This is a genomic window from Arthrobacter sp. Leaf69, from assembly GCF_001422645.1.
Taxonomy (GTDB): Bacteria; Actinomycetota; Actinomycetes; order Actinomycetales; family Micrococcaceae; genus Arthrobacter.
The window spans coordinates 741,554-855,005 of the sequence record NZ_LMLR01000001.1; the positions used below are offsets into that span (position 1 = coordinate 741,554).

Consider the following 113,452-nt stretch of genomic DNA (forward strand, 5'->3'; position numbering starts at 1 on the left):
TCTCGGTACACGATCTGGGCAATGCCGCCACGGAGCTGCTCCGCGACTATCCGTTGTGGTTTCCGGCCAAGGACCTCTCTCCGGGGAGCATTGCCTCAGCCCTGCAGGAATGTGCCGACGCGCTGGCTCATCCGGACAGCGCCGTGTGGGATGCCGCCTGGGAATACGGCCAGAAGTTTGCCCGCAGCGCCATCTTGGCACCCGTCATTTCGGATCTGCGCGACCTCGTGGGCCACCCGGTCCAGAGGCCGCTGGCGGAAGAAAAGAGTAACCCCTAGCCATGAAACCAACCGGAAATCTCCGCCTGGGCATCGTTGTAGGCCGCAGCTCGCACCCTCAGGCCACGCTGGACAACCTCTGGAGCCGTGCCCTGGAGTCCGTTGAACCAGCGGACCGTCAGCTGAGCGTCACCGCCGCCTACGTTGCCGGCGCCGGTCCGGCCTTGGTGCCGTCCGCCCCCGGACTGGAACTGGTGCCCGTGGTGCCGGCCGGGCCGGGACGTCTCGCGGCAGTCCTCGATGCCCTGTCCCGCAAAGGTGGTCCGCTCGGGATCGCGGGGAGGCTGGCAAGGGACAACTGGGAATCCCGTCAGCTGGCCAAGGCCATAGCGCGCAGCGCCGGGCTGCAGACGGCGCTGCTCGGAGCCGATGTGGTCGTCGCCGCCGACGTCGCCGCCAACCGGGCCGTCTGGCAGCTCAGGCGCCGCACGGCCGCCCCGCTCGTACACGGCCCGATTGCCATGATGCACGCCCTGCGCCGGATAGCGGAACGCTGAGCCGCCCCAGTCAAACGTGCCGTCTGTGGAATACTTGATGGGTGAGTCGCACTTGGATAGTCATACCTATGTACAACGAGGCCTCCGTCGTTGGCGGGGTGATCGACGGACTCCGGAAGGAATTTCCGCACGTCGTGTGCGTCGATGACGGAAGCAGCGACGGTTCGCAGGAAGTGGCCAGGCAGGCCGGCGCGGTAGTTGTCCAACACCCGGTCAACCTGGGCCAGGGCGCTGCGCTCCAGACAGGGTTCGAGTATGCGCTGCAGGATCCCGAACTCGACTGCATCGTAACGTTCGACGCCGACGGGCAGCACCGGGTTGAGGACGCCAAGGCCATGGCCGACCGCGTGCGGACCGGCGAAGCCGACCTCGTACTCGGCTCACGGTTCCTCGACGGCCGCACGAAACTTTCCCCGGCGAAGCGGCTGGTGCTGCGGACCGCTGCGGTCCAGTCCCGCATGGCCACCGGAATGGCGCTTACTGACGCGCACAACGGGCTGCGCGCCATCGGGCCCGATGTGGCCCGCAAGATCCACCTCACCCAGAACAGGATGGCGCACGCCTCCGAGTTGATCCACCAGGTGTCCGAGATCAGCCCTCGGTGGGTGGAACACCCCGTTGAGATCATCTACACCGATTACTCAAAGGCAAAAGGCCAGTCCTTGCTGAACTCCGTCAACATCATCGCTGACCTCCTGTTTAGGTGAGAAATTGCAAATCATCGTCCAAATAGTTCTCGTCCTTGCCGTCATCGTCGTCTCCCTGGCGCTTATGCGGGGCGGTTCAAATGCCCGGCACCTGGCTATCCGCCGGATCATGCTGGTGATTTTCGCGGTTGTGGCCGCCCTGTCGATTTTCTTTCCGGAGCTACTCACCATGCTCGCCCGGTCCCTCGGAATCGGCCGCGGAACCGATCTGGTCCTTTACGGACTCGTCGTCAGCTTCATGGTCTTTATGGCCACGACCTACCAGCGCTTCCGGCACATGGAGACAACGCTGACGCAGCTTTCCCGGCGGATCGCTATCGACGAGACCCCGCGTCCCTGGCTCAAGGATGCGCCGGCGACGCCGTCGACCGTGTTCTCGGAACGAGTGCAGGAAACTGAATGACGGACCTCGGGACGCGTTCGGACAAACAAGAGGCCATCGCCGCCTCGCGTGACTACTCCCTCGACATCCTGAGAATTCTGAGCATTTGTGGCGTCGTCGCGATCCACCTCTTTGGGTACGTCCTAGGGCACTCCGCGCCCCAGTCACGCAACTGGTGGCTGGCGGCCGGGTTGGACATCCCCTTCATCTGGGTCGTCCCGGTCTTCGTGATGATCTCCGGCGCCCTCCTGCTGGCGCCCCGGAACACGGCCCTGGAGCCCCGGTCTTTCTACCGGAAACGCGCGGTAAGGCTGCTGCCCGCCCTGATCGTGTGGCATTTGGTCTATCTGATCGGCGTCCGGGGGCTCATGCGCGGCGAAGACCTATCGCCGGCCAGGGTGGTCCAGCTGCTCCTCGACGGCTCCGTCTTCACCCAGCTGTATTTCCTCTGGCTGATTCTCGGCCTTTATGCGGTCGCTCCACTTATCTCGGCTTTCCTGCAGGACGGGGGACCGCGACGTGCCCAGGCCCTCGCGGCCTTCCTGCTGGCTGCCACGGCGCTGGTGTATATGGTGCCCGGAATTGCCGCGTCACTGGGCTTCGCCCGGCCGATCAGCCTGAACATCTTCACCCACTGGCTGCCCTACGTCGGCTACTTCGTGGCTGGCCGCGCGCTGCGGGACGTCAGGCTGAGGGGCCGGTCGCTGTTCGTGGCCCTCCTGGCGGTCGCCGGCCTGGCGGCGCTGTGTCTGTGGCAGTACGGACACCGGGGACAAGCGGGCGTGCTGAACGCGGTGGCGCCCGTCAGCTACGTCTCGCTGACCGTGATGTTGCTTGCCGTGGCCGTGTTTCTGTCCGCCACGTCCAGCTTCAGCCGGCTCACGCCGGGACGGGTGACCGGGCGGATGCTGATCACCCTCTCCAGCGCTTCCTTTGGAGTGTTCCTGGTCCATCTGCTGATCTTCGAGATCATCAGGCTGAACGTGCCCGCAGTCTACGACGGAAGGTCGATCGTGGCGGGCTTCGCCAGCTACGCGGTGACGCTGGCCTTGAGCTTCGCCGTAGCCGTCCTTGCCTCCCGCATTCGCTTCGTGCGGAGTATTTTCTAGCCGCAGGCTTCGGCGCCCCGGTGCTCGTGAGGAGCGGCCGGACGTGAGGGGCGGCCTCCCGGTCTGGAATGATGGAGGCATGACAGCCTTGCCCCGACTTCTCATCATTTCGTTCTCACCGATCCGGTCTGACCCCCGCGTGCTCAAGCAGGTGGCGCTCTTCCGCGGGAAGTACCACCTCATCACGTGCGGCTACGGTGCTGCACCGGAAGGCGCCGACGAACATTTTGCGTTGTCGGCGGATGCGGTCGGGTGGCCCTCGGACAGGATCGGACTGCTCGGGCGCCTGTACCGGCGCGCCTACGAAAAGATGTCCGCGGTCCAGCAGGCGCGGCAGCTGCTCGCGGGACTGTCCGTCGACGTCGTGCTCGCCAACGACCTGAACACGCTGCCGGTGGCGGTGGACCTGAAGCCGAAGTACGGGGTGCATTCCGACCTCCACGAGTTTGCGCCGAAGGAAAAGGACGACGACCTCAAGTGGCGCCTGTTCGTGGCACCGTTCATGCGGTGGCTTTGCCGAACCTACCTGCCCCAGGCCCGCTCGCTCACCACCGTGGCTCCCGGCATCGCGGCGCAGTACACCTCAGATTTTGGAGTTGCGGCGCAGGTGGTCACTAATGCGGCTCCCTTCGCGGCGGGAACCCCGAAGCCTGTCGGTGAGACGATCCGGCTGATCCACAGCGCCGCGGGCCAGCGTTACCGGAAACTGGAAAACCTTATCGAGGCGATGCGCAGCGCGCCGCCGGGCGTTGAACTGGACATGATCGTGATGCCCAACGAGCCGGCCTACGTCGCCGAATTGAAGCAGGCGGCGGCTGACGTCCCTGCGGTGCGTTTCCGCGAACCGGTGCCGTACGCCGAACTGGTCAAGACCCTGAGCGGCTACGACGTCTCGCTGGTGTTCCTCCCGCCGACCAACTTCAATATGGAGAACGCCCTGCCCAACAAGTTCTTTGAGGCGGTGCAAGCCCGGCTGGGCGTGGTGGTGGGACCCTCGCCTTCGATGGTGGAAATCGTCAAGGAATACGGCTTCGGTACCGTCACCCCGGACTTCTCACCGTCCGCGCTGGCCACGACGATCCAGTCGCTGGACCGCGAGCAGATCATGGAGTGGAAGCGGGCGGCGGACCGTGCCGCGGGACCGCTGGCGGCGGAGTCGCAGGTGAAAATCTGGGAAGCTGCGATCCGCGACCTGCTGCCTGCCGCGGAGTCCGCGGCCTCCTGAGCCTCGGCTGGTGCCCGGGGCTGGTGCCCGGGCGCCCGTCCCTTGCTAGGGCAACGCGCCCACCTGCGTTGCAGGCCAGTAGCCGCTGTTGCGCCCGGGCGCCCCGGCATAGAACCACAGGCTTCCGTTCCGATTCACAGCTGCCAGGTCCGGGGTCCCGTCGGCGTTGAGCCGGCCCGCCCCCAGCAGGATGGAGTAAGCATTCCACCCGGAGGTGCCGATCTTCTGCCCGGGGCGGTAGCCGGGGCTGGTGCCCGAGACCTTCCCGGTTCCGGCATAAAACCACAGGGTTCCATCGGGACGTATGCCGGCGAGATCGTTGATGCCGTCTCCGTCAAGGTCCTCGACGCCGGCGACGGAGTGGAAGCTTGACCACCCGGATCCGACCTTGACGGCGGGGGAGTACCCCTCATCTGTTGCGGACACCTTCCCGGTGCCGTGGTAGAACCAGAGCGTGCCGTCCGGGCGGATACCGGCCAGGTCGTTCTTGCCGTCCTTGTCAAAGTCACGGGTTGCGACGAGCTTGCTGTACACATTCCAACCCGTGCCCACCTTCCGGCCGGGGGAATAGCCCTCACGGCCGGCGGACAGATCCCCGGTGCCCGCGTAGAACCAGAGACTTCCGTCGGGCCTGACGGCGAGGAGATCACTTTTCCCGTCGCCGTTGATGTCGCCAGTGCCGACGAGCTTGGTGTAGGCGTTCCAGCCGGTCCCGATCTGGCGGCCGGCGGCATATCCGTTGGTCCCGGTTGAGGCGTAGAACCAGAGAGCGCCGTTCTTGGCTACCGCCAGGAGATCAGGCCGCTTGTCACCGTTGAAGTCCTGAACGGACTCCACGATGGGGAAGTTGTTCCAGCTGGACGTGCCGATGTTGACGGCCGGTTTGTACCCCGCTTCATTCATGCCGGTTCCCGCGTAGAAAAGCAGCGCGTTGTCACGACGGCGGGTCAGCAGGTCCGCCTTGCCGTCGCCGTTGCCGTCGCCGGCTCCCAGCACGTCCAGGAAATTGTTCCAGCCGGAGGTACCGATCCGGGTGCCCGGGGCGTAGCCCGGGTTCGTCGCTGAGACAGCGCCTGTTCCGTCGTAGAACCACAGGCTGCCGTCGGTTTTCGTGGCGAGCAGATCGTTGGTCGGTTTGCCGCCGAAGTTCCGGACGCCGACGATACTGATGTACGCATCCCAGCCCGACGAGCCGATCTTTAGTTCCGGAGCGTAGCCGCTCTGCGTCGATGACACGGCCCGTGTGCCGGCGAAGAACCACAGCGTCCCGTCCTTCTTGGAAGCGACAAGGTCGTTCCTGCCGTCGCCGTTGAAGTCCCTGACGCCCGCGACCTGGCTGAAGGCGCTCCAGTTGGTCGTGCCCATCTTGATGGCCGAAGCATAGCCCTGGCTTCCGGCACCAACCGTCCCTGTTCCCGCATAGAACCACATGGAACCGTCCGGTTTGATGGCGGTGAAATCGTTCCTGCCGTCGCCGTTGAAGTCTCCGACGCCGACGATGCGGGAGTAGATTCTCCAGCCTGAGCCGATGCGGACGGGGCTCGTGAATCCGCCCTGGCCGTTGCCGGGGTAGAACCAGAGCGTGCCGTCAGCGGCAATGCTCAGCAGATCGTTGCGTCCGTCGCCGTTGAAATCATCCACCGGGGTGTTCAGGCTGGCGCCGGAATTATCGGCGAAGCGCCGCAGCCCTTCGTAGTCGCCGTTCCAGACGTTGGAGTCGCCGGCGAACGGGCCGGACTCGCTGTACTGCCAGAGGGAGTAGGCGCTCCAGCTTGAGGGCAGCGGGCCGGCGTAGTTGCTGGCCGAACTCGGCCAATACGCGGTCCAGAGGGGGTAGTCGCCGAAACCCGCGGCATCGCCCACGCATTGCTTCCACCAGTTGGTGTTGGTGTAAATCACCGGGAGCCGTCCGGTCAGCGCCTTCATGGTGTTTCCGAAGTCACGCACCCAGCTCGTCAGCTGGCTGGCAGACCGGTCGTAGCAGCTGTTGCCCTGGTAGAACCCGTCGATCGTTTGCCCGGCGTACGGGTTGGCCTCGAAGTCGAGCACCGGTGGGAGCGTATAGCCGTCCGCGCTCCAGCCCCCTCCGTTCTGGACGAAGATCCTGGCCTGATCAGCTCCCGACGAGGCCAGCGGGTTGGCGAAGTGGTAGGCGCCCCGGATCATGCCCACCTGGCGGGCACCTTTGTACTGGGCAGCAAAAGTGGCGCTCGTGTAGTAGTTGCCTTCCGTGGCCTTCACGTAGGCGAAGCGTGCGCCCAGTTTCCACTGTGTCTGCCAGTTGACGTCCGCCTGCCACTTGCTGACGTCCAGGCCTTTGACGCCAAAAGTGGGTGACCAGGTCCCCTCGGTCGCCGGCGCTGACTCGGCCTGCGCGGCGCGCGCGTCCTTGAGGCTTTGGCCCATCTCGGCGCCAGCAGGTCCGGCCGCCGCTGCCATGGCATCCCGGTAGCTTGTGGTGGTTGGCGCGGGCGCCGGGGCCGCTTCGGTCGTGGCGGCCGGCGGGGTCGCCGTCGGAGAAGGAACCGCCGACGCCGTCGTGGCCGGAACCGACGTCGTCGTCGCCGTCGGAGCGGGTGCCGACGTCGGCGCTGCGCTGCCTGCTGAGGGCGACGGCGTGGGGGTCGGCGCGGTGGCGACCGCCGGCGCCGGAAGGCCCACCACGGAAACGGTGGCCACAACCAGGGCTGCCAGGGATGTGACCAGCGACGTGCGTCGTTTTGCCAGGGTCGGGTTCGGCTTCATGTGTCTCTCCGGAGCAACGACGCGCTCCGGAAAACACGTCATCTAGTTCACGATGACCGGTGGTCCGCTCAGCGGACACCGAAAAGTCAATATCGGTGGGTCTTGACGCGGCCACGGTAGCACCGGCATGTCAGTGAGGCCAGAGTTGCCAGTGTTAACTGTGTGACTTGTAATCATTCCGTTGTGCGCCCGCCGCGCCGCGACCACGGCGAAGCAACTTAGACTGGAACCCATGAAGGTATTGGTTACCGGCGGCGCCGGCTACATCGGATCCCACACGGCGCTTTGTCTCCTCGAGGAGGGGCACGACGTTGTAGTCCTCGACAACTTGATGAACTCCAACCAGGAATCCCTTCGCCGGGTGGAGGAGCTCACGGGCAAGAAAGTGGACTTCCGCGAGGTCGATTTGCTCGACGCCGCGGGTGTCGACGCGGTCTTCGCCGAGGGAGGCTTCGATGCCGTGATCCACTTCGCCGGGCTGAAGGCCGTCGGGGAATCGGTGGAGAAACCGCTCTGGTACTACCAGAACAACGTGGTGGGAACTTTGAACCTGCTGCACAGCATGGACGCGGCGGGCGTCCGCCGTCTGGTCTTCAGCTCCTCGGCCACCGTCTACGGCGCCTCGGAGGAAGTGCCGCTCATCGAGAAGGCCCCCCTGGACGCCACCAACCCGTACGGCCGCACCAAGGAACAGATCGAGGACATCCTTACCGATGTGGGTGCCGCAGACCCGCGCTGGAGCATCGCGCTGCTGCGCTACTTCAACCCGGTGGGAGCGCACGAGTCCGGCCTGATCGGCGAGGACCCCCGCGGCATCCCCAACAACCTGCTGCCTTTCGTGGCCCAGGTGGCCGTGGGGCGCCGCGAGAAGGTCATGGTGTTCGGCAATGACTACCCGACGCCGGACGGCACCGGGGTGCGCGACTACATCCACGTGATGGACCTGGCCGCCGGGCATCTGGCCGCGCTGGGCTATTTGCGCGACAAAGCCGGGGTGTTCCGCTGGAACCTCGGCACCGGCCGCGGCTCCTCCGTACTTGAGGTCATCGAGGCGTTCGGCAAGGCCGCCGGCCACGCCGTGCCCTACGAATTTGCCCCGCGCCGGCCCGGCGACGCGGCCGTCAGCTACGCCGATCCGTCGGCTGCGCTCGCCGACCTGGGCTGGTCCGCGCACCGGAGCCTGGCGCAGATGTGCGAGGACCACTGGCGCTGGCAGAGCAGCAACCCGCAGGGCTACGCCACTGTTCCCGAAACTGCCGGGGTAATGGCGAAGTAGCGCTCCGGGCAGCGGCGTCCGCCGCCCGGCCGGCGCCGCTGCCCGCGGCTTATCCACATACGGCGACGGGCACCCTTGCCCGCGCGCCCCGGCTCCTCTAGCTTTAACCCAATTGCAGCGCCCAGGGACAGGGCGGCAGTCATATTGGGGGCCATCGTGGAGGCTGTGCGCATTGTCGAGGACGAAGTCCGCGAGTTGATTCGCCGGCGCGGCCTCGACCCCTCGAGGCAGGCCGGTGAAGTCCGGCGCCTCGTCGAAGCAGCGGTCATGGACTATGACGAGCGGGCCCTGCTGGCGCCTCTCCCGCCCATCGGTCCGCTGGAGACCGCCCGGAGATTCGTCTTCGATGCCGTGGCCGGATTCGGCGCCCTGCAACCGCTCCTCGACGACCCCGCCATCGAGGAAATCTGGCTCAACGCTCCCAACGAGGTCTACGTAGCCCGTAACGGTGAATCTGAGCTGACGTCGGTCTCGTTCACGGACCAACAGGTCCGGGACCTCGTGGAACGGATGCTCAAGAGTTCGGGGCGCCGCCTCGATATGTCGTCCCCGTTCGTGGATGCGGCGCTGCCCGACGGTTCCCGCCTCCATGTGGTGATCCCGGATGTCACGCGGCGTCACTGGGCCATCAACATCCGCAAGTTTGTCGTGCGGGCGAGCCGGCTCGAACATCTCGTGGAGCTGGGCACGCTGACGTCCCAGGCTGCCCGGTTCCTCGGCGCCGCCGTGGCCAGCGGCCTGAACATCCTGGTCTCCGGCGCGACCCAGGCCGGCAAAACCACCATGCTCAACTGCCTGGCCGCAAGCATCGGAACCCGCGAGCGCGTCATCACCGTCGAGGAGATCTTCGAGCTGCAGTTTCCGCTGCGGGACGTGGTGGGACTGCAGTGCCGGCAGCCAAATCTGGAAGGCGAAGGCGAAATTCCCATGCGCCGCCTGGTCAAGGAAGCACTGCGCATGCGCCCCGACCGGCTGGTGGTGGGCGAGGTCCGGGAAGCTGAGAGCCTGGACATGTTGATCGCTTTGAATTCGGGCCTGCCGGGGATGTGCACGGTCCACGCGAATTCGGCCCACGACGCCGTCACGAAGATCTGCACCCTCCCCTTGCTTGCGGGCGAAAACATTTCCAGCGCCTTCGTGGTGGCGACGGTTGCTTCCTGCATCGATCTCGTGGTCCACTGCGCCCGGCAGGCCAACGGACGCCGGGAGGTGACGGAGATCCTGTCGTTGGGCCGACGGGTGGAAAACGGCATCATCGAGTCGTCCATGGTCTTCGCCCTGGCAGACGGACAGCTGCAACCCAAGGCCAACTCGATGCCGTCGGCGGAAAAGTTCGCCCGTTCGGGCTACGACGTCGCGCGCCTGCTGGAGCCGCGCTGATGGCGGCGATGCTCGGCATGCTCGCCGGCGCGGGCCTCCTGCTGATCTGGTGGTCCGCGTGGGAACGGCCCGGGAAGTTCCGGTCTGCCCCGCGGCGGAGCCGTCTCGAGGACCTGCTGCGGACCGCGGGAATCGAAAAGGTCAGCGGCCCCGGCCTGCTGGCGAGCTGCGTCGGCGTCGGCGTGTTCACCACGCTGGTGTTTTTCGCCGTGACCAAGTCGTGGCCCATCGCGGGCTGTTTTGGACTGTTTGGGGGCTGGCTGCCCATGGCCATCGTGAAATGGCGGGCGCGGAAGCGCGCCGCAGTGCTGCGCCAACTCTGGCCCGACGTCGTCGATCACCTGCGGTCGGCCATCAGGGCCGGTCTTTCGCTGCCGGAAGCCCTCATCCAGTTGGGCGACAAGGGTCCGGAGGAACTCCGCCACGTGTTCCGCCATTTTGGTTCAGACTACCGTTCGGGAGGGCAGTTCGATCCCTCACTCACGAGGCTGAAGGACCGTCTGGCGGATCCCGTGGCCGACCGGATCGTCGAGGCGCTCCGGCTGACCAGGGAAGTGGGCGGCTCGGATCTCGGCCGGCTGTTGGGCACCCTGGCGGAATTCCTCCGGGAGAGTGCACGCACCAGAAGCGAACTGGAAGCCCGGCAGTCCTGGACCGTCAACGCCGCCCGGCTCGCGGTCGCCGCACCCTGGATCGTCCTGGTGCTCCTGGCAAGCCGGCCCGAAGCAGTGGCCGCCTACAATACCCCGGTCGGCACCGCCGTCCTGCTGGGCGGCCTGTCGGTCTCCCTGATCTCCTATGCCGTCATGCTGCGCATCGGGGCGTTGCCGGAAGACGAGAGGGTGCTCCGGTGACCGCGCTCATGGCCGCCGCAGTGGCCTGTGGAGTAATCCTTGGCAGCGGTGTTTGGTTGTTGCTGGTCAGGCTGCCGTTTATGCGGCCGACCACGTTTGTTGACCGCATCGCGCCGCAGTTGAAGTCGCACAACCTGGAATCACGGCTCCTGCGCACGGTGCCGGGAAACATCACGCCGTTCGGACCCCTGGAACGGATCCTGCGGCCGGTCATCGGCGATGCCGTGACGTGGCTGGGGAGGTTGAACCCCGGATCCACGGCCTTGAGCCGCCGGCTGGCAAGGGCCGGAACCGACAAGTCGCCTGCCGATTTCCGGGCAGAACAGCTCCTGTGGGGCGCGGGCGGTTTTGTCGCGGCGGTCGGAGCAGTTGTACTTTTCGGTGCAGCCGGACGTTTCAGCCCCCTTCTCGCCGTTGTGCTGGTGCTTGGCAGCGCGGCCGGCGGCTACATGTTGCGCGATTACCTGCTGGGCGCCCAGGTCCGGAGGCGCGAGGCGCGCATGATGGCGGAGTTTCCCAGCATCGCCGAGCTTATGGCGCTCGCTGTCAGCGCAGGTGAGAGCGCTACGGGCGCCCTGGACCGGGTGTGCCGCAGCGCCCGGGGTGAGCTGTCCAAAGACTTTACCCGCGTGCTGGCGGAGACCAGGGCCGGGAAACCGCTCGTGGAAGCGCTGCAGGAGTTCTCGTCACGGACGGAGCTCGGACCCTTGCTCCGCTTCGTGGACGGGCTGATCGTGGCAGTGGAGCGGGGGACGCCCCTCGCCGATGTGCTGCGGGCCCAGGCCCAGGACGTCCGCGATACGGCAAAGCGCGAGCTCATGGAGTCGGCTGGAAAGAAGGAAATCGGCATGATGGTGCCCGTCGTCTTCGGCGTCCTGCCGCTGACGGTCGTGTTCGCGGTCTTTCCCGGCCTGGCCGCCATCAGCATGGGGTTGTAAGAGCACGGGGTAATAGGGAACGGGAACCGCACGGAAACAGCAGGCAAACCACCGAACCACCGAACCACCGAGAAAAGGGAGAACAGTGAAACAGATCCTGAACCGCATGGCGCTGGTGCTCTGCACTATCAACCTCGTGCCCGGGCAGGCCCGGGTGCACGCCGCCACTGGACCACAGTCCGGACGACCCGGCGATCACCGCGAGCGGGGCGATGTGCCGGGCTGGGTGATGATCACCCTGATGTCGGCCGTCCTCGTCGCCGCCCTCCTCGCGCTCGCCGGCCCGGCGCCGGAAGGACTCTTCAACCAGGCCATGGACAAGGTGGGGCAGTAGCACGTGCGGCGGCCCGCCGCCTGCCGGGGCCATACGGACGAACGGGGTTCGGCGGTGGTGGACTTCGTCCTTGTGGGCGGACTGCTGACGCTGTTCTTCCTTGCCATCGTCCAGCTCACCCTGGTGCTCCATGTTCGGAACACCCTGATCGACGCCGCGGCCTCGGGCGCCAGATACGGCACCCTCGCGGACCGCGGCGCCGGGGATGCCAGGGACCGGACCGCGCAGCTGATCGGGGTGGCGCTCAACCCTGAGTTCGCCACGGACGTGACCACGGGCGAAGTCACATACCAAGGAATCCGGACCCTGGAGGTCACAGTCCGCGCGCCGTTGCCCGTCATCGGGCTGATCGGTCCCCGCGCCGTCCTGGAGGTGAAGGGGCATGCGGCCATCCAGCCCTGACGCAACGGACCGGCGGGAGCAAGGGAGCGCGGTCGTCGAATTCACATTCCTGTCCCTCCTGCTGATGGTGCCGTTGGTCTACTTCATCATCACGATGGGCCAGCTGCAGGGCGGCTCCTTCGCGGTGGTCGGCGCCGCGGACCAGGCTGCAAAGGTGTTCGTTGCCCAGCCTGACGCCGCCGGCGGGCGGGCCGCCGCCGAGCAGGCCGTTCTCGTGGCGCTCGCCGACCACGGGCACCCCGCGGCGAATGCCCGGGTCGAGACGAGTTGCGCCCCGGCGGACTGCATGGCTGCCGGCTCGGCGGTCACGGTCACTGTGCACCTGACGGTGCCGTTGCCGTTCGTCCCGTTCAGCGAGGCCCTCCACTTGAACGCGGGGCAGCTGAGCGCCTCGGCCACGCAACTGGTGGGCCGCTTCCGGTGACGGCGTCCTTGCGTCCGCCGCGGAACCCGGCAGCCCGCACCGAGGACGGGCAACTGATGGTGCCGATCATCGGCTTTGTCCTGCTGGCCCTGTTGCTGGCCACCGTTGTCACGGCTGCCTCCAGCGTCTACATCGAGCACAAGAAGCTCCTCTCGCTGGCCGACAGCGCTTCCGTGGCGGCCGCGGACAGTTTCACCCTCGGACAGCTCGAAACCGCCGGCGGCAGTCCCACCGCCGTCCTGACCGGCGCGCGTGTGCGCGGCGCCGCCGTCGAGTTCCTGGACCGCAGCAGCGCGTTCGCACGGTTCAGCGGCCTGGCCGTCGGGCCAGGGACGGGCAGCCCGGACGGTTCCACCGCCGTTGTGGTGCTTAGTGCCGCCGTGCACCCGCCCGTGGTCAGCTTCCTGGTTCCGGACGGGATCAGGATCGAGGCCAGCTCGACGGCGCGTTCCCGGCTCACCCGGTAGCTCCGCCGCCGGCCCGGACCCGGCTCGGACCCGGCCCGGACCCAACCCGGACCCGGCCAGGCCGGCCGGCCAGGACCCGGCCAACCCGGACCCGGCCGGACCCGGCCCTGCCTCAAGTCCGGGCGGCCCGCGCGGATAGCGTAGGCTTAAAAAACCATGGCAAACATTGATTTTCCCGCAGAAATCCGCGCCCTGCGCGCCACCTACGCCTCGATCGAGAACGTTTCGAATGTCGAGGCGCTGAAGGAAGACATCGCCGAACTCAGCGAACGGGCCGGCGAACCCAATCTGTGGGACGACCCCGCGGCCGCCCAGGTGATCACCTCGAGGCTCTCGCACCGCCAGTCCGAGCTGGCCCGCCTGGACTCCCTCACGGCCCGGATCGACGACCTCGAAGTCCTCGTGGAGCTGGGCCAGGACGAGGACGACGCCGACTCCATGGGGGAGGCCGCCACCGAACTGGAATCGATCCGCAAGGCGTTGAAAGACCTTGAAGTGGTGACCCTGCTGTCCGGCGAGTTCGACGAGCGCGAAGCGGTGGTCACCATCCGCGCCGGCGCCGGGGGAGTGGACGCCGCGGACTTTGCCGAGATGCTGATGCGGATGTACCTGCGCTGGGCCGAACGCCACGGCTACCCGACCACCATCATGGACACCTCCTACGCCGAAGAAGCCGGACTGAAGTCCGCCACGTTCGAGGTCAAGGCCCCCTATGCCTACGGCACGCTCAGCGTCGAGGCCGGCACGCACCGGCTGGTCCGGATCAGTCCCTTCGACAACCAGGGCCGCCGCCAGACCTCGTTCGCCGCCGTCGAGGTCATCCCGCTGATCGAGCAGACCGACTCCATCGACATCCCGGACAACGAGATCCGCGTCGACGTCTTCCGGTCCTCCGGCCCGGGAGGCCAGTCCGTTAACACCACGGACTCCGCCGTGCGCCTGACCCACATCCCCACCGGCACGGTGGTGTCCATGCAGAACGAGAAGTCCCAGCTGCAGAACCGTGCGGCCGCCCTGCGCGTGCTGCAGTCCCGGCTGCTGCTGCTGAAGAAGGAACAGGAGGACGCCGAGAAGAAGGCGTTCGCCGGCGACGTCAAGGCCTCCTGGGGCGACCAGATGCGCTCGTACGTCCTGAACCCGTACCAGATGGTCAAGGATCTCCGCACGGAACACGAGGTGGGCAACACCTCGGCCGTGTTCGACGGCGAGATCGACGACTTCATCGACGCCGGCATCCGCTGGCGGACCGACAACCGCAACGCGGACAAGTAAACGACAACCGTAACGCGAACAAGTAGCACCATCCGCCTCTTGCGTCACACCTGTCCCTCCGGTCTAATCCTGCGACACGCCCCCGCACTCGGGCCGATCCGCCGGGGCCCGTGCGTATAGTCGAGAAGCCGGAGCTCTACTTCCCCCACTAGAAAGCCCGCGCACCGGCAGCAGAACTGGGCCGTACCCGTCCACGTCTGCAGGGTACTTAGGGCCATGATCCGTTTCGAAAATGTCACCAAGGTCTATGACCAGAAGGCGCGACCCGCGCTGGATGCGATCAACCTTGAGATCGACCGTGGCGAATTCGCCTTCCTGGTCGGGGCCTCGGGCTCCGGCAAATCGACCTTCCTGCGCCTCGTCCTCAAGGAGGACCGCGCTTCCTCCGGCGCCGTGTACGTGGCCGGGCAGAACGTCGCCAACATCTCCAGCTGGCGCGTCCCCAGGCTCCGCCGCGGGATCGGCGTCGTGTTCCAGGACTTCCGCCTGCTGCCGCAGAAGACCGTCTTCGCCAACGTCGCCTTCGCCATGCAGGTCATCGGGAAGAGCCGCAGCGTCATCCGCGAGACCGTGCCGGAGGTCCTCAAGACCGTCGGCCTCGAAGGCAAGGAAAACCGCCTTCCGCACGAACTCTCCGGCGGTGAGCAGCAGCGCGTGGCGATTGCCCGCGCCGTTGTCAACCGCCCGGGCATCCTGCTGGCGGATGAGCCCACCGGCAACCTGGACCCCACCACCTCCATGGGCATTATGGGTGTGCTGGACAAAATCAACCAGAACGGTACCACTGTGGTCATGGCCACCCACGACGATGACATCGTCAACGAGATGCGCAAACGCGTTGTTGAACTCCGCAACGGCGTCATCATCCGCGACGAGGCCAAGGCCCTCTACACCTCCATGATTCCGGTGGTGGGACAGTCACGCCGGCTGCGGGATGCCAGCGGGCGGGACGCCCAACCCGTCACCACCCGGGCCGAAGCCCGCGCCGCAGCGGAGCACCAGCTGTGAGGCTCCAGTTCATCCTCGCCGAGATCGCCAGCGGCCTGCGCCGCAACCTTTCCATGGTGGTCTCCGTCATCCTGGTGACGTTTGTGTCCCTGACCTTCGTCGGCGCCGCCGGCATGCTGCAGCTGCAGATCAACCAGATGAAGGGCTACTGGTACGACAAAGTCCAGGTTGCCATCTTCCTCTGCAGTGACGGTTCGACGGCGGCCGGCTGCGCCACCGGCCCCGTCACCGCGGAACAGCAGGAAAACCTGCGGAAGGTCCTGGCTTCCCCCGCGGTGGCCCAGTACGTCAACGACTTCCAGTTTGAGTCCAAGGACGACGCCTACAAGCACTTCAAGGAACAGTTCTCCAATTCCCCGATCGTCGACTCGGTGACGCCGGACCAGCTCCCGGCTTCCTTCCGGATCAACATGAAGGATCCGGAGAAGTACCAGATCATCAGCGAGACCTTTTCGTCGCAGGCCGGCGTCGAAACCGTGATCGACCAGCGCCAGCTCCTGGAACGGCTCTTTTCCGTCATGAACGCCGCCTCCCTCGTGGCCGTGAGCGTCGCCGGCGTGATGATCGTCTGTGCCATCCTGCTCATCGCCACCACCATCCGGCTGTCGGCCTTCAGCCGGCGACGGGAAACCGGGATCATGCGCCTCGTCGGGGCGTCGAAAATGGTGATCCAGCTGCCGTTCATCCTCGAGGGCGTGATTGCCGCCGTGATTGGCGCCGCGCTGGCGTCGGGAACGCTGTGGGCCGTGGCGCACTTCTTCCTCGGCGGCTATCTGTCCAAGCAGTATCCTGACACCGCCTTCATCTCCGCAGGTCAGACGCTGATTCTGGTGCCGGCCCTGATCGGCCTCGGTGTTCTGCTGGCAGGCGTATCATCTCTGCTGACCCTCCGTCGATACTTGCGGGTCTAGCATGCGCAACGAAAAGGGAATGCCCATGACACCGATGCACCAGCCCGCCCCGAACCCGAGTTCGGCCCGGCTCCGCGTGGCCGGCCGCCGCAGCCGCCTCGTCAGCGCCACACTGGCGCTCGTCCTGGCGGCGAGCATGGGCGCATCATCCCCGGTCGCGTTCGCCGACACCCTCGAGGACCAGCAGGCCGCCCTCCGCGACGAAGCCGCCAAGGTCCAGCATTCCCTGGAGTTCGTGGACTCCCGGATCGCCAAGACCGCCTCGGACCTCGTCGTTTACCAGGGCAGGCTTCCCGGTGCGCAGCAGGCCCTGCTGGACGCCCAGGGCCGCGTCGCCACCGCGGTCAAGGAAGCCGAGGCCCTCGCCGCTCGCGTGGATCTGGCTCAGCAGAACAAGGCCAAGATCACCCAGCAGCTCGAGACGGACCAGAAGAAGATTGCCGGCACCAGGAAGCTGATCGGACAAATCGCCACCCAGGCCTACAAGTCCGGCGGCGTGCCCTCCAACCTCTCGTTGTTCTTCGGCTCCAACGAGGGCGGGAGCCTCACGGACACCATCGACCTCGCCGACCAGGCGATGCGCAGCCAGAACGCCGCGATGGACAAACTCACCCAGCAGAACGCCACCAACGTCAACTCGCAGGCCCGCCTCGAAGCGGTGGAAGGCGAGATCAAGGACCTCAAGGCGAAGGCCGATGCCGCGCTGGCACGCGAACAGGCTGCCCGTGACGAGGCGGAAGCCAAGAAGGCCCAGGTGGACAAGCTGATCGCCGACACCACCCGGCTTGAGGGGGAGCTCCAGGCCGCGAAGCCGGGAATCCAGCGCCAGCTCGCCCAGGTCAAGACTCGGCAGGATGCTGTCGCGGCCGAAATCGTCGAACGTGACCGCAAGCTGCGCGAAGCCTGGGAAGCCGAGCAGCGCCGCATCGCCGAGGCTGCCGCTGCCGCGGCCGCTGCGGCTGCCAGGGCCCGGGGCCAGGCTGCGGCCAAGCCGGCCCCGTATGTCCCCGCCCCGCCGGGACCCCCGTCAGCCTTCGGGTTGCGCCACCCGTTCAACGGCGTCCCGATCAGCTCCGGCTTCGGATGGCGCGCCACCCCGCCGGGCACCATCGACTTCTACGGCCAGGGCGGCTACATGCACACCGGCATCGACTTTGCCGCCGCCTGCGGCACGCCCGTCTACGCCGCGGCGGCCGGTACGGTGTTCTCTGCCGGCTGGGCCAACGACGGCGGCGGCAACAACGTGAAGATCTCCCACGGCGTCGTCCAGGGCAACTCGCTGACCACCGTTTACTACCACAACTCCAGCGTGGTGGTCTCCGCCGGGCAGCAGGTCAGCCAGGGGCAGCTGATCGCCTATTCGGGAACCACCGGCAACTCCACGGGGTGCCACTCGCACTTCGAAACCTGGCTCAACGGCCGGGCCGTTGACCCCATGAACCTGCTCTGATCAGCCCGGAGCGGACGCCTCCCGGCAGCCCGGCTCCTCTGCCGTAAACTGGAAAGAGCCTGCGCCGCCCCGGCATAGGGCCCACCCATCGATCCAAGGAGTTCTACCGTGCCGAAAGAAAGTGGCCGTAAGGTAGTGGCCACCAACCGCAAGGCCCGGCACGACTACCACATCCTCGATACCTACGAGGCCGGGATCGCGCTCATGGGGACGGAAGTGAAGTCCCTCCGCGAGGGCCACGCCTCCATGGTGGACGGCTTCTGCACCTTCTACAACGACGAGCTGTGGATGGAGGGCATCCATATCCCCGAGTACCACCAGGGGAGCTGGACCAACCATGCCGCACGCCGCCGCCGGAAATTGCTGCTGCACCGCGACGAGCTCACCAAGATCTCGCACAAGATCCGCGAATCAGGCTTCACCATCGTCCCCCTCCAGCTGTACTTCCTGGATGGCCGGGCCAAGGTGGAGATCGGCGTCGCCCGCGGCAAGAAGGAATACGACAAGCGCCAGACCCTGCGCGAGCAGCAGGACAAGCGCGAGGCCCTGCGCGTTATGCGTGAGCGGAACCGGCGCTGACGGACCTGCCGCGGGCCGCGGGAATGATTTCCCGCAGGGGTGCGTTATGCTTGATAGTCCGGGAAGGTCCGGCGCAGGATCCGCAGCACAGCTGCACCAGGGTTCAGCGGCAGACCTGGCCGGTTTGATAAAAAAATACGGGGATGATCGGTTTCGACGATGTTAGTCGCGACAGGTGAAGCGGGCCGAGGATGCAGAATTATCTCGTAAACGCTGTCTGCAAACCAATAAGTGCCGAATCAAAACGCACTGACTTCGCTCTCGCTGCCTAAGCAGTAAGACAGTCCGTCAGCCCGAGGTTGCTATTGCCCCGGATCCTGGCGTCATTTAGATAGCCACTGCTGTTTACCTCCGTCATCGGGGTGAACGGGACTCTTAGATGACTGGGCCCGGATCGGCCAGCTGTTTGCAGCATGGCCGGGGCCGAGAAAATCCGACGCAAACTGCGCCCGGAGAAGCCCTGACAACACGACATCGGACGGGGGTTCAATTCCCCCCATCTCCACCATCGGAGCCCCGGAAACGGTGCTCCACCCCGTAAAGTCACACACAAAAGGCCGGAAGCCTCAGCTTCCGGCCTTTTGCTTTGCCCTGGCGCTGAATCAGCGCTTCTTGATGTGGGCAACGGGGTCCGCGTGCGTCTCCGCGACGTTCTTGGACTTCTTCTCGGCCCGTTTTTCCTTGATGGTTTTCACGGGCTTCTTGACCGCGCTCCGGTGCGGCGTTTTGTCAGGCATGTGGGCGCTCCCTAACAGCAGGGGGCCGGGATGGCCCCGTGCTACTAAGTTACGCCTCGGGCACCGCAACGTCCACGATGCCGACGAAGCGGCTGCCGACGCCCTCGTACTCGCTGCGGACCAGGCCGGAGCCGACGCCGGGAACCTCGTACGGGGCGTGGTGAGCGCAGCACACATAGGTGAAGTCCGGCCACCACTTCTTCGGCCGGGCCGCCTCCGAGAACCCGCAGACCGCGCACGTCAGCTGGACCCAGACCGGACGTTTGCCGGTCCGGTTGGCTTTGGACTGCACCAGCCACGCCGGCGGGTTGTCCAGGAGGTCGCCGAGCTCGGCGTCGGTGAGCCGGGGCGGGATGCCGTGACGGTGGGCCATTTCCAGCGGAATATCAAGGATCTGGGCAGCAACACGACGGGTAATCATCCTTCAACGATACGGGATGGGAGGGGACGTAATCCGCCCGTGGGGGCCGGGGTTACCCTCGTCACAGAGCTGTGATGGCCAGCCCGAGCGCTGCCGCGGCCAGGCCTGCGGTGAGGTTGGCGGCGATGTTGAGGACGGCGGCGCGGTAGCGCGTCTCACTCACCAGCCGCACGGTGGCGGTGGTCCAGGAGCTGAAGGTGGTCAGGCCGCCCGCCAACCCGGTCGCGAGAGCGGTCTGCCATTCGGCGCCCAGCCCCAGCCGGGCTGTCAGCCCCACTGCGGCGCCGATGATGAAGGAGCCGGCCACATTGACCGCGAGCGTCGCCCAGGGCCAGTGCGGATGGCGCCCCGGGTGGTGCGCAAACCAGGAGTCGACGGCGAAGCGCAACAGGGCGCCCGCGACGCCGAAGGCTCCCACCAGCACGGCGGTGATCACGATGCCCCGCCGGCCACGTCCGCGAGGGTTTTGCCGGTCTTCCACCCGGCGGCCGCGGCGCCGAGGCCCAGGACCAGAGAGAGCGCAAGATAGGCCAGCCAGCTGGCATGGAAGCCGCCGCGGATCTGCTGGTCAATGGTGAACACCACCGCGGAGAAGGTCGTGAAGGAGCCCAGCAGCCCGGGGCCAAGGCCGGCGCGCAGCCAGAAGGCGGTCTTGGGCCGTGCGATCCAGATTGTGGTGAGGGTCGCGAGGACAAAACTTCCGACGACGTTAATCACCAGGGTGGTCCAGGGGACGCTGCCCGCGGTCTCGGGGAACACCACCCCGGCCCCGTAGCGCAGTTCCGTCCCGATCAGCCCGCCGACGGCGACCGCCGCCCACGCCCGCCAGCCCGGCAGTCCAGCCGGCACTGCAGTCCGCATTCAGCGCAGCTCCAGACTGCAGCCGGGATGGACCGCCTCGCTGTGGACCCAGAGTGCGGAGGCGACTTCCTCGGGGAGATCGAACTCGCGCCGGGCCGTCCCGGAACCGATGCGCACCATCAGGGCGCCACCGAAGGGCTTCCGGCCCAGCACCTCGACGTCGGCGTCCAGCGCGATTTCCTCGGCGGAAAGGTAGCGCAGCAGCTCGGGGTTTTCGTCGCTGATGCGGGTGATCAGGCCGGTGTGGCCGTCATCGAGTTCGCTCATCCGGTGAGCCGCGGGCATCTGGACTGAACCATCCGCGGCCGGGATCGGATCGCCGTGCGGATCCCTCGCCGGGTTCCCGAGCTTCGCTGCCATCCGTTCGATGAAGGTGTCCGAGACGGCATGCTCCAGGAGTTCGGCTTCGTCGTGGACCTCGTCCCAGCGGTAGCCGAGCTCCCGCACGAGGAACGTTTCAATGAGCCGGTGCCGCCGCACCATGGACAGTGCCAGCCGGACGCCGTCGGACGTCAGCGTGATGGCGCTGTAGGGCTGGTGGTCAACCAGGCCCTGGTCCTTGAGCTTGCGGACCATCTCGGAGACCGACGAGTTCGCGACGCCGAGGCGCTGGGCCAGCTGCGTGGAGGTGATGGGCTTGTCCTGCCACTCCGTGAAGGAGTAGATGACCTTGACGTAGTCCTCGATCGAGGAGGAGGGCAGACTGGTCTTCACAGCCTCAAGCCTACCGTCAGGCGGCGCTGGCGGTGTCAGGCCCTGACTGCCCGCCAGCTCTGTGTCAGGTAGGGGAGCGGGAGGAGCTCGCGGGGGTCGTGGCCCAGATGTTCGTGGAGGTACCAGTCGAGGTTGCCCAGCACCTTGGCGCGGGTGGCCTCGCCGGCCGCCAGGTAGTAGCTGCGGGACTTTGTCAGCTCCATGATGTCGGCGGTGCGCACCGGATCTTCCCATCGGGTGAGGTGGCTCTCCAGACCGGCGAATTCCGGGCCCACCGGCGGAGTGAAGTGCGGTTTGTGGACATCGCCGGCGTGCATGATGCGCGAGAGCCGGTGCACCCACGGAACGGAGGTGTCCAGCTGGTTCCAGACCAGCCCCAGGACACCGTGGGGGCGGAGGATCCTGGCGATCTCCGAGCTGGCCAGGACCGGATCGCACCAGTGCCACGCCTGGGCGACGGTGACGAGGTCGAAAGCCCCGGCGGGAAGTCCCGTGTGCTCCGCGGTACCCTCGACGGCGGTGACGTCCGGGAGCGTCCTGCGCAGCTGCTCCAGCATGTCTGTGGACGGGTCCACCGCCACCGCGTGCAGGCCGCGTCCGGCCAGCAGCGCCGTGAACTTGCCCGTTCCGGCACCGAGGTCCGCGGCATCCTTGGCGCCGGCGGGAATCAGCCAGTCGGCGGAATCGCCGGGGTAGCCCGGGCGGACGCGTTCGTAGTGTTCCCCGCCGTCCCGGAAGCTCTGCCCGAGCTCCTGGCGGCGTTCCTGATGCAGTTTGGGGCCACCGCGCGCCACGTGCGATCTCCTTCGGCAGGTCCGGATGGGTACCTTTCGAATTTACCGCACGCGGCAGGGGCCGCGGCTCCTCACCGCAGAGTCAGTCCAGGGTGCAGGGGGCCGCGCCCGCGGTGCCGGGCGTGTTGGGTGCCCAGTGCGGGTAGGTGCGGGTGTCGTTGGACGGGACCCAGCGTCCCGCGTCCACCACATAGTCCCAGCCCAGGCCGGTCTGGCGTAGCTGCTGGAGTGCGGTGAGCAGCCGCTTGGCGTCCTCCAGCCGGGAACCCAGGCCGAAGCTTGCCCGCAGCGAACCGGAAGGCAGCCCGAGCCGCCGGAGCAGGGGGTGCGCGCAGAAGCGGCCGTCGCGCAGCCCGATGCCGTGTTCGGCCGACAGGTACGCCGCGACCAGGCCCGCGTCGTAGCCCTCGAGGGAGAAATTGACGACGCCGATCGTGCCGGTGCCAGCACCGCCCCCCGGCCCCTCGACTGTTGGAGCGTCGAAAGAAGCACTGTCCGAGAAGATCTGGTGCACGGTCACGCCGTCGATCCGGGCGAGGCCCTCGACCAGGAAGGACCGAATGGCGTTTTCGTGCGCGTGCCACTGGTCCACGTCAAGATCGGCGATCACTTGGGTGGCCCGGGCCAGGGTGGCCGCGCCGAGGACATTGGGCGAGCCGCCTTCGTGCCGGGCGGGCCCGGTGGTCCAGCTGACCGTGTCGATCCGGGCGTCCTGCACGGCTCCGCCGCCGGCCAGGTGCGGCGTGCCGGCGTCGAGCCAGTCCGGACGGCCCACCAGCACCCCGGCGCCGAAAGGTGCGTAGAGCTTGTGCCCGGAGAAGGCGAGGTAGTCGACGTCGTCCGCGGCGATGTCGATCCGCCGGTGCGGCGCCAGCTGGGCGGCGTCGACGACGATCCGGGCGCCGTATTCGTGGGCCAGGGCTGCCAGTGCCCGGATCGGCAGGACCTCACCGGTGACGTTGGAGGCGCCGGTGACGGCGAGCAGGCTGACGCCGCCGTGGGCGAGTTCCCCACGGAGGAGGTCCAGCGTGCCGGCGAGGGTGGGTGCGGCAATGACACTGCGGTGCGGCACGCCCTGCCACGGCAGGAGATTGGCGTGGTGTTCGATGTCGAGGTAGAGCACGTCGCCGCTGTGCACGCCGTCGACGACGGGCAGGCAGCCGGCCAGCAGGTTCAGGGAATCCGTGGTGTTGCGGGTGAAGATCACCGCGTCGTCCGGGCGGCCGCCCACGAAATCGCGGACAATAGTGCGCGCATTCTCGTAGACGGACGTGCTGATCTGGGAAGCGTAGCCGGCCCCGCGGTGGACGCTGGCGTAGAACGGCAGGATTTCGTTGAGGTAGGCCGAAACGACGGAGAGCGCGGGGGCCGAGGCGCCGTAGTCCAGGTTCGCGTAGCGGATGTGGCCGCCCTGGATCAGCGGCGCCTGGATCTCGGCGCCCGTCACTGCGGCCAGCGGCCGGCGGGCGATGGCGGACCGTGTCTCGGGGCCGGCCTGGGCGTCGGCGGCGTGGCGTTCGGTGGTGGCGGGAATGGTGGCAGTCGTCATGGGACCTCGCTCGAAAAGGACCCCACATGCCGGGGATCCGCGCTTGCCGGGTCCGTTCCGGACCGGCCAGGTCGTCACCCGGGGCACCCCGCCGCGAAAGGAGGGTTGCCGGCCAGCAAACCGGGGTTTCGCGCTGGCACTCGTGACCTGCTTCGAGCCTAGGACATTCCCCGTTCCGGCGGAAAGGAGCCGGCTGAATGTGAAGCTGTTTGTTACGCGCGGCAGGTCGCGGCGGGAGCAGCGATCCCGGCTGGCGGCCGCATCAGGAGCTGGAAGGTTGAACAGCTTCCGGGGCATCCGGCGCCCGGGCCGCGGGTTCCGCCGCAGACCGGAGCGGCTGGTTCGGGCGCCGTTTCTTCAGTCGCTTCGGCGGGCACACGGGCCGGCCCGGCCGGGTTCCCGCTCACAGCGGTTCTCCGGCTGTCGGCCTGGACGCTGAGGCCGAACAGCGCCTCGAGCGCTGCGGTGTAGTCGTCTTGCCGGCCGAGGGCGGCGAGCTCCCGGGCGCGGACCGTCGGGGTATGGAGCAGGCGCCGGAGCAGGTGCCGGAGGGCGAGGTTGACGTCGTCAGCCGAGGCGACCCGGCCACGCTGTTTGCCGACGCGTTCCATTTCGCTGCGGAGGACCTGATGGAGGTGCTCGCGCAGGGCCACGACGGCCGAGTCCACGGCGCGGACCGCATCCTGTTCCTCGAAGCGGACGGCCGCCTGCCGGACCAGGGCGCGGGCGTGGCGCAGCGCTTCGGCGTCGGCCGGGGGAGCAGCGAGGTGGACTGATTCCAGCGTGATGAGCTCCACTCCCGGCAGTTCCGCCACCTGCGGGTCGAAATCATGGCTGGGCGCCAGGTCAATGACGGTGAGCGGACGGTCCGCACCCACACGCCAGCGCGCGAGGGCGGCAGCATCGATGCGGGCCCCTGAACCGCTGCAGCCAATGACAAGGTCAGCCCCGGCAACGGCTGCCGGCAGCTGCCGGGCGGAGACGGCGCGGCCTCCCCGGGCCGCCACGAAAGCATCCGCGCGGCCGGAGTGGGAGAAGACCGAGATGTCGGAATATCTGCGGGTTTTCAGCAGCTCCACCACACACCCGGCGTAAGCACCGGTACCGAGGAGAACGGCCGACGTTCCGGCGGCGGCAAGGTCCAGGGCAACAGCAGCGATGGATCTGCCGGCGCTGCCGAGCGCGGTCTGTGCCCCCACGTCCTTGGCCGTTCGGGACGCGGCCTGGAACAGCCTGCCCAGCCGCCCGCTGGCGGTTCCGGCGGCCTGTGCGTCGGCGAGGGCTCGGCGGACCTGGCCTGCGACTTCACGCTCACCCACCACCACCGAATCCAGGCCGGCGGCAACGGCGAAGAGATGTTCGACGGCGGCGGCTCCCCGGAGCTCCTCGAAAAGGGCCGCCAGATGGATCATCGGCAGCCCGGAGCAGAGGACGACCGCATCGAGGATGTCCCCGCGCGCGGCGTCGAGGCCCGCCAGGGACGGGAGCTCGCAATAGATTTCGAACCGGTTGCAGGTGGACAGGACTACGGATGCGGAGATGCGCGCCCCGTCGGAGACAAGACCGGAGACAAGACCGGAGACAAGACCGGAAACAAGGTGCGGCGCAAGTCGGGCGGACGCGCTGTGCAGGGCGGCGGCGGATTCCGGGCCCAGGTCCCGGTATTTCGCCACGAGCACCAGCAGTATGGGGCCGGTCCCGGCAGTGCCACGATTCGAGGCGTGAAGTGCGTTAGACAAGGCTGCTCTCCTCCCAAAAAGATGCCCTACCCTAGAGGCCGCCGTCGGGCCGCCGTCTTGGACAGAATTGTGCAGGGAGGTTGGGGAATCCTTGGGAACAGTTGCTAGAGCAGGTCGTCCAGCCCCGGGTTGAGCCGTTTGAGGACCTCGGAGTGCAGGATGGAGTTGGTGGCCAGGGCGTTCCCGCCGAAGGGGCCGTCCTCACCTTCCAGGGACGTGAAGCGCCCGCCGGCCTCGGTGACGATCGGCACCAGCGCCGCCATGTCGTAGAGGTTCAGTTCGGGCTCGCAGGCGATGTCGACGGCGCCTTCGGCCACGAGGCAGTAGGACCAGAAGTCCCCGTAGGCGCGGGTGCGCCAGACTTCCTCGGTCAGGCCCAGGAACTCATCGAGGTTGCCGCGCTGCTTCCAGCCGCCCAGGCTGGAGTAGGACAGCGAGGCGTCCGAGAGTTCGGAGATGTTGGACACCTTCAGACGGGTGGCGGCCGCCAGCGAACGGCCCGTGTAGGCCCCGGCGCCCTTGGCGGCCCACCAGCGCTTGCCCAGCGCGGGGGCGCTTACGACGCCGACCACAGGCTCGCCTTCGTCGACGAGGGCGATCAGCGTGGCCCAGACGGGGACGCCTCGGACGAAGTTTTTGGTCCCGTCAATGGGATCGATGATCCACCGGCGGGAGCCGTGGCCGGAACTGCCAAACTCCTCGCCGAGCACGGCGTCGCGCGGACGGGAGCGGGACAGCTGGCCGCGGATGGCTTCCTCGGCCGACTTGTCGGCGTCGGTCACCGGCGTCAGGTCCGGCTTCGTCTCGATCCGAAGGTCGAGCGCCTTGAAGCGGCTCATGGTCTGGGAATCTACGGAATCTGCCAGTACATGGGCAAGGCGCAGGTCATCGTTGTAGCTTGAAGCGGGTTGACTCATGGTTCCAAACTACCGTCAAAGCGTGCGGGGGAGCGGTAGGCGGCACCGCGGCCGGCTACGAGACGGTGCCCAGTTCCTTGACGTCCTGGGCTTCCATCCGCGGGTCCGTCCCCAGCAGGCGGCGGAGGGATGCGAGCCGGGCCGGGCCGGATTCGCCTGCATGGCCGGCGGCCACCCAGGCGTCCACGCCGCAGTTGACGGCGCTGGAATCATGCTTGCAGCCCCGCTCGCAGTCGTCGGTGCCCGGCTCGAGGTCCGGGAAGGACCGCAGGATCCGGTCCGGGTCCACGTGGGCCAGTCCGAAGGAGCGGATGCCCGGGGTGTCGATGATCCAGCTGCCCGAGGGCGCATCGTTGACCTTGAGCGCCAGGGCCGAGGAGGACGTGTGGCGGCCGCGCCCGGTGACGGCGTTGACGCCGCCGGTGGCGCGCTCGGCGCCCGTCAGGGCGTTAACCATCGTGGACTTCCCGACGCCGGAATGGCCGATCATGACGGTGACCTTCCCATCGAGGTGGCCGCGCAGCTGTGAGACGGCATCCTTGTCCAGCCGGGCGGACAGTCCGTCGTCCGAACGGGCATCGATACCGGAGGCGGCGGAGTCCGCCGTCTTGGAGATGATCACCGGGAAGGCCAGGTGCTGGTAGTTGGAGAGGAGTTCCGCGGGATCCTTGACATCGGCCTTGGTGACGAGCAGCAGGGGCTCGATTCCGGCGTCGTACGCGGCCACGAGGGCCCGGTCGATGAACCCGGTCCTTGGCTCCGGATTGGCGGCCGCCACCACAATCACCAGTGTGTCGGCATTGGCGACGACGGCGCGCTCGATCGGATCCGTATCGTCGGCGCTGCGCCGCAGCAGGGTCTTGCGGTCCTGGATCTTGACCAGCCGGGCCAGGGTGTCGGGTTCACCGGTGACGTCGCCCACCAGGGAGACGAAGTCGCCGGCGACCACGGGGTTGCGGCGCAGTTCCCGGGCGCGGGCGGCGATGATCTTGCGCTCCTCGGGTGTGCCTTCGGCGACCACGGCGGTGTAGCGTCCCCGGTCAACGGTGATGATCCGCCCGGTCACGGCGTCGTCGTAGCTGGGCCGGTCCTTGGTGCGGGGCCGGGTGCCCTTCTTGTTGGGGCGGATCCGGACGTCGGATTCGTCCCAGGAATCAGTGCTGCGGGCCACCGGCCGGGTCCTTCCCTGCGGGTGCGCCCTGGGCCAGCATGGACTCCCACAGCTGCGGGAAGTCCGGCATGGTCTTGGCCGTCGTGGCAATGTCCTCGACCTCGACACCCGGTACGGCCAGGCCAAGGATGGCGCCGGCCGTGGCCATGCGGTGGTCGGCATAGCTGTGGACCACGCCGCCGTGCAGCGGCGCGGGCCGGATGATGAGGCCGTCGCTGGTCTCCTCGGCGTCGCCGCCCAGCCGGTTGATCTCGGCCACGAGGGCGGCGAGCCTGTCCGTTTCGTGGCCGCGGAGGTGGGCGATGCCGCTCAGCCGTGACGGTCCCGTGGCGAGGGCGCACAGGGCGGCGACGGTGGGGGCGAGTTCACTGGTCTCGTCGAAGTCGGCGCCCTTGATGTCGGGGCCGCCGGTGACGGTCAGGGTGCCGTCCGTCAGTGTGACGGTGGCGCCCATCGCGGCGAGGATGCCGCGCCAGAGGTCACCCACCTGCGTGGTCTCCGCCGGCCAGTTGGGGATCCGCACGGTCCCGCGGGTGGCGAGGGCCGCAGCGAGGAACGGCCCGGCGTTGGAGAGGTCCTGTTCGATCCGCTGGTCAAAGGCGCGGATCGGACCGGGGGAGACAACCCAGTGGTTCGGGCGGGAATCGTCCACGGCCACTCCGACGCCGCGCAGCACGGCCACCGACATGTTGATGTGGTCCAGGCTCGGCACCGGCTTGCCTGAGTCTTCGCTGCTGCGGTGTTCCAGGTGGAGCCCCTCGGTGAAGCGGGCTCCGGCCAGCAGCAGGGCGGACACAAACTGCGAGGAGGCGCTGGCGTCGATCACGAGGTGCCCGCCGCGCACTTCGCCCGTGCCCTCGACGGCGAACGGCAGCGACGACGCCGGACCGCCGTCGGGCGCGCTGACGGCGACGCCCAGCCCGGTCAGCGCCTCGATAATGGTGCCCATCGGGCGCTTGCGCGCGTGCGGATCGCCGTCGAACAATGAATCTCCCCGGCGCAGGGCCGCGACGGGCGGCACGAACCGCATGACCGTCCCGGCCAGGCCGCAGTCGATCCCGGTCCTCGCCCCGGAGGCATCCAGCCGGATGGGCGTCACGGCCAGATCAGGACCGAAGGCGCCGTCGCCGGGAACCTCCGTGATGGTGGCCCCGAGCTGCCGCAGCGCCTCAATCATGAGGGCGGAATCCCTGGAGTGCAGGGGAGCACGCAACCTCGAGGGTCCGTCTGCGAGGGCCGCCAGCACGAGGTACCGGTTGGTCAGGGACTTCGATCCCGGGACGGTGACCGTCGCGTCGACGGGCTTTCCGGCGAACGGCGCCCGCCAGAGCGGAGCGGTGCCGGCCGGAACGGGGTGGGCGGCTGCGGAGGGGGTGGTGCCTGTCATTGCTGTCTTAGGCTCCAGCGGTGTGGTCTACGGCTTTGCGTACGGCCTTGTCGGCCTTCTTCCACTGCTTGCCGGTGGTCTTCCGGACGTCCGCGGCGAGGTGGCTGGCGTTCTTTTTGGCATCCGCGGCGAGGTGCTCGGCGCGCCAGGCCAGGCTGGGCCGGCCGTTTGTGTCCACGGCGGCCAGGAGCACGCCGCCGGTCAGCGAGACGTTCTTGAGCAGCTGCTTGCGGCGGGCATCGCGGCCGTCCTTGGAGGTGATGTCCGCGCTGCGCCATTCAACGTAGCCGTTAAGAGCGGAGATGACGGCCAGGACGGTGGCGGCCATGCGGGCTGACTTGCCGAGCGCGAAGAGGACGCCGGCTCCCACCTGGGTTCCGCCGATAACGCGGGCCAGGACCTTCTCGTTGGTCTGGAACGGCAGGGACTCGGCGGCGCGGCGCAGCAGGGGTGACAGCTGCGTCGCGGTGTCGTCCGCATTCTTGAGCTTGTCCATGCCTGCAAGGACGAAACTGGAGGCGAGCATGGGCCGGGCGAGAAAGCGGACAAAGGACATGAATTTCCTCCTGGATGGACGAGCCGCGGAATCAATGCGGGAGAACCGGTTCTAGTCTTGCACTTTTGTGGAATATTTGCCTGCCCGAGGGGGTTGTGGAAGACAGGTCCCGGCCGCCGGTTTGCGGCCTGACGATGATCTGGAGGACGGCTGGAGTAGGGGCCCAACGACCAACCGGACGACAGACAGAAAGGTGGAGATTTGATTCTTGTGGAGGACGCGCAGCGTGCTGCGGAACCGGTGGAGTTGTGGTCCATGGCCATGCAGGATGGCGCCGTGCCGGCAATTCCGGCCGCCCGCCGGAACGTGACAGTAGACTTGAAGGCAATGAGCACCATGGATCCGGCCGTTGCGGCCATGCACGAGGCTGCCGCCCAAGAGACGATCGTGGACGGGCAGGCACTGGACGTTGCGACTGAAACCCCGGAGGAACGCCGGGTAAGGTTCGAACGCGACGCCATGCAGTATGTCGACCAGCTGTACTCCGCGGCCATGAGGATGGCCCGGAATCCCGCCGATGCCGAGGACCTGGTCCAGGAGGCGTACACCAAGGCGTTCTCCGCATTCCATCAGTACAAGCCCGGCACCAACCTCAAAGCCTGGCTGTACCGCATCCTGACGAACACCTACATCAACCTCTACCGCAAGCGGCAACGTGAGCCGCTGCAGTCGAACTCCGACACCATCGAGGACTGGCAACTGGCCCGCGCGGAGTCGCACACGTCCTCGGGGCTGCGCTCGGCCGAGGCCGAGGCGCTGGACCACCTGCCGGATTCGGACGTCAAACGTGCGCTGCAGGCCATCCCGGAGGAATTCCGGCTGGCGGTGTACTTCGCCGACGTCGAGGGATTTGCGTACAAGGAAATATCCGACATTATGAACACCCCGATCGGGACCGTGATGTCCCGCCTGCACCGGGGCCGGAAAATGCTGCGGGACATGCTCGCCGACTACGCCGCCGAGCGCGGGTTCAAGGCTGCAGATGCCACCGCGGCGGCCGGAAGTAACAAACAGGAGAACAGGAAATGAGCGACTGCCAGGGACTGGGCGATTGCGACGACGCCCGGATGCAACGTATCTACGAGTATCTGGATGGTGCCCTTACGCACGAGGACATCTCCGAGATCAAGGACCACCTGGACGGCTGCCCCGAATGTTTTGAGCAGTACGACCTTGAGTGTGTGATCCGCGTGATGGTGAAGCGTTCCTGCACCGAGGCCGCCCCGGAGAACCTCAAGAATTCAATCCTTGACCGGATTCACTCGAGCAACCCCGTAGAGGCCTGACCCGGCGGGCTCCGCCCGTCTCCACGTTCCAGAAAACGAATGACCCCGGAAACCGTGAGGTTTCCGGGGTCATTCGCCTAAAGCCGTATTCCAAGCTTTGCTTAGGTGTTGGGGCGCTTGCCGTGGTTCGCGCCGCCACGCTTACGGTCACGACGTTTACGTGCACGCTTGCTCATAGCTGGCCTCCTTAATTTTTGGTACTCAAAAGAGCTGCCCTCAAGTCTCCCACATCAGGGCACCCGCCGCGAACCGGCCGACCGGGCGCGGGGGAGTGCATCACTCCAGGGAATTCCGGATGGAGATCCTGGCCTGGTCCAGCACCGTCTTGACCGTCTCCAGCGTTACGGGCGTGATCGGATGCCGGCCGCCGTGGCGGCGCAATTCCACCCGGATGTCGTCCCGGAACGCCTGCACCAGCATCTCCGCTTCCCGCAGCCGGCTGTCGCCCTCCTGCGAGTAGCGCTGGCCAGCCAGTGAGGCCACGGTTGATCCGGCAGCGCGGGCCGAGGAACGCGCGGCCTCGGCCGTTGCGGCAAGGTCCGCCCGGAGGCCGCGCATGTTGTCCTTGATGTCCTGCCGCAGATTGTCCGCGAGCCGCCGGACCGAGGCGGAAATGTCGTTTTCCACGCCGGCCAGCTCGTCCCGCCGGCTGTTGAGTTCCGCGAGTCCTGCCGGGGTGATGCTGTAGTAGGTCCGCCGGCCCTCGGCGTGCGTGGCCACCAGCCCTTCCTCCTCGAGCTTGCCAAGCCGCGGATAGATCGTTCCGGCGCTGGGGGAGTAGGTGCCACCGAACCGTTCGCTGAGCGCCTTGATGAGTTCGTAGCCGTGCTTGGGACCGGTCTCCAGCAGGGCGAGGAGATAGAGCCGCAGGGCCCCGTGGGCAAAGACCGGAGGCATCAGGGCCTCGTTTCGGTGTCCGTGCTCGGCTGGCCGTGGAAGACCGACGTCTTGCCCGACACGGAGTTGGTACGGACCAGCATGAGCTGGGTATCCGGCCCGGCGATGGTCTGTACGGCGCCGCCGGGCTGGTTGTACTTCGTGTGGTTGATGACGACGGCGCCGCTGGCGGACTTGGCGATGATGTCGACGCCGACGTCGTACGGCACGCGGATGGTGACGTCGCCCGAGACGGAATTGGCGCCAAAGTCCTGGGTAAAACCGTGCAGGTCGAAGCTCAGGTCACCGCTGACCGTGTTGGCGCGGATGTGGCTGAACTCGCCGGAGGCCGTGACTTCGCCCGAGACGCTCTTGGCTGTCAGCACACCGTGGTGGTTGCGGGCGATCACTTCGCCGCTGACAGTGCTGACGGCCAGATCCCCGGACGTGCCGTCGGCCAGGACGGAACCCGAGACCGTATTGAGCCGGGTGTGCCCGCTGATCCCGGACACCATGCCGTCCCCGCTGACCGTGCCGGCCTCGACCTCGACGCCGGCGGGCAGGGCAATGCTGATGACCACCGAGTTGCTGCTGCCGTTGTTGACGGTGTTCATCAGGTTCTTGAACCAGCCCTGCGGGCCATGAAGCTGGTGCCGGATCTCAAGGCGACCGTTGACCAGGCTGATGGCCAGCGGGTCCCCGGAGACCTCGGAGACCTCGATCCGGGCGACTGCCTCCTCATGCGTGACAATGTCGAATCGTCCCCGGACGATGCCGAGCTTGAGCGAACGGACGCCGTCGACGTCGATGGTCTGCGGACCGGTGACGGTCCAGTTGTCCTCTGCCCTGGTGTTCTCTGACATGGTTCCTCCGGGAAGGCGATACTTCAATGCGGATACTTGCGATATATCGTGACGATACAGTCACGATATATCGCCGCCTTCGGAGGGTCAAGATATATCGCGAATTTCCTGGCGGAGATTCGGGAGGCTCTACTCCGGCGTGTCCATGCCGAGCCACTGGAACCAGCCGCGGTGCAGCACGAGCCACGCCATGAGGCCGTAGCCGGCCTGGCCGGGCGTCCCGCCGTTGGCGGCTAGGTCCTGGCGCCACTGCTCGTGGTTGAGCAGCGGGGAGAACGTGTCGACGTAGAGGTGCTTGCGGCGGGTTGTGACGTCGGCGAAGGCGGTATTGAGCTCGCCGAGCCTGCGGTTCTGGGCCGGGTCCAGGGAGGGCGGCGGGCCCACGACAAAGACCTCGATCTTGTTCTGCGAGGCCGAGTCGAGGATGTTCGCGAGGTTGAGCCGGCTGCGGGCGGTCGACAGCCCAAACTCGATGTCGCGGCCGGAGAGGCCGATGACCAGGCGGTTCTCATGGTGGTTGTTGAACCGGCGGCCGGCTTCCTCGAGCCAGCGGGAGGCCAGGCCTTCCGTTCCCTCCTGCGGGCAGGGGAGGGAATAGCATTCGAGCGTCAGCCCGTCCTGCGGCGTGCGTGCCAGCACCCGGCCCAGCCAGCCGAGCGCCCGGGGATCACCCAGGCCGGCCAGCAGTTCATCGCCCACGGCTGCGATCCGCAGCTTTCGATCTTCCACGACTACCTCTTCACTCCAGAGCGTCCATTGAAACCGCCCCCGGACGGTCACGCTGCCGGGGGACAATGCCGGTTAAACAAGGCTGCCCGGCCGGAGTTGCGTGTTTCAATCTCCGGCCGGGCAGCGTTGACCTTACTTACGTGCGAATGCCTGCTTGAGCAGTGCGTCCTGCTCGGCCGCGTGGCGCTTCATCGATCCTGCCGCGGTGGAAGCCGAGGCGGGGCGGGAAACGAGGCGGACCCGGCGGTCCAGCGCGTCCGGAAGGTTGAGGCCGATGAACGGCCACGGGCCCTGGTTGGCGGGCTCATCCTGCGCCCAGACCACGTCGGCGTTCGGGTACTTCGCCAGCTCCGCGGCAATCTCGGCGGCGGGCAGCGGGTACAGCTGCTCGACGCGGACGATCGCCGTGGTCTTGTCGCCGGTCTTCTGCCGGGTGGACAGCAGATCGTAGTACAGGCGGCCGGAGACCAGCAGGACACGCTCGACGGCGTCGGCCTGCAGTTCCTCGTGCTCGGGGATGACCGTCCGGAAGGTGCCGGTGGTGAAGTCCTCCACGGACGAGGCAGCGGCCTTGAGGCGGAGCAGCTGCTTCGGGGTGAAGATGATGAGCGGCTTGCGCGGCCGGCTGTAAGCCTGGCGCCGCAGCAGGTGGAAGTGCGACGCCGACGTGGTGGGGTTGGCCACGATCATGTTTTCTTCGGCGCACATCTGCAGGAAGCGCTCGATCCGGGCGGAGGAGTGGTCCGGTCCCTGGCCCTCGTAGCCGTGCGGCAGCATCAGCACGAGCGAGGAACGCTGGCCCCACTTCTGCTCGGCCGAGGAGATGAACTCGTCGATGATGGTCTGCGCGCCGTTGACGAAGTCACCGAACTGCGCTTCCCAGAGCACCAGGGCATCGGGCCGTTCCACCGAGTAGCCGTATTCGAAGCCCATGGCCGCGTATTCCGACAGCAGGGAGTCGTAGATCCACAGCTTGGCCTGGTCATCGGAGAGGTGTGCCAGGGGCAGCCACTCGTCGCCGTTGGCGCGGTCGTGGAAGACGGCGTGACGCTGCACAAAGGTGCCGCGGCGCGAGTCCTGGCCGGCGAGCCGGACGGGAACGCCTTCCATAATGAGCGAACCGAAGGCGGCCAGTTCGCCGAAGCCCCAGTCGATGCCGCCTTCGCGGGACATGACTTCGCGCTTCTCCAGCAGCTGCTTGAGCTTGGCGTGGACCGTGAAGCCTTCGGGGATGTCGACGTGCGCCTTGCCGATGCGCGCCAGTGTCTCGGCGGAAATTGCCGTCGACGCCGGGGCGTTGATGCCGGAATCGGACTGCTGGGCCAACGGACGCTCCAGATCGGACACCGCGGCGGAATCCGCCTTGATGATCGGAATCGGGGAGGTCTGCGCCGCATGGGTCTCGGCGAAGACGCGCTCCAGGCGTTCCTGGTAGTCGCGCAGCAGCTGCTCCGCCTCTTCCTCGGTGATGTCACCGCGGCCGATCAGGGACTCGGTGTACAGCTTGCGGACCGAGCGCTTGGCCTCGATCAGGTTGTACATCAGGGGCTGGGTCATCGAGGGGTCGTCGCCCTCGTTGTGGCCGCGTCGGCGGTAGCAGACCATGTCGATGACAACGTCCTTGTGGAACCGCTGGCGGAACTCGTAGGCGAGCTGACCGATGCGGACCACGGCCTCCGGGTCATCGCCGTTCACGTGGAACACCGGCGCCTGGATCATCTTGGCGACGTCCGTGGAGTAGGTGGACGACCGTGACGAGGACGGCGCGGTGGTGAAGCCGACCTGGTTGTTGACCACGATGTGGATGGTGCCGCCGGTGCGGTATCCGCGCAGCTGGGAGAGGTTGAGCGTCTCCGCCACCACACCCTGGCCGGCGAAAGCGGCGTCGCCGTGCACCATTATCGGCAGCACGGGGAAGGCTTCGCCCTGGTCCAGGCGGTCCTGCTTGGCGCGGACGATGCCTTCGAGGACGGAGTCCACGGCTTCGAGGTGCGACGGGTTGGCAGCGAGGTAGACCTTGGTCTCCTTGCCGTTGTCCGAGGTGAACGTGCCCTCGGTGCCGAGGTGGTACTTCACGTCGCCGGAACCCTGCACGGAGCGCGGATCTTGGGTACCTTCGAATTCCCGGAAAACCTGGGCGTAGGTCTTCCCGGCAATGTTCGTGAGCACGTTAAGGCGGCCGCGGTGGGCCATGCCGATCGCGACCTCGTCGAGTTCGTCGTCGGCCGCATCGGAGATGATGGCGTCCAGCAGCGGGATGAGGGACTCACCGCCCTCGAGCGAGAAGCGCTTTTGGCCGACGAACTTGGTCTGCAGGAACGTCTCGAAGGCCTCGGCGGCGTTGAGCTTGGAGACGATGCGCAGCTGTTCGTCGCGGCTCGGCTTGGAGTACGGGTGCTCCAGCTGGTCCTGGAACCACTTGCGCTCTTCCGGATCCTGGATGTGCATGTATTCAATGCCCGTGGTGCGGCAGTAAGCGTCACGGAGCACGCCGAGGATGTCGCGGAATGCCAACATGGGCTTGCCGCCAAAGCCGCCGGTTGGCCACTCGCGGTCCAAGTCCCACAGCGTCAGGCCGTACGTCAGGACGTCGAGGTCCGGGTGCTTGCGCTGGACGTACTCGAGCGGATCGGTGTCCGCCATGAGGTGGCCGCGGACGCGGTAGGCGTGGATGAGCTGCTGGATTCGGGCGACCTTGTTGATCTCGTCCGCCGGGTCCACCTGCAGGTCAGGGCTCCACCGGACGGGCTCGTAGGGGATCCGCAGGGACTCGAAGATCTCGTCGTAGAAGTTCTGCGCGCCCAGCAGGAGCTGGTGCACGAGCTTCAGGAACTCGCCGCTGCCGGCACCCTGGATGACGCGGTGGTCATAGGTGGAGGTCAGGGTGAGGACCTTGCTGATGGCGTTGTGCGCGATGATCTTCGCGCTGGCACCCTGGAACTCGGCCGGGTAGTCCAGCGCGCCGACGCCGATGATGGCGGCCTGGCCCTTGGACAGGCGCGGCACGGAGTGCACGGTTCCGATGCCGCCGGGGTTGGTCAGCGACACCGTGGTGCCGGAGTGGTCGTCCGCGGTCAGCTTGCCGGCGCGGGCCCGCTTGATCAGGTCCTCGTAGGTGTGCCAGAACTCGGAGAAGTTGAGGGTCTCCGCCTTCTTGATGTTCGGGACCATCAGCAGGCGGGTGCCGTCGGGCTTGGGCATGTCGATGGCGATGCCGAAGTTCACGTGCGCCGGCTGGACCGCCACCGGCTTGCCGTCCACCTCGTCGTAGTAGACGTTCATCGAGGGGAACTGGGCGAGGGCGCGGATGACGGCGTAGCCGATCAGGTGCGTGAAGGAGACCTTGCCGCCACGGGCGCGGGCAAGGTTGGAGTTGATGACCACGCGGTTGTCGATCAGCAGCTTTGCGGGGATGGCGCGCACGCTGGTGGCGGTCGGAACCTCCAGGCTGGTGATCATGTTGGTGGCGATCGCCTTGGCCGGGCCGCGGAGGACGGAGACGACGTCTTCCTCGGGGGCGGTCGGGGCCTTGATGTTCTTGGGCAGCTGGGCCGGGATCGGCTGGGTGCCGGGGCCGGCTTCCGAAGTCTTGGCGCCGTCGCGGGCGACGGTGGCCGGGGCCTTCTTGACGGCGGGGGCGGGGGCCGCTGCAGCCGGGGCGGGCGCGGCCGGCTGCGCCGCTGGCTGCGCTGCTGGCTCAGCAGCCGGAGCTACAACGGGAAGTTCGCGGGTGGCGGGGTGCGCAACAGCCGCTGCGCCCGAGGCTCCGTTGGTGGAGGAACTGTCACCGGCGTCGAAGGATTCGAACAAAGGCCACCACTTGGCATCCACCGTGTTCTTGTCCTGCTGATAACGCTCGTACAGTTCGTCAACGAGCCACTCGTTTCCGCCAAATTCCTCTGGTAGACGGTGGCTAGGCTGCTCTGGCACTTGAATTACGCCTCTTCCATGAGTTTGATTCCCACTGGCTTCACGGTGCCTCAGCACAACAGTTGAACCAGTCTCCGCGTCCAGTGAACCCAGACCCATGCCAGTCTAGTGACGATTCTTGCCAAACCGCCAATAAGGGTGACTCAAATCATCAAGTCGGCTCAAAGCACCCGCGCGGCACGTCATCCGGGCCCCGGAGGGCAGCCGCCGGAGGGCCCGCAAGACCCGCCGTCACCGCGCCGGGCGGGTGCCGCGGCCGTTCGACGGCTCGCTAGAATCACCCTGAGAACCCGATGAGTACCGGAATGCTTATTTTGCTTACTTTAAGGAGCAGCCGTGCGTTTCCTGACCGACCCCACCACCGACCTGACCTATTCGGACCTCTTCCTGGTTCCGTCCCGTTCCGACGTCACGTCCCGGCTGGACGTGGACCTGGCCGCGGACGACGGGACCGGCTCCGCGATCCCCTTGGTCGCCGCCAACATGACGGCGGTGACCGGCAAACGCATGGCCGAGACGATGGCCCGGCGCGGCGGGCTGGCGGTGCTGCCGCAGGACGTGCCGCTGGACGTGATCCGCGACGTGACGGCCTGGATCAAGACCCGCCACCCCGTCCTGGAGACGCCGGTGACGCTGTCGCCCACCAGCACGGTCATTGACGCCCTGCACCTGATGGGCAAACGTCCGCACGGGGCCATCATGGTGGTTGACGACTCGGGTGCCGTCGCCGGCATCATCCGGGCGTCCGACTGCGAGGGCCAGGACCGTTTCGCCTCGCTGGCGTCCGTCATGCGCCACCAGCCCCTGGTGCTGGATGCGGCATCGCTGGACGGGGCCCTGCCGGACGGCACACCCGACGGCGCGCCCGACGGCGGGTCCGGGGCCGGCCTGCGCCGCGCGTTCGACGCGATGGACGCTGCCGGAACGGACTTTGCGCCCGTGCAGCGGGACGGTGTCCTGGCCGGCGTCCTCACACGCAAGGGCGCCCTGCGCTCCACGCTGTACCGGCCTTCGCTGGACGCTGACGGCAGGCTCAAGGTGGCGGCCGCCGTCGGGATCAACGGCGATGTCGCCGGGCGGGCCACGGAGCTCCTCGCCGCCGGGGTCAACGTCCTGGTCCTCGACACCGCTCACGGCCACCAGCAGAAAATGTTTGAGGCCCTCGCGGCCGTCAAGGGCCTCAACCCCGGCGTCCCCGTGGTGGCAGGCAACGTGGTCACCGCGGATGCGACCCGCGAACTCATCCAGGCCGGGGCGGACATCGTCAAGGTCGGTGTTGGCCCCGGCGCCATGTGCACCACCCGCATGATGACCGCCGTGGGCCGGCCGCAGTTCTCCGCCGTGCTCGAGTGCTCGGCCGCGGCGCGGGCGGCCGGGGGCCGGGTCTGGGCCGACGGCGGTGTCCGCTACCCGCGCGACGTTGCCCTGGCGCTGGCGGCCGGGGCAAGCCAGGTGATGATCGGCTCCTGGTTCGCCGGCACGCACGAAAGCCCGGGGGACCTGCAGCAGGATGCTGGCGGGCGGCAGTACAAGGAAAGCTTCGGCATGGCATCCGCCCGGGCCGTGCAGAACCGCAACCAGCGCGAGGGCGCCTTCGAAAAGGACCGCAAGGCCCTCTTCGAGGAAGGCATCTCCACGTCCCGGATGTTCATCGATCCGGTGCGGCCCGGCGTCGAGGACCTGCTGGACATGATCACGGCCGGGCTCCGCAGTTCCATGAGCTACGCCGGCGCCGCAGACCTTGCGCAGTTCCGGGAACGCGCCGTGGCGGGGATCCAGTCCGCGGCCGGTTACGAGGAAGGCCGCCCGGTCCCGCAAAGCTGGTGAGGGGCTGCCGGCAGACGGGGCCGCAGCCGGCCGCCGTCGGACGCCGCGCTTGTAGTGACACGACGGCGGCCGTGCCCGGCGCTCCTGTAGACTGACATTCTTATGGACAGTAAATCTAGGTGCCGGCCTGGGGGCTGTCAGCGGGGAACGGAAACCCTTCCCGCGCAGTCCACCCGAAGAGCCGGCAAACCCCGTTCACGCGCCCATCACTCTCCGGCGGCACACCGGCCCCTTATTTTCCAGGAAAGCCGTGCCTCCCAGGAAGCCAGTGCCTACAAAGATCAAGGGTCGGCCCCGGCCGACCACCCTCCGCCAGGCACTTTCCAGAAGAAGAGCATCTTCCCCAAGCAGCCACTCCTGGCAGCTCCGAAAGCGGGCCGCTAAATGGAGTGGCTCCTTCTCGGTGCAGGCCTGCTGCTCATCCTCGGAACCGGCTTCTTCGTAGCCGTTGAATTCTCGCTGGTTGCCCTTGACCAGGCGACGGTCCAGCGGGCCGTTGATGACGGCGACAGTGCCGCCGTCCCCCTGCTCAAATGCCTCAAGTCCCTGTCCACGCAGCTCTCCAGCTGCCAACTGGGCATCACCATCACAACCCTGCTCACCGGCTACGTCATGGAACCGTCGGTCGGCGCGCTGCTCGAAGGCCCGCTGGCCGCCCTGGGGCTGCCTGAAGCCGCTATTTCCTCGGTGTCGCTGATCCTTGCGATGGCGTTCGCGACTCTCCTGTCCATGCTGATCGGCGAGCTGGTGCCGAAGAACATGGCCATTGCGCTGTCCTTCCAGGTCGGCAAGGCTTTGGCCCGCCCGCAGCTGATCTTCACGGCCATCTTCAAACCCGCCATCGTGGTGCTCAACGGCTTCTCCAACAAGGTGCTCAACATCTTCGGCCTCGAGGCCAAGGAAGAGATTTCGGGGGCGCGGACTCCGGCCGAGCTGGCGTCCCTCGTGCGCCGTTCGGCGGCGATGGGGACCCTCGACGCCGGCACCGCCAACTTCATCGCCCGGACGCTCAAGTTCTCGGGCCGGACAGCAGCGGATGTCATGACGCCCCGCATCCGGGTTGAGACCATCGACGGCGACCAACCGGTGTCCGACATTGTGGAGGCCGCACGCCGCACCGGCTATTCGCGGTTCCCGGTGATCGGGGAATCCTCGGACGATATCCGCGGCGTGGTGCACATCAAGAAGGCCATCGCGGTTCCATCGGACCGGCGCGCCAAGCTGGAAGCCGGTGCCATCATGACCGATGTGCTCCGGGTCCCCGAAACCATCCACCTCGACGCCCTGCTGGCGGAATTGCGCGAAGGAAACCTGCAGCTGGCCGTGGTCCTGGACGAGTACGGCGGAACCGCCGGCATCGCCACCCTGGAGGACCTGGTCGAGGAAATCGTTGGCGAAGTGGCCGATGAACACGACAAGGTCCGGCCCGGCCTGCTGCAGAGCGCTTCCGGCGACTGGTATTTCCCGGGCCTGCTCCGCCCGGACGAACTCTCCGAACAGATCCCGGGCCTGACCGTGCCCGACGAGTCTGCCTACGAAACGGTGGGAGGCTACGTCATGAGCAAGTTGGGCCGGATCGCCGCGGTGGGGGACACCGTGGACGTCCATGGCGGCACCCTGGCCGTCACCCGGATGGACGGGCGCAGGATCGACCGGATCTGCTTCAAACCCGTTCGGGTACACCACGATGAGCGCTCCAACGGCCAGGTCGGTGCCGCATGAGTGACTGGGCAGGAATCCTCTGGCTTGTTGTCCTGCTGCTGGGCAACGCCTTCTTCGTTGGCGCCGAGTTTGCGGTCATGTCCGCTCGCCGGAGCCAGATCGAGCCTCTCGCCGAGGCAGGCTCCAAGCGCGCGCAAACCACCCTGCGGGCGATGGAAAACGTTTCCCTCATGCTGGCCTGCGCCCAGTTGGGCATTACCGTTTGTTCGCTGCTGATCCTGCAGGTCGCGGAACCGGCCATCCACCACCTGATGGTGGTGCCGCTGGAGGCAGTCGGCGTTCCGGCCGAGGTCGCGGACGTTGCGGCGTTCGCCGTGGCCCTGTTGCTGGTCACGTTCCTGCACGTCACGATCGGCGAGATGGTGCCGAAGAACATTTCGGTCTCCGTGGCGGACAAGGCAGCACTGCTGCTGGCCCCGCCGCTGATGTTCATCGCCCGGCTGGTGAAGCCGGTGATTGTGGCGCTCAACTGGTCCGCGAACCACATCCTGAAACTGATGCGGATCGAGCCCAAGGATGAAGTCACCTCCTCCTTCACGCTCGAAGAAGTCCAGTCGATCGTGCAGGAATCCACCCGCCACGGGCTGGTGGACGACGACGCCGGACTCATTACCGGTGCGCTGGAGTTCTCCGAACACACGGCGTCGCGCGTGATGGTGCCGTTGGACAAGCTGGTGATGATGAAGTCAGCCACCACACCGGTGGAATTTGAAAAGGCCGTGAGCCGGACCGGGTTCTCGCGCTTCCCGATGCTGGACGATGACGGAATGCTCTCCGGCTACCTCCACATCAAGGATGTGCTCTCCATTCCGGATGCGGCGTACCACCAGCCGATCGCCGAGAGCCACATCCGGTCCCTGGCGAACCTGTCCATGGACGACGAAATCGAGAAGGCCATGTCCGTGATGCAGCGGACCGGATCGCACCTGGCCCGCGTGATCGGCCCGGACGGCAACACCCAGGGCGTGCTGTTCCTCGAGGATGTCATCGAGGAGCTCGTCGGCGAGATCAGGGACGCCACGCAGGCCACCGGTTACCGCAGGCTCGGGCAGGACCAGTAGCAGCGTTCAGGCTCGGAGGTAGCCCTAAATAGGAATCATTCCTATTTAGGGCTACACTCAAAGCTGTTGCTATTGCTCCTGATTCTCAATAACAGATCCGAGGTTTCCCGTGCGTCGTCCTGCTGCCCATGCCATCGTTGCCGCTTTTGCCGGCCTGAGCGTGCTCCTGACGGCCTGCGGTCCGACGTCGGAGAACCCCGGGGGAAGCGCCGACGACGGCATTGTCGACGTCGTCGCCTCCACCAGTGTTTACGGGGACATCGTCGGCACCATCGGCGGCGACAAGGTGCGTGTCAGCTCCATCATCAATCGGACCAGCCAGGACCCGCACTCCTACGAGGCGACCACCCAGGACAAGCTGGCGGTGTCCAAGGCAGAGCTGCTGGTGGAAAACGGCGGCGGCTATGACGATTTCATCCACAAGCTGGCCGAAGACACGGGGCTCGACGAGGGCAGCGTCCTGAACGCCGTGGAAGTTTCCGGGCTGGCCCCGGCAGAAACTCCCGGCGCATCCGCCGGAGCTGACGGCCACGGCCACGGCCACGAACATGCGGGATTCAACGAGCACGTCTGGTACAGCCTGCCGGCCATGGCCCGGCTGGCTGACGCCGTCGCGGCCAAGCTGGGCGAGCTTGAACCCTCCTCCGCCGGGACGTTCCGCAGCAATGCCGAGGCCTTCAAGGAGTCGCTCGGCGGCCTCGAAGCAAAGCTGGCGGGCATCAAGGCCTCGGCCGGCGCGGCGCCTGTCGCCGTGACGGAACCGGTGCCGCTCTACCTGCTCGAGGCCGCCGGCCTGGACAACCAGACCCCGGATGAGTACACCGCGGCGATCGAAGAAGACACCGACGTTCCGCCGGCAGTCCTGCAGGCGACCACCGACCTTATGAAGTCGGGCCGGATCAGGCTCCTTGCCTACAACCAGCAGACCGAAGGCCCGCAAACGGTCGACGTCAAGGATGCGGCAACTGCTGCCGGCGTCCCGGTGGTGAATTTCAGCGAGACCCTGCCGGAGGGTAAGACCTACCTGCAGTGGATGACCGGGAATGTCGACAACATTGGCAAGGCACTGGCCTAAGATTAGCGGGACAGTGTGGGCCGACCGCCCCGCGAGGTAGACCCGTCGGACGGACCAGCGCAAACCAGCCAGACACTCCAGCCGGACACCCCAGGCGCAGCGCGCGAGCCGCGGTTTGCGCAGAATTCGAGGAAACCCAAGTTGACACCCGTAGTGAGCCTCCGTGGAGCCTCCCTGGCGTTCGGCAAGCGCACTCTGTGGGAGGGCCTTGATCTGGACATCAATGCGGGTGAATTTTTCGCTGTCCTTGGCCCCAACGGCAGCGGCAAAACAACCTTCCTCAAGGTTCTGCTGGGCCTGCAGGAGCTGAGTTCCGGTTCAGCCACGCTTGCCGGCCGGCCCGTGGAGCGGGGCAGCCGGGGGATCGGCTATGTCCCGCAGCAGAAGTCCTTCGACCCTGACACGCCGCTGCGCGCCCGCGACCTCGTGGGCCTCGGCGTCGACGGCCACCGCTGGGGCGTGCGGCTGGGCGGCGCGAAAGTTAACCGCAGAATCGATGAACTGCTCGAGCTCGTAGGAGCCGCCGAATACGCAAAGGTTCCCGTGGGCCAGCTCTCCGGCGGGGAGCAACAGCGGTTGCGGGTGGCCCAGGCTCTGGCTGCCGACCCCAAGGTGCTGCTCTGCGACGAACCCCTGCTGTCCCTCGACCTGCAGCACCAGCAGGCGGTCAGTGCCCTGATCAACAAGCAGTGCCACGACCGGGACAGCGCCGTGGTCTTCGTCACGCACGAGATCAACCCGATCATGGACTATGTTGACCGGGTCCTGTACTTGGCCGGCGGACGGTTCCGGGTGGGGCCTCCGGAGGAGGTCATGACCACTGAGGTGCTGTCCGACCTCTATGGCAGCCACGTCGAAGTGATCAACGCCAACGGGCGCCTGATCGTCGTCGGGCTCCCCGACGCCACGACTCATCACCACGAGGACGCCCACGCAGTGGCGGGGGAGATGGGCTAGATGGACCTGGACAACCTGCTCAACTCAATCTTCAATTTCGAAAACTACGGCGAACTCCTCGTGCTGGTCCAGAACTCCCTCTGGGCGGGCGCGGTGCTGGGCCTGCTCGGCGGGCTGATAGGAACATTCGTGATGAAGCGTGACCTGGCCTTCGCCGTGCACGGGATCTCTGAACTTTCATTCGCCGGTGCGGCCTTCGCCCTGCTGATCGGGGCGGACATTGTCCTGGGCTCGCTGGCAGGGTCCGTCGTGGCGGCGCTGCTGCTGGGCCTGCTGGGCGTCCGTGCCCGGGACAAGAACTCGATCATCGGCGTCATCATGCCGTTCGGCCTGGGCCTGGGCATCCTGTTCCTGTCGCTGTACGAGGGGCGGGCTGCCAACAAGTTTGGCCTGCTCACCGGGCAGATCGTCTCGGTCGGCACCGTCCAGCTGCAGGTGCTGGCGGTGGCCGCCGTCGTTGTGATGATCGCCCTGGTGGCGATCTGGCGTCCGCTGACCTTTGCCAGCGTGGACCCCGACGTGGCGTCGGCCCGCGGCGTGCCCGTGCGGGCCTTGGCCATCGGGTTCATGCTGCTGCTCGGCGTCAGCGTGGCGCTCTCCATCCAGATTGTCGGCGCCCTGCTGGTGCTGGCGCTGCTGATCACTCCCGCTGCGGCCGCCATGCGGGTGACGTCGTCGCCGCGGCTGGTGGTGATCCTGAGCGTCGTGTTCGCCGTGACGGCGACGGTGGGCGGTATCCTGCTGGCCCTCGGCGGCCGGATCCCGATCAGTCCGTACGTGACCACGCTGTCCTTCCTTATCTATGTCGTGTGCCGGGTGATCGGCGGCGTACGTGCCCGGCGCGGGTTGAACGGCCGGGTGCTGAGTGATTCGGCGGTGCCGGCGGCCTAAGACGCCGCAGCCCGGGAACCCAAAGTGTGCATCACTGCAAGTATGCATTTGTGCAATCGTTGCACTCGTGCAATTATTTAGCCCATGATTGAAGACGTGTCGATGCCCCTGCGTGCGCGCAAAAAGGCTGAGACCTGGATGGCCCTCCACGAGGCGGCCGCGTCGCTTGCCCTGCAACACGGTGTCGAACAGACCACGGTAGAGGCCATCGCGGCCAGTGCCGGTGTGTCCCCGCGAACGTTCTTCAACTATTTCCAGGCGAAGGAAGACGCCATCCTTGGCCTGCGTGAGCCCGTACTGGAAGCCTCGCTGCTCGCCGAAATCTCCGTCACCGCCGATGATCTAGTGGGCCAGGTGTCGCGTCTGCTGATGACCGTTGCCTGGACGGCAATCGGAGGCACAGACCGCGCGCGGCGCCGCCAGCTGATTGCCCGGTATCCCCATCTGGGCCGCCGGCATATGGACTACATGGTGAAAGCCGAGACGCTTGTCTGCCAGGGGCTCGCCGGCCTGTTGGCGGAGGATTCCGACTGGGCGGACGGCGTCGAAGGCTTCGGCCCCGGGGAGTCCGCACGCATGGTGGTCATGATCGCCGGCGTCCCCATCCGCTTCAAACTCACTTCCGCCGATTTCGACCCCGTCGAGGGGATCTCCGCGGAAACGCTCCAACCGTCGTTGGCCCTACTTCACCATTTACTAAGGAAACTCTCATGACCATGCAAGCTGTCCCCGTCACGGGACCGGCCGGGGAAAAGCAGCACATGGTGCTGATGTTCGTGGGCCTGATGCTCTCGATGCTTCTGGCGGCACTGAACCAGACCGTGCTCAGTACGGCACTGCCCACCATCGTGGGAGAACTCCATGGCGTCAGCGACATGCTGTGGGTCATCACCGCCTTTATTCTCGCGTCCACCATCACCATGCCCATCTACGGCAAACTCGGCGACCTCATGGGACGCAAAGCCCTGCTGATCGCCGCGATCATCCTGTTCATGATCGGTTCCGTCATCGGCGGCATGGCCAACGACATGGGTGTGCTCATCACCGCCCGCGTGGTCCAGGGCCTCGGCGGCGGCGGTCTGATGATCCTCTCCCAGGCCGTCATCGCGGACGTCGTGCCGCCCCGCGAACGCGGTAAATACATGGGGATGATGGGTGGCGTCTTCGCCATCGCCTCGGTCGCCGGCCCGCTGCTGGGCGGTTGGTTCACTGAAGGTCCCGGCTGGCGCTGGGTGTTCTGGATCAATATCCCCCTCGGCCTGCTGGCCCTGGCCGGAGCCGTCTTCTTCCTGAAGCTGCCCAAGCACCGCGGCAAACCGCGCCTGGACCTCGGCGGCATGGTGCTGCTCGCGATCGCAACGACCTGCCTCGTGCTGTTCGCGACCTGGGGTGGCGGCAAGTACGAATGGAATGATCCGATCATCCTGGGCCTCATCGCCGGCACGATTGCCAGTGCGGTTGCCTTCGTCCTGGTGGAGCGGCGCACAGCCGAGCCGATCATTCCGCTGCACCTGTTCAAGGACCTCAACTTCAACCTCTCGACCATTGCCGGGCTGCTGATCGGCGTGGCCATGTTCGGCGCGATCGGCTACCTGCCCACTTATCTGCAGATGGCCTTCAGCGTCAACGCCACCGAATCGGGGCTGCTGATGATCCCGATGATGGGCGCCCTGCTGGTCGCCTCCGTCGTGTCCGGGCAGCTGGTCAGCCGCACAGGCCGCTACAAGTGGATGCCAATTGCCGGCGGCGTCCTGGTCGCGATCGCCTTGGTGCTGCTCTCCACCCTCAAGCCGGAAGCGCCGCTCTGGGAAATTTGCGCCTACTTGGCCGTGATGGGGCTGGGGCTGGGCCTGAGTATGCAGATCATGGTGCTGATCGTGCAGAACTCCTTCCCACTGCGCGAAGTCGGGACCGCAACGGCGTCGAACAACTTCTTCCGGCAGATCGGGGCCACCCTGGGCTCCGCGGTGGTGGGTAGCCTCTTTGCGAGCCGGTTGGCCGAGCTGCTCGCCGAGCGCCTGCCGGCCGCGGCAACCGGGGGAGGCGCTCCGGGCGGATCGAACTCACTGACTCCGGCAGTGGTCAGCCAGCTGCCGGCGCCAATCAAGGACGCCATCATCTCCTCCTACAACGACGCGCTGACGCCCATCTTCGTCTGGATGGTGCCGCTTGCGCTGGCGGCCGCGGTGCTGATGTGCTTCGTCAAGCAGAAGCCGCTGGCCACCGCCATCGAGCACGATGTTCTGTCCGAATCCATTGCGGAGGGCAACATCCTGATTACGGCCGACGACGCCGACGACGAGGCTCTCGTTTCGGCCCCGGGGTCCAAGAGCTAGGCGGTATTCCGGGCCGTGCACTCCGGGCACAGCCCGAATATCTCGACGGTGTGCTCCACTGCGGTGAAGCCGTGCTCGGTTGCCGTTCGCGCGGCCCAGGACTCCACCGCGGGTGCCTCGACTTCGACGGCCTTGCCGCAGCTGCGGCACAGCAAATGGTGATGATGGCCGGTGACGGCGCAGCGGCGGTACACGGCCTCGCCGTCGGTATTCCGGAGGACGTCCACCAGGCCGTCATCAGCGAGGGACTGCAGAATCCGGTAGGAGGTGGCGAGGGACACCGACGTGCCGCGCTCCTGCAGGATGCGGTGCAGCTCCTGGGTGCTGACGAAGTCGGTCAGCTCGTCCAGGACCGCGCTGACCGCAACGCGCTGCTTGGTGACACGCTGTTCTTTGGCCGCGGCGGGAGGCGCGGCCGTTGTCCGGCTGCCGTTGGCTGTGGCGCCCTGGGACATCGTGGAACTCGCTTCAGTGGTGGGCTTGATAAGGGGTTGTGGCAAGGTCCCAGATTACCAGCCGGCACGTGGACAGCGCTTTGCTAGAACCCTAGGCTGGCCGGATGATGCTGACCAAATTCACGCATGCCTGTGTCCGACTGGAGAAGGACGGCAAGGCGCTGGTGTTCGATCCGGGGAACTTCTCGGAGACGGACCTGGCCCTCGCCGGCGCCGATGCCGTGCTGATCACGCATGAGCATCCCGACCACATCGACGCCGACGCCGTCACCGCCGCCCTGTTGGCCGATGATGCGCTGCAGCTCTTTGCCCCGGCCGGGGTCGCGGCGCAACTGCGGGAGAAAGCACCCGACGCCGGTCACCGGGTCCATGCGGTGGCCCCGGGCGAGGACTTCGAGGCGGCCGGATTCTCCATCCGGACTTTTGGCGGACAGCACGCGGTGATCCATCCGCAGATCCCGGTGGTGGCCAATATCGGCTATTTCGTCGACGCCAACGTCTACCACCCCGGCGATTCCTTCACAGTTCCCGACGGCGTGACCGTGCGGACGCTGCTGGTGCCGATCCACGCACCTTGGAACAAGGTGGGGGAGGTAGTGGACTTCGTGATCGGTGTCCGCGCCCCCAAGGCCTTCCCGATCCACGACGCCCTGCTCAATGAGAACGGGCGCGGCCTGGTGGAAGGGCATGTGACCCGGTTCGGCGCCAGGTACGGGACCGAATACCGGCACCTGTCCAGCGGAGACACCGTGGAGGTATAGGAGCGCACCCGGTTAGGCGGGCCATGTCCCGCTGGCGAAGAAATCCCGGATGGTCGCTTCATGCGGTTCGGGATCCAGGCCCTGGGACCGCAGCCAGTCCGGGTTGTAGTAGTTGCCGGCGTAGCGGTCACCGCCGTCGCACATCAGCGATACCACGCTGCCGCGGCGGCCCTCGGCGATCATCCCGGCGATGAGCTGCCAGACGCCCCACAGGTTGGTGCCGGTAGAGGGGCCGGCGTGCAGGCCGGCGTAGTCCTTGAGATGGCGCATGGCCGCTACCGAGGCAGCGTCCGGGACCGGGACCATATGGTCAATGACGGCCGGGACAAAGCTGGGTTCCAGCCGCGCCCGGCCGATACCCTCGATCCGCGAGGGCATGCCGCTGGCACCCGGGGCCGCGTGAGTTGTGGCTCCCGTCCGGCGGCTCTCCAGCCAGCCGGGGTAGAACGCGGAGTTCTCCGGATCCACCACTGCGAGCTCCGTGTTGTGGCGGTGGTACCGGAGGTAGCGGCCGATGGTGGCACTGGTGCCGCCGGTGCCGGCGCCCACGACGATCCAGCGCGGAATCGGGTGCTCCTCAAGGGCAAGCTGTCCGAAAATCGATTCGGCGATGTTGTTGTTGCCGCGCCAGTCCGTAGCCCGCTCGGCATAGGTGAACTGGTCCATGTAGTGGCCGTTGGTGCGCCGGGCGAGGTCTCCGGCGGCCTCATAGACCTCTGAAGCGTGGTCCACGAGCAGGCACGAGCCGCCGAACTGCTCGATCAGGGCGATCTTCTCCCGGCTGGTGCTCCGGGCCATCACCGCAATGAACGGCAGCCCGAGCAATTCGGCGAAATAGGCTTCCGACACGGCCGTGCTGCCGCTGGATGCCTCCACGATGGTCGTGCCTTCCGAGATCCAGCCGTTGACCAGTCCAAAAAGGAACAGGGAGCGGGCCAGCCGGTGCTTCAGGCTGCCAGTCCGGTGCGTGGACTCGTCCTTGAGGTACAGCTGGACGCCCCAGTGTTCCGGAAGGGGGACGGAGTACAAATGCGTGTCCGCGGACCGGTTGTTCTCGGCGTTGATTCTCCGGATGGCCTCGTCGGCCCAGACCCTGTCCTGCTGTCGTTCTCTGATCACCGCACCAGCCTACCGGCGGGGGCAGGTTCCGCATCGATAGAGTGGGCGGATGAAGACCCTCATGGACGTTGTCACCTTGAAGGACCGGCTGGATGCCGCCGGCACGGCTGGCCCACGGACGGTGTTGCTCGATGTGCGGTGGGCGCTCGGGGACCCGCACGGCCGGGAGCACTACCTCGCGGAGCACCTCCCCGGCGCCGTCTTCGTGGACCTCGCCACTGAACTCGCCGGCCCGGCGGACCCCAGCCGCGGCCGCCACCCGCTCCCTACCCTGGAACAGTTCCAGGCGTCAGCGCGTGCCTGGGGCATCCGCGGCGGAGACGTCGTGGTGACCTATGACGACAGTGGCAATCTGGCCGCCGCGAGGCTCTGGTGGATGCTGCGGAATGCGGGTTTTCCGAAGGTCTACCTGCTCGACGGCGGTCTCGCCGCCTGGCGAGGCGAGGGCTTCGACGTCGAAAGCGGCGAGCGGCAGGCGGAACCTGGCGACGTTGAGTTGACTGACGACGCCCTGACAGGTGCCGCCCTGACAGGAGACGCGCTGACGGGAGGAGCCCTGACGGGAGGCGCCCTGCCCGTGATCGACGCCGGACAGGCTGCCGCGTGGGGCCGGCGCGGGCTGTTGCTGGACGCCCGGGCGGGGGAGCGCTACCGCGGCGAGTTCGAACCAGTGGACCCGCGGGCGGGCCACATCCCGGGGGCCGTGAGCGCCCCGACGACGGCGAACGTTGGTGTGGACGGCAGGTTCCTCTCACCGGAGGCGTTGCGCGAACGCTTTACGAGTCTCGGAGTGCGCGCCGATGTCCCCACCGCCGTCTACTGCGGATCCGGCGTCACGGCGGCCCACGAAATTGCGGCCCTGGAAATCGCCGGATTCCCTGCCGCTCTCTATCCCGGGTCGTTCTCCGAGTGGTCTAATAACGACGCCAACGAAGTCGTGACCGGGGCTGCGCCGTATCCGGACGGGGCAGGAGCCGCAACTGATCCGGATGAGGCCGCTGCACCATAGAGGCGCCGCCCGTTCTTCGGAAGGTCCTGTGAACCGCCCACCCCGATTGGTAGGACGCTTCGTGTGATCCAAGGCCTTCGGGCGCAGCCTCCGGAATGACGGCTCGCTCATGCGGCCGGAAACTCTGCCAGTCGTGCGCGTTTGAGGGTTTTGGCGCGGTGTCTAAGTTTGCGGCGGTGGTGGTTGGTGTCGGTGGCCGCGGCTGTGTTTGGCAGCGGTGGCGAGCCGGTCAGTTGGGTGCCCGGCAGCGGGGGTGCAGTGGATTGGTAGGTGTGGCCGGTGGGGGTCCGGATCTGGAGGGTGTGTCTGGGGCCGGGCCGGGGCCGGACACTCCATCCGGGGTTTTCTTTGGTGTGGTTGCAGGCTTCGCAGAGGGGTGGGTCCGCTGCGGTGCCAGGGGATGATGTGGTCGATGTGGCGGATGGGTGCGTCGCAGTACGGGGTCCGGCAGGTGTCGTCCCGGGCCTGGATGAGGCGGCGGAGTCCGGGCGGGAAGAGCCGGGCGCGGGAGTCCATGGAGGTGAGTTCGCCGGTGCCGGGGGCGGTGTAGAGCCGCCGCAGCCAGACGGTGAAGGCTTTGTCCACGTCCGTCTCCCTGCCCGCGGTTCGCGCGCGGGTGGCTTGTTCTCCATGTTGGAGGAGGTCCCGGGCCCAGCCGGCGGGGACGATGCCGTAGCCGGGGAGGCGGGCGGGTTCGCTGTCGCCTTGGNGCGCGCGGGTGGCTTGTTCTCCATGTTGGAGGAGGTCCCGGGCCCAGCCGGCGGGGACGATGCCGTAGCCGGGGAGGCGGGCGGGTTCGCTGTCGCCTTGGAGGAGGGTGCGGTCGGTCATGACGAGTTGGAGTTCGATGCCGGTGATCCCGCCGGGGGTGCCGGTGATGCGTTCGACCAGGGCGTCGGCTTTGAGCTGCCCGAGGGTCCTCGGGTCTCCGGCGGCGCGGGCGGTGTCGGCGTGACGGGTGAGGGCGGCCTGCACGGCGACGCCGGCGGAGACGGGCAGCAGCGCGGTGACGTAGCACATGGTGTCCGGGGCCGGGCGGAGGGTCACGGTCCGTTCGGTCGCGGCGTGGGCAGCGCGCTTGGTGACGGTGCGCGGGTCCCGCCGGTAGGCCGCGGCCCGGGCCGCGGCGATGATGCGCCGGTCTCCGGCGCCGTCGAACGTTCCCGTGTCCGCGGCGAGCTCCTCATCGACGGCGGCCCGGTCCGCCGCGGACAGGCCCGCGGTTTCCTTCACAATCAGGGTGGCGCGCCATTCGTTGATCTGCCCGGCCTCCAGCCCCGCCAAAGTGTGGGGCATTTCGGTGACCAGGGCTTTGGCCAGGCCGAGGAGCCGGCCGCCTTTGGCCGGGGATTCGCGCCGGGCCAGGGCGATCTGCACGGCGACCCCGGCCCCGAGCTGGTCCGCGGGCATCCCGGCGGCGGCCTGTTCACGGCGCTGGGCCAGGTCAAAAGCGACGGACAGGCGGGCCTGCCGGGCGGACAGGGCAGATTTCTGGTCCTCGAGTTCACGGATCTGGTCGATCAGCGCAGCACTCTCACTGCCCGTGGCCGCGCCGGCGACGTCACGGGCCGTGTCAGCGGCCGTGCTGTCTGTCGATGCTTCTGAAACCCCGCCGGGCTTCTGCTCGCCGTCCATAAAACCAACGTACCGGGCACCACCGACAACCAATGGAAGCCCCCGGAACGGGCCGGTCGGCCCGACGCCCTCTGACACTAAACCGAGCGTGCGTCCGCGTGCTCGGGCGGCCAGACCACGGCGAAGCGCTCAAACACGATCTCGTCGTCTTCTGACCATTCACGCCCGGCGGCGGCGGAGACCCGCGTCCAGTATCGGCGGTGTTCACGCTGCCAACTTTCCAGCGTCATGTCGTCTTCGCCCTCATCACGAGCGAAGGCGCTGTCAGCGCTCGTGAAGGGGCCGATGCGGAGTTCCCTGCTGCGGATGATGATGCGGGGCAGCCCATCGCCGTCGCAGGCAATCCAGTGGGATCCGATCCGGGGCACCTGGTCGCCGCGGGCGATGAAGTCCGCGACGAGTTCCGCCGTCGCGCGTTTCCTTCCGCTGAGAACAATACCGAGGAGATCGTTGGCGAGCCGTTTCGAATCACCGAAGTGCTCCACGGTGTATTCGGGGGACGCGGCAACGGCTTCGGGATGCGCGGCGGCGTAAGCGCCCCACATGCGGTCAGCTGCCTGGACATCGGCTGCGGTGACTGGTTGAGATTCCACGTCACTATCGTCGCAGGCACGGAACGAAAGCCCTCGTTCTGATTGGCCAACTCCCGCCGCCCGGGTTAGCGTCAAGTCATGACTCCTGGACGCCCCGTACCGCCGCCCCTCGCCAAGCCGCTGCCCGATCTGTCCGCGGACGCCGCCGACACCGAAGGCGCCACAGGCACCGCGGACGTAACGGGAACGCCGGGCCCCCGCCTTGCCGCCGCCTACGGTGCCACAGCCAGCGACAGCGGCCTGGTTCCGCTGACGGTGGCGCGCCGCTCGCCGAAAGAGGACGACGTCGAGATCGCCATCGAGTTCTGCGGGCTCTGCCACTCGGACGTCCACGCCACCCGCGGTGAGTGGGGAAGCCAGAACTACCCGCTGGTCCCGGGCCACGAAATCGTCGGCCGGGTCAGCCGGGTGGGCTCCGCCGTCGACGACTTCACCCTTGGTGAGCTGGTCGGCGTCGGCTGCCTGGTGGATTCCTGCCGCGAATGCGACAGCTGCCTCGACGGCCTGGAGCAGTACTGCGAAAACGGCATGACCGGGACTTACGGCGCCAAGGACCGCCGGAACGGCGACGCCATCACGCAGGGCGGCTACGCCACCTCCGTTGTCGTCGACCGCCGCTACGTGCTGCACGTCCCGGAAAGCCTTGATCCCGCCGCGGCCGCGCCGCTGCTGTGCGCCGGCGTCACAACCTACTCTCCGCTGCGCCACTTCGACGTCGAGGAGGGCGACGTCGTCGGCGTCGTCGGCCTGGGCGGGCTGGGCCATATGGCCGTGAAGCTGGCCAAGGCCATGGGCGCCGAAGTGAAGGTCTTCACCACGTCGGAGTCCAAATTCGCCGCAGCCCGCGAACTCGGCGCGGACGAGGTCATCCTGTCCCGGGACGAGGCCGCGATGGACGCCGCGAACCGGAGCATCGACGTCATCATCGACACCGTCGCCGCGCCCCACGACCTCAACCCGTACTTCCGCACCCTGCGGGTGGACGGTGCCCTCTTCCAGCTCGGGCTGCCCTCGGAAAAGATGCCCCCGGTGAACCCCGGCGCGCTGATCCGGCGCCGCATCGCGTACGCCGGGTCGCTGATCGGCGGCATCGCCGAGACCCAGCAAATGCTGGACTTTTGTGCCGAGCACGGCGTCACCTCGGACGTTGAGGTGGTGAGGGCGGACCAGCTCAATGACGCCTACGACCGCATGGTGGCCGGAGACGTGAAGTACCGTTTTGTCCTGGACACCAGTACCCTCGGAACACCCTCGGAAAGGGCAGACGCATGAGCACTCTCTTCACCAGGATCATCAACGGCGAAATCCCCGGCCGCTTCGTCTGGCGGGAGGACGACGTCGTGGCGTTCCTGACGGTTGGTCCGCTCGCCGACGGCCACACCCTCGTGGTTCCCACCGAGGAAGTGGACCGGTGGACGGACGCGTCGCCCGAACTGCTGGCCCGCGTGATGCAGGTGGCGCAGAAGATCGGTGCCGTGCAGGTCGGCGTGTTCGGCGCGGCACGTGCCGGCCTCATCGTGGCCGGCTACGAGATCAACCACCTGCACGTGCACGTGTGGCCGTCCAACACGATGGCGGACTTTGACTTCGGTTCGGCGGACCAGCACCCTGATCCGGCACGGCTGGACGCCAACGCGGAGAAGCTCCGCGAAGGCCTCCGGAACGCCGGGCACGCGGCCCACGTTCCGGAGGCCTGAGGCCCGCTACGCCGGCGCCAGCGCCTTGTTGAGCACCGCGCGGATCCGCTTCTCGGAAACTGAATACGCCGTTCCGAGTTCGACGGCGAAGAGGCTCACCCGGAGCTCCTCGATCATCCAGCGGACCTGGGTTAACTCGGCGCCGGCCCGCCGGCCCGGGATAAGCGCCGACACGGCGTCGTCGTAGTCGTCCTCCAGGGCCTGGACCGCGGCCATGTGCTGCCCATCCCGCTGGACGTTCGTCGGGAGCTTCTCCATGCGCTTCTCGATCGCGGCGAGATAACGCGGGAGCTGGCTGAGCTGGCTGTAGCCCGCGCGTGCCACAAAACCGGGGAACACGAGCTGCTCCAGCTGGCTCTTGATGTCGTTGAGGGCGCTGATCAGGGCCAGGCTGCTGGTTCCCTTGAGGGCCTTCTCGATCCGGCGGGTGCTGGCGAGGATGCGCTCCACGACCGCGGTGACGGTGAAGACCGTGTCGATCAGCTCGGCGCGGACCTTCTCGTAGAGTGCAGTGAAGGACGCCTCGTCCCACGGCAGTTCGGCCGGGGTGAGCTTGTCGATGGCGGCGAGGGCGCAGTCCGCGATCAGAGCCGTGACCGAGCCGTGCGGGTTCTGGCTGAAGGTCAGCTTCTCGGTGTTGTTCAGGTGCTCCAGGACGTAGCGGTCAGGCGGCGGCACCTTCAGGGCGAGCAGGCGGATAACTCCGCCGCGCATGGCCTGCTCCTGTTCGGAACTGGTCTGGAAGAGCCGGAGGGCCACGGACGTTCCCTCGTCCACGAGCGCCGGATAGCCGGTGACGGTGTGCCCTTTCACCGTGCCCTTGACCTGGCGCTGCAGCGTTCCGAAGGACCAGGAGGTCAGCCCCGACTTCTCGGCGAACCCGGTCGAGGCCGCCGACGCAGCCGCCGCGGAAGCTGCTGAGCTTGGTGCCGCACCGGCCCCGGCGGACTTCCCGCCGGACCTGCCGTTCGACGCGGGCGCCGTCGTCGCGGGCGTGGCGCCCAGCGACTCGGCGATCGCCCGGCGCGTGGCCGGTGCCAGCCTTTCCTGCAGCGCCGTCAGGTCCTTGCCCTCGTCCAGCACCTTCCCCCGGGAGTCCACGACGCGGAAACTGACCCGCAGGTGCGGCGGAACGGCCTCCCAGTTCCAGGAATTCGGCGGGATGACCTGGCCCCGGAGCCGGCGCAGCACCAGCTCGAGGGAGGCCTCCAGTTCGTCGGTGGCCGGATCAAAGTCGGCTTGCAAGGCCGCGACGGCCTGCCGGGCGACGTCCGGGGCCGGCACGAAGTTCTTGCGCACCTGCTTGGGTAGCGATTTGATCAGGGCGGTGACCAGCTCCACCCGCTGGCCGGGAATCAGCCAGCGGAAGGCCGCGTCGTCGAGCTGGTTCAAGAACAGCACGGGCACCTCGGCGGTGACGCCGTCGGACGGATTGGGCGGCGATCCGGGGGCCACGGGATGGAACTCGTAGCTCAGCGGCAGCTCAAATCCCTTGTGCAGCATGGCTTGCGGGTAGGCCGAGTCGTCCAGGGCGTCGGCGTCTTCGCTGATCAGCAGCGCCTGGTCGAAATCGAGCAGGGCGGGGTCCTGCTGCCGCGCGTCCTTCCACCACTTGTCGAAGTGCCGCTCGGACACAACGTCCTTGCCGATCCGGGCGTCATAGAACTCGAAGAGCGTCTCGTCGTCCACCAGGATGTCCCGGCGCCGCATCCGTGCCTCGAGTTCCTCGACCTCGTGGAGCAAGGCCCGGTTGCGGTGGAAGAACTTGTGGTGGGTCTGCCAGTCGCCCTCCACCAGGGCATGCCTGATGAACAGCTCGCGGCAGAGTTCCGGATCCACCCTTCCGTAGTTGATCCGGCGGCTCGGGATGATGGGAACGCCGTACAGCGTCACCTTCTCATGGGCCATCACCGAGCCCATTTTCTTGGACCAGTGCGGTTCGCTGTAGCTGCGCTTGACCAGATCCGGCGCCACCTGCTCAACCCACAGCGGGTCGAACTTCGCCGCCACGCGGGCCCACAGCCGGCTGGTCTCCACCAGTTCCGCGGCCATAACGAAGGTGGGGGACTTCTTGAACAGGGCCGAGCCGGGGAAGATCGCGAAGCGGCTGCCGCGGGCGCCGGCGTATTCACGCTTGCGCTCATCGAGGATGCCCACGTGGCTCAGCAGGCCGGAGAGCAGGCTGATGTGGATGCCCTCATGGTTGCCCACGGGATCGGCCAGGCGCTTGTTGTCCAGGCTGATGCCAAGCGGCCGGGCCAGCTGGCGCAGTTGGGCGAAGAGGTCCTGCCACTCGCGGACGCGCAGGTAGTTGATGAACTCGGCTCGGCAGAGCCGGCGGAAGGCCGTGGAGGAGAGCTCCTGCTGCTTCTCCTGGAGGTAGTTCCAGAGGTTCAGGAAGCCGGTGAAGTCAGAATTCTCGTCCCGGAAACGCGCGTGCTTCTCCGCGGCGAGCTGCTGCTTGTCGGTGGGACGCTCGCGCGGGTCCTGGATGGTCAGCGCGGCGGCGAGGATCATGACCTCGCGAACACACCCGCGCTTGCCGGACTCGACGATCATCCGGCCGAGCCTCGGGTCCACGGGCAGCTGGGCGAGCTGCTGCCCGACGGCGGTCAACCCGCCGCCGTTTCTGCCTGCAGCGCCCGCCGGCCGGCGGCCGGTGCGTCCGTCGCCGTCGCCCGTTTCTTCCTGCGGGCGCGCAGCGCTCAGGGCGCCCAGCTCGCGCAGGAGGGTGACGCCGTCGTTGATGGCGCGGGAGTCCGGGGGCTCCACGAACGGGAAGTTCTCCACGTCCTTCGGCCCGCGGGCCACGCCCATTGCGGTCATCTGCAGGATGACGGCGGCGAGGTTGGTGCGCAGGATCTCCGGATCGGTGAACAGCGGCCGGGACTCGAAGTCCTCCTCCGAGTACAGCCGTATCGCGATGCCGTCGGAGACGCGGCCGCAACGGCCCGAGCGCTGGTTGGCCGAGGCCTGCGAGACGCGCTCGATCGGCAGGCGCTGGACCTTGGTGCGGTGTGAATAGCGGGAGATGCGCGCGGTGCCGGTGTCGATGACGTATTTGATGCCGGGGACCGTCAGCGAGGTCTCGGCGACGTTGGTGGCGAGGACAATCCGTCGCTTGTTGCCGGGGTGGAAGACCTTGTGCTGTTCCTGCAGGCTGAGCCGGGCGAAGAGGGGGAGTACCTCCGTGCCGGCCAGTCTCCGGTTGGACTGGATCCTGCCGTTGAGCGCCTCGGCGGCGTCGCGGATTTCGCGTTCGCCGGAGAAGAAGATCAGGATGTCGCCGGGCGCTTCCTGCGCGAGCTCGTCGACGGCGTCGCACACGGCGTCCAGCGGATCGCGGTCCTCCTCCAGTTCGTCCTCGGAGGCGGCCACGTCATCGTCACCGGGGGCCCCGCCGGCCGGCTGGGACAGCGGGCGGTAGCGGATCTCGACCGGGTAGGTGCGGCCGGAAACCTCGATGATCGGCGAGGGCTCTTCCTCGCTGCCGAAGTGCCTGGCGAACCGCTGCGGGTCGATGGTGGCGGAGGTGATGATGATCTTCAGGTCCGGCCGCTGCGGCAGGATCCGCTTGAGGTATCCGAGGATGAAGTCGATGTTGAGGCTGCGTTCATGCGCCTCGTCGATGATGATGGCGTTGTACTTCCGCAGCAGTTTGTCCCGCTGGATCTCGGCCAGCAGGATGCCGTCGGTCATGAGCTTGACCTTGGTGTTGCGGCTGACCTCCCCGGTGAACCGGACCTGGAAGCCCACCTCCTGGCCGATGTCGACGCCGAGTTCCTCCGCGATGCGTTCGGCGACCGTACGGGCGGCCAGCCGGCGCGGCTGCGTGTGGCCGATGAGGCCGTTCTCGCCGAGGCCAAGCTCCAGGCACATCTTGGGAATCTGGGTCGTCTTACCGGAACCGGTCTCGCCGGCGATGATGGTCACCTGGTTGGCCGCGATGGCGGCCATCAGGTCCTCGCGGCGCTCGGAGACCGGCAGCTCGGCGGGGTAGGAGATATGCAGTGTCATGGCTGCACACAGTCTACTGGGAACTGTCCCGGTGGCGGTTCCGCGGCAATCCTCCCGGCAGGGAAGTGCCCGGTCCCTGGCGGGGCCGGGCAGCGGGGGCGGGTTTGTTTCTTGGGTAAGCGTTCCGTTGGGTGCGGCGCGATCCGGCTGCAGGGCCGGATCAGAAAATCCGGAAGGTGTAGTTGCTGCTGGGGAGGTCCAGTGCGGACCAGTAGTCCTCCGAGCGGACCGGGGGGTTGTGGCCCAGGCCGTCCTTGCGGAGGGCTGCGACGGTGGCGGCGACGCCGACGACGATGAGGACGATGAGTGCGATTCCGATGAGTTCCATACCTCCATGGTTCTCCGGTGGCACGGGCAAAAGAAGTGGCAGAAATGCCCAAAAAGCTATAATTTCTGCCACTGTTTCTGCCACAATGGAGTCATGATCAAATCAGTGGCAATGATCGTGGTCCCCAACTTCTCGGTCTTCGAGTTTGCGACCGCGTTCGAAGTGTTCGGCATCGACCGCTCGGCGCGTGGCGACGGCGTCCCCGCGTTTGATTTCCGCGTCTGCACCCCGGTGCCGGGCGACGTCCCGATGAAGTCCGGGCTGTCCATGCAGGTGAGTCTGGGGCTGGACTCCGCAGCGGACGCGGACCTGGTCATCATGACCCCCTTCGGCCGTGACGAGGACGTCCCCGAGTCCGTCCTGGACGCGCTGCGGGATGCCCACGCCCGCGGCGCCTGGGTTATGTCCATCTGCTCCGGGGCGTTTGCGCTGGCCCGGGCCGGCCTGCTGGACGGCCGCCGCTGCACCACGCACTGGCACTACTCCCAGGAGCTCGCCAGCCGGTACCCCGCTGCCATAGTGGATGAGAACGTCCTCTACGTCGAGGACAGCAGGATCATCACCAGCGCTGGCACGGCCGCCGGCATCGACGCTTGCCTGCATCTGATCCGGGTGGAATTCGGCGCGAACGTGGCGGCGGGCATAGCCCGCGACATGGTGGTTCCACCGCACCGCGACGGCGGCCAGGCCCAATTCATCGACCGGCCGATCCCGCGGTGCGGTTCCGAGCCCATGGAGGAACTCCTGCAGTGGATGGTGCGTCATCTGGGGGAAGACCATTCGGTCAACGAACTCGCCGCGCGGGTCCACATGTCTCCGCGGACGTTTGCCCGGCGCTTCCGTTCCGAAACGGGAGCCACCCCGGCCGCCTGGCTCAACTCACAGCGAGTGTTGCGGGCCCAGGAGCTGCTTGAGACCACGGACCTCAACATCGACGAAATCGCCCGCGAATCCGGATTCGGCCACTCGGTGCTGCTGCGGCACCACTTCGCCAAGGTGCTGGACACGAGCCCCCAGTCCTACCGCCGGACATTCCGCGGGCACCTGGCCGCCGCAGTCTAGGGGAGGCGCGGCTCCGGCTCTGCCGCGGCCTGGGCTGTCTCGACGAGATCCCGCCACGGCCCGGTGACGGCCTGCTCGGGCAGGGTTGCACGGTGCTGTCCGGCTCGGATGTTGTACAGGAACCGGTCCGGCTGGCCCACGGAGGCGCCCCGGCCTGCCCGTGGGACGGCGTCCCACGGGCAGGCTTCGATCAGCGGCTGCCAGAGGTCCGTGTCCTCCGGTGGCGTGGGCTGCACGGTCCACGTCCGTTTCATGCCGGCTATGCCGCCGCTGCGCTGGACGGTGATTTTCATGGGACGGTGATTTTCATGGGGCGGTGATCTTACTGGGGACGGTGATTTTCAAGATAGTGATTTTCATGGGGCGGTGAACTTCACGGGTCCCGGATGGTCATGAGCTGGGCTTTCGCCGGGCTCCGGGGAGCTTTACCTTCACAGTTTCCCACGCGGAGCGCACGGCGTCATGCTCGGCGGAGTCCGCCCCGAAGAGCTCCTTGGCAGACGCGGCGGTGGCCTTGGCGAACGCGCCGAACGTGGCGGTAGGAGACAGGGTGCCACCTGTCAGGGTCTCGTACCAGATTCGGCCCGGCGCATCCCACGCGTTGCCGCCGAGGGTCGTGGCAACCAGATAGAACGCGCGGTTGGGGATCCCGGAATTGATGTGCACCCCGCCGTTGTCGGCGCTCGTGTGGACATAGCCGTCCATCGAGTCCGGCTGCGGGTCCTTGCCGAGCACGTCGTCGTCGTAGGCCGTTCCCGGGGCCTTCATGGAACGCAAAGCGGTCCCTTGGACCTGGTCCGTGAACAGGCCCTCGCCGATCAGCCAACCGGCTGCGGCCGCCGGCTGCTGCTGGACAAACTGCTCAACAAGCGCCCCGAAGACATCGGACATCGATTCGTTCAGCGCGCCGGCCTGGTTGCGGTACACCAGCCCCGCAGAGTACTGGGTGACGCCATGGGCGAGCTCGTGGCCGATCACGCTCAGTGACTTCGTGAACCGCTGGAACACCTGGCCGTCGCCGTCACCGAAAACCATTTGCTGTCCGTCCCAGAATGCGTTGTCGTACAGGCGGCCGTAGTGGACCGTGGCATCAAGGTGGAGGCCGTTGCCGTCGATCGAGTTCCGGCCGAAGGCTTCGGCGTAGAGGCGGTGGGTGTGCCCCAGCCCGTCATAGGCCTCATCAGCGGCGGGATCACCGGTGGGCGGTTCCCCCTCTTTGCGCACCGCGCTGCCGGGGAGCTGGTCGGTGAACTTGGCGTCGTAGACCGTCCGCTCCGGCGCGGCCGGCTTGGGCTCGCGCAATCCCGGGTGGCTGCCGGGACCGGGCATTGCCCGGGACGCCTGGAAGCTCGGGACGTGGTGCAGGGCTTCCTTCGCCGCGCGGGCGGCGTCGGAGAGCTCCGGCACGCGCTGGGCCGCCAGGCGGCGGAGCATGTAGGGCGGAATGATGGAACAGTGCATGTGAGACCCCTTTGTGCTTCGGCGGGATCCCGACGTGGTGCGGCAGCCGGCACCCAGTCCAGTCGCCCGGCCGCCGGAATCCCGCTGCCGATGCAGACAGCCTACGAGCGGGCGCCGACAATTGGCAGGGTGCCGCGCCCGCTCCTTCGGTCCGCTGTGCTGCGTCTTGCACTTCGTACTGGTGGCCGGCTGAGCCCGGACGTAAAATCACGCATGGAAAAGTTACGGTATTCGGTGACGATCAACGCCCCCGTGCAGGACGTGTGGACCACCATGCTGAACGAAGCCACGTACCGCGAGTGGACCAGCGTATTCGGCGAGTCCTCCTACGAGGGGGACTGGAACCAAGGGAGCGAAATCCGTTTCCTGGGGCACGACGGCGACGGTTCCGTGGCGGGGATGATCGCCACGGTGGAGGAAAACCGGCCGAACGAGCTGATCTCCCTGCGCTACACCGGGCAGGTCGTCAACGGCGAGGATGACACCACGAGCGAGGCTGCGAAGGCCTTTATGGGTTCCCACGAAAAGTACGCCTTCAGCGAGTTCCAAGGGGCAACCACGGTGGACGTGGAGCTTGACAGCGAGGACGAATTCGTCGCCATGTTCGACGACGCCTGGCCGCCTGCCCTGGAGAAGCTCAAGGAGATCGTCGAAACCCGGAACTGACGCCGTATCAACGGCCGACGCGCGGCATCAACGCCCGACGCCATCAACGCCCGACGCCAGGTCGGGCCGGGTCAGGCGGCCCGGCGGTCGAATGCGTCCTGCCACCGGGCATGCTCGAGGTCGGAGTCCAGCCGACGGCTGGCAGTCCACCTGGGCAGGTAGTCCGGCGTGGGCCTGACCTCTGGCCTGGTCTGTGCGGGCCTAGGTTTGGGCTTGACCTCCGGCCGGGTCTGGACGGGTTTGCGCTTGACCTCCGGCCGGGTCTGGACGGGTTTGCGGGGGCGGATCGGCTTCGGCTTCGCTCCTGCAGCGAACGCGATCCACCACCTGATGCAGGTTACAAGTGCCCAAAGGATGAGCCCCGCCAAGATGACTTGCCAGAGAGCGACCACTACCCCAAGGGCGAGCAGCACGACGATCCACATGGTTACACCATTGCATACGCAACGCGCCTGGAAATAGGGTCTTTTTGCCTTATCCCCAAAGCCGGAGACCAGCATCTCCCGCCACAAACACTGTCGGATGCCAAGAGGTGGTTGCCGGCAAGTTGCCGGGCATTTTCCGGGCAAGGGAAAACCCCGCCGTTTCACTGAAACGGCGGGGTTTTGTGTGTGCCCTCGATTGGAATCGAACCAACGACCTTCTGCTCCGGAGGCAGACGCTCTATCCCCTGAGCTACGAGGGCAGTCAGGGTTCCTGCCGTTACCGGCGGGACGTCCTAGAGCTTAGCAGGAAGGTGGGCTCCAAGGGAAAATCGACACTCCCGGCACCTCAGTACCCGGAGAAGGAGTCCACGCGGACCCGCCGCGCCCCGGCCTGGCGGGCGGCGGTGCGGAGGGAACGGACGCTCGCGGGCGAGCCGGACACGTAGACTTCACGGCCGGCGATGTCAGGGACCAGCTCCTTCAGCGCCGCGCCGTCGATCCGGGCCGCGCCGGCGTCCTGCATAAAGGCGGGCGGCGGGGAGCCGTCGGAAAGCCTCGCGATGACCCGCACCCCGGCACGTTCCAGTTCTTCGGCATAGGCGAGCTCGCCGGTGGTCCGGGCGAGGTACAGCAGGACCACGTCGCGGTCCCCGGCGGAGCCGTCGGACAGCTGGGCAAGGTATGGCGTGATGCCGATGCCCGCCGCGATGAGCAGCACCGGCGTTCCGGGATTCCGCGGCAGGACAAAGTCCCCGCCCACAGTCGTGGCCGTCAGCTCGTCGCCGGCCTCCAGGTCAAGGAGCGCCCGCTTGGCGGTGGACAGCGGACCGGCCGTTCCCACACCGATCCTGAGCTCGGCGGAGCCCGGGGGACTGGTCAGGCTGAACACCCGCCGCCGGCCCTTGTGGTCGGCCTTCCCGTGTGGCAGGTTCAGTTCGATGTACTGCCCCGGGGTGAAGCGGAGCGGGCGCTCGGGCTGGAAGCTGAACTCCGTCGTCGTCGGGGTCAACGGCCGGGAGCTGCGGAAGCGGAGCAGGACGCGGCCGCGCTGCCCGGCGATGAAGGCGAGCGCATTGCCCGCCAGCAGCGCAAGCTCCGGGGAGTTGGCCACGAAGCCCAGGTTGTAGGGGACAGCGAACAGCAGGCCGACGACGGCGGCCAGCGCCAGCTGCTGCCACCGGCGCGGCGGCAGGGTGAGCGGCTCGGTCAGCATAAAGCCGACGAAGAACAGCACCGGGCGCTGGGCGATGGGCTGCCATAGCGCTTCGCCCAGGGACATGCCGGCGCGCAGTAGTTCCACGGCCACGGTTGACACCGCCACCAGCGTGAACACCGCCCCCATCAGCAGCTTCCGGACCCGGTACAGGACCAGCAGGGCCCCGGGCAGCACGAGCCAAAGCATCGCGGGGGTCGCGGCCCACCAGGTGGCGATATTGAGTCCCGTCAGCCCGGTGATGAAGGCTCCGGCCGCGGCGGGATTGAAAATGTGCCGGCCGCGCCAGGCCAGGGCGTACTTGGAGGCCGATGCGAGCACGCAGGCCAGGGCAACACCGGCCAGGTCCAGGTACTGCAGCCCTGCCGAGAACTGCGTCGGCCAGAAGAGGAAATAGAGCAGCAACCCCGTGATGAGCGAGGATTCAGAGTGCGGGCGCACGTGGAAGAGCGCTGCAATGGCACGGTTGGAGGCATACGTCAGGCCGAGGCAGAGCGCCAGATGGGCGATCATCTCCGGGAGCCCGAACGTCAGCCACCCGAGCACGTTCAGGAGCAGGCTGTAGCCGGCCAGCACGGCAAGGACCCAGAGGACCAGCCGGTACATCGTGAAGCGGCCCAGCGCCGTGTCCAGCCGTGAACCGATCGGAGTGGAAATTGTGGCGGTCATGAGAACAGCACCCCTTCAAAATCGGCCGAATACTCCGCGTGGCCGTCCGAGTAGACGGTCAGCCACGAACAGTCGAACTCCTGCTGCAGCCGGAACCCGTCGACGAAAAACAGGGCCGTTGCCAGCGCATCGGCCGTCATGGCGCTCGCCGCCATGGCCCAGCTTGCGACGACGGTGCGTACCGGCGCGCCGGTGGTGCCGTCCAGCACGTGATGCAGTCCGTCGCCCCAGGCCCGCCGGTTGGCGGCGGAGGCACAGAGTGCGCCGGTCCCGAGGCTGACGATTCCAATCGCCCGGGCCGGATCGTAGGGATGCTCGAGGCCCACGTCCACCGGCGCGGGCCCGGCGTTGAGCAAATCACCGCTCGCATCGATGAAGTGCTCTCGGACGCCTCCTTCGCGCAGCACGGCCGACAAGAGATCCGCCAGTTGCCCCTTTCCGGCCGCCCCGACGTCGATCACCACCGGGGCGCGGGTGGTCAGCACGGTGCCCTGCCAGTCCAGCACGTCGTCCCAGGGCGGGGCGGGCTGCGGCGGGCCATCCTGGCGCAGGGAGTAGCCGGCGTCGTAGCCGAGGTGTTCCAGGCTGCCGCCAATCAGCGGGGTCATGGCCCCGCCGCTGAGCCGGTACAGGGTTTCGTAGAGCGGCCCCAGGGCCGCGGCCCCGGCGGGAAGCTCGTAGCGTCCCGGCTGCCGCGCGGCGCCCGCGATTAGCGAGTCCGGCCGGAAACGGGACCAGGCGGCGTCGTAATCTGCCACGGTGTCCAGCAGCTGGCGGCGGTGCGCGCCGGAGAGCGGGGACGGCGTCGAGATCTCCCAGCGGGTACCAATCCCGTCGAAGCTGAAGCCCGTCCAGCCCGGATGCGGCACGTTTCCTCCTCCTGCTACTGGCAGGTTACGACTTGCTGCTACGCCTGGGCCTCGGACTTGATCTTTTCCACGGCCTGGTTGAAGCCGCCGCTGGTCAGCGACGAACCGGCCACCTTTGAGACCTTGATCTCGTCGAGCTGCTTGCCGACGATCTGGGACTGGATGCCGCCGGCGAACTCGCCCTGGAACTTCCGGGTGTTCGGGTTGGACGGGTGCTGGGTGATCTTGACGTCGGTCACGGCTCCGCCGGCAAGCGTCAGTTCGACGCCCACGGTCTCGTTGCCGTTCGGTGAGACGTAGTTTCCGTCGGCGCTGTAGGTGCCGTCCTGGTAGCTGCCGCCCGTTGCGGCAGACGGCGCGGCGGAGGTGTTCTGCGGGCCGGAGGCCTGTCCGGGCGCGCAACCAGCCGCGGAACCGGCCAAGGAAAGTCCGGCGATGCCGACGACTACGCTTTTTCGGAGAGAGGTGTTCATGCAGCGGCTCATTTCTCTGGCGACGATCGGATGGGGAGTGAACGCCGAAGCCCGCCAGGGGCGGCCCGCAGCTGACACTCCGATGACGACGTTTCTTTCAGCGTAGTGGTTCACCCTGTGATCCTGCCGCTACAAGCTGTGGTTTTTCCGCAGGCCGCCGGCGGGGTATGACGGGCGCCAAATTCCGCCACCCTGCGGGCCACCGGTAGGCTGGAACTGTGACCCCTGAAGAACTCTCCCTCGCCATATCCGCCTGCCTGAAGGACGCCGTCGCCGCCGGTGAAATCGGGCTTTCCGCATCCGACGTCCCGGATGAGGTGCGCGTTGAGCGGCCGAAGAACCGGGACCACGGCGACTGGGCCACCAACATCGCCCTTCAACTGGCCAAAACAGCCGGCACCAACCCTCGGGAGTTCGCCTCGGTCCTGAGCGCCCGGCTGAAGTCCATCGACGGTGTGTCCGCCGTCGACATCGCCGGCCCCGGGTTCCTGAACATCACCGTTGACGCCGCCGCCGCCGGCGCCCTCGCCAAGGCCATCGTCGAAGCCGGGCCGGCCTACGGCACCAACACCGCGCTCGCGGGCCACACGGTCAACATGGAGTTCGTCTCCGCGAACCCCACCGGGCCGCTGCACATCGGGCACACCCGCTGGGCTGCCCTGGGCGACGCGATCGCACGCGTCCTGCGGGCCTCCGGCGCGGACGTCACGGCCGAGTACTACATCAACGACGCCGGATCGCAGATGAACGTCTTCGCGCACTCCGTGCTTTCGCGGCTCCACGGCCGCGGCGTCCCGGAGGGCGGCTACCCCGGCGAATACATCGCCGATCTTGGCCACGAGGTACTGACCCAGCATCCGGACATCCGTGAACTGACCGACGTCGCCGCGCTGCCGGTGATCCGCGGCGCGGCGTACAAGGCCCAGCTGCACGACATCAAGCGCACCCTCGCCGAGTTCGGCGTCGAATTCGACGTCTACTTCTCCGAGCAGGAACTCCACGACGCCGGAGCGATCGAGGACGCCGTCGCACGGCTCCGGGAGCAGGGCCACGTCTACGACGACGGCGGTGCGGTCTGGCTGCGCACGACGGACTTCGGGGACGACAAGGACCGTGTGATGATCCGCGCGAACGGCGAGCCGACCTACTTCGCCGCTGACGCCGCCTACTACCTGTCCAAGAAAGACCGCGGCTACACGGAAAAGATCTACCTGCTGGGCGCCGACCACCACGGCTACATCAACCGGCTCAAGGCCATTGCCGCCGCCGCCGGCGACGACCCCGAGGTCAATATCGAGGTCCTGATCGGCCAGCTGGTCTCCGTCAACGGCGCCAAGCTCTCCAAGCGTGCCGGAAACATCATTGAGCTCAAGGACCTCATCTCCTGGCTGGGCAAGGACGCGGTGCGTTACTCGCTGGCGCGTTTCCCGGCCGATTCGCCGCTGACGCTGGACCCGGAGCTGCTGAAGAAGCACAGCAACGAGAACCCGGTGTTCTACGTCCAGTACGCGCACGCCCGTTCCCGCGGCACCGCACGCAACGCCGTCGCGGCAGGGGTGGAGCGCCGTGTGGACGGCAAAGACTGCTTCGAGGCGTCCCTCCTGGAGCACGCGACCGAGAACGAACTGCTGTCCCACCTGGGCAGCTACCCGTCGATCGTGGCCAGGGCCGCCGAACTGCGCGAGCCGCACCGCGTGGCCCGCCACCTCGAGGTCATCGCCGGCGCCTACCACCGCTGGTACGATGCCTGCCGGGTGGCTCCGCAGGGCGACGAGCCGATAACCGACCTTAACCGCACGCGGCTGTGGCTCAACGATGCCACGAGCCAGGTGCTGGCGAACGGACTGGAACTGCTGGGCGTCTCGGCGCCGGAACGGATGTAACCGCCATGACCACGAACCCGTCCAACCCTGCCCCGTCCCACCCTGCCGGCGCAGCCTCCCCTCTCGCGCCAAAGTGGCTGCAGGTCCCCGAGGACCTCAATGCCCTGCACGAGCCGATGTGGGCGGCCGGGGTCACCCGGGACGACTCCGGCGAACTCGCCATTGACGGCATTCCCGTCAGCGAGCTCCAGCGCCAGTTCGGCACGCCGCTGTTCGTGATGAGCGAGAACGATTTCCGGGCCCGTGCCCGCGCCTTTTCCGACGCCTTCAACGACGCCTTCGCGGACATCTGCGGGGGAGTGGACGTCTACTATGCCGGTAAATCCTTCCTGTGCACCGCCGTCGTCCGCTGGGTGGAGGAAGAGGGCCTGCGGCTGGACACGGCATCGGGCGGGGAACTCGCCGTCGCCGCGCGCGCCGGGATCCCCGGCGCCGACGTCGCGCTGCACGGCAACAATAAGTCCGACAGCGAGATCCACCGCGCGCTGGACCTGCAGCTGGGCCGGATCGTGGTGGACAGCCTCGCCGAGCTTGAGCGCGTCGCCAAGATCGCCGAAGCCCGCGGAGAAACCGCCAGGGTTATGCTGCGCCTGACCCCGGGCGTCCATGCCCACACCCACGAATTCATCGCCACGGCCCACGAGGACCAGAAGTTCGGCCTTTCCATGGCCGGGGACTCCACCGAACAGGCCGGCTTGTCTGCGGCGGAGGAGGCCGTGGCCGCGGCGTCGGCCTACGCCAGCATTGAACTGCTCGGCCTGCACTGCCATATCGGCTCGCAGATCTTCGAACCGGACGGCTTCGCCCTCGCCGCGGAAAAGCTGCTGGACTTCCTCGCCGCGATGCAGGCCAAGTACTCGATTGTGCTCCCCGAACTGGACCTCGGCGGCGGCTACGGCATCGCCTACACCCCTGTGGATACCCCGCGGCCGGCCGCCGAAATCGCCCAGGCGATGGCCGCCGTCGTCCGCTCCAAGTGCGCCGAACTGGGGATCACCGCACCGCGGATCTCGATCGAACCGGGGCGCGCGATCGTCGGCAGCACCACGTTCACCCTGTACGAAGTGGGTACGCTGAAGACCGTCCGGGTCGACGCCCCGGCGGCCGGCGAATCCGGCGACCCGGAGAAAAACGTTACGTACCCGCGCCGGTATGTGTCGGTGGACGGCGGTATGAGCGACAACCCGCGTCCGGTGCTGTACGACGCGGATTACTCGGCGATTCTGGCCTCGCGGTCCTCGGACGCGGCCCCGGAGCTGTCCCGCGTAGTGGGCAAACATTGCGAGAGCGGCGACATAGTTGTTAGAGATGTATATCTGCCCGAGGACGTGGCAGCCGGTGATCTGCTCGCTGTACCGGGTACCGGCGCCTACTGCTGGGCCCTGTCAAGCAACTACAACTATCTGGCCCGGCCGGGCGTAGTCGCTGTGCGCGACGGATCTGCCCGGCTCATTGTCCGCGGGGAAACCGAAGAAGATCTGCTCAACCGCGACATGGGAGTCTGAATGACCGAATTGCGAACCCTGAAAGTAGCCCTCTTGGGCTGTGGCAACGTCGGGGCCCAGGTTGCGCGGATTCTCCTTGACGACGCCGAGATGCTGGCGTCCCGCGCCGGCGCCCGCCTCGAGCTGGCCGGCATCGCCGTGCGCAACCTCGACGCACCCCGGGACGTCGAGCTGCCGCGCGGGCTGTTCACCACCGACGCCGAGACCCTGGTCAAGGACGCCGATCTGGTGATTGAGCTGATGGGCGGGATCGAACCCGCCCGGACCCTGATCCTGACCGCCATGCGGAACGGTGCCTGCGTGGTCACCGGCAACAAGGCGCTCGTGGCCAAGGACGGTCCCACCCTCCACGAGGAAGCGGACAAGGCCGGCGTGCAGCTGTCCTACGAAGCCGCCGTCGCCGGTGCGATCCCCATCCTGCGGCCCATCCGGGACAGCCTCTCCGGCGACCGGATCACCCGGGTGCTCGGAATCGTCAACGGCACCACCAACTTCATCCTGGACCAGATGGATTCCACCGGGGCCCAGTTCGCCGACGCCCTGGCAGAGGCCCAGCGCCTGGGCTACGCGGAAGCCGACCCCACCGCCGACGTCGAAGGCCACGACGCCGCGTCCAAGGCGGCGATCCTTGCCTCACTGTCCTTCCACACGCGCTTTTCCCTCGACGATGTGTACTGCGAGGGCATCAGCTCCGTCACCGCGGCGGACATCGCCGCGGCGAAGGACGCCGGTTTTGTGATCAAGTTGCTGGCGATCGCCGAAAAGCTGGAGGCCACAGGCGGGGAAACAAGCACGGAAGCAGCCGACGGCAACACCGGCGTCTCCGTGCGCGTGCACCCGACGTTGCTGCCGCGCGAACACCCGCTGGCAGCCGTCCACGGCGCCTTCAACGCCGTCTTCGTCGAGGCTGAAAACGCCGGCGAGCTGATGTTCTACGGCCAGGGCGCCGGCGGCAAACCCACCGCCTCGGCCGTGATGGGCGACCTGATCTCCGCCGCCCGCAGCATCGTCCTGGGCGGCCCCGGCCGCGCAGAGACCACAACCGGCCAGGTTGTTGCGCTTCCCATCACCTCCGCGGTCACCAGCTACTACATCGGCCTGGACGTCGCCGACCAGCCCGGTGTGCTGGCAAAAATCGCCCGTCTCTTCGCGGAGCACGGGGTATCCATTGAAATCATGCGGCAGACCATCCACCGCGATGCCGATTCCAACGTTGAATCAGCAGAACTTCGGATCGTGACCCACCGCGCAAGCGAGGCTGCACTGGCAGCCACCGTCGAGGCCGTCAAGGGCCTGGACGTCATCAATTCCGTTACATCCGTACTGCGGGTAGAAGGAGTCTAAGTGGCTCACCAATGGCGCGGCGTCATCCGCGAATACGCTGAACGTCTGCCCGTGACCGAGGAGACGACGGTCATCACCCTGGGGGAGGGTGGCACGCCGCTCGTCTACGCGCAACAGCTTTCCGCGCTCACCGGCAGTGACGTCTACCTCAAGGTCGAGGGGATGAACCCGACAGGCTCCTTCAAGGACCGCGGCATGACCATGGCCATGACGGCTGCGGTTGCCGCGGGTGCCAAGGCCGTGGTGTGCGCCTCCACGGGCAACACGTCCGCCTCCGCCGCCGCCTACGCCACCGCGGCCGGTCTCAAGTGTGTGGTCCTGGTACCCGAAGGCAAGATCTCGATGGGCAAGCTGAGCCAGGCGATCGCGCACGGCGCAACCCTGCTGCAGGTTGACGGCAACTTTGACGACTGCCTGGACATCGCCCGCAAGCTGGGGGAGTCCTACCCGGTGTTCCTGGTCAACTCGGTCAACCCTGCCCGGATCGAGGGCCAGAAGACCGGTGCCTTCGAGGTGGTCGATTGGCTCGGTGACGCTCCGGACTTCCATGTGCTCCCGGTTGGCAACGCGGGCAACATCACCGCGTACTGGAAGGGCTACAAGGAATACTGCGTGCCCTTCGAGTCCATCACCGCCGGCACGCTGGCCGCGGTCTCCACCCGGACCCCGGTTATGTGGGGCTTCCAGGCTGCCGGCGCGGCCCCGTTCGTCGCAGGCCACCCGATCACGGAACCCGACACGATCGCGACCGCCATCCGGATCGGCAATCCCGCGTCCTGGGACACCGCAGTCGCCGCGCGCGACGAGTCCGGCGGTGTGATCGAGGCCGTGACCGACGAGGAAATCCTGTCTGCCCACCGCTGGTTGTCCGCCCGTGAAGGCGTCTTCGTCGAGCCGGGCTCCGCTGCCGGCGTCGCCGGACTGATTAAGAAGCATGCTGCCGGTGAAGTGCCGTCGGGCAAGACCATCGTCATCACGGTCACCGGCCACGGCCTGAAGGATCCGCAGTGGGCGCTCCGCACCGAGGACGGCAGCGAAGTGCAGCCGGTCAAGGTCGCGAACGACGTGGTCACCGTGGCCACAGCCCTGGGACTGGAAGAAAAATAACCGTGGAAACCACCCTCACCATCCCGGCCGAGTCCGCCGCGGACACGCCGGCGGTTCCGGCCGGTCAGCTCGTGACGGTCCGCGTGCCGGCCACGAGCGCGAACCTCGGTCCCGGATATGACAGCCTGGGCCTGGCGCTGACGCTGTTCGACACCCTGACGGTGGAAACCCTGGACAGCGGCGAGCTGGAGTTCGAGCTCAGCGGGGAAGGCGCGGAGTCCCTGCCGCGCGACGCCAGCCATCTGGTGGTCAAGGCCCTCACGGAGGCCCTGCACCGCCTGGGCTTCCGGCACGAGGGCCTGCGAATTACCGCAGACAACATCAATCCGCACGGCAGGGGACTGGGCTCTTCGGCCAGTGCCGTGGTGGCCGCCGTGACCGCCGCCAATGCCCTCGTCCCCGAGGCATCGCGCCGGGACAGGGACTGGGTCCTGCAGCTGACGAGTGAGATGGAAGGCCATCCGGACAACGTCGCACCTGCGATTTTCGGCGGACTGGCGCTGTCATGGCAGGACAGTGACCAGTACAGCAGCACGTGCGCAGAGGTAGCCGCCGAGGTTATCCCCGTGGTGGCCGTACCTGACTTTGAACTTTCCACCGAAGTGGCCCGGGCGCTGCTGCCCGCCTCGGTGGGCCACCACGCCGCGGCGATGAATTCCGGACGGGCGGCCCTGCTGATCCACGCGCTGACGCATAAGCCGGAATTCCTGCTGGCCGGCACCGAGGACTACCTGCACCAGAGCTATCGCGCGGAGGCCATGCGGCCCAGCGCTGACCTGATCGCCGCGCTGCGGCGCGCCGGCTTTGCCGCCGTCGTCTCCGGAGCCGGTCCCACCGTGCTGGTCCTGGCCAACGGAGAGGCCCAGGCCGAGGCCGCCGTCGAGTTCATCGGCTCCTTCACGGCAGGCAACACGCCGGGCGTGGGCTGGCGTGTGATGAAGCTGGCTGTGGACGTTGAAGGTGCTAAAGTGGAAGTGCACCGGCGGTAATCACGCAGGCGGTAGGTAAAATACCGTTCATAAGACCGCGATGTTGGCCTAGTTGCCTCTCTCATCTTTCACTGCGCAATATTTTCTGGTGCCACCTGCTTTTGGTCTGACGCAGGAATCCGCAGAAAACTATCTCTGCACCCCTGACACGTCAGCCCGCCGTTCCTTATGTTCCGGAACGCGCCAGGTGAATGCAGTATCCGGCCGTGTCGGCCAATATCCATCCGGCAAGGCCGAAATCGCGGCTGCAGATCTGAACTGCAGCCCGGATCAAAATCATCGCGTCCAGCTCCTAGCCTGGACGCCGTCGAGGGGGAAGGATCCTTCGTGACCGAAACCACTGAGCTGTCTTCAGCTGTGGAAACATCATCTTCTGCTGCCGGATCGTCAACGGCAGCACCCGCCAAGAGCAGCGGCCTCGCCGGCCTCAAGCTCGCCCAGCTCCAGGCTCTCGCCAGCCAGCTGGGGATTTCCGGCGGTTCCCGGATGCGGAAGGGCGATCTGGTGACCGCCATTTCCGCCCACCGCGCCGGCACTCCCGTGAGCAAGGCCCCGGCCCGCGCTGCTGAGAAGGCGACCGACAACGGCACCGTCTCCCAGTCCGCGGCTCCGGCTGTTGCACCCGCCACCGACTCCGAGGCCCCGGCCCAGGAAAACCCGCGTGCCCGTGGACGCGGCCGCAGCCGCCGCGCCGGCAGCGACGGCGTCATCACGGCCCCCGCCGCCGAGGCAACATCCGCTCCGGCAGAGGCCCCGGCGGCTCCCGCCGAGTCTGTTGAAACCGGTTCTGCCGCCGAAGTCGGCGAACGCACCCGCCAGCCGCGCACCCGCAACCGCCGCCGCGGCGAAGTGGCCGAGCAGACCGGAGGTCAGGGGACTGCCCAGGGGACTGCCCAGGGGACTGCCCAGGGCACGGCAACCGAGGCTCCTGCCGAGCAGGCGTCCGGCGATCAGCGCCAGGCCGAGCGTGCGGAACAGCGTTCTGATCAGCGCACCGAACAGCGTTCCGATCAGCGCCAGGCCGAACAGGGCAGCGAAGACGGCCAGCGCCGTGAAAACACCCGCACCCGGGGCGGCCGCGACGAGGCTGCCGGCAGCCGCGACAACGCCCGCGACAACCGCGACAACCGCGACAACGACGACAGCGACGGCGGCAGCCGCCGGAACCGCCGCAACCGGCGCGACCGCAACGACCGTTCCGACCGCTCCGGCGGGCAGGACAGCCGCGACAACACCTCGCGCAACGACCGCTTCCGCGACCGCAACGACCGCCGTCGGGGACGCGCCCAGGGACCGGACGTCGACGACGTCGAGGTCACCGAGGACGACGTCCTGCTGCCCGTCGCAGGCATCCTGGACGTGCTGGAGAACTACGCGTTCATCCGCACCTCCGGCTACCTGCCCGGCCCCAACGACGTCTACGTCTCCCTCGCCCAGGTCAAGAAGTACAACCTGCGCAAGGGCGACGCCGTGGTCGGCGCCATCCGTGCACCGCGCGAAGGCGAGTCCCAGCAGGCAAACCAGCAGCAGTCCGCCCGCCAGAAGTTCAACGCACTGGTCCGCGTCACCTCGGTCAACGGCAAGACCCCCGAGGAACTCAAGGACCGCGTCGAATTCGCGAAGCTCGTCCCGCTGTACCCCTCCGAGCGCCTGCGCCTCGAGACGGACCCGAAGAAGATCGGCCCCCGCGTCATCGACCTGGTTGCTCCGATCGGCAAGGGCCAGCGCGGCCTGATCGTTTCGCCGCCGAAGGCCGGCAAGACGCTCATCCTGCAGTCCATCGCCAACGCCATCACCACCAACAATCCTGAGGTCCACCTCATGATGGTGCTCGTTGACGAACGTCCTGAAGAAGTCACGGACATGCAGCGCACCGTCAAGGGTGAGGTCATCGCCTCCACCTTCGACCGGCCCGCCGACGACCACACCACCGTGGCCGAGCTCTCCATCGAACGCGCCAAGCGCCTCGTCGAGATGGGCATGGACGTAGTGGTGCTCCTCGACTCCATGACCCGCCTGGGCCGCGCCTACAACCTGGCGGCACCGGCTTCCGGCCGCATCCTGTCCGGTGGCGTCGACTCGGCCGCGCTGTACCCGCCGAAGCGCTTCTTCGGTGCAGCCCGCAACATCGAAAACGGTGGCTCGCTCACCATCCTGGCCACCGCGCTCGTCGAGACCGGTTCCAAGATGGACGAGGTCATCTTCGAAGAGTTCAAGGGCACCGGCAACATGGAACTGCGCCTGTCCCGCCAGTTGGCCGACAAGCGCATCTTCCCGGCCGTGGACGTCAACGCGTCCGGCACCCGCCGCGAAGAGAACCTGCTTTCCGCCGAGGAAGTCAAGATCATGTGGAAGCTGCGCCGCGTCCTCTCCGGACTCGAAACACAGCAGAGCCTTGAACTGCTGACGAACAAGATCCGGGAGACCCAGAGCAACGTCGAGTTCCTCATGCAGGTGCAGAAGACGACGCTTGGTGCGAAGTCCGATAACGACAAGTAGCTGAGCTCACCGCTCGATAGTGGCGGTGCCGCGCGCTAACGCCGCACGGATTCTTCCGCCCCCGCCCCTACGCCGGGTGGCTTGCGATCTACGATCGCAGGCCACCCGGCTCCGGCAGGCCCGATGCCACTCCCGGGGCGGAAGAATCCGTGCGGCTTCGTCGTTAACTCGCCAGCCGCGCTCCAGTTTTGTTGGCGTAACTAGACTTGTAAGAGTCGAAAGAGGTTTTGAAAATGTTTGAGTCCGTACAGGGCCTGTTGGATGAGCATGATGCTATCCAGGCGCAGCTTGGGGATCCTGCTGTCTACGCTGACCAGAAGCTTGCCCGGAAACTGGGGCGGCGCTCGGCTCAGCTTAATGGCATCGTTGAGGCGTACCATGCCTGGCACGGCATCCAGGATGACCTTGCGGCTGCCAAGGAAATGGCGGACGAGGACCCCGAGTTTGCCGCGGAGGTGCCGGAGCTTGAGGCCGCGCTGGACTCTGCTGCGGCGAAGCTGCGCCGGCTCCTGATTCCCCGCGATCCCGACGACGCCCGCAACGTGATCCTCGAAGTCAAGGGCGGCGAAGGCGGCGACGAGGCTGCCCTGTTCGCGGCCGACCTGCTGCGCATGTACACCCGGTACGCGGAATCCCGCGGCTGGAAGACCGAGATGATCTCTGCCAACGAATCCGACCTGGGCGGCTACAAGGATGTCCAGGTGGCCATCAAGGGCACCTCGAACGATCCCGCCGAGGGGGTCTACGCGCGGCTGAAGTTCGAAGGCGGCGTGCACCGGGTGCAACGTGTGCCCGTGACGGAATCCCAGGGCCGTATCCACACCTCGGCCGCCGGCGTGCTGGTGCTCCCGGAAGTGGACGAGCCCGAAGAGCTCGAGATCAACCAGAACGACCTGAAGATCGACGTGTACCGTTCCTCCGGCCCCGGCGGCCAGTCCGTGAACACCACGGACTCCGCCGTCCGGATCACCCACCTTCCCACCGGCATTGTGGTGGCCATGCAGAACGAGAAGTCGCAGCTGCAGAACCGCGAGGCCGGCATGCGCGTCCTCCGCGCCCGCATCCTGGCGCACCAGCAGGAGCAGATCGACGCCGAGAACTCGGCCCAGCGCAAGTCGCAGATCCGCACCATGGACCGCTCGGAGCGCATCCGGACCTACAACTACCCGGAAAACCGGATCGCGGACCACCGCACCGGTTACAAGGCCTACAACCTGGACCAGGTCATGAACGGCGACCTGGAGCCGGTCATCCAGTCGGCCATCGAGTTGGACGAACAGGCCCGGCTCGACGCCATCGGCGACTAGTCCGGCCGCCGTCGTGATGACAGAAGGAACCGGGCAGAGCCTCGCGGAGGCAGTCCGCGAGGCCGCCTCCACGCTTGCCGCCGCCGGCGTCCCGAGCCCCCGCGTCGACGCCGAACTCCTGGCCGAGCACCTCCTCGGCGTCGGGCTCGGCCGGCTGCGCGCCCTGATGCTGGGCGACACGCCGGCGCCGGAGGGGTACCAGGACCTCATCGCCGAGCGGGCCCGGCGCATTCCGCTGCAGCACATCACCGGCGTCGCGCATTTCCGCTACCTGGAACTGGCCGTCGGACCGGGAGTCTTCATTCCCCGGCCGGAAACGGAATCCGTGGTGCAGCTGGTGATTGACCGGCTGCAGGGCATGGCGCATCCCAAGGTGGTGGATCTTGGCACCGGGTCCGGGGCCATCGCGGGATCGATCGCGCACGAGGTCCCCGACGCGGAGGTCCACGCCGTCGAGTTCAGCGAGTTTGCGCACGCCTGGGCCGCAAGGAACCTGTTGCCACTCGGGGTCCACCTCATCCGCGGCGACCTGCGTGACGCCTTGCCCGGGCACAACGGGACGTTCGACGTCGTCGTCTCCAATCCTCCGTACATCCCCGCCGAAGCCATCCCCAACGAACCCGAGGTGGCGCTGCACGATCCGCCCGAGGCGCTGTACGGCGGGGGAGCGGACGGCATGGAACTTCCGACGGCGGCGGCCACCTCCGCGGCCCGGCTGCTGGTCCCCGGAGGGTACTTCGTGATGGAACACGCCGAAGTCCAGGCCGGCTGGATCGCCGCCATGCTTGAGCGCTCCGGGCTGTGGGACGCAGTGACCACGCACCACGACCTCAACGGCAAGGACCGGGCCACGAGCGCCGTCCTGGCCGGGCCGGCCGCCTGAGCGTGGGCCGGGCAACGCACGAAGTGATGAAAGAATAGGCCAGTGACCACTAGCTACGATTGCACGGCAGCCGAGCAACGCGCTGCCGGACTTGAACATGCCCAGCGGGCCATCCGGGAGCACAAATGCGTGGTCTTCCCGACGGACACCGTGTACGGGATCGCCGCCGACGCGTTCTCGCCCCTCGCCGTGACCCTGCTGCTGGCGTCCAAGGGCCGCAGCCGCAAGATGCCGCCGCCCGTCCTCATCCCCAGGCTCAATGCCCTCGACGGCCTCGCCACGGATGTCCCGGCCGAGGCGAGGCGCCTCGCGGAGGCCTTCTGGCCCGGGGGACTGACGCTCATCCTGCACGCCCAGCCGTCCCTGGACTGGGATCTCGGTGAAACCAAGGGCACCGTCGCCCTGCGGATCCCGGCCGACGACGTCGCCCAGGACCTGCTCACGCTCACCGGGCCGCTGGCCGTCTCCTCGGCGAACCGCACGGGCCAGGCGGCGGCGCAGACCGCCGCCGACGCCGAAGCCCAGCTTGCCGAATCGGTGGAGGTCTACCTCGAAGGCGGGCCCCGCCCGGCCGAAGGTGCCGAGGCCCTGCCCTCCACCATCGTTGATGCCACCGCCGTTCCGCTGCGGGTGGTCCGCCAGGGCGCCATCAGCCTTGAGCGGCTGCGTGAAGTTGTCCCGGGCGTGCTGGGCGTCGGCGAGGAGCCTTCCGCCGTCGAACCGCCTGAAACCCCCGAAACCGCTGAAACCTCCGAGACCGCCGAAACCCCCGAAACGCCCGCCGTCGACGATTCCCCGAGGAACTGACATGCAGCCCAAAGTCGCCGTCGCGGCCGTAACGTTTGACCGCCATGAGGAACTCGCCCTCCTCCTCAAGGGGCTGGCCGAACAGACCGCCGCCATCCACTCGATCGCGCTCGTTGACTCGGGCACCGTCCCGGCCACGGACGTAGTCCGCGCCGGCGGGGACAACATCAATTACCTGCGCTCCGAGGCGAACCTCGGTGGTGCCGGGGGATTCGCCTACGCGATCCTGGCCGCGATGGCCAGCGGCGCGGAGTGGATCTGGATGATGGATGATGACGGCCACCCCGAGGATGCAAGCTGCCTCGCCGAACTGCTCTCGGCCGCCGAGGAGCACCAGCTCGATATCGTGAGCCCGCTCGTCGCCGCCACCGCAGACCCCAACCGGCTCTCCTTCAACTTCCGGATCAACGGGCTGTTGACCAACGACCGCACCCGGCTGGCGCCCATGGGCTTCCTCCCTGACATGGTGCACTTCTTCAACGGCGCACTGATCCGCACGGAGGTCTTCTACAAGATCGGAATCCCCGACGTGAAGTTCTTCATCCGCGGCGATGAAGTCGATTTCCTCTCGCGGGTCAAAAAGGCCGGCCTCAAATACGGCACGCTGGCCACCGTTGCCGTGCAGCACCCCGCCACCTGGACCGAGATGAAGCCGGTCTTCGGCGGCTTCATCACCCCGGTCATCCCCGAAGGGGACTTCAAGCGGTACTGCTACTTCCGCAACCGTGGCTACCTCACCCGGAAGTACCGCAACGTTCGCTGGTTCGGCGCGGACATCGTCGGCTTCCCGTTCTACTTCCTGAAGACCCGCGACCTTAAAGGCCTCGCGCACTGGTTCCGGGCCTATTCCACCGGCTTCCGCGGAAAGGGCTTCGGCTCACCGGCCCAGCTCATGTCCACCAACAGCTAGGCCGGACATGAAAAACCTGTTTGCCGTCGTCGTCACCTACAACCGGGCCGACTTCCTGCAGAACCTGCTCGAGTCCTTCAGCCGCCTGAGCACGCGCCCGGACCGGATCGTGGTGGTGGACAACGCCAGCGACGACCACACCGCTGACGTGGTCGCACGCGCCGTTGCCGCCGGCGGAGTGCCGATCCACTACGAACGCCTGTCCGCGAATGTGGGCGGCTCCGGCGGGTTCTCCCGCGGCGTGGAGCTCGCACTCGGCGCCGGCGCCGAGTGGCTGTGGCTTATGGACGACGACGTCGAGGTGCTCCCCGGGGCGGTCGAGGCGCTCGATAAGTTCACCCCGGACTACTCGTGCATGATTGGCCGCCGCTACGACGCCGCCGGCAAGCCATTCTTCTGGCAGCACCACTTTGTCGAAGCCCTCGGCGTGTTCCTGCCCGTCACCGGCGACGTCTTCCGCAAATCCGACGTTTTCCGCACCAACGTCGGAAACTTCGAAGGCATGCTGATCAAGGCGTCCCTGGCCCGCAGCATCGGGCTACCGGACCCGCGGTTCTTTATCACCTGGGACGACCTCATCTACGGCTGGCTGGCGGCGCAGCAGACCCCGGTGGTCTACGTCAACGCTTTTGTCATCAAGAAGGTCCGGGCCCAGCGCCAGGTGGATCTGGGCGTGCGCCACCTCAACGATTCGTCCGACCTGAGCCGCCGCTACGTGATGCGCAACCGCGGCCACGTGGCGCAGTACCTGCGCGTCTACGGCAAGTACAACCGGTTCGGATTCGGGGCCGGTACGGCCCTGACGTATCTGAAGGAAATTGTGCGCCTGGTGCTGGTTGAACGCCGCCTGAAGGGGACCGGTGCCCTGTGGCAGGGGTGGCGCGAATCGCGCGGCATCCTCGCCGATTCCAACTGGCTACCCATGCCGCCGGTGCCTCCTGCAACGGCCGGGGATCAGGGCTGACCCAGGCGCGGATCCGGGTGAACCACCCCCTCGCGGACGACGCGGACCCGGGTTGCCGGCGCGATACCTATTAGTATCGTCTGAGACCCGGGTGCCGTCCGACAGTTGCACGGCGGGTAATTTTTGAAACAGGCGCATGGCCGCCGTGGTAGTGGAAGTCGGTTGCAATCTCTGTTGACTACGAAATCTGAAGCGCGCGAACCTGCCGCGGCACTGGACGAGAAGAAGCCGCCGCTCTGGATCTGGATCCAGCTTTTCCTCGACTCGATGTCGTGGGTCGTGGCGATCGTCCTTGCCCTGCTGCTGCGCTATGAAATGGGCATCCGGGAAGAACAGCTTGCCAGTGCCATCATCATCATGGCCATTGCCATCGTTGTGCAGGCCGCGGCCGGCTACGCGCTGGCGCTGTACCGCGGCAGGTATCCCTTCGGCAGCTTCCAGGAGGCCAAGGCCCTCGTCTTCGTCACCGTGATCGTGGCCGCCTCCATCACCCTGAGCCTGCTGGTGCTATACGAGGCCATCGGCATCGGCCGCAGCGTCGGGCTCATCGCGTTCCCGTTCGCCTGCCTCTTTATGGGAGCCGCCCGTTACGCCAAGAGGCTATATGTCGAGGGCAAGAACCGCCCCGGCGAGGGCGCCCAGAACACCCTGATCTACGGTGCGGGCTTCCTGGGCAACTCCCTCCTGACTCGCATGCTGCAGGACGCCGATTCACCGTATTTCCCGGTGGGCCTAATCGACGACGATCCCGGCAAGAAGCACCTGCGGCTATCCGGAGTCCAGGTCCTGGGCCGCGGCGACGACCTGCCGGCCCTCATCCGGCGCACCCGCGCCACCGTGCTGGTGCTGGCCTTCGCCAACGTCGAGGCGTCCGTTGTCCGGCGGATCTCCGACGCCGTCGCAGGGCTGAACGTCAGGGTGCTGGTCCTGCCTCCGCTCCGGGACATGCTCGGCCGCGGCGCACCCGAAGGTTTCTCCGATTTCCGTGACGTGGCGGTGGAGGACCTGATCGGGCGCCGACCGGTGGACATCAAGGTCGACGAGATTGCGGGCTACATCAAGGGCAAACGCGTCCTGGTCACCGGCGCCGGCGGATCCATCGGCTCCGAGCTGTGCCGGCAGATCGTCCAGTTCTCGCCGGCGGAACTCATCATGCTCGACCATGACGAAACAGGGCTGCAGCATACCCAGATCTCCATCACCGGCCGGGGACTTCTCGCCGGCCGCGACACCGTCCTGGCCAGCATCCGTGACGGCGCCGCCCTGCAGGAGATCTTCCAGGACCGCCGCCCGGAGGTGGTGTTCCACGCCGCCGCCCTCAAACACGCTCCCTTGCTGCAGCAATATCCGGTGGAGGCCTGGAAGACAAACGTCCTGGGCACCCTCAACGTGCTGCGCGCGGCCGAGCGTAGCGGCGTTTCCCACTTCGTGAATATCTCCACGGACAAGGCAGCCAACCCGACGACGGCGCTGGGCCATTCCAAGCGCGTTGCCGAGAAGCTTGCGGCCTGGATGGCAGGCCAGACGGGCCGCAAATTCGTCTCCGTCAGGTTCGGCAACGTGATGGGAAGCCGCGGTTCCATGCTGCCGCTGTTCACGGAACAGATCCGCGTGGGCGGTCCGGTGACGGTGACGGACCCCGAAGTCACCCGTTTCTTCATGACGATCCCGGAGGCCTGCCAGTTGGTCATCCAGGCCGGCGCGATCGGTCGGGGCGGCGAAGTCATGATCCTGGACATGGGGGAGCCGGTCAAGATCCTGGACGTCGCCCAGCGCATGATCGCGATGTCCGGCAAGAAAGTCGACATCATCTACACCGGGCTTCGGCCCGGCGAGAAGCTCCACGAGGAACTCGTGGGAACCGGCGAGCTGGACGAGCGGCCCCTGCATCCCAAAATTTCCCACACCCGGGCCCACGAGCAGGACCCTGCCGGGCTGGACCTTAATGTCTGGCTGGCCCGCTGCGAGGCCGAGCAGGGCCTGGACATCGAGTCCATCCCCGACGACGAGGCCGATGAACCGGGCGAGAGCATCAGGGCGGCAGCGTCGTGATGCCCCTGTACCTCACGGCCGGCATCACCCTTCTTGCGAGCATCCTGCTGCCGTTCGCGGTCAAGCCGTGGCTTGTCAGGATGGGCGTCGTCGACGTTCCGTCGGCCAGGTCCTCCCACAGCCGGACCACCATCCGCGGCATGGGCGTGGCCGTATCCCTGGCCACCGCCGTCGGATACGCGGCCGCCCTCCTGCTGGGGGCGGTGACGGTGGACCGCTCAGTGTTCCTGGTAGTTTTTGCGGTGATCGGCGCCAGCGCGGCCGTGGGATGGATCGAAGACCTCCGGGGCCTCTCCATCCGAGGCCGCGCCGCCGCGCAGCTGGGGATCGGTGCGGCCGGGTCGGCGGCGCTGCTCGTCCTCACCGGGCAGTCCTTCTGGTGGCTGCCCCTGGCAGCGGTGGCCATCGCGGCCTACATCAACATTGCCAACTTCATGGACGGCATCAACGGCATTTCCAGTTTCCACGGAATCCTGACCGGCGGCGCCTATGCGGTGGCCGGTGTGCTCGCCGCACAGCCGTGGCTCACCGCCGGCGGCGCCGTGCTGGCCATGGCCTTCCTGGGATTCCTGCCCTGGAACCTTTCCCGGGGATCCGTTTTTCTCGGCGACGTCGGCAGCTACCTCCTCGGCGCCTCGGCCGCGGCCCTGGCGGTGGCGGGGTTCCTGAGCGGCGTCTACGTCGAATACCTCCTGACACCGCTCCTGGTCTACCTGGCGGACACCGGCTATACCCTGCTGCGCAGGATCAAGGCCGGCGAACGGTGGTACGCATCGCACCGGGAGCACGTTTACCAGCGCCTGACCGACGTCGGCTTCTCTCACCTGCAATCGGCCGCCACGGTCTCAGTCTGCACCGCGGCAGTGATTGTCCTTGGCTTCATCGCCGCCACGGCGCCGCTGGCCATCGTGGTGCTCTGCGCCGCCGGGAGCCTGGCCGTGCTGGTGCTCTACCTCGCCTCCCCGGACCTGATCCGGCGCTTCCGGCGCCGGCACAAGGTCACCCGGGTGCCCGCCTCATAAGCCCCCAAGCACCGCCTGGCCCGGCCGCGGGCCAGGTTATGTTCTATCTCGTGTAGAATTCAGGTGCGGGTTGACGCCCGCGACTTCTGAACAGCAGCCAACTCCTCGACGATTGGGATCCAATGACCTCCAACGCCGAACCCGGACCCGTGTCCGGCGCCGGACCCGTTGGTGTCTCAGGTCCCACGAAATCCTTGTGGCTGCGCCTGCTGGCCATCAGTTCGGCCGTTGGCGGCGGAGCGCTGCTGCTCACCGCCCTGGCGGCACTTATGCTCGACGGCGTGGAGGCTGCGCTTTCGTCCGTCTTTGGCGGGGCCCTGGTGATTGCCTTCTTCGCGATCAGCCTCCTGGTGGGCCACTTCGGCGGCCGAAACCATTCCTCCGGTGCCATCGGCCTGTTCGCGGCCACGTATTTCATCAAGGTCGTCGGCTTTGCCGTGGTGCTGTTCGCCATCGGCAGTCCCGAGTGGCTGAACGGGCGCTGGTTCCTGGCCGGCGCCGTCGTGACAGTGGTCCTGTGGCAGGCCGCAGAAATCTACGGTTTCAGCAAGGCGCGGCTGCAGCTCTATAACGACCCCGAGACTCCGGAAGGCGGCACCGATGTTTAGCCGCAAAGACCGGCAGAAGAACAAGCCCGGCACCCCTGAAACCACCGCCGGAGCCCCCGGTGTTTCGGACAACGGACGCGACGGCGGATACAACGCCGGCATCGCCGTCTTCAGCTACATTGTTGGCGGAATCCTCGTCTGGAGTTTGATAGGGTGGGGTCTGGATAATCTGTGGGGAACCCGCTGGATTGTGCTCGCAGGCGCCCTGCTGGGAGCCGCGGGAGGGTTCTATCTTTCTCATATGCACGGCCTCACCAGCCCGGATAATTCCGCTGGCGGGGACAATGCTGCACGTGGCCCGTCCGAGGACGAGGATCAGTAATGCCAAATAATTTCACAGGGGGAGAGGCTGGCCGCAACGCCGCCTTTCACCTACCAACGCCCAATGATGGACACTGCAGAGAGGAAACGCGTTGATCGCGCTTGCGCTCCCGGCCCAAGATTCAGGAACTTTTACGCCTCCTGGAATTGAAGAAATCCACCTGCCGGCAATCGTGCCGTGGGGGGCGGCCGACGGATTCTCCAAGCAGATGCTGCTGGTAATCCTTTCGGTCGTTATTATCGCCGCATTCTTTCTGATGGCTGCCCGCAAGGGCCAGCTTGTTCCCGGCAGACTGCAGTTTGCAGGTGAAGCCGCCTACGGCTTCGTCCGCAACGGCATCGGCAAGGACATCATCGGCGGCAAAGACTTCATGAAGTACGTCCCGCTGCTGTTCAGCCTGTTTTTCTTCATCCTGGTGAACAACATCTACGGCGCCATTCCGTTGATCCAGCTCCCCACCTTCTCGCATGTCGGCGGCGCCTACGTGATGGCCGGGATCGTGTATGTCACGTGGATCGCCATCGGCATCAAGAAGAACGGCCTGAAGTACTTCAAGCTGGCAACTGTGCCGTCCGGAGTCCCGGGCTACATTCTTCCGATCGTGATTCCGATCGAGATTATCTCCAACTTCCTGGTCCGCCCGGTTACGCACAGCCTCCGTCTGTTCGCGACCATGCTGGCCGGCCACCTCATCGTCATGATCGCCGGTTCCGGAATCGAGTACCTCGTCACGCAGGAAAACCTCCTGCTGAAGGGCGCGTCGGTTCTCGTTCTTGGCGGGGCGATCGCCATGTACATGCTGGAAGCGTTGATTATGGTCCTGCAGGCGTACGTGTTCACCCTGCTGACCGCGATCTACATCGAAGGCGCGCTGCACGCGGACAGCCACTAGGCACCCCAAAATCTTCCCCTCTGGGGATGAAGCACACCAAACAACCTGCCACATAGATGGCATCTTGAAAGGAATAAAATGGAAGGCAATCTCAACCTCGTAGGTTACGGTCTGTCCGCAATCGGCGGTGGTATCGGTGTTGGTCTCGTGTTCGCCGCTTACATCAACGGCGTCGCACGTCAGCCGGAGGCACAGCGTGTGCTCCAGCCGATCGCATTCCTCGGCCTCGCGCTGACTGAAGCCCTCGCCATCCTCGGCCTGGTCTTCGCCTTCGTTCTCTAGTCTGATCTTTAGAACTAAGCGAACATCCAGAACCGAGTAGATAAGGACGGGTGAATTATGAATCAGCTGATCATCTCAGCCGCCACGGAGGGCGCCAACCCTCTGGTTCCCAATCCCTGGGAAATGCTTGTCGTCTTCGCCGGCTTTGCTGTTCTTATGTTCATCGTGGTCAAGTACGTTGTCCCGATGTTCGAAAAGACCTTCGCAGAGCGTGCTGAGGCCATTGAAGGCGGCATCGCCAAGGCTGAAAAGGCACAGGCAGAGGCTTCCGCTGCACTCGAAGAGTACAAGCAGCAGCTCACCGATGCCCGTGCCGAGGCAAACCGCATCCGCGAGGAAGCCCGTGCCGAAGGCGCTCAGATCCTTGCGGACCTGAAGGAGAAGGCAGCTGTAGAGTCTGCCCGCATCACGGCGCAGGCCCACGCGGCGATCCAGTCCGAGCGTCAGGCGGCCGTTGTGTCGCTCCGCACGGAGGTGGGCACCCTTGCCACCACGCTGGCTGGCCGCATCGTCGGCGAGTCGCTCGAGGACGACGCGCGTTCGGCCCGTGTGGTTGACCGCTTCCTGGCAGATCTGGAGAACCAGAACGCAGGTGCAGCTAAGTAATGGCAGGTGTATCGAGCGAATCGCTGACCGCGGCGCTGGTGGCGCTGGAAGCCAAGCTTCCTTTTGCCTCGCTGCAGTTGGCTAAGGAACTCTTCGGAATCCTGGGAACGGTGGACAGCTCGGCTGGCTTGCGCCGCGCCCTGACTGACCCGTCCCGCAGCGGCGACGAAAAGTCAGCGCTTATCAAGCAGCTCTTCAGCGGGAAAGTCTCCGCGGATGCTGTGGAAATCGCGAGCGGACTGGCCGGCTCGCGCTGGGCTTCCGCCCGGGATATCGGCGATGCACTCGAGACTCTTGCCGCTTCGGTGGTCATCGCCGTTGCTGAGAACAAGTCTGCCGTCTCTGCCTCGGGAATCAGCGGCCTGGAAGCGTTGGAGAACGATCTGTTCTCCTTCAACCAGGCTGTGGAGTCCAACCACGAGGTCCAGCGTGCTGTGTCCGAACCCCAGGCGAGCCCGGCTGCCAAGGTTGCCCTCGCTGAAAAGCTCGTACCCAGTGCCAGCGAGGAAGCGAAAGTCCTGATTGGACAGGCAGTGTCGCAGCCGCGTGGCCTCAAGGCGACCAAGCTCGTCCGTCGCTTCGCCGAGCTTGCAGCCAAGCGCCAGCAGCGCTGGATTGCAACGGTCAGTGTCACCCGTCCGCTGACGGAAACGCAGACCAGCCGCCTGCAGGCGGGGCTGAATGCCCTTTACGGGCGGGAGCTCAAGATCAACATGAATGTTGACCCGGCGCTCATCGGTGGCATCCGGATCCAGGTGGGTGACGAAGTGGTTGACGCTTCGGTTCTTGCCCGCCTGGGCCAGCTTCACCGTCAGCTTGCCTAGCAAGCCGGACAAGCACAACTTAACTGATAAAACCCCGGTCATCGTGAGCAACGATGATCACGAAAACAGGAGAGCAGGGACTGCAGATGGCCGAATTGACCATCAACGCCGACGACGTCCGTAATGCGTTGAACGAGTTCGCGGCGTCCTACGAACCCGGAAACGCAGAGCGCGTAGAGGTCGGCCGTGTAACAACCGCAGGTGACGGCATCGCCCGTGTTGAGGGCCTTCCCTCGGTCATGGCGAACGAGCTGCTTCGCTTCGAAGACGGCACGCTGGGCCTGGCCCAGAACCTCGACGTCCGCGAAATCGGCGTCATCATCCTCGGTGACTTCACCGGCATCGAAGAAGGCCAGGAAGTTCACCGCACCGGACAGGTTCTGTCCGTGCCGGTGGGCGACGCCTTCCTCGGCCGCGTAGTCGACCCGCTGGGCGAGCCCATTGATGACCTCGGCGAGATCAAGGCCGAGACCACCCGTGCGCTGGAACTCCAGGCGCCCGGCGTGACCCAGCGCAAGTCGGTCCACGAGCCGATGCAGACCGGCCTCAAGGCTATCGACGCCATGATTCCGATCGGCCGCGGCCAGCGTCAGCTGATCATCGGTGACCGCCAGACCGGCAAGTCGGCAATCGCGATCGACACGATCATCAACCAGAAGGCCAACTGGGCTTCCGGGGATGTCAACAAGCAGGTGCGCTGCATCTACGTGGCCATCGGCCAGAAGGCATCCACCATCGCGGCTGTCCGCCAGACCCTCGAGGACAACGGCGCACTGGAATACACGACCATCGTGGCTTCCCCCGCATCCGACCCCGCAGGCTTCAAGTACCTGGCACCGTACGCCGGTTCGGCAATCGGCCAGCACTGGATGTACGGCGGCAAGCACGTCCTCATCGTGTTTGATGACCTCTCCAAGCAGGCCGAGGCCTACCGTGCAGTGTCACTGCTGCTGCGCCGCCCGCCGGGACGCGAAGCCTACCCGGGCGACGTGTTCTACTTGCACTCCCGTCTGCTGGAGCGTTGTGCCAAGCTCTCCGACGAGCTCGGTGCAGGTTCGATGACCGGCCTGCCGCTCATCGAGACCAAGGCAAACGACGTCTCCGCCTACATCCCGACCAACGTGATCTCCATCACCGATGGCCAGATCTTCCTGCAGTCGGACCTCTTCAACGCCAACCAGCGTCCCGCCGTCGACGTGGGTGTCTCCGTGTCCCGCGTTGGTGGCGCCGCCCAGGTCAAGTCCATGAAGAAGGTCTCCGGTACCTTGAAGCTGGAACTGGCCCAGTACCGCGACATGCAGGCATTCGCAATGTTCGCGTCGGACCTCGACGCCGCATCGCGCCAGCAGCTGACCCGTGGTGCACGCCTGATGGAACTGCTCAAGCAGGGCCAGTACTCACCGTTCCCGGTTGAGAACCAGGTCGTCTCCATCTGGGCCGGCACCAACGGGCACCTCGACAACGTTCCGGTTGAGGACATCAACCGCTTCGAGACCGAGTTCCTGGAGCACCTCAAGCACAAGTCCTCCATCCTGACGACGCTGGCCCAGACCAACGTCATGAGCGATGACACTGCAGAAGCGCTGAAGACCGCGATCGTGGACTTCAAGAAGGGCTTCTTCGGCGAGGGAGACAACCACCTGGTTGGTGCGGGGCACGAAGAGCACGCCGCCATCGACGAGGCACAGGTCGACCAGGAAAAAATCGTCAAGCAGAAGCGCTAGTTTCGCTGGCAGGGACTGCCGGAACCCCACCGGGTTCCGGCAGTCCCGGCCACCGGGATCTTAGGAAAGGATAAGTATGGGAGCCCAGATCCGGGTCTACCGCCAGAAGATCAGCTCGACGACGTCGATGCGCAAGATCTTCAAGGCGATGGAACTGATCGCTACCTCGCGCATCGGGAAGGCCCGAGCACGCGTAGCAGCTTCACTGCCTTACGCAAACGCCATCACGCGTGCCGTTTCTGCTGTCGCAAGCCAGAGCGAAATCGACCACCCGCTGACCACCGAGCCGGAGCAGATCCGCCGGGCCGCCGTCCTGGTAATCACCTCGGACCGTGGCCTTGCAGGTTCGTACTCCGCGAGTGTGCTCAAGCAGGCGGAAGGCCTCAACGAGCTGCTCGTCGAGGAGGGCAAGGAAGTCAAGTTCTACCTGGTCGGCCGCAAGGCGCAGGCCTACTTCGACTTCCGGAACCGTCCCTACGGGCGCGTCTGGACCGGCGGCACGGACGCACCGGAGTTTGCCACCGCGCAGGAAATCGGCGAGGCATTGCTGGCCGACTTTGCGACGGATTACGCAGAGGGCGGCGTCGACGAGATCCATGTCGTCTACACCCGCTTCAAGTCCATGGTCACGCAGGAGCCGACGGTAGTCCGTCTTCTCCCGCTTGAGGTTGTCGAAGAGCAGGCTGCGTCCGAGTCGGACCTCCTGCCGCTCTACGAGTTCGAGCCGGAAACGGAGCAGGTTCTCGATGCTCTGCTGCCGCGCTACATCGAATCACGTATCTTCGCCGCGATGCTGCAGGCAGCAGCTTCGGAACTCGCTGCCCGCCAGCGGGCAATGAAGTCCGCCGGCGACAACGCCACGGAGCTCATCAAGAAGTTCACGCGTCTGCGCAACACGGCCCGCCAGGCTGAAATTACGCAGGAGCTTTCCGAAATCGTGGCCGGTGCCGACGCCTTGAACGCGTCCTAGCCTCCCCGAGCGCGGAACCAGCTGTACCTGCACCAAAGTAAACTTAACCCCAACGCCATCTACTGAGTGAAGTGAGAGAGATGACTGCCACTGCTACCGAACACGTAGCCGCGACGACCGGTGCTACCGGCCGTATTGCACGTGTTATTGGCCCGGTTGTCGACGTCGAATTCCCGGCTGACGCAATCCCCTCGATTTACAACGCACTCACCACCGAGATTACTCTCAACGGTGAGACCAAGACGATCACCTTCGAGGTTGCGCTGCACCTCGGCGACAACGTCATTCGTGCCATCTCCCTGCAGGCAACCGACGGACTCGTCCGTGGCACCGCCGTAGTGGACTCGGGTGCCCCCATTTCCGTGCCTGTCGGCGACGTCGTCAAGGGACACATCTTCAACGTCCTCGGACAGCCGCTTGACGTGGCTGAGTCGGAACTCGAGATCACCGAGCGCTGGCCCATCCACCGCAAGGCTCCCGCCTTCGCGACGCTTGAGGGTTCCACCGAGATGATGGAAACCGGCATCAAGGTCATCGACCTTCTCACCCCGTACATCAAGGGTGGCAAGATCGGTCTGTTCGGTGGTGCCGGCGTCGGCAAGACCGTGCTGATCCAGGAAATGATCACCCGTGTGGCCCGCAACTTCGGTGGCACCTCGGTGTTCGCCGGTGTCGGCGAGCGTACCCGTGAAGGTAACGACCTCTGGGTTGAAATGGAAGAGGCAGGCGTCCTCAAGGACACCGCCCTTGTCTTCGGCCAGATGGATGAGCCGCCGGGAACGCGTCTGCGCGTGGCGCTGTCCGCCCTGACCATGGCGGAGTACTTCCGCGATGTGCAGAACCAGGACGTGCTGCTTTTCATCGACAACATCTTCCGCTTCACCCAGGCGGGCTCCGAGGTCTCCACCCTCCTCGGCCGCATGCCTTCGGCCGTGGGCTACCAGCCCAACCTGGCTGACGAGATGGGTCTCCTCCAGGAGCGCATCACGTCCACCAAGGGCCACTCGATCACCTCGATGCAGGCCATCTACGTCCCCGCAGATGACTACACCGACCCGGCCCCGGCCACGACCTTCGCACACCTCGACGCGACCACGGAACTTTCCCGTGAAATCGCTTCCCGTGGTCTGTACCCGGCCGTTGACCCGCTGACGTCGACCTCCCGCATCCTGGATCCGCAGTACATCGGCAACGACCACTACAATACGGCCGTCCGCGTCAAGCAGATCCTGCAGAAGAACAAGGAACTCCAGGACATCATCGCCATCCTCGGCGTTGACGAGCTTTCTGAAGAAGACAAGATCGTCGTGTCGCGTGCACGCCGCATCCAGCAGTTCCTGTCGCAGAACACCTACACCGCCAAGCAGTTCACCGGCGTCGAAGGCTCCACCGTGTCCATCAAGGACACCGTTGAAGGCTTCACCGCGATCTGCGACGGCGAGCTGGACCACATCGCAGAGCAGGCGTTCTTCAACGTCGGCGGCCTCGATGACGTCGAGCGCCAGTGGGCCAAGATCCAGGAACAGACCAAGTAATATGGCTGAGCTTGAGGTTGAGATTGTCGCAGCGGACCACTTCGTGTGGTCCGGAGCGGCCCAGATGGTCAAGGCCCGCACCAGCAATGGTGAAATCGGAATCCTGCCCGGCCACTCGCCCCTGCTGGCGATTCTGGCCGAAGGTGAACTGGCAATTCAGCCGGTGTCCGGTGACCGCATTGCTGTAGTTGTCGACGGCGGCTTCTTCTCCGTCGACAACAACCGGGTCGTCATTGTTGCTGACAACGCCCAAATGGGCGACGCGGCTACTGCGGGGATCCGCTAGCACGACCTTGATGAACGATACTGTTATTCCGTTCATCGTCCTGGCAACGATCTTTGCGTTGCTGGTACTTGCACTGTGCCTTTCCGGGGTGCGCCGCTTCAATCTGCGGCGCGCCCTGGGCACGGTGGACGCCTCCATTTGCACGGCTGGAAACAGCTGGCAGATGGGGGTTTGTCGTTATCAGGACAACGACCTTGAGTGGTTCCGCCTTGCTTCGCTGAGCATGCGGCCCAAGCACTCATTCCGGCGGAGCTCCCTGGAACTGGTCGGCCGGCGCAAGCCCACCGAATCCGAGCTCGTCAAGGTCCAGCCCGACGCCGTGATTGTAGAACTCCGGTACGAAGGGCAAGACGTCCTGCTCGCGATGCGGTTCGACGCCTACACCGGGCTGTCCTCCTGGCTTGAGGCCGGGCCGGTCATCGGCGTCGGCACCTGGCGCTAACCCGGGTGCATTACATCGAAGACCTCCGGCTCGTGGACGGGCCGGTGGTGTGGATCGCCTGGGCTGTGGGTGCTGCGGGCGCGGCTTACCTCGTCCGGCATGCGGGACGGCGCCGCAGCCGGGACGCGGCCGGCCCCCGCTGGCCGGAACTCCTCCTTCCCGTCGCCGTTGCCATCCTGTCCGCCGCCGCGTTGCTCGCCGGTGCGCACTGGCTGATGATCTACGTTTTTTCCGTCGTCCCCGGGGAACTGCCGGGTGAGGTCCTGGCTTGGTCCCTTCCCGCGGTCACGGCGCTGCTGCTCTGGCTCACGCGGCTGTGGGGAACCTGGCGGCCCGGATACATCCGGTCCCCTGGGCGCGGAGACCGGCCCCGCCCGGCGCGGATTGCCGCGCTGTCAACGGGCGCCCTGCTGGGCGTGATCATCCTCTCCGCCGTCCAGACGAACATCTACTTTGGCCTCAACCACACCGTCAGCGACCTGCTGGGCACTGCCGTGGCGCGGGTCCAGCCACTGGAAGACGGGCTGAAACGCACGCCGGGAGCCCCTGCCGGCAGCAGCCTGGCCGGGTGGAGCCCGCCGGCCGGGCTGCCCGACGGCGGCGTGCTGCGGCGCGCTGCAATCCCCGGCACAACTTCCGGCTTCGAGAGCCGCGAGGCCTACATCTACCTCCCGCCGGCCTACCGGGCCAGCCCGCGGCCTGCCCTTCCCGTACTGGTCCTCTTCGCCGGCCAGCCGGGCGCGCCGGCGGACTGGCTCACAGGCGGCGCACTGCGTGGCCGCATGGACCGGTACGCGGCGGAGCACCACGGTGTGGCCCCGGTGGTGGTGGTGGTGGACCCCAACGGTTACTCCTCGGGCAACACCCTCTGCATGGACAGCAGGATCGCCCGGGCCGACACCTTCCTCTCCGTGGACGTGCCTGGCTGGATCAAACAGACCCTGGACGTGGATCAGGACCCCTCGCGGTGGGCGGCCGGCGGCTTCTCCTTCGGCGCAACCTGCGCGATGCAGATGGTGACCCGGCACCCCGACATCTACAGTTCCGCGCTGGCGTTCTCCAGCGAGAAGGAACCCGCCCTCGCCAAGGAGCGCGAAAAAACCATCGCCGCCTCCTTCGACGGAGACACCGAAACCTTCGACCGCCAGACACCGCTGCGGCTCATGCAGGACCGCCGTTTCGACGGGCATGCCATCTACTTCGGCGCCGGTGAACGGGACCCTGAATTCATCGGCTACATGGAGATCCTGTCCCACGCCGCGCGCGCCGCCGGGTTCACGGTGGAGTCTCGCCCCGTTGCCGGTGCCGGGCACTCCTGGGACACGGCGTCCCAGGGGCTGACCTCCGGGCTCGACTTCCTTGCGTCCCGCTGGGGAATCCGGCAGTGAGTCCGGGGGCAACGCCACAGCCGCGGGGGACCGGGGCCACTTCCCTCCAGGGCCTGGGACGCGAGGGCCTGCGCCAATCACTGGGGCATCTGCGCGCCGTACCGTTCACCCTGACAGTCCTGGCGGTCTTCCTGGTCACTGGTGCGGCCACCGGAAGCTTTCTCTCCGGGCCGCCGGAATCGCTGTTGGACGTGGCCTCCGTCAGCGCCCCCGCGCTGAAAGCCGGACAGTGGTGGTCGCTGTTCACCTCCCTGTTCTTTGCCACCAACCTGCTGGCCTACGCCGCGGCCGCGCTGATGATCCTGCTTCTGCTGGGCCTGGCCGAGCGGAAGTTGGGGACCCGGCGCACCGCCATGTTCTACTTCGCCGCCCAGTTCGCCGCGGTGACGCTGTTCCTGCTGCTGACGCAGCTTGCCCGCTACGCCGACGACGGATGGCTCAGCCGGATGGTTGACGCGCGGCTGATGGGCCCGTACGCGGCGGTCCTCGGCGTCTCGCTGGCGTCCAGCGGTCTGCTGCCCACGCTGTGGCAACGCCGACTGCGCACCGCGGTTGTCTCCATCTCCCTCATGCTCGTGCTGTATGTCGGGCACGCGGAGACCGTCGTCGGGTTCGCCGGTGCACTGGCGGGGCTGGCGGCCGGCTGGTGGATCCAAGGCGACCGGGGCACGCTGCACCGCCACCGCTCCACGGGACGCGAAACCCGCAATCTCCTGGCCCTGACCGTCGCGATTTTCGCCGTCGGTCCCATCCTGACGGCCATGGTCCGGACCCCCACCGGGCCACTGGCGCTGCTGCGGGACGTCGTCCTGAATCCGCTCCCCACGCTGACCCAGATGGAACGATATTGCGGGGGCAGCGTCGACGTCACGTGCCTGGAGGCCGGACGCGCCGGTTTCGCGGGGCCGCTGGGCCTCGCACTGGCCGTGGTACCGGTGGTGCTGCTGCTCATCTGCGCCGACGGCATGCGGCACGGGCGCCGGCTCGCGCTGCGGATCGCGATCACCCTCCAGCTCGCCGTCACGGTCATGGCCGCCGTCTACCTGTCGCTGTTCGCCAGGATCCACCAATACCCCGACCGCCCGCGCACCGGCCTGCTGGGATCCGGGGTGGTCCACGTCCTGCCGCTCGTAGTGGTTCCGCTCGTGCTTGTGGTGCTGCTCGCCGCCAACCGCCGCCAGTTCCGCGTCGAAACGAGCCCCCGGGCCCGCCGTGCCCTCGCCGCCGTCGTCGGCGGCACCTGGCTGGTGCTGGCCTCCTGCTACACAGGGGTCTGGCTGGCCGCCGGCGGCATGGACCGGGACGGCGGCCTCCTGGGCCTGGCCGCAGAGCTCTCCCGGCAGTACCTGCCGCTTCCCATCCCCGGAATCTACAGCCGCATCTTTCAGGGCCGTAACGCCGCCGAGGCCTTCCTCTTCGCCACGACCGGCATCATCTTCTGGGCGGTGGCCCTGGCCGCCGTCTGGGTGGTTCTGCAGCGCAGGCTGCATCGTACCGACGCCGCAGCCGATGACCGCGACGCGGCCCGCAGCCTGATCCGCCAGGGCGGCGACTCGCTGTCCTGGATGGCGCTGTGGGAGCCCAACAGGTACTGGTTCGCCCCGGATGGCCGCGGGGGAGTGGCCTACCAGCAGCACGGCAACGTCGCGCTGACTCTGGCCGGACCGTTCGGCCCGGCGGCGTTCCGCGAGGAGACCGCAACGGGCTTCATCCGGTATTGCGCCGAACACGCACTCATTCCCTGCTTCTACTCCTGCACGGACGAGCTGTGGCCGATGCTGAAGGGCCGCGGTTTCCGGCGGGTGGCGGTGGCCCAGGAAACCAGGCTCGCGGTGCGCATGCTCGAGTTCAAGGGCAAGGACTGGCAAAACGTCCGTACCGCCCTCAACCGGGCGGACAAAACCGGCGTGCAAGCGGTGTGGGGCCGCTACGCGGACTTTGCGCCTGCGCTCCGCGCCCAGCTGGTCGAGGTCTCGGAGGAGTGGGCCGCACAGAAATCCGTCCCGGAGATGGGGTTCACCCTCGGCGGGATCGACGAGCTGGAGGACGGAGAGGTGCTCTGCTGCCTGGCGGTCGACGCCGGGGGCCAGGTCCAGGGCGTCACGAGTTGGCTGCCGGTGTACGCGGACGGGCGCCTCGTGAGCTGGACGCTGGACTTCATGCGGCGCCGCGGCGACGCCTTCCCCGGGGTTATGGAATTCCTGATCGCGTCCGCGGTGCTGGAGCTGCGGAGCACGGTGGACGTGATTTCGCTGTCCGGATCGCCGCTGGCGAAGGACACCGCGACGGTGGCTGACGTTGCCGGCCAGGAGGCCGGATCCGGCGGGCTGGCGGGAATTCTCGACGTCGTGGGGAAAGCGCTCGAGCCCATCTACGGGTTCCGTTCGTTGGCAACATTCAAGTCCCGTTTCAAACCCGAGTACCGGACGTTGTACCTCTATTATCAGGACCCCCTGCACCTGCCCGCCATGGGCAGGGCGCTGAGCCGCGCCTATCTTCCGGGCCTGTCCGTGCGGCAAAGCGCCCGGTTGCTGAGGACCCTCGTGCGCTAATGCCGTTACGCGCCGCAGTGCAGAAAGGCACGTGCCACGGCCGAGTTCAACAATGTGGGTGCAACAAACGTCCCGCAGCAATGCGGACCCGTCAATTGGGCGGGCGCCCAAACGTTCCCTAAAACAATGCACCGTGCGCGGAACAGTCCGCCAACAAAGCAAAAAAAATGATCCCCGGCACTAGGGCCGGGGATCATTCTTTGCGGAGACTGCCATAGGCAGTTCCGCGACGCGGTACTAGACCAGCGTCACGCCGGTTGCCTGGGGGCCCTTGGCGCCCTGGCCGATTTCGAACTGAACGCGGGCGTTCTCGTCGAGGGTCTTGAAGCCGCCGGTCTGGATCTCGGAGTAGTGAACGAAGACATCGCCATCGGAGTCGTCCGGGGTGATGAAGCCGAAGCCCTTTTCAGCGTTGAACCATTTGACAGTTCCCTGTGCCATGTATTTCTCCTCATTATGGATCTTGATTAAGGCCGGCACACTTCGTGCCGGACTTGGTCACTCCGCGAGAAGAACCTGGGCTGTGGGGCCGGAATATCCGGGCTTCGGCGGCAGGCGCTTCACGCTCGCAACATGTCTTGCGAGCATGAAAAAACACCTACACAAAGACTCGTATAAGAATTTCATGCCAGTTGCGTCAGGTCAACGGGCACGGCGCACAATTGGCATAAATTTTGTACAAAGGGTCGACCAACGTTATCAACGGTGCATTACCGCCGGCCGGGTTCTCTTCCGGAGCCGCAGTGCGGGCCTCAGAAGAGCCGGGATTCGACGTCGTCGACGCCGCGCATTGCGTCGTAGTCCAGGGTGACGCAGTCGATGCCGCGGTCGTTTGCCAGGACCTTGGCCTGGGGCTTGATCTGCTGGGCGGCGAAAATGCCGCGGACCGGCGCCAGGAGGGGGTCGCGGTTGAGCAGTTCGAGGTAGCGCGTGAGCTGCTCGACGCCGTCGATGTCACCGCGGCGTTTGAGTTCGATGGCCACGGTGGCACCCTTGGCGTCCCGGGCGAGGATGTCCACCGGGCCGATGGCGGTGAAGTACTCGCGGCGGATGAGGGAGAAGCCGGCGCCCAGGAGTTCGATTTGGTCGGCCAGCAGCCGCTGGAGATCCGCTTCCACGCCGTCCTTGATGAGCCCGGGGTCCTGGCCTAGCTCATGCGAGGTGTCATGGAGCTGTTCATGGATGTTGATGATCAGCCGGTCGTCGGTCTTGGCTGACTGGACGGTCCACTGCTCCACCACGCCGATTTCGACGTCGACCTCGTCCGGGGTGGAGACCCGCAGGGACGCCGGGGGGCTCATCCAGTTCAGCGGCTTGTAGGATCCGCCGTCGGAATGGACCAGCACGGAACCGTCGGCTTTGACCAGCAGGAGCCGGGTGGCGAGCGGGAGATGGGCTTTGAGCCGGCCGACATAATCAACGGAGCAACGGGCTATGACTAAACGCACCCGGTCAACACTACCGTCTGCGGCGACAGGGGGCACCCGCGCTGGGGCAGAATGGAACCATGCCCCGTTCCAACCGCCCCCGCCGAGCCGTGTCAGGACGCGCCGGGTCCGGCAAACTGCCCAAGCCCGGCGCCAAAGGAGGGCCGGTGCCGGAGCTGGACCTGGAACGCGCGCGGTCGGGCTTCGCGCGCCGGGAAAGCGCACCGGACGGCGAGTGGTCGGTCCGGCCGATCACCGCCAGCCGCGCCGAGAAGACGTACATCTGTCCGGGCTGTTCGACGGCGGTGCTGCCGGGTGTGGCGCACCTCGTCGTGTGGTCCGAGGACCACCTCTTCGGGGCGGCAGCCGGGCTGGCGGAGCGGCGGCACTGGCATACCAACTGCTGGACGTCACGCAGCTACCGGTATCGCTGACTGCTCCGCCGGTTGTTTGCCGGAAGCGGAGTTGTTGCAGGGGCAGCGCCGCCGGCTGCTTTAGCTAAGCTGGACGCATGAGTTTTGACCCGGCGTCGTACGTCTTCAGCCAGCCTTCCGGACCGACCGCGATCCGCGCCTCCACCGTTCTCCCGGCCCGCCGGGAAAACGTGGAGCTCCGCACCGCCGACGGGCACCGGCTCGTCGGGGAGCTGGCGCTCCCGGAGTCCGGCGAGCTGAAGGCCACCCTGATCACCCTTCATCCGCTGCCGACGCACGGCGGATTCATGGACTCGCACGTCTACCGCAAGGCCTCCTACCGGCTGCCCGCCCTCGCGGGTATCGCCGTGCTCCGGTTCAACACCCGCGGCACCGGCTCGCCGCGGGGAACCAGCGAGGGAGCGTTCGAGGAGGGTATCGGCGAACGCCTCGACGTCGAGGCGGCCGTGAAGTTCGCCGTCGACCGCGGACTGCCGAACCGCTGGCTGGTGGGCTGGTCCTTCGGCACCGAGCTCGCGCTGATGTACGGGGCGTCCGAGCCGGTGGCCTCCGAGGTGGAGGGCGCCATCCTGCTGTCCCCTCCGCTGCACCGGGCCACGGATGTGCACCTGAAGGAGTGGGCTGCCTCCGGCAAACCGCTCAAGGTCCTGGTTCCCGAGCTGGACGATTACCTCCAGCCGGCCGGGGCCAGGGAGCGCTTCGAGGTGGTGCCGCAGGCCCGCGTCGTGGGCGTGGACGGGGCCAAGCACCTGTGGGTGGGGGAGAAGTACGCCGGCCGGGTGCTCAACGAGATTGTCGACGAGGTATTGCCGGGCGGAACAAGCACCGAACTGCCGCAGTCCTGGGACGGCCCGGTGGCCACAGCCCACGCCTGAGGGTTTCCGCTACGGAAAAGGACAGCCGCTACGTGGATCCACGCAGCGGCTGTCCTTTTCCGTAGCGGAAAATGTTAGTGGTTGTCCTGGCGGACGATGAAGATTTCCTTGACCAACAGCATGATGGCGGCGGCGGTGGGGATCGCGATGAGCGCGCCGAGCACGCCGAGCAGGCTGCCGCCGGCGATCACCGAGATGACGGCGACGGCGCCGGGAACCGCGACGGCCTTCTGCATGATGCGCGGGGAGATGAAATACGCCTCGAACTGCAGGTAGGCGAAATAGCAGACGGCGTAGACCACTGCCGTCTGCCAGCCTGCAGTGAGCGCGATCAGCGTGACGATGACACCGGCGATCAGGCCGCCGACCAGGGGAATGAATGCCAGCAGGGCCACCACAAAGGCCAGCAGGACGGCGAACGGGACGCCCACAATCGACATCACGATGAACGCGAAAGTCGCGTTCACCAGCGCAACGACGGCCTGGCCGATCACGTAATTGCCCACGGAACCGGTGATCTCCTCGGACAGGGCCTCAACCCTGGCCCGGCGGGACCGCGGGGCCAGGCGGTAGCCCCACTTCTTCATGGCCGGCAGGGCGGCCAGGAAGTAGAGGCTCAGGACCAGCACGATCAGGGCGCCGAACAGGCCGTTCGCCACGGTGGAGCCGAACCCGACCACCCCGCCGAAGATGCCGCCCATCGCCGCGGGATCATTGACGAACTTCTCCAGCTCCTGGGAGATGCGTTCCCGTACGCCGTACTGGTTGTCGATGCTGCGGAAGAAATCAGAGTTGATGAACTCCGTGATCCAGCGCGGCGCCTCCTCGACGATCTGGGTGACCTGCTGCACGATCGTCGGGATCAGCGTGGCGAAGAAGGCGGCGACACCCAGGGCCAGGCTGGCGACGGCAATCACGATGCCTGCGGCGCGGGGGACCTTCTTTCCTTCGAGCCAGCGCACCACCGGGTCCAGGCCCAAGGCGATGAACAGCGCCGCTACGATCCAGAGAATCAGCTGCGTCGTGTTGGAGCCGATCCAGTAGACCAGCAGGGCAACGCCGACGCCGACCGTCCCCATGAAGCCGACGTAGAGGGGGTGCTGGGAGGACATCCGCGGGCCGGGGTTGCCGAAGCGGGTGCCCGTCTCCGTCTCCGGCGTCGTCGGGTCGTTTTCCTGTTCCGGCGGCATCTCAAAGCGGAGCCGTGGCTGTGCTCCGGGAAGAGGCTGGCGAAGCCGGTGCGCCATCGAACTCAGCACTCCGGCCAGGGCGGCGCGGCGAGGGGAAACCTGCTCCTGCGGACTTCCCGCCGTGCTGCCGGATTCCAGGTCTTCTTCCGGTCCTGAGGGGGACGAGTCCGTGTGTCCAGTCACTGCGTTGAAAGCCCTTTAATCTCTGTATATCCCCGGCGGAGACGCCGCGGCGGCCCCTGTGTGATGATCACCGCAAACACTATCAGCAGGCTTGTTTTGGAGGGGTCAGGCGGCTCCGGCGGGTGGCCCGGAGGGGGTTGACAACAGCCTCGATCTGACTCGGTGGTAACAAAACGGTTACTATTGAAGCTACGTGTCCGCTGATGATAGGTAATATTTTGCGTTTCAAGACTGCAGTTGCATTAGTGCTGCTCGGCCTCCTGACACTGCTGGCAGGAGTCGGCCAGAAGACTTTCTGGGCTCCGGCCGAGACCGTGACCGCCACCGCACCCGAGGGTGCCACCGCTGCTCCGCTGACCGTTTTTGACGAGAAGCTGCGCACCATGCGCGACGGCACGGTGACCATCACGGTCAAGGGGGAGGGCAGCTTTATGCTGGCCGCGGGCCGTCCGGACGACGTTGACGCCTGGGTCGGAAAGACCGCGCACAACACGGTCTCGGGCGTCTCCGAGGACGGCAAGGCGCTGCAGTTGACGCACGCGGAAGGTGAAGCCGCCTCACCCTCACCGGCAGGTTCCGATCTCTGGGTCAGCACAGAGAACGCCAGCGGAGAGCTGACGTACAACTGGAACGCACCGGCCGACGGCGACTGGTCGCTGCTGCTCGCAACGGACGGCACCAAGCCGGCCCCCACCTCGATCACCATAACCTTCCCGAACGACACCTCCACTCCGTGGGCCATCCCGCTGATGGTCCTGGGCGGCCTGCTGATCCTGGCCGGCATCGCCCTGATGGTGCTCAAGCCCAAGTCCAAGTCCGGTGCGCGTCCCGGCGCCGGCGGCGGTTCAACCGGTGATTCGGACGGCGGCAGCAGCTTTGCCCGTCGTGCGCAGGCCAAGGCCGCGGCCCGCAGCGAGGCCCGGAAGTCCGCCGAAGCCACGTCCGCGGTGCCCGTTGTCGGATCGCCGGCGGCTGATGCGAAGGGTGCTGACGCCAAGGGCGCAACCCCCACGAACACCGCCCCGACGAACGCGGCCCCCACGAACACCGCCGAGAAGTCCTCCGCCGCACCACTGACCGCGGCGCAGCGGCTGCGGCGCTCCGGAGCGGTCGTCGCCGTGCTGACCGCCACCGCCGTCGCAGGCAGCGGAGTGGCCGCACAGGCCAGCCAGACGCCCGCCCCGACACCGGGCGAGGCCTCGGCCAGCGCAGAGCCGGCATCGGCATCCCCGGTGCTGCTCGATACCCAGTTCCGCCGCATCCTGGAGCAGGTTGCCAGCGCGTCCGACGCCGGAGACGCGGCCAAGGACGCCAACAAGCTGAAGCCCCGCGTCGCCGGTCCTGAGCTCGAAGTCCGCTCGCAGAACTACAAGATCCGCTCCCGCGTCGGCTCGTACGAGCCCCGGATGCCGGTCCGCGCCACCAAGCTCCTCACCACGGTGGTCACCGAGGACCGCGCCTGGCCGCGCAAGGTCATGGCGGTGACCCAGGGCGAGGGCAATGTTGTTCCGCAGCTGCTCACCCTGACCCAGGCCTCCCCGCGGGAGAACTACAAGCTGGTCCTTACCACCCCGCTCCAGCCCGGCACCACCTTCCCTGGGATCGAGCGCGACGGCACCGGGACACTGGCACCGACGGACAAAACCGGTCTCCTCTACAGCGGCCAGGAAGCGCTGACCGGGTTGGGTGACCGGCTGAATTCCGCCGGGTCCAAGTTCAAGGACAAGCTCGCGGAAGGTAAGTCCTCGCCGTACATCGCGGACACCCTCGCCTACCAGGCCGATGTGGTGAAGTCCGGCGTCAACGGCAAATTCGCCTTCAGCCACAAACTGGTTCCGGAGAGCGTTGTGGTCTTCCGGACCGCCGACGGCGGGGCCCTGGCCCTGGGCCGACTGGACTTCTCGTTCGACGGCACGCCCAAGGCCTCCGGCGACAAGCTGACCATCGGCGACGACGCTGCGGCCCTCGCGGGCGGCAAGGAGACAAGCACCGGCATGGTGCTGAAATTCGCCGAATCCGCCGCTGTCTACATCCCGCCGGCAGGCTCGTCGGACCCGATGAAACTTGTTGCCGCCACCCGCGGCCTCGTCGGGGCCAGCTTCAAGTAGGACCGCAGGGGTACCAGTAGATACAGAAAGGACCCGGCCCGCTGGCCGGGTCCTTTCTGCTGTCCGGGCTCGTTCAAGTGGCACCGGGAGGGGCCGGTATGGCTAGAGTGGAACCATGACTTCGCCAGCCTCCCGCCCGGTCCCGCCCGCTGCTGCCAACCCGCTCAACCTGCGGGGCGCCGTCGACCTGTCCTCCCTCAAACAGCGGCCCGTCGCGCCGCCGGCCGCCTCAGGCACGGCGGGCACACCGGGATCCCCGGCCGCGGGCAACGGGGACGAGGACCACGCCGGCCGTCCGCTCCGGGTGGACATCACCGAAGCCAATTTCCAGGAACTCGTTGAGCTGTCGGCCCAGGTTCCTGTCGTCGTCGCGCTTTGGGCGGCCTACTCGCCCGGCTCCGCCGAACTGGTCGACGTCCTCGAGCGGATCGTGGACAGCTACGACGGCCGGCTGGTCCTCGGTGCCGCCGACGTCGAGGTGTTCCCGCAGCTCGCCCAGGCGTTCCAGGTGCAGGCCGTTCCCACCGCCGTGGCGCTGGTCAAGGGCCAGCCGGTGCCCCTGTTCCAAGGCGGAGCCGAGGAACCGCAGGTCCGCAGCCTGTTCGATGAACTGCTCAAGGTGGCCTCAGCCAACGGCGTCACCGGACGGATCGGTGCGGGCGGACCCGCCGCGGACGGCCCCGAGGCTCCGCCGCTGCCTCCTTTGCACCAGAAGGCGTTTGACGCGATCGAAGCCGGGGACTACGCAGCGGCCGCGGACGCGTACCGCCAGGCCCTGCTGGAAATGCCCGCCGACGCCGAAGCCAAGGCCGGGCTCGCCCAGGTGGAGCTGATGGGCCGGCTCCAGCCGCTCTCCGCCGCGGACACTGACGCGTTGCGCCAGCTCGCCGCCGACGAGCCGGACAACCTTGAGGCCCAGCTCGGCGTGGCCGACCTGGACGTCGCCGGCGGACACGTCGAGGACGGACTGGGCCGGATCGTCGCGTTCATTGGCAGGAACTTCGGCCCGGAGCGGGAAACGGCCCGGGTCAGGCTGCTGGAACTGTTCGACGTCGTCGGCGCCACCGATGACCGCGTGGCAAAAGCGCGCCAGAACCTGGCCCGGGTCCTCTTCTGATGGGGTCGGCGCTCTTTACGCCGCTGGAACTGCGCTCCCTGCACCTTCAGCACCGCGGCTGGGTGTCGCCGATGTGCCAGTACAGCTGCGAGCCCGAAACCGGGGAAGGGGTCCCCACCGACTGGCACCTGATGCATCTGGGCTCGTTCGCCACCGGGGGTGCAGCACTGATCCTTACCGAGGCGGCCGCCGTCAACGCCGCCGGACGGATCAGCCCGCGTGACGCCGGACTCTACAACGACCACCAGGCTGCGGCCTGGGAGCGGATCACGGCCTTCGTCCACCGGCACGGAGCCGCAGGGGCCAAGATCGGCACCCAGCTGGCGCACGCAGGCCGGAAGGCGTCGTCGTACTGGCCGTTCTCCGGACAGAAGGGTACGGTGGCTGCCGCCGACGGCGGCTGGCCCACCGTGGGTCCCGGCACCTCAGCCTTTGACGGCTACGACGCGCCGTCGGCAATGACGGAGGACGAGATCGACGGCGTGATCGCCGATTTCGCCGCTGCGGCGGAACGGGCGGTCGGCGCCGGTTTCGACACGATCGAAATCCACGGCGCCCACGGCTACCTCCTGCACCAGTTCCAGAGTCCCCTCGTCAACGACCGCACAGACCGCTGGGGCGGCGACGAGGCCGGCCGGAACAGGCTGACCCTCGCCGTGGTGGATGCCGTGCGGGACGTCATCCCCGACTCCATGCCGCTGCTCCTGCGCATCTCCGCCTCGGACTGGGCCGAGGGCGGCATCGATGCGGAAGCCTCGGTCCGGATGGCCAAGGCAGCCTCGGAACACGGAGTGGACCTCGTGGACGTCTCCAGCGGCGGCGCCGTGGCATGGCAGCAGATCCCCGCGGGACCCGGCTACCAGACCGGCTTCGCCGCGCGCATCCGGCGTGAAACCGGGGTCAGGACCGGCACTGTGGGGCTGCTGACGTCGGCCGGTCAAGCCGAGCATGCCGTTGCCACCGGCCAGGCCGACGGGGTCTTCATCGCCCGCGCCGCCCTCCGCGATCCACACTGGTGGCTGCGCGCTGCGTTCGAGCTGGGCCATGAGCTGGCCTGGCCGCCGCAGTACGAACGTGCGATTCCCCGCCACTCCTTCTAGCAGGGCCTTCTCGCAGGCCCTCCCGCAGGGAGAGTAAGGTCCGCCCGCAGGGGTACGCCTTGCGGACGATCCGTTCCGCGCCATAGGGCGGTTAGTCTGACGACATGACTTTTCAGCAACCGGGTCCGCATGCCCCTGAAAACCAGCCGCCCCCGCCGGTCCCGGCCCTGTCCCTGCGCGGGCTGGCCAAACGCTTTGGCGGGAAGATCGCCGTCGACGGCCTCAGCCTGGACGTTCCGGCGGGATCCTTTTTCGGGATCGTCGGCCCGAACGGCGCCGGCAAAACCACCACACTGTCGATGGCCACGGGATTGCTGCGGCCCGACTTCGGCACGGCGTTCGTGCACGGCGTCGATGTATGGCGGCAGCCGCTGGAAGCCAAGAAGCTGATGGGCATACTGCCGGACGGCGTACGGCTCTTTGACCGGCTGACCGGCGAGCAGTTGGTGACCTACGCCGGGCTGCTGCGCGGCATGGATAAGGACGTTGTGTCCGGACGCGTGGCGGAACTGCTCGCTGCCCTGGACCTGGGCCCCGACGCCGGCACACTGGTAGTGGACTACTCCGCCGGCATGACCAAGAAGATCGCCCTCGCCTCGGCGCTCATCCACGCGCCCCGGCTGCTGGTGCTCGACGAGCCGTTCGAATCCGTGGACCCGGTGTCCGCCGCCAACATCCGGGACATCCTGGACCGCTACGTGGCTTCCGGCGGCACTGTCATCGTCTCCAGCCACGTGATGGACCTCGTCCAGCGGATGTGCGACCACGTCGCCGTCGTGGCGGCCGGACGGCTGCTGGCCGCCGGGACGGTCGACGAGGTCCGCGCGGGCGCGTCCCTCGAAGACCGCTTCGTCCAGCTAGTCGGCGGCCGCAACCACACGGAAGGGCTGGAATGGTTGCGCACCTTCTAAGGCTCAAGCTGACCCTGCTGCGCAATAGTGTCCGGCGCAGCCCTTGGCAGCTGGTGGGTCTCGGCATCGGCGTGCTGTATGCGCTGGGACTCGTAGGGCTCGCCATCGCGGGGCTCCTGGTGCTCCGCGGACAGGACGCCGGGCTGGCGCAGACGGTGGTGGTCCTGGGCGGCGCCGCGGCGCTGCTGGGCTGGGCGGTTATTCCGGTCGCGGCCGCGGCCGCCGATATGACACTGGACCCGGCCCGGTTCACCACCTTCGCCGTGCCGATGCCGCAGTTGCTGACCGGGCTGGCACTCGGCGGGCTGATCGGCATCCCGGGCACGGCGACCGCCCTGGTGGCACTCGGCACCGTCGGGACCTGGTCTCGGAGCCTCCCCGCCGCAGCGGGCGCGCTGGTGGGGGCGGTCCTCGGTGTGCTCAGCTGCATTGTGCTGTCCAAAGTGGTCACCACTGCCACGGCGGGGCTTGCGAGTTCCCGCCGCTTCAAGGACGCCAGCGCTGTGGTCTTCCTGATTCCCCTCGTCTTGATGGGCCCGATCGTGACAGGCGTCGCCGAAGGGATTGCCGGATCCGGGGACTTCCTGGCCGCGCTGGCCCGCACGCTGTCTTGGACCCCGGCCGGGGCCGCGTGGTCCCTCGGCGGCGAGCTTGCCGTGGGGAGCTATGGCGCTGCAGGCCTGAAGTTCCTGATCGCCCTGGCCACCCTCGCCGGACTCGCGCTGTGCTGGAAGCTCCTCCTGCAGCGGGCGCTCGTGACGACGCCCTATGCCGGCACCTCCAAAAAGAGGGCCGGCGGCCTGGGTTTCTTCAGGCTGTTCCCGGCGACGCCTGCCGGCGCGGTGGCGGCGCGGTCCCTGAGCTACTGGCTCCGGGACCCCCGGTACTCCGGCTCCCTCGTCGTCGTCCCGCTGCTGCCCGTGCTGTTCCTGTTCCAAGCCACGCAGACGGGGTCCTACGGGCTGCTTCTCTTCGTCGGTCCGCTGACCGCGTTCCTGCTGGCCTGGTCCATCTCGACAGACGTGTCCTATGACAACACCGCCTTTGCGCTGCATGTCGCCACGGGCGTGCGCGGGGTCCACGACCGGCTCGGCCGCGCGGTGGCGTGCCTGGTCTTCGCCCTGCCGGTAGTGGTGGGGCTCAGCGTCCTGCCGTTCCTGTTTGGTGCGGACTGGCAGCTCCTGCCCGGAGTGCTCGGGTTGTCCCTCGGGGTCCTGTTCAGCGGGGTCGGGCTTTCGTCCGTGGTCTCGGCGCGCTACACCGTCGCGGTGCCGCTCCCCGGCGACAGCCCCTTCAAGAAGCCGCCCGGCAATGTGGCGCAGACCCTGGCGGTGCAGTTCGGCGGCATGGGAGTGCTCCTGGTGCTGGTCATCCCCGAGGCGGCACTGCTGGCGGCGCAGTTCGTCACCGGCAGCGCCCTGCCGGGCTGGATCAATGTGGTGTTGGGCCCGGTCCTGGGGCTCGCGTTGTTGGCCGCCGGGGTCCGGCTGGGCGGCAAGTGGCTCGATGCCCGCGGGCCGGAGCTGCTGGCCCAGCTGGCTGTCAACCGCTGACGCGGGCGCTGCGGACCGGACTGGGATAACCTGCCAGTAAGGGACGTCCGGCAACGGATGCGGCGAGGTAGAGGCGAAGTTAAGGCGAAGGGCAACGCAAAGGTAAAGGCAGGGCCATGGAAGTCGTCATTCTGTCCGGCACTAAGCCGATCGCGGCCCTCGCGGCGGACGCGATAGAGAAACTGCTCCGGCGCAAACCCGACGCCGTCCTGGGACTCGCTACCGGCTCATCACCGCTGCCGGTCTACAACGAGCTGGTCCTGCGGCACGAACGGGACGGACTCGACTTCAGCCAGGTGCGGGCTTTTGCCCTGGACGAATATGTGGGGCTGCCGGCCGGCCACCCGGAGTCCTACCGGGAGGTGATCCGGCGCGAATTCACCGAGCGGGTGAACATCGACCCCACAAACGTCCACGGCCCGGACGGCTCGGCCGCGGACATCCCCGCAGCCTGCCAGGCCTATGAGGACGCCATCCGCGGCGCCGGGGGAGTGGACCTGCAACTGCTGGGAGTGGGTACCGACGGCCACATCGGATTCAACGAGCCCGGCTCATCCCTGGCCTCGCGGACCCGCATCAAGACCCTGATCGAGCAGACACGCCGGGACAACGCACGGTTTTTCGGAAGCCTGTCCCACGTTCCGCACCATGTTGTGACGCAGGGACTGGGAACCATCCTGGAGGCCCGGCATGTGATCCTCATTGCCACCGGCGCGCAGAAGGCCCGGGCGGTCCGCGACCTCGTGGAAGGGCCGGTCGCCGCCATCTGCGCGGCCTCCGTCCTGCAACTGCATCCGCACGCCACAATCCTGGTCGATGAAGCGGCGGCGTCGTCACTGCGGCTCGCCGATTATTACCGCCACAGCTACGAAAACAAGCCGTCGTGGCAGGGGCTGTAGGGCTGTAGCCGCCCTGTATTGGCGCCCAGCCGCAGCCCTGACGCCGTCGGGCCTCCGCCCTGCCGGCGCCGTTCTGTCCGATCCAGCGGCTAAGATGGATCTCATGAACAGCATGACCGATCCTCTCGAAAACGACCCGATGCGCGAGCTCTCCGGAGCGGGGACGTCCACGGCCACTATCGAGCGCGAGGAACTGCGCCAGGAAGTTGAACCCGGTGACCGGGAACGCTTCTCGCACTACGTGCGCAAGGAAAAGATCATGGAATCCGCGCTGTCCGGTGAACCCGTCATCGCGCTGTGCGGCAAGGTCTGGACGCCGGGCCGCGATCCGAAGAAGTTCCCGGTCTGCCCCGAATGCAAAGAGGTCTACGACGGCCTCCGCCCGGGCAACGACGGCGGCAAGGGCTCCGGCGACAAGTAGCACGGCCCAAGCCCTGCGGGGGCGCAACAGCTCCGCACGTTCCGCGCTCAGCCGCGCCGCCCTGCCCCGGGAGTGCTGTTCTTCCGGCGAATGATGCCCGGTCCATGCTGGCCAGTGGCAACTCACGGTTCATCCGAAAGAGATTGGTGTTTTTGTGCTTAATTGGGTTTCTCCGTCAGCGGCGGCAGTACGCGGAATGGAGGGCACCTAGGTGACAGAGACACTCTTTGGCGGTCCCGTGCTGCCTCCCGCGTATCCGGAGCGGGCAGCCTGGGGCACCGCGCCGAAACTCCGTGCCTGGCAGCAGGAAGCCCTCGACAGTTACTTCACCACGCATCCCCGGGATTTCCTGGCGGTCGCCACGCCCGGCGCCGGCAAGACCACCTTTGCGCTGCGGGTGGCCTCCATGCTGATCGAGGCCAACATCGTCAACCGCGTCACCATCGTGGCGCCCACGGACCACTTGAAGCGCCAGTGGGCCGATGCTGCCGCCAGGGTGGGCATCGCCATCGACCCGAACTTCAAAAACGCCGACGGCCAGCACGGCCGCGGCTTCATCGGCGTCGCTGTCACCTACGCGCAGGTGGCGAGCAAACCGATGCTGCACCGGGCCAAGACCGAGGCCGCCCGCACGCTGGTCATCCTCGACGAAATCCACCACGGCGGCGAGGCCCTGTCGTGGGGCGACGGGCTCCGCGAGGCCTTCGAACCCGCAGCGCGGCGGCTCTCGCTGACGGGTACGCCGTTCCGGTCCGACACGTCGCCGATCCCGTTCGTGGAATACGCTGAGGACCGGGACGGGATCCGGCGTTCCAAGGCCGACTACACCTACGGCTACGGCAAGGCGCTCCGGGACCACGTGGTCCGTCCCGTGATGTTCATGGCCTACTCCGGCCAGATGCGCTGGCGCACCAGCGGCGGCGAGGAGATGGCGGCCTCACTCGGCGAAGCGGCCGTCACCAAGGACGTCACGTCCCAGGCCTGGCGGACCGCGCTGAACCCTGCAGGCGAATGGATTCCCGCTGTGCTCGCCGGGGCGGACAAGCGCCTCAGCGAGGTGCGACGGACCGTTCCCGACGCCGGCGGGCTGGTCATTGCAACCGACCACGAGGACGCGCGGGCCTACGCCGGACAGCTGAAGAGGATCACGGGCGAGTCGCCCACGGTGATCCTCTCCGACGACGCGAAAGCCTCCAGCAAGATCGAGGAGTTCACCGCCAGCGAGAAGCGCTGGATGGTGGCCGTGCGTATGGTGTCCGAAGGCGTTGACGTCCCCCGGCTCTCCGTCGGCGTCTACGCGACCTCCACGGCCACGCCGCTGTTCTTCGCCCAGGCCGTCGGGCGCTTTGTGCGCGCGCGGAAACGCGGAGAAACGGCATCGGTGTTCCTGCCGTCCGTGCCGCAGCTGATGGCACTGGCGAACTCCATGGAGGCCGAGCGCGACCATGCCCTGGACCGCCCGGAGAAGGAAGACGGCGACGGCCTCTTCAACCCGGAGGACTCGCTGATGGACGAGGCGAACCGCGAGGAAAAAGCCTCCGATTCGCTGACCAAGGGAAAGTTCGAGGCGCTGGATTCGCAGGCCTCCTTTGACCGTGTGCTGTTCGACGGCGGCGAGTTCGGCACCGGCGGCGAGGTGGGCTCGGAGGACGAGCTCGACTTCCTCGGCATTCCAGGCCTGCTCGACGCCGAACAGGTGGGCACGCTGCTGCGGCAGCGCCAGCACGAGCAGCTCAACCGCAAGAACGCGCGCGCGCCGCAGGGTGCCGCTGCCGCGGCCGTACCCGCCGTGCCGGACCACCGCATGCTGATGGACCTGCGCACCGAACTGGCGAAGAACGTCGCCGCCTGGTCCGCGCGCACCGGCACGCCGCACGGCGTCATCCACACGAAGCTCAGGACGGTCTGTGGCGGCCCGGCCGTGGCGCAGGCCAACGAGGAACAGCTGCAGACCCGGCTGCGGAAGCTCCAGGACTGGTTCATCGGCCGGAAGTAACGGCCGCAGGCCCAAAGAAACAGGCACAAATAGCACAAAAAAGGACCGGGGTTTCCCGGTCCTTTTTTGACAGCTCTTCGCGGCTGCAGGTACGACGCTACTGGCCGCCGGCGCCGCAGAGCGCGCTCAGCTTCTGGCCCGCAGCGGTGTAGGACCCCTGCAGCTCCTCCAGCTTGGCGGAGTCCGGGTTCTCCTGAGCCGACGCGTCCAGGTATTCGATGATGGAGTGCAGCGGAGCCTGGATCTCTCCCGACGCGGCGGCCTCGATGGGCCGGAGCCGGTTGGCGAGGCGGATCATGCCGGCCTTGTCCGCCGCGGACGTGGGCCCCGCGCCGACGGTCTGGATCCGGGCGCAGGTTTCCTCGGTGGTGTCTTGCGGGGCCGAGCAGCCGGCGGCACCGAGCAGGGCCCCGGCAGCGATCAGGACGGTAAGGGTCTTCTTCATGATGTACTCCGGGGTTCTTACTGGTCAGACGATATTGGCAAGGATTTCGAGTCTACTGCGGCGGTGCGGATGTTGCGGCCAGCGTCCGTCGGAACGCCGACACAAACAGGCGCCGACACAAACAGGACGATACGCGGCCGGGCCGGCCCGCGCGCCGCTCAGGCGATGTCGACCCCGCCGAGTTCCATTTCGGCAATGGCGTCGTCGAGATCCTCGGCCACCCCGACGGTGAGATCGCGAAGCACGGTCACGGAGTACCCGGCCTGCACCCCGTCCAGGGCAGTCGCCTTAACGCAATGGTCGGTGGCGATTCCGACGACCACTACGTCCTCGACGTCGTGGCTCTGCAGCCAGTCGTCCAGCCCGATCGCGTCCTCGCCGGCGGCGAAGTCGCCGGCAAGAGCCTCGCCGTCGTCGGAGCCGTCGGATTCGCTGCTGCCGGCAGCGGTGCCGGAGGCCGGCATGGCGCCGGGTTTCCGGTCACCGGTGGGCACGGCGTCGTCCGGGGCCAGCAGCCCCTCGAAGCCCGAGTAGGCCGCGGTGAACTGGCCCTTGCGGAAGTAGGCCTGGATGTATTCGGTGTCGAGATCCGGGTGGAGCTCGGCGCCGCGGGTTCCTGCGACGCAGTGCGTCGGCCAGCTGTCGACGAAGTCCGGGTCTTCCGAGAAGTGCGCGCCCGGGGAAATGTGCCAGTCCTGGGTCGCCACGATGTGGTCAAACTGTCCGTGGTGGGCGTCGACGTATTCGCTGATGGCGCCGGCGAGCTCCGCCCCGCCTTCGACGGGCAGGGAGCCTCCTTCGCAGAAATCGTTCTGGACGTCGACGATGATCAGGGCGCGGGACATCAGTTCTCCTCGTAGATGGTGGGGATGGCTGCTTCGCCGCGCTGCAGCCGGTTGACGACAGCGGGAAGCTCCTTCATGGTGTCCGCGTGGCGCTGGCGCGCGCGCAGCACACCCTCCGCGCCGGTCCAGCCGGGCAGGAGTTCGCCGTTCTTGACGAACTGCTGCAGCAGGGGACGGTCGTTGCCGTCGTCCTCCGGGCGGTGCCCGATTCCGACAATTTCCTGGGTGGCTGTGCCGCGCTCGTTGAGCTTGCGCAGCGCGTACTTGCGCCCTCCCTTGCTGGTCTTGTTTTTGGCGGCCTTGGCCACGGGTTCGAATTCGCCGTCGTCGTCGGTGCGGCTGACCAGCTTGTAGACCATGCTGGCCGTCGGGGCGCCGGAACCGGTCACGAGGGACGTGCCGACGCCGTAGGAATCCACCGGCGCGGACTGCAGGGCGGCGATGGCGAATTCGTCCAGGTCGGACGTGACGATGATGCGGGTCCGCTCGTTGCCCAGATCGTCCAGGAGCTGGCGTACCCATTGCGCCTGCGCCACAAGGTCGCCGGAGTCGAGGCGCACCGCACCGAGCTTGTCGCCGGCCAGTTCGACGGCGGTGCGCACGGCCGCCTCGACGTCGTAAGTGTCCACCAGCAGGGCCGTGCCCGCGCCCATGGAGGCGATCTGCGCCTCGAAAGCCTCGCGCTCGGAGTCGTGCAGGAGGGTGAAGGAATGCGCGGCCGTGCCCACGGTCTTGAGCCCGTAGCGCAGGCCGGACTCCAGGTTCGAGGTGCTGTCGAAGCCGGCGATGATGGCGGCGCGGGCGGCGGCGACGGCCGATTCCTCCTGGGTGCGGCGGGAGCCCATCTCCACGCAGGGGCGGCTGCCGGCCGCGGTGATCATGCGGGAAGCCGCTGAGGCGATCGCGCTGTCGTGGTTGAGGATCGAGAGGAGGTAGGTCTCGAGGATGCAGGCCTCGGCGAAGGTGGACTCGACGATCAGGATGGGGGAATTCGGGAAGTACGCTTCGCCCTCGGCATAGCCCCAGATGTCGCCGGAGAAGGAGAACCCGGCCAGGTACTCCAGGGTCTCCTCGTTGACCACATTGGTGCGGCGGAGGAAGTCGATTTCGACGTCGCCGAACCGGAAGTCCGCGAGGCCCTCCAGCAGCCGGCCCGTGCCGCCCACAATGCCGTAGCGGCGCCCGTCCGGCAGACGCCGGGCGAAGGCCTCGAACACGGACCTGCGGTGGGCGGCGCCGGAATGCAGCGCGGCCTGAAGCATGGTCAGCTCGTAATGATCGGTGTACAGGGACGTGCGGGGACGGTCCCAGCCAGCTGAGGTACTCACGAATTCACTCTAGTCCCCACCGGCTCCCACGTCTCGCTTCGCTTCGCCGCGGGGCCCTCGCCGGCGTGGGCCCACCCACCGGCTCCCACGTCTCGCTTCGCTTCGCCGCGGGGCCMTCGCCGGCGTGGGCCCACCCACCGGCTCCCACGTCTCGCTTCGCTTCGCCGCGGGGCCATCGCCGGCGTGGGCGCATCCTCCCCATAGAATGGACAGATGACCCTTAGCGTTGCGCTCGGCCCTGACACCCAGGAGAGCACCCAGACCGGAACAGTGACGTCGACCGATGTCCTTTCTGCCCCTGACATCCCGTGGAACCTGGTGATCTGGAACGATCCGGTGAACCTGATGAGCTATGTGAGCTACGTGTTCCGGAGCTACTTCGGCTACTCCGAGGCCAAGGCCAACAAGCTCATGCTGGAAGTCCACAAGAAGGGCCGCTCCATCGTGGCGCACGGCAGCAAGGAGCAGGTGGAGCAGCACGCAGTAGCCATGCATGGCTACGGTCTCTGGGCCACGGTGGAACAAGCCACCGGCGGCGGCGACGGCAAGGGATCGGGCAAGGGCAAGGGAAAACGTGGCTAAGGCATTCAAATACGGCATCAAGGGCATCACCGGCTACCTGGAACCGGCCGAGCGGGAACTGTTGCGCAGCCTCTTCGACGACGTTGTATCTATGCTCGAGCCCGAGGAACGCGCCAACCAGGACCCCCTCGCCGCGTTGGTGGGACTCGACGCCGAGGCCCGCGAACCCTCGGACCGGGCCCTGCGGCGGCTGCTGCCCAGCGTCTCGAAGAACGACGCCGCCGCCTCGCTGGAGTTCCGCCGGTACACCGAGCGCTCCCTGCGGGAGAGCAAGATCGGCGCGCTGAAAGCCGCGTCCCTCGGACTGGACAAGGACGACCTGGTCCTGACCCCCGACGACGCGAGGCACTGGTCCATGGCGCTCAACGATGTCCGGCTGGTGCTGGCCGAACGCCTGGACATCCGCGACGACGAGGACGCCGGGCACGTGCACCTGATGCAGGACTGGTCCCAGGCCGAAGACGTCGAAAGCTACCTGGCCCTCGTGTACAACTTCACCACGTGGCTCCAGGAATCCCTGGTCCAGGCGATGCTGCAGTCGCTGGAGACACGCGGCTGAACCGGCCGCTGAACTGGCAGCTTAACTGCGGCGGGGTAGCGGCGCCCGGTCCCGGCGGGCGGCCGAGCCTGCCGCGGCGTGTGACCGATCCGACATGAGTCCGACAACACAATGTAATGGCCGCGCCCATGGGTAAGCCCTATCCTCGAATAATCATGACTTCAGCATCGAGCATGGATCCGGCAGCGGTAGCTGTTGCGGACTCCCCAGCGAGCAACACCGCCAGCAGCCAGACCGCCAGCCAGATGGGGTCGCGTCCCATCGGTGTGTTTGATTCCGGCGTCGGCGGACTCACCGTCGCCCGGTCCATCATCGACCAGCTGCCCAACGAATCCATCCTCTATGTCGGCGACACTGCCCACGGGCCCTACGGACCTCTCCCCATCGCCGAGGTCCGGGCCAACGCCCTGGGCGTCATGGACGAACTGGTCGATTCCGGCGTGAAGCTGCTGACCATCGCGTGCAACTCCGCGTCCGCCGCCGTGCTGCGCGACGCCCGCGAACGCTACACCGCCCGCTACGGGATCCCCGTCATCGAAGTGATCCAACCGGCCGTGCGCCGCGCCGTCGCCGCCACCCGCACCGGCCGCGTCGGTGTCATCGGGACCTCCGCCACCGTCGGCTCCCGCGCCTACGAGGACACGTTCGCCGCCGCCCCGGACCTGCACATCACCTCGGTGGCCTGCC

Annotated in this window: 110 protein-coding genes, 1 tRNA gene, 1 other RNA gene, 2 pseudogenes and 1 riboswitch (2 of these 115 cut by a window edge); of the genes and pseudogenes, 76 read left to right on the forward strand and 38 right to left on the reverse strand. The window is 67.0% G+C overall.

Going from position 1 to position 113,452, the window contains the following annotated elements:
- From ASE96_RS03390 to ASE96_RS03415, 6 genes are all read left to right on the forward strand, one after another.
- Positions 1-278 carry the final stretch of a glycosyltransferase gene (locus ASE96_RS03390; protein ID WP_056425905.1) on the forward strand. The gene continues 1,060 nt to the left of window position 1, outside the view, so the window shows 278 of its 1,338 coding nt (coding positions 1,061-1,338); the start codon falls outside the window, past its left edge; it ends in the stop codon at positions 276-278.
- Between the two features lie 2 nt (positions 279-280).
- Positions 281-775: a hypothetical protein gene (locus tag ASE96_RS03395; protein WP_056425906.1), complete on the forward strand. Its 495-nt coding sequence runs from the start codon at positions 281-283 to the stop codon at positions 773-775.
- A 68-nt stretch (positions 776-843) separates the two neighbouring features.
- Complete coding sequence (locus ASE96_RS03400) at positions 844-1,482, forward strand: glycosyltransferase family 2 protein (protein WP_056425908.1); 639 nt, start codon at positions 844-846, stop codon at positions 1,480-1,482.
- Between the two features lie 4 nt (positions 1,483-1,486).
- Positions 1,487-1,885, forward strand: coding sequence for a DUF2304 domain-containing protein (locus ASE96_RS03405; RefSeq protein WP_056425911.1), 399 nt, complete (start codon positions 1,487-1,489; stop codon positions 1,883-1,885).
- Positions 1,882-2,973 (forward strand): acyltransferase, encoded by a 1,092-nt coding sequence (locus tag ASE96_RS03410; RefSeq protein WP_056425914.1) that lies wholly within the window; start codon positions 1,882-1,884, stop codon positions 2,971-2,973. The genes ASE96_RS03405 and ASE96_RS03410 overlap by 4 nt, the downstream gene beginning before the upstream one ends.
- Before the next feature lie 79 nt (positions 2,974-3,052).
- Positions 3,053-4,198 (forward strand): glycosyl transferase, encoded by a 1,146-nt coding sequence (locus tag ASE96_RS03415; protein ID WP_056425916.1) that lies wholly within the window; start codon positions 3,053-3,055, stop codon positions 4,196-4,198.
- 45 nt (positions 4,199-4,243) lie between these two features.
- On the opposite strand, the gene ASE96_RS03420 is transcribed toward ASE96_RS03415, so the two are convergent.
- Positions 4,244-6,637: a GH25 family lysozyme gene (locus tag ASE96_RS03420; RefSeq protein WP_056425921.1), complete on the reverse strand. Its 2,394-nt coding sequence runs from the start codon at positions 6,635-6,637 to the stop codon at positions 4,244-4,246.
- Between the two features lie 19 nt (positions 6,638-6,656).
- Between ASE96_RS03420 and ASE96_RS19455 the strand changes: the two genes are divergently transcribed.
- From ASE96_RS19455 to ssrA, 15 genes are all read left to right on the forward strand, one after another.
- A complete protein-coding gene (locus ASE96_RS19455; RefSeq protein WP_235500090.1) occupies positions 6,657-6,989 on the forward strand; it encodes a hypothetical protein in 333 nt (110 codons plus the stop codon).
- 186 nt (positions 6,990-7,175) lie between these two features.
- A complete protein-coding gene (galE, locus tag ASE96_RS03430; RefSeq protein WP_056425927.1) occupies positions 7,176-8,219 on the forward strand; it encodes a UDP-glucose 4-epimerase GalE in 1,044 nt (347 codons plus the stop codon).
- 156 nt (positions 8,220-8,375) lie between these two features.
- Positions 8,376-9,599 (forward strand): CpaF family protein, encoded by a 1,224-nt coding sequence (locus tag ASE96_RS03435; protein WP_056426659.1) that lies wholly within the window; start codon positions 8,376-8,378, stop codon positions 9,597-9,599.
- On the forward strand, positions 9,599-10,453 hold the full coding sequence (locus tag ASE96_RS03440) for a type II secretion system F family protein (RefSeq protein WP_056425930.1): 855 nt from the start codon (positions 9,599-9,601) through the stop codon (positions 10,451-10,453). The genes ASE96_RS03435 and ASE96_RS03440 overlap by 1 nt, the downstream gene beginning before the upstream one ends.
- A complete protein-coding gene (locus tag ASE96_RS03445) occupies positions 10,450-11,391 on the forward strand; it encodes a type II secretion system F family protein (RefSeq protein ID WP_056425933.1) in 942 nt (313 codons plus the stop codon). The genes ASE96_RS03440 and ASE96_RS03445 overlap by 4 nt, the downstream gene beginning before the upstream one ends.
- A gap of 85 nt (positions 11,392-11,476) precedes the next feature.
- Positions 11,477-11,725 (forward strand): hypothetical protein, encoded by a 249-nt coding sequence (locus ASE96_RS03450; RefSeq protein WP_235500091.1) that lies wholly within the window; start codon positions 11,477-11,479, stop codon positions 11,723-11,725.
- A 3-nt stretch (positions 11,726-11,728) separates the two neighbouring features.
- Positions 11,729-12,127, forward strand: a complete 399-nt coding sequence (locus ASE96_RS03455; RefSeq protein ID WP_056425937.1) for a TadE/TadG family type IV pilus assembly protein — start codon at positions 11,729-11,731, stop codon at positions 12,125-12,127.
- Positions 12,108-12,551: a hypothetical protein gene (locus tag ASE96_RS03460; RefSeq protein WP_056425939.1), complete on the forward strand. Its 444-nt coding sequence runs from the start codon at positions 12,108-12,110 to the stop codon at positions 12,549-12,551. The genes ASE96_RS03455 and ASE96_RS03460 overlap by 20 nt, the downstream gene beginning before the upstream one ends.
- A gap of 56 nt (positions 12,552-12,607) precedes the next feature.
- Positions 12,608-13,018: a pilus assembly protein TadG-related protein gene (locus ASE96_RS03465; protein WP_056425942.1), complete on the forward strand. Its 411-nt coding sequence runs from the start codon at positions 12,608-12,610 to the stop codon at positions 13,016-13,018.
- A gap of 156 nt (positions 13,019-13,174) precedes the next feature.
- On the forward strand, positions 13,175-14,290 hold the full coding sequence (prfB, locus tag ASE96_RS03470) for a peptide chain release factor 2 (protein ID WP_056425945.1): 1,116 nt from the start codon (positions 13,175-13,177) through the stop codon (positions 14,288-14,290).
- Positions 14,291-14,506: 216 nt separating this feature from the next.
- Complete coding sequence (gene ftsE, locus ASE96_RS03475) at positions 14,507-15,298, forward strand: cell division ATP-binding protein FtsE (protein ID WP_056425948.1); 792 nt, start codon at positions 14,507-14,509, stop codon at positions 15,296-15,298.
- Positions 15,295-16,209 carry a permease-like cell division protein FtsX gene (gene ftsX / locus ASE96_RS03480; protein ID WP_056425951.1) on the forward strand — a complete coding sequence of 305 codons (915 nt, stop codon included), beginning with the start codon at positions 15,295-15,297 and terminating at the stop codon, positions 16,207-16,209. The genes ftsE and ftsX overlap by 4 nt, the downstream gene beginning before the upstream one ends.
- Positions 16,210-16,243: 34 nt before the next feature.
- Positions 16,244-17,659, forward strand: a complete 1,416-nt coding sequence (locus ASE96_RS03485) for a M23 family metallopeptidase (protein WP_056426663.1) — start codon at positions 16,244-16,246, stop codon at positions 17,657-17,659.
- 108 nt (positions 17,660-17,767) lie between these two features.
- On the forward strand, positions 17,768-18,238 hold the full coding sequence (gene smpB, locus ASE96_RS03490; protein WP_024367797.1) for an SsrA-binding protein SmpB: 471 nt from the start codon (positions 17,768-17,770) through the stop codon (positions 18,236-18,238).
- A 139-nt stretch (positions 18,239-18,377) separates the two neighbouring features.
- Positions 18,378-18,746: a transfer-messenger RNA gene (gene ssrA, locus ASE96_RS18720) on the forward strand.
- Positions 18,747-18,840: 94 nt separating this feature from the next.
- On the opposite strand, the gene ASE96_RS19695 is transcribed toward ssrA, so the two are convergent.
- The 12 genes from ASE96_RS19695 to ASE96_RS03545 all read right to left on the reverse strand — a co-directional run bounded on the left by ASE96_RS19695 (position 18,841) and on the right by ASE96_RS03545 (position 29,084).
- Entirely contained in the window at positions 18,841-18,975 is a 135-nt protein-coding gene (locus ASE96_RS19695) for a hypothetical protein (protein ID WP_260982379.1), read from the reverse strand.
- 49 nt (positions 18,976-19,024) lie between these two features.
- On the reverse strand, positions 19,025-19,396 hold the full coding sequence (locus ASE96_RS03495) for a hypothetical protein (protein ID WP_056425954.1): 372 nt from the start codon (positions 19,394-19,396) through the stop codon (positions 19,025-19,027).
- A 61-nt stretch (positions 19,397-19,457) separates the two neighbouring features.
- The gene (locus ASE96_RS03500) at positions 19,458-19,832 is read right to left on the reverse strand and encodes a fluoride efflux transporter FluC (protein ID WP_056425957.1); all 375 of its coding nucleotides are present in this window, start codon (positions 19,830-19,832) and stop codon (positions 19,458-19,460) included.
- Entirely contained in the window at positions 19,829-20,257 is a 429-nt protein-coding gene (locus tag ASE96_RS03505; RefSeq protein WP_056425960.1) for a fluoride efflux transporter FluC, read from the reverse strand. The genes ASE96_RS03500 and ASE96_RS03505 overlap by 4 nt, the downstream gene beginning before the upstream one ends.
- The gene (locus tag ASE96_RS03510; RefSeq protein WP_056425963.1) at positions 20,258-20,971 is read right to left on the reverse strand and encodes a metal-dependent transcriptional regulator; all 714 of its coding nucleotides are present in this window, start codon (positions 20,969-20,971) and stop codon (positions 20,258-20,260) included. It abuts the gene before it with no gap.
- Between the two features lie 35 nt (positions 20,972-21,006).
- Positions 21,007-21,765: a class I SAM-dependent methyltransferase gene (locus ASE96_RS03515; RefSeq protein ID WP_056425967.1), complete on the reverse strand. Its 759-nt coding sequence runs from the start codon at positions 21,763-21,765 to the stop codon at positions 21,007-21,009.
- Between the two features lie 82 nt (positions 21,766-21,847).
- Positions 21,848-23,314: an aminotransferase class V-fold PLP-dependent enzyme gene (locus ASE96_RS03520; protein ID WP_056425971.1), complete on the reverse strand. Its 1,467-nt coding sequence runs from the start codon at positions 23,312-23,314 to the stop codon at positions 21,848-21,850.
- 34 nt (positions 23,315-23,348) lie between these two features.
- A riboswitch (SAM riboswitch) is annotated at positions 23,349-23,462 on the reverse strand.
- Positions 23,463-23,526: 64 nt separating this feature from the next.
- Complete coding sequence (locus tag ASE96_RS03525) at positions 23,527-25,053, reverse strand: glutamyl-tRNA reductase (RefSeq protein WP_235500093.1); 1,527 nt, start codon at positions 25,051-25,053, stop codon at positions 23,527-23,529.
- Between the two features lie 104 nt (positions 25,054-25,157).
- Positions 25,158-25,970 carry a histidinol-phosphatase gene (gene hisN / locus ASE96_RS03530; RefSeq protein WP_056425973.1) on the reverse strand — a complete coding sequence of 271 codons (813 nt, stop codon included), beginning with the start codon at positions 25,968-25,970 and terminating at the stop codon, positions 25,158-25,160.
- A gap of 55 nt (positions 25,971-26,025) precedes the next feature.
- Positions 26,026-27,141 carry a ribosome small subunit-dependent GTPase A gene (gene rsgA / locus ASE96_RS03535; protein WP_056425976.1) on the reverse strand — a complete coding sequence of 372 codons (1,116 nt, stop codon included), beginning with the start codon at positions 27,139-27,141 and terminating at the stop codon, positions 26,026-26,028.
- Positions 27,125-28,528, reverse strand: a complete 1,404-nt coding sequence (aroA, locus tag ASE96_RS03540; RefSeq protein ID WP_056425977.1) for a 3-phosphoshikimate 1-carboxyvinyltransferase — start codon at positions 28,526-28,528, stop codon at positions 27,125-27,127. The genes rsgA and aroA overlap by 17 nt, the downstream gene beginning before the upstream one ends.
- A gap of 7 nt (positions 28,529-28,535) precedes the next feature.
- On the reverse strand, positions 28,536-29,084 hold the full coding sequence (locus ASE96_RS03545; protein ID WP_056425980.1) for a DoxX family protein: 549 nt from the start codon (positions 29,082-29,084) through the stop codon (positions 28,536-28,538).
- A 255-nt stretch (positions 29,085-29,339) separates the two neighbouring features.
- Between ASE96_RS03545 and ASE96_RS03550 the strand changes: the two genes are divergently transcribed.
- Both ASE96_RS03550 and rsrA read left to right on the forward strand, forming a co-directional pair.
- Positions 29,340-30,113: a sigma-70 family RNA polymerase sigma factor gene (locus tag ASE96_RS03550; RefSeq protein ID WP_056426664.1), complete on the forward strand. Its 774-nt coding sequence runs from the start codon at positions 29,340-29,342 to the stop codon at positions 30,111-30,113.
- A complete protein-coding gene (gene rsrA / locus ASE96_RS03555; protein ID WP_056425983.1) occupies positions 30,110-30,370 on the forward strand; it encodes a mycothiol system anti-sigma-R factor in 261 nt (86 codons plus the stop codon). The genes ASE96_RS03550 and rsrA overlap by 4 nt, the downstream gene beginning before the upstream one ends.
- A gap of 101 nt (positions 30,371-30,471) precedes the next feature.
- Here rsrA and ASE96_RS19785 read toward each other — a convergent pair whose 3' ends face one another.
- From ASE96_RS19785 to ASE96_RS03575, 5 genes are all read right to left on the reverse strand, one after another.
- Complete coding sequence (locus ASE96_RS19785) at positions 30,472-30,546, reverse strand: 50S ribosomal protein bL37 (RefSeq protein ID WP_369299106.1); 75 nt, start codon at positions 30,544-30,546, stop codon at positions 30,472-30,474.
- Positions 30,547-30,646: 100 nt separating this feature from the next.
- The gene (locus tag ASE96_RS03560; RefSeq protein WP_056425986.1) at positions 30,647-31,267 is read right to left on the reverse strand and encodes a PadR family transcriptional regulator; all 621 of its coding nucleotides are present in this window, start codon (positions 31,265-31,267) and stop codon (positions 30,647-30,649) included.
- Complete coding sequence (locus ASE96_RS03565) at positions 31,267-32,109, reverse strand: DUF4097 family beta strand repeat-containing protein (RefSeq protein ID WP_056425989.1); 843 nt, start codon at positions 32,107-32,109, stop codon at positions 31,267-31,269. Before ASE96_RS03565 ends, ASE96_RS03560 begins: the two co-directional genes overlap by 1 nt.
- A gap of 129 nt (positions 32,110-32,238) precedes the next feature.
- A complete protein-coding gene (locus ASE96_RS03570) occupies positions 32,239-32,838 on the reverse strand; it encodes a GDSL-type esterase/lipase family protein (protein WP_082492545.1) in 600 nt (199 codons plus the stop codon).
- Between the two features lie 132 nt (positions 32,839-32,970).
- Entirely contained in the window at positions 32,971-36,768 is a 3,798-nt protein-coding gene (locus ASE96_RS03575) for a multifunctional oxoglutarate decarboxylase/oxoglutarate dehydrogenase thiamine pyrophosphate-binding subunit/dihydrolipoyllysine-residue succinyltransferase subunit (RefSeq protein ID WP_056425998.1), read from the reverse strand.
- A 336-nt stretch (positions 36,769-37,104) separates the two neighbouring features.
- Here ASE96_RS03575 and ASE96_RS03580 point away from each other — a divergent pair, with 336 nt between their 5' ends.
- From ASE96_RS03580 to ASE96_RS03615, 8 genes are all read left to right on the forward strand, one after another.
- On the forward strand, positions 37,105-38,595 hold the full coding sequence (locus tag ASE96_RS03580) for a GuaB1 family IMP dehydrogenase-related protein (protein WP_056426000.1): 1,491 nt from the start codon (positions 37,105-37,107) through the stop codon (positions 38,593-38,595).
- 384 nt (positions 38,596-38,979) lie between these two features.
- Positions 38,980-40,317, forward strand: coding sequence for a hemolysin family protein (locus ASE96_RS03585; protein ID WP_056426003.1), 1,338 nt, complete (start codon positions 38,980-38,982; stop codon positions 40,315-40,317).
- Positions 40,314-41,378 carry a hemolysin family protein gene (locus tag ASE96_RS03590; RefSeq protein ID WP_056426007.1) on the forward strand — a complete coding sequence of 355 codons (1,065 nt, stop codon included), beginning with the start codon at positions 40,314-40,316 and terminating at the stop codon, positions 41,376-41,378. Before ASE96_RS03585 ends, ASE96_RS03590 begins: the two co-directional genes overlap by 4 nt.
- A 109-nt stretch (positions 41,379-41,487) precedes the next feature.
- Complete coding sequence (locus ASE96_RS03595) at positions 41,488-42,453, forward strand: metal ABC transporter solute-binding protein, Zn/Mn family (protein WP_056426011.1); 966 nt, start codon at positions 41,488-41,490, stop codon at positions 42,451-42,453.
- A 141-nt stretch (positions 42,454-42,594) separates the two neighbouring features.
- Entirely contained in the window at positions 42,595-43,410 is an 816-nt protein-coding gene (locus tag ASE96_RS03600; protein ID WP_200912975.1) for a metal ABC transporter ATP-binding protein, read from the forward strand.
- The gene (locus ASE96_RS03605) at positions 43,411-44,301 is read left to right on the forward strand and encodes a metal ABC transporter permease (protein WP_056426017.1); all 891 of its coding nucleotides are present in this window, start codon (positions 43,411-43,413) and stop codon (positions 44,299-44,301) included.
- Between the two features lie 84 nt (positions 44,302-44,385).
- Entirely contained in the window at positions 44,386-45,015 is a 630-nt protein-coding gene (locus tag ASE96_RS03610) for a TetR/AcrR family transcriptional regulator (protein ID WP_082492546.1), read from the forward strand.
- On the forward strand, positions 45,012-46,637 hold the full coding sequence (locus ASE96_RS03615) for an MDR family MFS transporter (RefSeq protein ID WP_056426022.1): 1,626 nt from the start codon (positions 45,012-45,014) through the stop codon (positions 46,635-46,637). Before ASE96_RS03610 ends, ASE96_RS03615 begins: the two co-directional genes overlap by 4 nt.
- Here the strand turns inward: ASE96_RS03615 and ASE96_RS03620 are convergent.
- The gene (locus ASE96_RS03620; protein ID WP_056426025.1) at positions 46,634-47,092 is read right to left on the reverse strand and encodes a Fur family transcriptional regulator; all 459 of its coding nucleotides are present in this window, start codon (positions 47,090-47,092) and stop codon (positions 46,634-46,636) included. The two genes, ASE96_RS03615 and ASE96_RS03620, sit on opposite strands and share 4 nt — an antisense overlap.
- A 104-nt stretch (positions 47,093-47,196) precedes the next feature.
- Here ASE96_RS03620 and ASE96_RS03625 point away from each other — a divergent pair, with 104 nt between their 5' ends.
- Positions 47,197-47,853 (forward strand): MBL fold metallo-hydrolase, encoded by a 657-nt coding sequence (locus ASE96_RS03625; protein ID WP_056426027.1) that lies wholly within the window; start codon positions 47,197-47,199, stop codon positions 47,851-47,853.
- A 12-nt stretch (positions 47,854-47,865) separates the two neighbouring features.
- On the opposite strand, the gene ASE96_RS03630 is transcribed toward ASE96_RS03625, so the two are convergent.
- A complete protein-coding gene (locus tag ASE96_RS03630; protein ID WP_056426031.1) occupies positions 47,866-48,972 on the reverse strand; it encodes a PLP-dependent cysteine synthase family protein in 1,107 nt (368 codons plus the stop codon).
- Positions 48,973-49,021: 49 nt separating this feature from the next.
- On the opposite strand from ASE96_RS03630, the gene ASE96_RS03635 reads away from it, so the two are divergent.
- The gene (locus ASE96_RS03635; RefSeq protein ID WP_056426033.1) at positions 49,022-49,981 is read left to right on the forward strand and encodes a sulfurtransferase; all 960 of its coding nucleotides are present in this window, start codon (positions 49,022-49,024) and stop codon (positions 49,979-49,981) included.
- A gap of 107 nt (positions 49,982-50,088) precedes the next feature.
- On the opposite strand, the pseudogene ASE96_RS19460 reads toward ASE96_RS03635, so the two are convergent.
- From ASE96_RS19460 to ASE96_RS03645, 3 genes and pseudogenes are all read right to left on the reverse strand, one after another.
- Positions 50,089-50,690, reverse strand: a pseudogene (locus tag ASE96_RS19460) (HNH endonuclease); the annotation flags it as partial.
- A gap of 1 nt (position 50,691) precedes the next feature.
- Positions 50,692-51,616, reverse strand: a pseudogene (locus ASE96_RS19465) (DUF222 domain-containing protein); the annotation flags it as partial.
- A 77-nt stretch (positions 51,617-51,693) separates the two neighbouring features.
- Positions 51,694-52,161, reverse strand: a complete 468-nt coding sequence (locus ASE96_RS03645; RefSeq protein ID WP_056426036.1) for an ASCH domain-containing protein — start codon at positions 52,159-52,161, stop codon at positions 51,694-51,696.
- Between the two features lie 126 nt (positions 52,162-52,287).
- On the opposite strand from ASE96_RS03645, the gene ASE96_RS03650 reads away from it, so the two are divergent.
- Both ASE96_RS03650 and ASE96_RS03655 read left to right on the forward strand, forming a co-directional pair.
- Positions 52,288-53,481, forward strand: coding sequence for an NAD(P)-dependent alcohol dehydrogenase (locus tag ASE96_RS03650; protein WP_056426039.1), 1,194 nt, complete (start codon positions 52,288-52,290; stop codon positions 53,479-53,481).
- Complete coding sequence (locus tag ASE96_RS03655; RefSeq protein ID WP_056426042.1) at positions 53,478-53,906, forward strand: HIT family protein; 429 nt, start codon at positions 53,478-53,480, stop codon at positions 53,904-53,906. The genes ASE96_RS03650 and ASE96_RS03655 overlap by 4 nt, the downstream gene beginning before the upstream one ends.
- 6 nt (positions 53,907-53,912) lie before the next feature.
- Here ASE96_RS03655 and hrpA read toward each other — a convergent pair whose 3' ends face one another.
- Both hrpA and ASE96_RS19345 read right to left on the reverse strand, forming a co-directional pair.
- Positions 53,913-57,923 (reverse strand): ATP-dependent RNA helicase HrpA, encoded by a 4,011-nt coding sequence (gene hrpA / locus ASE96_RS03660; protein WP_056426045.1) that lies wholly within the window; start codon positions 57,921-57,923, stop codon positions 53,913-53,915.
- 160 nt (positions 57,924-58,083) lie between these two features.
- A complete protein-coding gene (locus ASE96_RS19345; RefSeq protein ID WP_200912976.1) occupies positions 58,084-58,251 on the reverse strand; it encodes a hypothetical protein in 168 nt (55 codons plus the stop codon).
- Positions 58,252-58,344: 93 nt separating this feature from the next.
- Between ASE96_RS19345 and ASE96_RS03665 the strand changes: the two genes are divergently transcribed.
- A complete protein-coding gene (locus tag ASE96_RS03665) occupies positions 58,345-59,313 on the forward strand; it encodes a GlxA family transcriptional regulator (protein ID WP_056426048.1) in 969 nt (322 codons plus the stop codon).
- On the opposite strand, the gene ASE96_RS03670 is transcribed toward ASE96_RS03665, so the two are convergent.
- Positions 59,310-59,606: a protealysin inhibitor emfourin gene (locus tag ASE96_RS03670; protein ID WP_056426051.1), complete on the reverse strand. Its 297-nt coding sequence runs from the start codon at positions 59,604-59,606 to the stop codon at positions 59,310-59,312. The two genes, ASE96_RS03665 and ASE96_RS03670, sit on opposite strands and share 4 nt — an antisense overlap.
- Before the next feature lie 97 nt (positions 59,607-59,703).
- The gene (locus ASE96_RS03675) at positions 59,704-60,774 is read right to left on the reverse strand and encodes a M4 family metallopeptidase (protein ID WP_056426054.1); all 1,071 of its coding nucleotides are present in this window, start codon (positions 60,772-60,774) and stop codon (positions 59,704-59,706) included.
- A gap of 213 nt (positions 60,775-60,987) precedes the next feature.
- Here ASE96_RS03675 and ASE96_RS03680 point away from each other — a divergent pair, with 213 nt between their 5' ends.
- Positions 60,988-61,440 carry an SRPBCC family protein gene (locus ASE96_RS03680; protein WP_162238811.1) on the forward strand — a complete coding sequence of 151 codons (453 nt, stop codon included), beginning with the start codon at positions 60,988-60,990 and terminating at the stop codon, positions 61,438-61,440.
- 71 nt (positions 61,441-61,511) lie between these two features.
- Here the strand turns inward: ASE96_RS03680 and ASE96_RS03685 are convergent, their stop codons facing one another.
- The 5 genes from ASE96_RS03685 to ASE96_RS03705 all read right to left on the reverse strand — a co-directional run bounded on the left by ASE96_RS03685 (position 61,512) and on the right by ASE96_RS03705 (position 65,089).
- Positions 61,512-61,865, reverse strand: coding sequence for a hypothetical protein (locus tag ASE96_RS03685; protein WP_056426062.1), 354 nt, complete (start codon positions 61,863-61,865; stop codon positions 61,512-61,514).
- 187 nt (positions 61,866-62,052) lie between these two features.
- Positions 62,053-62,125: transfer RNA gene (locus tag ASE96_RS03690), tRNA-Arg, on the reverse strand.
- Positions 62,126-62,211: 86 nt separating this feature from the next.
- A complete protein-coding gene (locus ASE96_RS03695; protein WP_056426065.1) occupies positions 62,212-63,747 on the reverse strand; it encodes a ferredoxin--NADP reductase in 1,536 nt (511 codons plus the stop codon).
- Entirely contained in the window at positions 63,744-64,616 is an 873-nt protein-coding gene (locus ASE96_RS03700) for an FAD:protein FMN transferase (RefSeq protein WP_056426068.1), read from the reverse strand. Before ASE96_RS03700 ends, ASE96_RS03695 begins: the two co-directional genes overlap by 4 nt.
- Positions 64,617-64,654: 38 nt before the next feature.
- Positions 64,655-65,089 carry an FMN-binding protein gene (locus tag ASE96_RS03705; RefSeq protein ID WP_056426071.1) on the reverse strand — a complete coding sequence of 145 codons (435 nt, stop codon included), beginning with the start codon at positions 65,087-65,089 and terminating at the stop codon, positions 64,655-64,657.
- A 218-nt stretch (positions 65,090-65,307) separates the two neighbouring features.
- Here ASE96_RS03705 and argS point away from each other — a divergent pair, with 218 nt between their 5' ends.
- The 26 genes from argS to ASE96_RS03835 all read left to right on the forward strand — a co-directional run bounded on the left by argS (position 65,308) and on the right by ASE96_RS03835 (position 94,792).
- Positions 65,308-66,972 carry an arginine--tRNA ligase gene (gene argS, locus ASE96_RS03710; RefSeq protein ID WP_056426077.1) on the forward strand — a complete coding sequence of 555 codons (1,665 nt, stop codon included), beginning with the start codon at positions 65,308-65,310 and terminating at the stop codon, positions 66,970-66,972.
- A 5-nt stretch (positions 66,973-66,977) separates the two neighbouring features.
- Positions 66,978-68,477, forward strand: coding sequence for a diaminopimelate decarboxylase (gene lysA / locus ASE96_RS03715; protein WP_056426080.1), 1,500 nt, complete (start codon positions 66,978-66,980; stop codon positions 68,475-68,477).
- Complete coding sequence (locus ASE96_RS03720) at positions 68,478-69,821, forward strand: homoserine dehydrogenase (RefSeq protein WP_056426083.1); 1,344 nt, start codon at positions 68,478-68,480, stop codon at positions 69,819-69,821.
- Positions 69,822-70,928, forward strand: coding sequence for a threonine synthase (gene thrC / locus ASE96_RS03725; RefSeq protein WP_056426086.1), 1,107 nt, complete (start codon positions 69,822-69,824; stop codon positions 70,926-70,928).
- A gap of 2 nt (positions 70,929-70,930) precedes the next feature.
- Positions 70,931-71,917 (forward strand): homoserine kinase, encoded by a 987-nt coding sequence (gene thrB / locus ASE96_RS03730; protein ID WP_235500094.1) that lies wholly within the window; start codon positions 70,931-70,933, stop codon positions 71,915-71,917.
- A gap of 327 nt (positions 71,918-72,244) precedes the next feature.
- Entirely contained in the window at positions 72,245-74,416 is a 2,172-nt protein-coding gene (gene rho, locus ASE96_RS03735) for a transcription termination factor Rho (RefSeq protein ID WP_056426089.1), read from the forward strand.
- A gap of 233 nt (positions 74,417-74,649) precedes the next feature.
- Complete coding sequence (gene prfA / locus ASE96_RS03740) at positions 74,650-75,723, forward strand: peptide chain release factor 1 (protein WP_056426093.1); 1,074 nt, start codon at positions 74,650-74,652, stop codon at positions 75,721-75,723.
- 16 nt (positions 75,724-75,739) lie between these two features.
- The gene (gene prmC / locus ASE96_RS03745) at positions 75,740-76,606 is read left to right on the forward strand and encodes a peptide chain release factor N(5)-glutamine methyltransferase (protein WP_056426097.1); all 867 of its coding nucleotides are present in this window, start codon (positions 75,740-75,742) and stop codon (positions 76,604-76,606) included.
- 42 nt (positions 76,607-76,648) lie between these two features.
- The gene (locus ASE96_RS03750) at positions 76,649-77,413 is read left to right on the forward strand and encodes an L-threonylcarbamoyladenylate synthase (protein ID WP_082492548.1); all 765 of its coding nucleotides are present in this window, start codon (positions 76,649-76,651) and stop codon (positions 77,411-77,413) included.
- A 1-nt stretch (position 77,414) separates the two neighbouring features.
- Positions 77,415-78,323 carry a glycosyltransferase gene (locus ASE96_RS03755; protein ID WP_056426100.1) on the forward strand — a complete coding sequence of 303 codons (909 nt, stop codon included), beginning with the start codon at positions 77,415-77,417 and terminating at the stop codon, positions 78,321-78,323.
- Positions 78,324-78,330: 7 nt separating this feature from the next.
- Positions 78,331-79,287: a glycosyltransferase gene (locus ASE96_RS03760; protein WP_056426101.1), complete on the forward strand. Its 957-nt coding sequence runs from the start codon at positions 78,331-78,333 to the stop codon at positions 79,285-79,287.
- A gap of 174 nt (positions 79,288-79,461) precedes the next feature.
- Complete coding sequence (locus ASE96_RS03765; protein ID WP_056426104.1) at positions 79,462-81,339, forward strand: polysaccharide biosynthesis protein; 1,878 nt, start codon at positions 79,462-79,464, stop codon at positions 81,337-81,339.
- Complete coding sequence (locus ASE96_RS03770; protein WP_056426107.1) at positions 81,339-82,361, forward strand: MraY family glycosyltransferase; 1,023 nt, start codon at positions 81,339-81,341, stop codon at positions 82,359-82,361. The genes ASE96_RS03765 and ASE96_RS03770 overlap by 1 nt, the downstream gene beginning before the upstream one ends.
- Positions 82,362-82,483: 122 nt before the next feature.
- Positions 82,484-82,969: a hypothetical protein gene (locus ASE96_RS03775; RefSeq protein WP_056426109.1), complete on the forward strand. Its 486-nt coding sequence runs from the start codon at positions 82,484-82,486 to the stop codon at positions 82,967-82,969.
- A complete protein-coding gene (locus ASE96_RS03780; protein WP_056426111.1) occupies positions 82,962-83,291 on the forward strand; it encodes a hypothetical protein in 330 nt (109 codons plus the stop codon). The genes ASE96_RS03775 and ASE96_RS03780 overlap by 8 nt, the downstream gene beginning before the upstream one ends.
- Positions 83,292-83,382: 91 nt before the next feature.
- The gene (gene atpB, locus ASE96_RS03785; RefSeq protein WP_056426113.1) at positions 83,383-84,183 is read left to right on the forward strand and encodes a F0F1 ATP synthase subunit A; all 801 of its coding nucleotides are present in this window, start codon (positions 83,383-83,385) and stop codon (positions 84,181-84,183) included.
- A 78-nt stretch (positions 84,184-84,261) separates the two neighbouring features.
- Entirely contained in the window at positions 84,262-84,465 is a 204-nt protein-coding gene (atpE, locus tag ASE96_RS03790; protein WP_009356484.1) for an ATP synthase F0 subunit C, read from the forward strand.
- Between the two features lie 57 nt (positions 84,466-84,522).
- Positions 84,523-85,071: a F0F1 ATP synthase subunit B gene (locus ASE96_RS03795; RefSeq protein WP_056426116.1), complete on the forward strand. Its 549-nt coding sequence runs from the start codon at positions 84,523-84,525 to the stop codon at positions 85,069-85,071.
- Positions 85,071-85,895, forward strand: a complete 825-nt coding sequence (locus ASE96_RS03800; protein ID WP_056426119.1) for a F0F1 ATP synthase subunit delta — start codon at positions 85,071-85,073, stop codon at positions 85,893-85,895. The genes ASE96_RS03795 and ASE96_RS03800 overlap by 1 nt, the downstream gene beginning before the upstream one ends.
- A gap of 86 nt (positions 85,896-85,981) precedes the next feature.
- Entirely contained in the window at positions 85,982-87,619 is a 1,638-nt protein-coding gene (atpA, locus tag ASE96_RS03805) for a F0F1 ATP synthase subunit alpha (protein WP_056426670.1), read from the forward strand.
- 76 nt (positions 87,620-87,695) lie between these two features.
- Positions 87,696-88,589, forward strand: a complete 894-nt coding sequence (locus tag ASE96_RS03810; RefSeq protein WP_056426122.1) for a F0F1 ATP synthase subunit gamma — start codon at positions 87,696-87,698, stop codon at positions 88,587-88,589.
- A gap of 80 nt (positions 88,590-88,669) precedes the next feature.
- Positions 88,670-90,124: a F0F1 ATP synthase subunit beta gene (gene atpD / locus ASE96_RS03815; RefSeq protein WP_056426125.1), complete on the forward strand. Its 1,455-nt coding sequence runs from the start codon at positions 88,670-88,672 to the stop codon at positions 90,122-90,124.
- A gap of 1 nt (position 90,125) precedes the next feature.
- The gene (locus tag ASE96_RS03820) at positions 90,126-90,410 is read left to right on the forward strand and encodes a F0F1 ATP synthase subunit epsilon (protein ID WP_056426128.1); all 285 of its coding nucleotides are present in this window, start codon (positions 90,126-90,128) and stop codon (positions 90,408-90,410) included.
- Positions 90,411-90,420: 10 nt separating this feature from the next.
- Positions 90,421-90,852 carry a DUF2550 domain-containing protein gene (locus tag ASE96_RS03825; RefSeq protein ID WP_056426131.1) on the forward strand — a complete coding sequence of 144 codons (432 nt, stop codon included), beginning with the start codon at positions 90,421-90,423 and terminating at the stop codon, positions 90,850-90,852.
- A 5-nt stretch (positions 90,853-90,857) separates the two neighbouring features.
- Positions 90,858-92,240, forward strand: a complete 1,383-nt coding sequence (locus ASE96_RS03830) for an alpha/beta hydrolase (protein WP_056426134.1) — start codon at positions 90,858-90,860, stop codon at positions 92,238-92,240.
- Entirely contained in the window at positions 92,237-94,792 is a 2,556-nt protein-coding gene (locus tag ASE96_RS03835; RefSeq protein ID WP_056426137.1) for a bifunctional lysylphosphatidylglycerol flippase/synthetase MprF, read from the forward strand. The genes ASE96_RS03830 and ASE96_RS03835 overlap by 4 nt, the downstream gene beginning before the upstream one ends.
- 237 nt (positions 94,793-95,029) lie before the next feature.
- Here the strand turns inward: ASE96_RS03835 and ASE96_RS03840 are convergent, their stop codons facing one another.
- Together ASE96_RS03840 and nucS are read right to left on the reverse strand one after the other, a co-directional pair.
- On the reverse strand, positions 95,030-95,233 hold the full coding sequence (locus ASE96_RS03840; protein WP_024365900.1) for a cold-shock protein: 204 nt from the start codon (positions 95,231-95,233) through the stop codon (positions 95,030-95,032).
- A 311-nt stretch (positions 95,234-95,544) separates the two neighbouring features.
- Positions 95,545-96,240: an endonuclease NucS gene (gene nucS, locus ASE96_RS03845; protein ID WP_056426140.1), complete on the reverse strand. Its 696-nt coding sequence runs from the start codon at positions 96,238-96,240 to the stop codon at positions 95,545-95,547.
- Positions 96,241-96,299: 59 nt separating this feature from the next.
- On the opposite strand from nucS, the gene ASE96_RS03850 reads away from it, so the two are divergent.
- Both ASE96_RS03850 and ASE96_RS03855 read left to right on the forward strand, forming a co-directional pair.
- Complete coding sequence (locus tag ASE96_RS03850) at positions 96,300-96,653, forward strand: hypothetical protein (protein WP_056426143.1); 354 nt, start codon at positions 96,300-96,302, stop codon at positions 96,651-96,653.
- Between the two features lie 77 nt (positions 96,654-96,730).
- A complete protein-coding gene (locus tag ASE96_RS03855; RefSeq protein WP_056426146.1) occupies positions 96,731-97,528 on the forward strand; it encodes an alpha/beta hydrolase in 798 nt (265 codons plus the stop codon).
- A 74-nt stretch (positions 97,529-97,602) separates the two neighbouring features.
- On the opposite strand, the gene ASE96_RS03860 is transcribed toward ASE96_RS03855, so the two are convergent.
- A complete protein-coding gene (locus tag ASE96_RS03860; RefSeq protein ID WP_156367503.1) occupies positions 97,603-98,775 on the reverse strand; it encodes an AI-2E family transporter in 1,173 nt (390 codons plus the stop codon).
- A 329-nt stretch (positions 98,776-99,104) separates the two neighbouring features.
- Here ASE96_RS03860 and ASE96_RS03865 point away from each other — a divergent pair, with 329 nt between their 5' ends.
- From ASE96_RS03865 to ASE96_RS03900, 8 genes are all read left to right on the forward strand, one after another.
- Positions 99,105-101,009, forward strand: a complete 1,905-nt coding sequence (locus tag ASE96_RS03865) for a hypothetical protein (protein WP_056426152.1) — start codon at positions 99,105-99,107, stop codon at positions 101,007-101,009.
- Between the two features lie 115 nt (positions 101,010-101,124).
- The gene (locus ASE96_RS03870; RefSeq protein ID WP_056426155.1) at positions 101,125-102,126 is read left to right on the forward strand and encodes a tetratricopeptide repeat protein; all 1,002 of its coding nucleotides are present in this window, start codon (positions 101,125-101,127) and stop codon (positions 102,124-102,126) included.
- Positions 102,126-103,226, forward strand: coding sequence for an NADH:flavin oxidoreductase/NADH oxidase (locus ASE96_RS03875; RefSeq protein WP_056426157.1), 1,101 nt, complete (start codon positions 102,126-102,128; stop codon positions 103,224-103,226). The genes ASE96_RS03870 and ASE96_RS03875 overlap by 1 nt, the downstream gene beginning before the upstream one ends.
- A 104-nt stretch (positions 103,227-103,330) precedes the next feature.
- A complete protein-coding gene (locus ASE96_RS03880; protein ID WP_056426160.1) occupies positions 103,331-104,137 on the forward strand; it encodes an ABC transporter ATP-binding protein in 807 nt (268 codons plus the stop codon).
- Positions 104,119-105,690: a hypothetical protein gene (locus ASE96_RS03885; protein WP_056426164.1), complete on the forward strand. Its 1,572-nt coding sequence runs from the start codon at positions 104,119-104,121 to the stop codon at positions 105,688-105,690. Before ASE96_RS03880 ends, ASE96_RS03885 begins: the two co-directional genes overlap by 19 nt.
- A gap of 116 nt (positions 105,691-105,806) precedes the next feature.
- Positions 105,807-106,589 (forward strand): glucosamine-6-phosphate deaminase, encoded by a 783-nt coding sequence (nagB, locus tag ASE96_RS03890; protein ID WP_056426167.1) that lies wholly within the window; start codon positions 105,807-105,809, stop codon positions 106,587-106,589.
- 112 nt (positions 106,590-106,701) lie between these two features.
- Positions 106,702-107,010 carry a DUF3039 domain-containing protein gene (locus ASE96_RS03895; protein ID WP_395940323.1) on the forward strand — a complete coding sequence of 103 codons (309 nt, stop codon included), beginning with the start codon at positions 106,702-106,704 and terminating at the stop codon, positions 107,008-107,010.
- 211 nt (positions 107,011-107,221) lie between these two features.
- Positions 107,222-109,006 carry a DEAD/DEAH box helicase gene (locus tag ASE96_RS03900; protein ID WP_056426173.1) on the forward strand — a complete coding sequence of 595 codons (1,785 nt, stop codon included), beginning with the start codon at positions 107,222-107,224 and terminating at the stop codon, positions 109,004-109,006.
- A 97-nt stretch (positions 109,007-109,103) separates the two neighbouring features.
- Here ASE96_RS03900 and ASE96_RS03905 read toward each other — a convergent pair whose 3' ends face one another.
- From ASE96_RS03905 to ASE96_RS03915, 3 genes are all read right to left on the reverse strand, one after another.
- Positions 109,104-109,451 carry a hypothetical protein gene (locus ASE96_RS03905; protein ID WP_056426177.1) on the reverse strand — a complete coding sequence of 116 codons (348 nt, stop codon included), beginning with the start codon at positions 109,449-109,451 and terminating at the stop codon, positions 109,104-109,106.
- 158 nt (positions 109,452-109,609) lie between these two features.
- Positions 109,610-110,296 (reverse strand): isochorismatase family protein, encoded by a 687-nt coding sequence (locus ASE96_RS03910; RefSeq protein WP_056426180.1) that lies wholly within the window; start codon positions 110,294-110,296, stop codon positions 109,610-109,612.
- A complete protein-coding gene (locus ASE96_RS03915; protein ID WP_235500095.1) occupies positions 110,296-111,624 on the reverse strand; it encodes a nicotinate phosphoribosyltransferase in 1,329 nt (442 codons plus the stop codon). Before ASE96_RS03915 ends, ASE96_RS03910 begins: the two co-directional genes overlap by 1 nt.
- A gap of 213 nt (positions 111,625-111,837) precedes the next feature.
- Between ASE96_RS03915 and clpS the strand changes: the two genes are divergently transcribed.
- The 3 genes from clpS to murI form a co-directional block, all read left to right on the forward strand.
- On the forward strand, positions 111,838-112,206 hold the full coding sequence (gene clpS / locus ASE96_RS03920) for an ATP-dependent Clp protease adapter ClpS (RefSeq protein ID WP_056426183.1): 369 nt from the start codon (positions 111,838-111,840) through the stop codon (positions 112,204-112,206).
- The gene (locus tag ASE96_RS03925; protein WP_056426187.1) at positions 112,199-112,765 is read left to right on the forward strand and encodes a DUF2017 domain-containing protein; all 567 of its coding nucleotides are present in this window, start codon (positions 112,199-112,201) and stop codon (positions 112,763-112,765) included. Before clpS ends, ASE96_RS03925 begins: the two co-directional genes overlap by 8 nt.
- A gap of 155 nt (positions 112,766-112,920) precedes the next feature.
- Positions 112,921-113,452, forward strand: partial view of a glutamate racemase gene (murI, locus tag ASE96_RS03930; protein ID WP_442853877.1) — the 5' portion only. The gene runs 497 nt beyond the window's last position; 532 of the gene's 1,029 nt are visible here — the first part of the coding sequence; its start codon is at positions 112,921-112,923; its stop codon lies off the right edge, out of view.

What these genes read in the sequence shown, in the direction of transcription:
- prfA (WP_056426093.1), top strand. Translation starts at nt 74,650, where the DNA reads ATGTTTGAGTCCGTACAGGGCCTGTTGGATGAGCATGATGCTATCCAG.
- ASE96_RS03895 (WP_395940323.1), top strand. Translation starts at nt 106,702, where the DNA reads ATGACCGATCCTCTCGAAAACGACCCGATGCGCGAGCTCTCCGGAGCG.
- ASE96_RS03800 (WP_056426119.1), top strand. Translation starts at nt 85,071, where the DNA reads ATGGCAGGTGTATCGAGCGAATCGCTGACCGCGGCGCTGGTGGCGCTG.
- ASE96_RS03825 (WP_056426131.1), top strand. Translation starts at nt 90,421, where the DNA reads ATGAACGATACTGTTATTCCGTTCATCGTCCTGGCAACGATCTTTGCG.
- lysA (WP_056426080.1), top strand. Translation starts at nt 66,978, where the DNA reads ATGACCACGAACCCGTCCAACCCTGCCCCGTCCCACCCTGCCGGCGCA.
- ASE96_RS03870 (WP_056426155.1), top strand. Translation starts at nt 101,125, where the DNA reads ATGACTTCGCCAGCCTCCCGCCCGGTCCCGCCCGCTGCTGCCAACCCG.
- ASE96_RS03865 (WP_056426152.1), top strand. Translation starts at nt 99,105, where the DNA reads ATGATAGGTAATATTTTGCGTTTCAAGACTGCAGTTGCATTAGTGCTG.
- ASE96_RS03550 (WP_056426664.1), top strand. Translation starts at nt 29,340, where the DNA reads ATGGCCATGCAGGATGGCGCCGTGCCGGCAATTCCGGCCGCCCGCCGG.
- ASE96_RS03910 (WP_056426180.1), bottom strand. Translation starts at nt 110,296, where the DNA reads ATGTCCCGCGCCCTGATCATCGTCGACGTCCAGAACGATTTCTGCGAA.
- ASE96_RS03560 (WP_056425986.1), bottom strand. Translation starts at nt 31,267, where the DNA reads ATGCCTCCGGTCTTTGCCCACGGGGCCCTGCGGCTCTATCTCCTCGCC.
- ASE96_RS03665 (WP_056426048.1), top strand. Translation starts at nt 58,345, where the DNA reads ATGATCAAATCAGTGGCAATGATCGTGGTCCCCAACTTCTCGGTCTTC.
- aroA (WP_056425977.1), bottom strand. Translation starts at nt 28,528, where the DNA reads ATGACAGGCACCACCCCCTCCGCAGCCGCCCACCCCGTTCCGGCCGGC.
- ASE96_RS03605 (WP_056426017.1), top strand. Translation starts at nt 43,411, where the DNA reads ATGGACCTGGACAACCTGCTCAACTCAATCTTCAATTTCGAAAACTAC.
- ASE96_RS03495 (WP_056425954.1), bottom strand. Translation starts at nt 19,396, where the DNA reads ATGATTACCCGTCGTGTTGCTGCCCAGATCCTTGATATTCCGCTGGAA.
- ASE96_RS03780 (WP_056426111.1), top strand. Translation starts at nt 82,962, where the DNA reads ATGTTTAGCCGCAAAGACCGGCAGAAGAACAAGCCCGGCACCCCTGAA.
- ASE96_RS03645 (WP_056426036.1), bottom strand. Translation starts at nt 52,161, where the DNA reads ATGTGGGGCGCTTACGCCGCCGCGCATCCCGAAGCCGTTGCCGCGTCC.
- ASE96_RS03650 (WP_056426039.1), top strand. Translation starts at nt 52,288, where the DNA reads ATGACTCCTGGACGCCCCGTACCGCCGCCCCTCGCCAAGCCGCTGCCC.
- ASE96_RS03485 (WP_056426663.1), top strand. Translation starts at nt 16,244, where the DNA reads ATGCACCAGCCCGCCCCGAACCCGAGTTCGGCCCGGCTCCGCGTGGCC.
- ASE96_RS03610 (WP_082492546.1), top strand. Translation starts at nt 44,386, where the DNA reads ATGATTGAAGACGTGTCGATGCCCCTGCGTGCGCGCAAAAAGGCTGAG.
- ASE96_RS03420 (WP_056425921.1), bottom strand. Translation starts at nt 6,637, where the DNA reads ATGGCAGCGGCGGCCGGACCTGCTGGCGCCGAGATGGGCCAAAGCCTC.
- ASE96_RS03885 (WP_056426164.1), top strand. Translation starts at nt 104,119, where the DNA reads ATGGTTGCGCACCTTCTAAGGCTCAAGCTGACCCTGCTGCGCAATAGT.
- hisN (WP_056425973.1), bottom strand. Translation starts at nt 25,970, where the DNA reads ATGAGTCAACCCGCTTCAAGCTACAACGATGACCTGCGCCTTGCCCAT.
- ASE96_RS03680 (WP_162238811.1), top strand. Translation starts at nt 60,988, where the DNA reads ATGGAAAAGTTACGGTATTCGGTGACGATCAACGCCCCCGTGCAGGAC.
- ASE96_RS03875 (WP_056426157.1), top strand. Translation starts at nt 102,126, where the DNA reads ATGGGGTCGGCGCTCTTTACGCCGCTGGAACTGCGCTCCCTGCACCTT.
- ASE96_RS03695 (WP_056426065.1), bottom strand. Translation starts at nt 63,747, where the DNA reads ATGACCGCCACAATTTCCACTCCGATCGGTTCACGGCTGGACACGGCG.
- ASE96_RS19345 (WP_200912976.1), bottom strand. Translation starts at nt 58,251, where the DNA reads ATGGAACTCATCGGAATCGCACTCATCGTCCTCATCGTCGTCGGCGTC.
- ASE96_RS03620 (WP_056426025.1), bottom strand. Translation starts at nt 47,092, where the DNA reads ATGTCCCAGGGCGCCACAGCCAACGGCAGCCGGACAACGGCCGCGCCT.
- ASE96_RS03415 (WP_056425916.1), top strand. Translation starts at nt 3,053, where the DNA reads ATGACAGCCTTGCCCCGACTTCTCATCATTTCGTTCTCACCGATCCGG.
- ASE96_RS03850 (WP_056426143.1), top strand. Translation starts at nt 96,300, where the DNA reads ATGCCCCGTTCCAACCGCCCCCGCCGAGCCGTGTCAGGACGCGCCGGG.
- ASE96_RS03760 (WP_056426101.1), top strand. Translation starts at nt 78,331, where the DNA reads ATGAAAAACCTGTTTGCCGTCGTCGTCACCTACAACCGGGCCGACTTC.
- ASE96_RS03585 (WP_056426003.1), top strand. Translation starts at nt 38,980, where the DNA reads ATGGAGTGGCTCCTTCTCGGTGCAGGCCTGCTGCTCATCCTCGGAACC.
- ASE96_RS03545 (WP_056425980.1), bottom strand. Translation starts at nt 29,084, where the DNA reads ATGTCCTTTGTCCGCTTTCTCGCCCGGCCCATGCTCGCCTCCAGTTTC.
- prfB (WP_056425945.1), top strand. Translation starts at nt 13,175, where the DNA reads ATGGCAAACATTGATTTTCCCGCAGAAATCCGCGCCCTGCGCGCCACC.
- ASE96_RS03855 (WP_056426146.1), top strand. Translation starts at nt 96,731, where the DNA reads ATGAGTTTTGACCCGGCGTCGTACGTCTTCAGCCAGCCTTCCGGACCG.
- ASE96_RS03410 (WP_056425914.1), top strand. Translation starts at nt 1,882, where the DNA reads ATGACGGACCTCGGGACGCGTTCGGACAAACAAGAGGCCATCGCCGCC.
- rsrA (WP_056425983.1), top strand. Translation starts at nt 30,110, where the DNA reads ATGAGCGACTGCCAGGGACTGGGCGATTGCGACGACGCCCGGATGCAA.
- ASE96_RS03795 (WP_056426116.1), top strand. Translation starts at nt 84,523, where the DNA reads ATGAATCAGCTGATCATCTCAGCCGCCACGGAGGGCGCCAACCCTCTG.
- ASE96_RS03720 (WP_056426083.1), top strand. Translation starts at nt 68,478, where the DNA reads ATGACCGAATTGCGAACCCTGAAAGTAGCCCTCTTGGGCTGTGGCAAC.
- ASE96_RS03565 (WP_056425989.1), bottom strand. Translation starts at nt 32,109, where the DNA reads ATGTCAGAGAACACCAGGGCAGAGGACAACTGGACCGTCACCGGTCCG.
- ASE96_RS03775 (WP_056426109.1), top strand. Translation starts at nt 82,484, where the DNA reads ATGACCTCCAACGCCGAACCCGGACCCGTGTCCGGCGCCGGACCCGTT.
- prmC (WP_056426097.1), top strand. Translation starts at nt 75,740, where the DNA reads ATGACAGAAGGAACCGGGCAGAGCCTCGCGGAGGCAGTCCGCGAGGCC.
- ASE96_RS03520 (WP_056425971.1), bottom strand. Translation starts at nt 23,314, where the DNA reads ATGACGACTGCCACCATTCCCGCCACCACCGAACGCCACGCCGCCGAC.
- ASE96_RS03705 (WP_056426071.1), bottom strand. Translation starts at nt 65,089, where the DNA reads ATGAACACCTCTCTCCGAAAAAGCGTAGTCGTCGGCATCGCCGGACTT.
- ASE96_RS03675 (WP_056426054.1), bottom strand. Translation starts at nt 60,774, where the DNA reads ATGCACTGTTCCATCATTCCGCCCTACATGCTCCGCCGCCTGGCGGCC.
- ASE96_RS03685 (WP_056426062.1), bottom strand. Translation starts at nt 61,865, where the DNA reads ATGTGGATCGTCGTGCTGCTCGCCCTTGGGGTAGTGGTCGCTCTCTGG.
- ASE96_RS03905 (WP_056426177.1), bottom strand. Translation starts at nt 109,451, where the DNA reads ATGAAGAAGACCCTTACCGTCCTGATCGCTGCCGGGGCCCTGCTCGGT.
- ASE96_RS03460 (WP_056425939.1), top strand. Translation starts at nt 12,108, where the DNA reads ATGCGGCCATCCAGCCCTGACGCAACGGACCGGCGGGAGCAAGGGAGC.
- ASE96_RS03860 (WP_156367503.1), bottom strand. Translation starts at nt 98,775, where the DNA reads ATGGCGCACCGGCTTCGCCAGCCTCTTCCCGGAGCACAGCCACGGCTC.
- ASE96_RS03505 (WP_056425960.1), bottom strand. Translation starts at nt 20,257, where the DNA reads ATGCGGACTGCAGTGCCGGCTGGACTGCCGGGCTGGCGGGCGTGGGCG.
- ftsE (WP_056425948.1), top strand. Translation starts at nt 14,507, where the DNA reads ATGATCCGTTTCGAAAATGTCACCAAGGTCTATGACCAGAAGGCGCGA.
- ASE96_RS03465 (WP_056425942.1), top strand. Translation starts at nt 12,608, where the DNA reads ATGGTGCCGATCATCGGCTTTGTCCTGCTGGCCCTGTTGCTGGCCACC.
- ASE96_RS03635 (WP_056426033.1), top strand. Translation starts at nt 49,022, where the DNA reads ATGAAGACCCTCATGGACGTTGTCACCTTGAAGGACCGGCTGGATGCC.
- ASE96_RS03880 (WP_056426160.1), top strand. Translation starts at nt 103,331, where the DNA reads ATGACTTTTCAGCAACCGGGTCCGCATGCCCCTGAAAACCAGCCGCCC.
- ASE96_RS03820 (WP_056426128.1), top strand. Translation starts at nt 90,126, where the DNA reads ATGGCTGAGCTTGAGGTTGAGATTGTCGCAGCGGACCACTTCGTGTGG.
- ASE96_RS03770 (WP_056426107.1), top strand. Translation starts at nt 81,339, where the DNA reads ATGCCCCTGTACCTCACGGCCGGCATCACCCTTCTTGCGAGCATCCTG.
- ASE96_RS03590 (WP_056426007.1), top strand. Translation starts at nt 40,314, where the DNA reads ATGAGTGACTGGGCAGGAATCCTCTGGCTTGTTGTCCTGCTGCTGGGC.
- atpE (WP_009356484.1), top strand. Translation starts at nt 84,262, where the DNA reads ATGGAAGGCAATCTCAACCTCGTAGGTTACGGTCTGTCCGCAATCGGC.
- ASE96_RS03395 (WP_056425906.1), top strand. Translation starts at nt 281, where the DNA reads ATGAAACCAACCGGAAATCTCCGCCTGGGCATCGTTGTAGGCCGCAGC.
- ASE96_RS03810 (WP_056426122.1), top strand. Translation starts at nt 87,696, where the DNA reads ATGGGAGCCCAGATCCGGGTCTACCGCCAGAAGATCAGCTCGACGACG.
- hrpA (WP_056426045.1), bottom strand. Translation starts at nt 57,923, where the DNA reads ATGACACTGCATATCTCCTACCCCGCCGAGCTGCCGGTCTCCGAGCGC.
- nagB (WP_056426167.1), top strand. Translation starts at nt 105,807, where the DNA reads ATGGAAGTCGTCATTCTGTCCGGCACTAAGCCGATCGCGGCCCTCGCG.
- atpA (WP_056426670.1), top strand. Translation starts at nt 85,982, where the DNA reads ATGGCCGAATTGACCATCAACGCCGACGACGTCCGTAATGCGTTGAAC.
- ASE96_RS03840 (WP_024365900.1), bottom strand. Translation starts at nt 95,233, where the DNA reads ATGGCACAGGGAACTGTCAAATGGTTCAACGCTGAAAAGGGCTTCGGC.
- ASE96_RS19695 (WP_260982379.1), bottom strand. Translation starts at nt 18,975, where the DNA reads ATGCCTGACAAAACGCCGCACCGGAGCGCGGTCAAGAAGCCCGTGAAA.
- ASE96_RS03440 (WP_056425930.1), top strand. Translation starts at nt 9,599, where the DNA reads ATGGCGGCGATGCTCGGCATGCTCGCCGGCGCGGGCCTCCTGCTGATC.
- ASE96_RS03400 (WP_056425908.1), top strand. Translation starts at nt 844, where the DNA reads ATGTACAACGAGGCCTCCGTCGTTGGCGGGGTGATCGACGGACTCCGG.
- ASE96_RS03625 (WP_056426027.1), top strand. Translation starts at nt 47,197, where the DNA reads ATGATGCTGACCAAATTCACGCATGCCTGTGTCCGACTGGAGAAGGAC.
- galE (WP_056425927.1), top strand. Translation starts at nt 7,176, where the DNA reads ATGAAGGTATTGGTTACCGGCGGCGCCGGCTACATCGGATCCCACACG.
- ASE96_RS03755 (WP_056426100.1), top strand. Translation starts at nt 77,415, where the DNA reads ATGCAGCCCAAAGTCGCCGTCGCGGCCGTAACGTTTGACCGCCATGAG.
- ASE96_RS03655 (WP_056426042.1), top strand. Translation starts at nt 53,478, where the DNA reads ATGAGCACTCTCTTCACCAGGATCATCAACGGCGAAATCCCCGGCCGC.
- ASE96_RS03670 (WP_056426051.1), bottom strand. Translation starts at nt 59,606, where the DNA reads ATGAAAATCACCGTCCAGCGCAGCGGCGGCATAGCCGGCATGAAACGG.
- atpD (WP_056426125.1), top strand. Translation starts at nt 88,670, where the DNA reads ATGACTGCCACTGCTACCGAACACGTAGCCGCGACGACCGGTGCTACC.
- ASE96_RS03615 (WP_056426022.1), top strand. Translation starts at nt 45,012, where the DNA reads ATGACCATGCAAGCTGTCCCCGTCACGGGACCGGCCGGGGAAAAGCAG.
- clpS (WP_056426183.1), top strand. Translation starts at nt 111,838, where the DNA reads ATGACCCTTAGCGTTGCGCTCGGCCCTGACACCCAGGAGAGCACCCAG.